This window comes from Oceanobacillus saliphilus, from assembly GCF_023522835.1.
GTDB lineage: Bacteria > Bacillota > Bacilli > Bacillales > Amphibacillaceae > Oceanobacillus > Oceanobacillus saliphilus.
The window spans coordinates 173015-262141 of record NZ_JALCZU010000005.1; the positions used below are offsets into that span (position 1 = coordinate 173015).

General features: G+C 37.7%; 97 protein-coding genes, 6 tRNA genes and 1 other annotated feature. Of the genes, 76 read left to right on the forward strand and 27 right to left on the reverse strand.

The window, feature by feature from the left end; all coding sequences use genetic code 11:
- The first annotated feature begins 195 nt into the window (after positions 1 to 195).
- A complete protein-coding gene (locus tag MN204_RS10455) occupies positions 196 to 864 on the forward strand; it encodes a YrrS family protein (RefSeq protein WP_249871019.1) in 669 nt (222 codons plus the stop codon).
- A 30-nt stretch (positions 865 to 894) separates the two neighbouring features.
- On the forward strand, positions 895 to 1584 hold the full coding sequence (mtnN, locus tag MN204_RS10460; RefSeq protein WP_249871020.1) for a 5'-methylthioadenosine/S-adenosylhomocysteine nucleosidase: 690 nt from the start codon (positions 895 to 897) through the stop codon (positions 1582 to 1584).
- A 55-nt stretch (positions 1585 to 1639) separates the two neighbouring features.
- On the opposite strand, the gene sigK is transcribed toward mtnN, so the two are convergent.
- The 10 genes from sigK to MN204_RS10510 form a co-directional block, all read right to left on the reverse strand.
- Positions 1640 to 2344 (reverse strand): RNA polymerase sporulation sigma factor SigK, encoded by a 705-nt coding sequence (gene sigK, locus MN204_RS10465; RefSeq protein WP_249871021.1) that lies wholly within the window; start codon positions 2342 to 2344, stop codon positions 1640 to 1642.
- Between the two features lie 315 nt (positions 2345 to 2659).
- Positions 2660 to 4138, reverse strand: coding sequence for a UDP-N-acetylmuramoyl-L-alanyl-D-glutamate--2,6-diaminopimelate ligase (locus tag MN204_RS10470; RefSeq protein WP_249871022.1), 1479 nt, complete (start codon positions 4136 to 4138; stop codon positions 2660 to 2662).
- Positions 4139 to 4498: 360 nt separating this feature from the next.
- Positions 4499 to 4840 (reverse strand): monovalent cation/H(+) antiporter subunit G, encoded by a 342-nt coding sequence (mnhG, locus tag MN204_RS10475; RefSeq protein ID WP_249871023.1) that lies wholly within the window; start codon positions 4838 to 4840, stop codon positions 4499 to 4501.
- Positions 4824 to 5102, reverse strand: coding sequence for a Na(+)/H(+) antiporter subunit F1 (locus tag MN204_RS10480; protein ID WP_249871024.1), 279 nt, complete (start codon positions 5100 to 5102; stop codon positions 4824 to 4826). The genes mnhG and MN204_RS10480 overlap by 17 nt, the downstream gene beginning before the upstream one ends.
- Positions 5102 to 5578, reverse strand: coding sequence for a Na+/H+ antiporter subunit E (locus MN204_RS10485; RefSeq protein ID WP_249871025.1), 477 nt, complete (start codon positions 5576 to 5578; stop codon positions 5102 to 5104). Before MN204_RS10485 ends, MN204_RS10480 begins: the two co-directional genes overlap by 1 nt.
- Positions 5579 to 5583: 5 nt before the next feature.
- On the reverse strand, positions 5584 to 7068 hold the full coding sequence (locus tag MN204_RS10490; protein WP_249871026.1) for a Na+/H+ antiporter subunit D: 1485 nt from the start codon (positions 7066 to 7068) through the stop codon (positions 5584 to 5586).
- Positions 7061 to 7399: a Na(+)/H(+) antiporter subunit C gene (locus MN204_RS10495; protein WP_249871027.1), complete on the reverse strand. Its 339-nt coding sequence runs from the start codon at positions 7397 to 7399 to the stop codon at positions 7061 to 7063. Before MN204_RS10495 ends, MN204_RS10490 begins: the two co-directional genes overlap by 8 nt.
- Complete coding sequence (locus MN204_RS10500; RefSeq protein ID WP_368858663.1) at positions 7399 to 7839, reverse strand: Na(+)/H(+) antiporter subunit B; 441 nt, start codon at positions 7837 to 7839, stop codon at positions 7399 to 7401. The genes MN204_RS10495 and MN204_RS10500 overlap by 1 nt, the downstream gene beginning before the upstream one ends.
- Positions 7836 to 10253: a Na+/H+ antiporter subunit A gene (locus MN204_RS10505; protein WP_249871028.1), complete on the reverse strand. Its 2418-nt coding sequence runs from the start codon at positions 10251 to 10253 to the stop codon at positions 7836 to 7838. The genes MN204_RS10500 and MN204_RS10505 overlap by 4 nt, the downstream gene beginning before the upstream one ends.
- A 269-nt stretch (positions 10254 to 10522) precedes the next feature.
- Positions 10523 to 10663 carry a sporulation histidine kinase inhibitor Sda gene (locus MN204_RS10510; RefSeq protein ID WP_249871029.1) on the reverse strand — a complete coding sequence of 47 codons (141 nt, stop codon included), beginning with the start codon at positions 10661 to 10663 and terminating at the stop codon, positions 10523 to 10525.
- A gap of 399 nt (positions 10664 to 11062) precedes the next feature.
- Here MN204_RS10510 and MN204_RS10515 point away from each other — a divergent pair, with 399 nt between their 5' ends.
- The 11 genes from MN204_RS10515 (at position 11063) to MN204_RS10565 (ending at position 19804) form a co-directional block, all read left to right on the forward strand.
- Positions 11063 to 11578, forward strand: a complete 516-nt coding sequence (locus tag MN204_RS10515; RefSeq protein ID WP_249871030.1) for a YqeG family HAD IIIA-type phosphatase — start codon at positions 11063 to 11065, stop codon at positions 11576 to 11578.
- 2 nt (positions 11579 to 11580) lie between these two features.
- Entirely contained in the window at positions 11581 to 12681 is a 1101-nt protein-coding gene (gene yqeH, locus MN204_RS10520) for a ribosome biogenesis GTPase YqeH (RefSeq protein ID WP_249871031.1), read from the forward strand.
- An 11-nt stretch (positions 12682 to 12692) separates the two neighbouring features.
- Positions 12693 to 13538, forward strand: coding sequence for a shikimate dehydrogenase (gene aroE, locus MN204_RS10525; RefSeq protein WP_249871032.1), 846 nt, complete (start codon positions 12693 to 12695; stop codon positions 13536 to 13538).
- A 1-nt stretch (position 13539) separates the two neighbouring features.
- Positions 13540 to 13830: a ribosome assembly RNA-binding protein YhbY gene (gene yhbY, locus MN204_RS10530; protein ID WP_249871033.1), complete on the forward strand. Its 291-nt coding sequence runs from the start codon at positions 13540 to 13542 to the stop codon at positions 13828 to 13830.
- Positions 13831 to 13894: 64 nt separating this feature from the next.
- Positions 13895 to 14461 carry a nicotinate-nucleotide adenylyltransferase gene (locus tag MN204_RS10535; RefSeq protein WP_249871034.1) on the forward strand — a complete coding sequence of 189 codons (567 nt, stop codon included), beginning with the start codon at positions 13895 to 13897 and terminating at the stop codon, positions 14459 to 14461.
- Positions 14451 to 15023, forward strand: a complete 573-nt coding sequence (gene yqeK, locus MN204_RS10540; RefSeq protein WP_249871035.1) for a bis(5'-nucleosyl)-tetraphosphatase (symmetrical) YqeK — start codon at positions 14451 to 14453, stop codon at positions 15021 to 15023. The genes MN204_RS10535 and yqeK overlap by 11 nt, the downstream gene beginning before the upstream one ends.
- A gap of 4 nt (positions 15024 to 15027) precedes the next feature.
- Positions 15028 to 15384, forward strand: coding sequence for a ribosome silencing factor (rsfS, locus tag MN204_RS10545; RefSeq protein ID WP_249871036.1), 357 nt, complete (start codon positions 15028 to 15030; stop codon positions 15382 to 15384).
- 3 nt (positions 15385 to 15387) lie between these two features.
- Positions 15388 to 16140: a class I SAM-dependent DNA methyltransferase gene (locus tag MN204_RS10550; RefSeq protein WP_249871037.1), complete on the forward strand. Its 753-nt coding sequence runs from the start codon at positions 15388 to 15390 to the stop codon at positions 16138 to 16140.
- Between the two features lie 100 nt (positions 16141 to 16240).
- On the forward strand, positions 16241 to 16837 hold the full coding sequence (locus tag MN204_RS10555) for a helix-hairpin-helix domain-containing protein (protein WP_249871038.1): 597 nt from the start codon (positions 16241 to 16243) through the stop codon (positions 16835 to 16837).
- A gap of 82 nt (positions 16838 to 16919) precedes the next feature.
- Entirely contained in the window at positions 16920 to 17486 is a 567-nt protein-coding gene (locus MN204_RS10560; protein ID WP_249871039.1) for a ComE operon protein 2, read from the forward strand.
- Between the two features lie 17 nt (positions 17487 to 17503).
- Entirely contained in the window at positions 17504 to 19804 is a 2301-nt protein-coding gene (locus tag MN204_RS10565) for a DNA internalization-related competence protein ComEC/Rec2 (RefSeq protein ID WP_249871040.1), read from the forward strand.
- A gap of 82 nt (positions 19805 to 19886) precedes the next feature.
- Here MN204_RS10565 and MN204_RS10570 read toward each other — a convergent pair whose 3' ends face one another.
- Positions 19887 to 20021 carry a YqzM family protein gene (locus tag MN204_RS10570; protein ID WP_249871041.1) on the reverse strand — a complete coding sequence of 45 codons (135 nt, stop codon included), beginning with the start codon at positions 20019 to 20021 and terminating at the stop codon, positions 19887 to 19889.
- A gap of 333 nt (positions 20022 to 20354) precedes the next feature.
- Here MN204_RS10570 and holA point away from each other — a divergent pair, with 333 nt between their 5' ends.
- Entirely contained in the window at positions 20355 to 21374 is a 1020-nt protein-coding gene (holA, locus tag MN204_RS10575; RefSeq protein ID WP_249871042.1) for a DNA polymerase III subunit delta, read from the forward strand.
- A gap of 250 nt (positions 21375 to 21624) precedes the next feature.
- Here the strand turns inward: holA and rpsT are convergent, their stop codons facing one another.
- Complete coding sequence (rpsT, locus tag MN204_RS10580; protein ID WP_249871043.1) at positions 21625 to 21885, reverse strand: 30S ribosomal protein S20; 261 nt, start codon at positions 21883 to 21885, stop codon at positions 21625 to 21627.
- Between the two features lie 229 nt (positions 21886 to 22114).
- On the opposite strand from rpsT, the gene gpr reads away from it, so the two are divergent.
- The 39 genes from gpr (at position 22115) to MN204_RS10775 (ending at position 62746) form a co-directional block, all read left to right on the forward strand.
- Positions 22115 to 23215 carry a GPR endopeptidase gene (gene gpr, locus MN204_RS10585; RefSeq protein ID WP_249871044.1) on the forward strand — a complete coding sequence of 367 codons (1101 nt, stop codon included), beginning with the start codon at positions 22115 to 22117 and terminating at the stop codon, positions 23213 to 23215.
- A 116-nt stretch (positions 23216 to 23331) separates the two neighbouring features.
- On the forward strand, positions 23332 to 24492 hold the full coding sequence (spoIIP, locus tag MN204_RS10590; protein ID WP_249871045.1) for a stage II sporulation protein P: 1161 nt from the start codon (positions 23332 to 23334) through the stop codon (positions 24490 to 24492).
- Between the two features lie 13 nt (positions 24493 to 24505).
- The gene (locus tag MN204_RS10595) at positions 24506 to 24805 is read left to right on the forward strand and encodes a hypothetical protein (RefSeq protein WP_249871046.1); all 300 of its coding nucleotides are present in this window, start codon (positions 24506 to 24508) and stop codon (positions 24803 to 24805) included.
- A gap of 157 nt (positions 24806 to 24962) precedes the next feature.
- Entirely contained in the window at positions 24963 to 26771 is a 1809-nt protein-coding gene (gene lepA / locus MN204_RS10600) for a translation elongation factor 4 (RefSeq protein ID WP_249871047.1), read from the forward strand.
- 90 nt (positions 26772 to 26861) lie between these two features.
- Positions 26862 to 28028 carry a radical SAM family heme chaperone HemW gene (hemW, locus tag MN204_RS10605; protein WP_249871048.1) on the forward strand — a complete coding sequence of 389 codons (1167 nt, stop codon included), beginning with the start codon at positions 26862 to 26864 and terminating at the stop codon, positions 28026 to 28028.
- A 100-nt stretch (positions 28029 to 28128) separates the two neighbouring features.
- A complete protein-coding gene (gene hrcA / locus MN204_RS10610; protein ID WP_249871049.1) occupies positions 28129 to 29160 on the forward strand; it encodes a heat-inducible transcriptional repressor HrcA in 1032 nt (343 codons plus the stop codon).
- Positions 29161 to 29266: 106 nt separating this feature from the next.
- Entirely contained in the window at positions 29267 to 29836 is a 570-nt protein-coding gene (gene grpE / locus MN204_RS10615; RefSeq protein WP_249871050.1) for a nucleotide exchange factor GrpE, read from the forward strand.
- Between the two features lie 31 nt (positions 29837 to 29867).
- Complete coding sequence (dnaK, locus tag MN204_RS10620) at positions 29868 to 31703, forward strand: molecular chaperone DnaK (protein ID WP_249871051.1); 1836 nt, start codon at positions 29868 to 29870, stop codon at positions 31701 to 31703.
- Positions 31704 to 31910: 207 nt separating this feature from the next.
- The gene (dnaJ, locus tag MN204_RS10625; protein ID WP_249871052.1) at positions 31911 to 33038 is read left to right on the forward strand and encodes a molecular chaperone DnaJ; all 1128 of its coding nucleotides are present in this window, start codon (positions 31911 to 31913) and stop codon (positions 33036 to 33038) included.
- A 59-nt stretch (positions 33039 to 33097) separates the two neighbouring features.
- Complete coding sequence (prmA, locus tag MN204_RS10630) at positions 33098 to 34036, forward strand: 50S ribosomal protein L11 methyltransferase (RefSeq protein WP_249871053.1); 939 nt, start codon at positions 33098 to 33100, stop codon at positions 34034 to 34036.
- A gap of 27 nt (positions 34037 to 34063) precedes the next feature.
- Positions 34064 to 34843, forward strand: a complete 780-nt coding sequence (locus MN204_RS10635; RefSeq protein ID WP_438804703.1) for a 16S rRNA (uracil(1498)-N(3))-methyltransferase — start codon at positions 34064 to 34066, stop codon at positions 34841 to 34843.
- Positions 34831 to 36183 carry a tRNA (N(6)-L-threonylcarbamoyladenosine(37)-C(2))-methylthiotransferase MtaB gene (gene mtaB, locus MN204_RS10640; protein ID WP_249871055.1) on the forward strand — a complete coding sequence of 451 codons (1353 nt, stop codon included), beginning with the start codon at positions 34831 to 34833 and terminating at the stop codon, positions 36181 to 36183. The genes MN204_RS10635 and mtaB overlap by 13 nt, the downstream gene beginning before the upstream one ends.
- A gap of 25 nt (positions 36184 to 36208) precedes the next feature.
- Positions 36209 to 36880 (forward strand): deoxyribose-phosphate aldolase, encoded by a 672-nt coding sequence (gene deoC, locus MN204_RS10645; RefSeq protein ID WP_249871056.1) that lies wholly within the window; start codon positions 36209 to 36211, stop codon positions 36878 to 36880.
- A 161-nt stretch (positions 36881 to 37041) separates the two neighbouring features.
- A complete protein-coding gene (gene rpsU, locus MN204_RS10650; protein ID WP_010650937.1) occupies positions 37042 to 37218 on the forward strand; it encodes a 30S ribosomal protein S21 in 177 nt (58 codons plus the stop codon).
- Positions 37219 to 37233: 15 nt separating this feature from the next.
- The gene (locus tag MN204_RS10655) at positions 37234 to 37680 is read left to right on the forward strand and encodes a GatB/YqeY domain-containing protein (protein WP_249871057.1); all 447 of its coding nucleotides are present in this window, start codon (positions 37234 to 37236) and stop codon (positions 37678 to 37680) included.
- 270 nt (positions 37681 to 37950) lie between these two features.
- Complete coding sequence (locus MN204_RS10660) at positions 37951 to 39294, forward strand: NfeD family protein (RefSeq protein ID WP_306798666.1); 1344 nt, start codon at positions 37951 to 37953, stop codon at positions 39292 to 39294.
- 21 nt (positions 39295 to 39315) lie between these two features.
- Positions 39316 to 40308 carry a flotillin-like protein FloA gene (gene floA, locus MN204_RS10665; protein ID WP_249871058.1) on the forward strand — a complete coding sequence of 331 codons (993 nt, stop codon included), beginning with the start codon at positions 39316 to 39318 and terminating at the stop codon, positions 40306 to 40308.
- A gap of 31 nt (positions 40309 to 40339) precedes the next feature.
- Entirely contained in the window at positions 40340 to 40846 is a 507-nt protein-coding gene (locus MN204_RS10670; RefSeq protein WP_249871059.1) for a YqfB family membrane protein, read from the forward strand.
- A gap of 237 nt (positions 40847 to 41083) precedes the next feature.
- Positions 41084 to 41365: a sporulation protein YqfC gene (gene yqfC, locus MN204_RS10675; protein WP_249871060.1), complete on the forward strand. Its 282-nt coding sequence runs from the start codon at positions 41084 to 41086 to the stop codon at positions 41363 to 41365.
- 21 nt (positions 41366 to 41386) lie between these two features.
- On the forward strand, positions 41387 to 42619 hold the full coding sequence (gene yqfD, locus MN204_RS10680) for a sporulation protein YqfD (protein WP_249871061.1): 1233 nt from the start codon (positions 41387 to 41389) through the stop codon (positions 42617 to 42619).
- 2 nt (positions 42620 to 42621) lie between these two features.
- Positions 42622 to 43581, forward strand: coding sequence for a PhoH family protein (locus MN204_RS10685; protein ID WP_249871062.1), 960 nt, complete (start codon positions 42622 to 42624; stop codon positions 43579 to 43581).
- A gap of 122 nt (positions 43582 to 43703) precedes the next feature.
- Positions 43704 to 45833, forward strand: coding sequence for an HD family phosphohydrolase (locus tag MN204_RS10690; RefSeq protein ID WP_249871063.1), 2130 nt, complete (start codon positions 43704 to 43706; stop codon positions 45831 to 45833).
- Positions 45834 to 46298: an rRNA maturation RNase YbeY gene (ybeY, locus tag MN204_RS10695; protein WP_249871064.1), complete on the forward strand. Its 465-nt coding sequence runs from the start codon at positions 45834 to 45836 to the stop codon at positions 46296 to 46298.
- Positions 46288 to 46656 carry a diacylglycerol kinase family protein gene (locus tag MN204_RS10700; protein ID WP_249871065.1) on the forward strand — a complete coding sequence of 123 codons (369 nt, stop codon included), beginning with the start codon at positions 46288 to 46290 and terminating at the stop codon, positions 46654 to 46656. The genes ybeY and MN204_RS10700 overlap by 11 nt, the downstream gene beginning before the upstream one ends.
- 305 nt (positions 46657 to 46961) lie before the next feature.
- A complete protein-coding gene (gene era / locus MN204_RS10705) occupies positions 46962 to 47870 on the forward strand; it encodes a GTPase Era (RefSeq protein WP_249871066.1) in 909 nt (302 codons plus the stop codon).
- A 96-nt stretch (positions 47871 to 47966) separates the two neighbouring features.
- Entirely contained in the window at positions 47967 to 48113 is a 147-nt protein-coding gene (locus tag MN204_RS10710) for a YqzL family protein (protein WP_249871067.1), read from the forward strand.
- Positions 48114 to 48158: 45 nt separating this feature from the next.
- Complete coding sequence (gene recO, locus MN204_RS10715) at positions 48159 to 48902, forward strand: DNA repair protein RecO (protein WP_249871068.1); 744 nt, start codon at positions 48159 to 48161, stop codon at positions 48900 to 48902.
- Between the two features lie 61 nt (positions 48903 to 48963).
- Positions 48964 to 49134: a binding site (T-box leader), on the forward strand.
- A gap of 153 nt (positions 49135 to 49287) precedes the next feature.
- Complete coding sequence (gene glyQ / locus MN204_RS10720) at positions 49288 to 50166, forward strand: glycine--tRNA ligase subunit alpha (protein WP_249871069.1); 879 nt, start codon at positions 49288 to 49290, stop codon at positions 50164 to 50166.
- On the forward strand, positions 50166 to 52253 hold the full coding sequence (glyS, locus tag MN204_RS10725; RefSeq protein ID WP_249871070.1) for a glycine--tRNA ligase subunit beta: 2088 nt from the start codon (positions 50166 to 50168) through the stop codon (positions 52251 to 52253). The genes glyQ and glyS overlap by 1 nt, the downstream gene beginning before the upstream one ends.
- Positions 52254 to 52326: 73 nt before the next feature.
- Entirely contained in the window at positions 52327 to 52977 is a 651-nt protein-coding gene (gene ccpN, locus MN204_RS10730) for a transcriptional regulator CcpN (RefSeq protein WP_249871071.1), read from the forward strand.
- A gap of 65 nt (positions 52978 to 53042) precedes the next feature.
- Positions 53043 to 53849 carry a pyruvate, water dikinase regulatory protein gene (locus MN204_RS10735; RefSeq protein WP_249871072.1) on the forward strand — a complete coding sequence of 269 codons (807 nt, stop codon included), beginning with the start codon at positions 53043 to 53045 and terminating at the stop codon, positions 53847 to 53849.
- Between the two features lie 592 nt (positions 53850 to 54441).
- Positions 54442 to 56256 (forward strand): DNA primase, encoded by a 1815-nt coding sequence (dnaG, locus tag MN204_RS10740; protein ID WP_249871073.1) that lies wholly within the window; start codon positions 54442 to 54444, stop codon positions 56254 to 56256.
- A gap of 31 nt (positions 56257 to 56287) precedes the next feature.
- Entirely contained in the window at positions 56288 to 57403 is a 1116-nt protein-coding gene (gene rpoD, locus MN204_RS10745) for an RNA polymerase sigma factor RpoD (RefSeq protein WP_249871074.1), read from the forward strand.
- A gap of 97 nt (positions 57404 to 57500) precedes the next feature.
- Positions 57501 to 58055, forward strand: coding sequence for a hypothetical protein (locus tag MN204_RS10750; RefSeq protein ID WP_249871075.1), 555 nt, complete (start codon positions 57501 to 57503; stop codon positions 58053 to 58055).
- 84 nt (positions 58056 to 58139) lie between these two features.
- Positions 58140 to 58523, forward strand: coding sequence for a cytochrome c550 (gene cccA, locus MN204_RS10755; RefSeq protein ID WP_249871076.1), 384 nt, complete (start codon positions 58140 to 58142; stop codon positions 58521 to 58523).
- Between the two features lie 125 nt (positions 58524 to 58648).
- Positions 58649 to 59377: a tRNA (adenine(22)-N(1))-methyltransferase gene (locus MN204_RS10760; protein WP_249871077.1), complete on the forward strand. Its 729-nt coding sequence runs from the start codon at positions 58649 to 58651 to the stop codon at positions 59375 to 59377.
- Positions 59355 to 60473 (forward strand): Nif3-like dinuclear metal center hexameric protein, encoded by a 1119-nt coding sequence (locus tag MN204_RS10765; RefSeq protein ID WP_249871078.1) that lies wholly within the window; start codon positions 59355 to 59357, stop codon positions 60471 to 60473. Before MN204_RS10760 ends, MN204_RS10765 begins: the two co-directional genes overlap by 23 nt.
- Positions 60474 to 60495: 22 nt before the next feature.
- Positions 60496 to 61809 (forward strand): DEAD/DEAH box helicase, encoded by a 1314-nt coding sequence (locus MN204_RS10770; RefSeq protein WP_249871079.1) that lies wholly within the window; start codon positions 60496 to 60498, stop codon positions 61807 to 61809.
- A gap of 43 nt (positions 61810 to 61852) precedes the next feature.
- Complete coding sequence (locus tag MN204_RS10775; RefSeq protein ID WP_249871080.1) at positions 61853 to 62746, forward strand: deoxyribonuclease IV; 894 nt, start codon at positions 61853 to 61855, stop codon at positions 62744 to 62746.
- Between the two features lie 36 nt (positions 62747 to 62782).
- On the opposite strand, the gene MN204_RS10780 is transcribed toward MN204_RS10775, so the two are convergent.
- On the reverse strand, positions 62783 to 63067 hold the full coding sequence (locus MN204_RS10780; protein WP_249871081.1) for a DUF2624 domain-containing protein: 285 nt from the start codon (positions 63065 to 63067) through the stop codon (positions 62783 to 62785).
- 154 nt (positions 63068 to 63221) lie between these two features.
- Between MN204_RS10780 and MN204_RS10785 the strand changes: the two genes are divergently transcribed.
- The gene (locus MN204_RS10785) at positions 63222 to 63602 is read left to right on the forward strand and encodes a hypothetical protein (RefSeq protein WP_249871082.1); all 381 of its coding nucleotides are present in this window, start codon (positions 63222 to 63224) and stop codon (positions 63600 to 63602) included.
- 44 nt (positions 63603 to 63646) lie between these two features.
- On the opposite strand, the gene yqfZ is transcribed toward MN204_RS10785, so the two are convergent.
- Positions 63647 to 63979 (reverse strand): protein YqfZ, encoded by a 333-nt coding sequence (gene yqfZ, locus MN204_RS10790; protein WP_249871083.1) that lies wholly within the window; start codon positions 63977 to 63979, stop codon positions 63647 to 63649.
- Between the two features lie 72 nt (positions 63980 to 64051).
- On the opposite strand from yqfZ, the gene MN204_RS10795 reads away from it, so the two are divergent.
- From MN204_RS10795 to phoU, 12 genes are all read left to right on the forward strand, one after another.
- Positions 64052 to 64678, forward strand: a complete 627-nt coding sequence (locus tag MN204_RS10795; protein ID WP_249871084.1) for an NfeD family protein — start codon at positions 64052 to 64054, stop codon at positions 64676 to 64678.
- 237 nt (positions 64679 to 64915) lie between these two features.
- A complete protein-coding gene (locus MN204_RS10800; protein WP_249871085.1) occupies positions 64916 to 66541 on the forward strand; it encodes a Na/Pi cotransporter family protein in 1626 nt (541 codons plus the stop codon).
- Between the two features lie 381 nt (positions 66542 to 66922).
- Positions 66923 to 66997 (forward strand) — tRNA-Asn (locus tag MN204_RS10805).
- A gap of 1 nt (position 66998) precedes the next feature.
- A tRNA-Met gene (locus MN204_RS10810) sits at positions 66999 to 67075 on the forward strand.
- A gap of 17 nt (positions 67076 to 67092) precedes the next feature.
- Positions 67093 to 67168 (forward strand) — tRNA-His (locus tag MN204_RS10815).
- A gap of 17 nt (positions 67169 to 67185) precedes the next feature.
- Positions 67186 to 67262 (forward strand) — tRNA-Ile (locus MN204_RS10820).
- A gap of 9 nt (positions 67263 to 67271) precedes the next feature.
- Positions 67272 to 67364, forward strand: a tRNA-Ser gene (locus MN204_RS10825).
- An 89-nt stretch (positions 67365 to 67453) separates the two neighbouring features.
- Positions 67454 to 67526 (forward strand) — tRNA-Phe (locus tag MN204_RS10830).
- 160 nt (positions 67527 to 67686) lie between these two features.
- Positions 67687 to 68298 (forward strand): superoxide dismutase, encoded by a 612-nt coding sequence (locus MN204_RS10835; RefSeq protein ID WP_249871086.1) that lies wholly within the window; start codon positions 67687 to 67689, stop codon positions 68296 to 68298.
- A gap of 99 nt (positions 68299 to 68397) precedes the next feature.
- On the forward strand, positions 68398 to 69669 hold the full coding sequence (locus MN204_RS10840; protein WP_249871087.1) for an MFS transporter: 1272 nt from the start codon (positions 68398 to 68400) through the stop codon (positions 69667 to 69669).
- Between the two features lie 64 nt (positions 69670 to 69733).
- Positions 69734 to 71863, forward strand: coding sequence for a peptidoglycan D,D-transpeptidase FtsI family protein (locus tag MN204_RS10845; protein WP_249871088.1), 2130 nt, complete (start codon positions 69734 to 69736; stop codon positions 71861 to 71863).
- 168 nt (positions 71864 to 72031) lie between these two features.
- Positions 72032 to 72685 (forward strand): phosphate signaling complex protein PhoU, encoded by a 654-nt coding sequence (phoU, locus tag MN204_RS10850; RefSeq protein ID WP_249871089.1) that lies wholly within the window; start codon positions 72032 to 72034, stop codon positions 72683 to 72685.
- Positions 72686 to 72725: 40 nt separating this feature from the next.
- On the opposite strand, the gene MN204_RS10855 is transcribed toward phoU, so the two are convergent.
- Both MN204_RS10855 and MN204_RS10860 read right to left on the reverse strand, forming a co-directional pair.
- A complete protein-coding gene (locus MN204_RS10855; protein ID WP_249871090.1) occupies positions 72726 to 73301 on the reverse strand; it encodes a hypothetical protein in 576 nt (191 codons plus the stop codon).
- A gap of 25 nt (positions 73302 to 73326) precedes the next feature.
- The gene (locus MN204_RS10860; RefSeq protein WP_249871091.1) at positions 73327 to 73554 is read right to left on the reverse strand and encodes a hypothetical protein; all 228 of its coding nucleotides are present in this window, start codon (positions 73552 to 73554) and stop codon (positions 73327 to 73329) included.
- Between the two features lie 180 nt (positions 73555 to 73734).
- On the opposite strand from MN204_RS10860, the gene rpmG reads away from it, so the two are divergent.
- The 4 genes from rpmG to MN204_RS10880 all read left to right on the forward strand — a co-directional run bounded on the left by rpmG (position 73735) and on the right by MN204_RS10880 (position 76462).
- The gene (gene rpmG, locus MN204_RS10865; protein WP_067730425.1) at positions 73735 to 73884 is read left to right on the forward strand and encodes a 50S ribosomal protein L33; all 150 of its coding nucleotides are present in this window, start codon (positions 73735 to 73737) and stop codon (positions 73882 to 73884) included.
- A 121-nt stretch (positions 73885 to 74005) separates the two neighbouring features.
- Positions 74006 to 74569 carry a 5-formyltetrahydrofolate cyclo-ligase gene (locus tag MN204_RS10870; protein ID WP_249871092.1) on the forward strand — a complete coding sequence of 188 codons (564 nt, stop codon included), beginning with the start codon at positions 74006 to 74008 and terminating at the stop codon, positions 74567 to 74569.
- Between the two features lie 66 nt (positions 74570 to 74635).
- A complete protein-coding gene (gene yqgO / locus MN204_RS10875) occupies positions 74636 to 74830 on the forward strand; it encodes a protein YqgO (protein ID WP_249871093.1) in 195 nt (64 codons plus the stop codon).
- A gap of 90 nt (positions 74831 to 74920) precedes the next feature.
- Positions 74921 to 76462, forward strand: a complete 1542-nt coding sequence (locus MN204_RS10880; RefSeq protein ID WP_249871094.1) for a rhomboid family intramembrane serine protease — start codon at positions 74921 to 74923, stop codon at positions 76460 to 76462.
- A 43-nt stretch (positions 76463 to 76505) separates the two neighbouring features.
- Here the strand turns inward: MN204_RS10880 and MN204_RS10885 are convergent, their stop codons facing one another.
- Positions 76506 to 77372, reverse strand: coding sequence for a hypothetical protein (locus MN204_RS10885; protein ID WP_249871095.1), 867 nt, complete (start codon positions 77370 to 77372; stop codon positions 76506 to 76508).
- A 177-nt stretch (positions 77373 to 77549) separates the two neighbouring features.
- Between MN204_RS10885 and MN204_RS10890 the strand changes: the two genes are divergently transcribed.
- The 4 genes from MN204_RS10890 (at position 77550) to MN204_RS10905 (ending at position 82387) form a co-directional block, all read left to right on the forward strand.
- On the forward strand, positions 77550 to 79007 hold the full coding sequence (locus tag MN204_RS10890; protein WP_249871096.1) for a spore germination protein: 1458 nt from the start codon (positions 77550 to 77552) through the stop codon (positions 79005 to 79007).
- A gap of 63 nt (positions 79008 to 79070) precedes the next feature.
- Complete coding sequence (locus MN204_RS10895) at positions 79071 to 79286, forward strand: YqgQ family protein (protein WP_249871097.1); 216 nt, start codon at positions 79071 to 79073, stop codon at positions 79284 to 79286.
- Positions 79283 to 80248 carry an ROK family glucokinase gene (locus MN204_RS10900; protein WP_249871098.1) on the forward strand — a complete coding sequence of 322 codons (966 nt, stop codon included), beginning with the start codon at positions 79283 to 79285 and terminating at the stop codon, positions 80246 to 80248. Before MN204_RS10895 ends, MN204_RS10900 begins: the two co-directional genes overlap by 4 nt.
- A 219-nt stretch (positions 80249 to 80467) precedes the next feature.
- Positions 80468 to 82387 (forward strand): LTA synthase family protein, encoded by a 1920-nt coding sequence (locus MN204_RS10905; RefSeq protein ID WP_249871099.1) that lies wholly within the window; start codon positions 80468 to 80470, stop codon positions 82385 to 82387.
- A 286-nt stretch (positions 82388 to 82673) separates the two neighbouring features.
- Here the strand turns inward: MN204_RS10905 and MN204_RS10910 are convergent, their stop codons facing one another.
- Positions 82674 to 82847, reverse strand: coding sequence for a DUF2759 family protein (locus tag MN204_RS10910; RefSeq protein WP_438804701.1), 174 nt, complete (start codon positions 82845 to 82847; stop codon positions 82674 to 82676).
- A 181-nt stretch (positions 82848 to 83028) separates the two neighbouring features.
- Here MN204_RS10910 and MN204_RS10915 point away from each other — a divergent pair, with 181 nt between their 5' ends.
- Entirely contained in the window at positions 83029 to 83652 is a 624-nt protein-coding gene (locus MN204_RS10915) for an MBL fold metallo-hydrolase (RefSeq protein ID WP_249871101.1), read from the forward strand.
- A gap of 111 nt (positions 83653 to 83763) precedes the next feature.
- Here MN204_RS10915 and MN204_RS10920 read toward each other — a convergent pair whose 3' ends face one another.
- The 9 genes from MN204_RS10920 to comGA all read right to left on the reverse strand — a co-directional run bounded on the left by MN204_RS10920 (position 83764) and on the right by comGA (position 88716).
- Complete coding sequence (locus MN204_RS10920; RefSeq protein ID WP_249871102.1) at positions 83764 to 84006, reverse strand: DUF2626 domain-containing protein; 243 nt, start codon at positions 84004 to 84006, stop codon at positions 83764 to 83766.
- Positions 84007 to 84080: 74 nt separating this feature from the next.
- Positions 84081 to 84788, reverse strand: coding sequence for a helix-turn-helix transcriptional regulator (locus MN204_RS10925; protein WP_368858664.1), 708 nt, complete (start codon positions 84786 to 84788; stop codon positions 84081 to 84083).
- 83 nt (positions 84789 to 84871) lie between these two features.
- Positions 84872 to 85255, reverse strand: a complete 384-nt coding sequence (locus MN204_RS10930; RefSeq protein WP_249871104.1) for a hypothetical protein — start codon at positions 85253 to 85255, stop codon at positions 84872 to 84874.
- A complete protein-coding gene (locus MN204_RS10935; protein ID WP_249871105.1) occupies positions 85227 to 85610 on the reverse strand; it encodes a competence type IV pilus minor pilin ComGF in 384 nt (127 codons plus the stop codon). Before MN204_RS10935 ends, MN204_RS10930 begins: the two co-directional genes overlap by 29 nt.
- A 16-nt stretch (positions 85611 to 85626) precedes the next feature.
- A complete protein-coding gene (locus MN204_RS10940; RefSeq protein WP_249871106.1) occupies positions 85627 to 85968 on the reverse strand; it encodes a prepilin-type N-terminal cleavage/methylation domain-containing protein in 342 nt (113 codons plus the stop codon).
- Complete coding sequence (comGD, locus tag MN204_RS10945) at positions 85955 to 86437, reverse strand: competence type IV pilus minor pilin ComGD (protein WP_249871107.1); 483 nt, start codon at positions 86435 to 86437, stop codon at positions 85955 to 85957. Before comGD ends, MN204_RS10940 begins: the two co-directional genes overlap by 14 nt.
- Positions 86376 to 86690, reverse strand: coding sequence for a competence type IV pilus major pilin ComGC (gene comGC, locus MN204_RS10950; protein WP_249871108.1), 315 nt, complete (start codon positions 86688 to 86690; stop codon positions 86376 to 86378). Before comGC ends, comGD begins: the two co-directional genes overlap by 62 nt.
- Before the next feature lie 12 nt (positions 86691 to 86702).
- Entirely contained in the window at positions 86703 to 87749 is a 1047-nt protein-coding gene (gene comGB, locus MN204_RS10955) for a competence type IV pilus assembly protein ComGB (RefSeq protein ID WP_249871109.1), read from the reverse strand.
- Positions 87700 to 88716 (reverse strand): competence type IV pilus ATPase ComGA, encoded by a 1017-nt coding sequence (gene comGA, locus MN204_RS10960; protein ID WP_249871110.1) that lies wholly within the window; start codon positions 88714 to 88716, stop codon positions 87700 to 87702. The genes comGB and comGA overlap by 50 nt, the downstream gene beginning before the upstream one ends.
- A gap of 143 nt (positions 88717 to 88859) precedes the next feature.
- Here comGA and MN204_RS10965 point away from each other — a divergent pair, with 143 nt between their 5' ends.
- The gene (locus MN204_RS10965) at positions 88860 to 89045 is read left to right on the forward strand and encodes a YqzE family protein (RefSeq protein WP_249871111.1); all 186 of its coding nucleotides are present in this window, start codon (positions 88860 to 88862) and stop codon (positions 89043 to 89045) included.
- The last annotated feature ends 82 nt before the right edge of the window (positions 89046 to 89127 follow it).

The following is an 89127-nucleotide window of genomic DNA, read 5'->3' on the forward strand; positions in this document are numbered from 1 at the left end:
ATGATTGTCGAAAGAGATACATCTCCGCTCTGAGGTTGCTGCTTCCTGACCAGGTTATTTAGTAACTTGGATGATATCAACTGAGGACGTGAAGGAGTAAACTCATATTTATATTTGTAAGCTTTGTAATATGTTTTGAATCGGCATATATCCTATAATATGATATTATAATATAGAAATGGGGAGGGAATAGAAGTGAGCAATGACAAACATTCACGCTTGAACAAATTTGAAAAACGCAGAAAAAATACGAAGGCAATTTCTATTTTCCTTCTAGTTGGAGCATTTCTTTTGATCGTATTACTGGGAATCTGGTTTTTTGGTGGCGGTAATGATGAAACCGAAGATAATACGACATCGAATGGAGGAAAGGAATCATCAGACTTCCTGATCACCGAGCAAGAAGATGAAGAAGAGACTGATGAGAATGCTTCTGATAATGATTCTGAACATAATGATTCTAATAGAGAAAACAGTGAGTCAGAAGAAAACGAAGAAGAGAATCAGGAAGACGAAAATAGAGAAATAGAGCCTGCGGAACCATCTGATGATAATGTTGCCCAAGCATATACAGGCAACTGGGAACCAATTGGCACGGAACAGGAAGGTCCTCACACAACCGATTTTAATACCGGGTCTCAGGATCGGATTGAAATTAAAAGGGCTGCTTCTGTAGCAACCGGAATCAACGAGGACGATATGATTGAATGGTGGGTTGAAAATGGTGGGGACCAAAGGGTAATTGCTACGGTTTCCCATCGTGATGAACCAGACGTCTATCGTGTCTTCCTTTCCTGGGTAGATAATGAGGGATGGCAACCGACAAAAGTGGAAATTCTTATTGAGAATGATAAAATTCGATGAACAATAACTAGACAAAACGGAGGAAACATCATGACGATTGGTATTATAGGTGCAATGGATGAAGAAATTGCATTATTATTGGAGAATATGACAGACAAAGAGGAACACACCATCGCCAACTGTCTATTTGCAGAAGGAAAATTACATGGTAAAGATACAGTTCTTCTAAAATCGGGAATCGGTAAGGTGAATGCAGCAATGGCAACGACTATTATGCATGAACGATTTTCACCGACCCATATTATTAATACAGGTTCTGCAGGTGGCTTTGCTGAAAATCTTGAGGTCGGTGATATCGTCATTTCTACAGAAGTCGTTCATCATGATGTAGATGTAACAGCATTTGACTATGCATATGGACAGGTACCCGGACTTCCTGCCATGTATTCAGCTGATAAGGCATTAATTGAAAGAGCAGTATCAGCTATTGAAAAATTGGAAATCAATTTTGAAAAAGGAATCATTGCAACAGGTGATTCCTTTATGGAAGACCCTGAACGCGTTCGGTTTGTTCGTGAGAAATTTCCAACGATGCTTGCATCTGAAATGGAAGCAGCAGCAGTAGCGCAAGTATGTCATCAATACGATAAGCCATTCGTCATTATCCGGGCCTTATCTGATATTGCAGGGAAAAAATCTTCTGTGTCGTTTGAGCAATTTCTTGAAAAGGCAGCTAAAAACGCTGCAGAATTGATTATGACTGTTATAAAGGATATATAGGAATTTAAGTTTTTTAAAGAAGCAGGAGGTGATTGTAAAATCAGTCACTCCTGCTTTAATTCTGCCTTTCTTTCCGGTAATATTCATGAAATACTTTCATTAAAGCTCTTTTTTCAATTCGTGAAACATAGCTTCTGGATATATTCAATTTTTTGGCTATTTCCCTTTGTGTCATTTCATTATAATCATTCAATCCATATCGATATACGATAACTTCACGTTCACGCTTATCCAGAACAGAGAAATACTTCTGCATTTTGGCTATTTCCATATTCAGTTGGATGTATTCAATCACATTATCATTTTCTGCTTCGAGAATGTCGATGAGACTTATTTCATTTCCTTCCTTGTCCTGACCTATAGGATCATGCAAGGATACATCTTTTTTAACCTTTTTGAGTGCTCTCAAATGCATCAGTATTTCATTTTCAATACATCTTGCAGCATAAGTTGCCAGTTTTGTGCCTTTGTTTGATGAGAAACTTTCTACTCCTTTTATTAATCCAATGGTGCCAATAGAGATTAAATCTTCCATATCTTCACCAGTATTCTCAAACTTTTTTACGATATGTGCGACGAGGCGTAAATTATGTTCGATTAACTTGTTTCGGGCTGTTTCACTACCATTTTGCATTTCCTGGATATATTTTGCTTCTTCGTCAGAGGGTAGGGGTTGCGGGAATGCATGATTTTTTACATAGGAAACAAAAAAGAGGGCTTCTTTAATAAGAAGGGCGAGAACTGATAGAATCCCGGACAAACACGATCACCTCCCAGGTGTATAGTATGCTATGCTTCAAGGTGTAAAGATGTGGTTGGGTATTTGCCTATATTACATCTTTATGAAGCATTGGGGCGATTAGTGTCTGTCCAGGAAAAATATCTTTTTAAGGTTTCACACGAATTGTTATCCTGCTGTAACCGGCAAGGAATCCCAGTTCAAGCGGATTGGAACGAGTGAACGTATCGATTGACCAACATACTCGATTCTGTTCGCTGATTTTTAGATCATTGCATATAGTACTCATAACCAGTGGGGGAGGGAAAGGAATACCACTGATTGAAGTTCACTGTATCAAACTTTAAAATGGAATTTCGCCATGCATTTCTCAAGGGCAATTTCCATATCATTATGCGGGTACTTTTTGTCTTCAATAATTTGATAATCCTCCTGACCTTTTCCGGCAATAATGATAATATCACCAGGTTCACTTATATCTATTGCCTGCATGATTGCTTCTTTACGATCAGGTATCATTTCATAATTATCATGCCGCATTCCTTTTTCCATATCGTACAAAATGGAAGAAGGGTCTTCAAAACGTGGATCATTAACCGTTAGGATCACATAGTCGGCAGCTGAGGCTTTTTCAGCCATAATCGGGCGTTTAAGTGCATCACGATCACCACCTGTACCTGCAACAAAAATCACTCTGTTTTGCTTGAATGGAAAAACGGAAGAAATTGACTTTTCGATAGCATCCGGCGTATGTGCATAATCAATATACACACTAATCGGTACTTCTACCTCTAATTTTTGCATTCTGCCGTTCACTTGTTCAATATCCTTAACTGTTCTTGCTAAATCGGCAACGGAATGATCCCCATTTGCATAAACAGAAGCAATGGCAGCAAGGATATTATACACATTAAATTCCCCGAGCAGTTTTGTTTGGATGAAATACTTTCCTTCCGGTGAGAGCAGTGTAAAATGTGTTTCATCTTCATAGTAGGTTATATCCACTGCTTTAAAATCTGCTTCGCTGTATAAAGCATATGAAATGACTTCAAATGGGGTCATCGAATTATAAGCCTCATACCAGGATTCATCCTTATTCAAAACAGCAACTTTCTGCTGTGATAAATCATTTCCCAATTGAGAGAACAGAAGACTTTTTGTATTTCCATATTGATCCATCGTATTGTGGAAATCAAGATGATCCTGTGTCAGATTTGTAAAGGTCACGATGTCAAAATCAATTCCCCATAATCTGCCTTGGATTAAGCCATGGGATGATACTTCCATGATCATATTCTCTATCCCTTGTTTGTATGCTTTATGAAGCATTTTCTGGTTTGTCAGCACATCACATGTCGTATTATTGCTTGGTGAAATTTCATTGTCAAAATCAAAGCCATTTGTACCAGATAATGCAACTTCACAATTGTTTTTTTGGAGTAGATTTTTGATCAAGGTTGTAACAGTAGTTTTTCCATTGGTTCCAGTTACTCCAAATACGGTCATATGTTGAGAAGGATAGCCATAAAATTTGCTGGATAAAATCGCCAATGCCTTCTGTGAGTCTTTCACAACGATGAGAGCATTTTCATTAAGGTCCATTTCAAGCTTTTCTTCCGCAACAATGATGGATGCACCATTTTTAATAGCCTCCAAATAATAATCATGTCCATCGACAGTGAATCCGCGTAAACATGCAAATAAAGAATTAGGTTCAGACTGTCTGGAATCATGATGAATCGATTCTATTTTTTCCGGCAATTTCCCGTATATTTCTTTTATTTTTAAGCTAGCTATTAATTCGTATGTATTCAAAGTAAAAACCCTCTCGTATCATTTATTGCTATACATCCATACATTACGTCTTATTCGTTATTTTAATATACCCTTATCACAAAAAATTTAACCGATTAAATCGTAATAGAGGCTTTTTGAATTATGTTTGATGAAAACTCCGATATATAAATTGAAGTCTGAAGGAAATAAAAGGGGACAGATTAAATCTTAAACCTTTAGAATGCCTTCCTCGCACTTATAGGTTTATACGTTGCTATGTAAACAGTCATTTATAAGCATTCTTCGACACCATGTTCGTTTCCATTCCTCCCAAAAGGGGATAAAAAATGAATTCTCTAAAAGCTAGAATTCATTTTTTATCAAGTATATAGGTTTCAGTTAATCTTCATATCTTTCTTTTAAATCATCACCGACAGTGTTCTTGGATAGAGGAACACCACTTCGATAAGCTGAACGACTTACCATTAGGGAAGACAACGGGGCTGTCATGAAAATGAAAAGGATAGCCAGTAATATTTTGGCATTTACAATACCTTGCGTCATAAAGTAAAGAAATGTGGCAAGCATAATTGTCATGACACCAAGTGTTGCACTCTTTCCAGCTGCATGTGTTCTACTGTACACATCGGGAAGACGGATAAGACCGATCGCACTTAATAAAGTGAAGAAAACACCTATTATGATCAGAATTACGATTACTGTTTCAATCACCGCGTTCAAAAACAGCACCCCTTTCCAAGAATTTCGATAAAGCTACGGTTGATACAAAGGAAAGTATACTCAGAACGAGTACAACATCTGAATAGACGATAGTGTCTTGCAGAATCATAAGAATACCAATAAAACCAACCAACGTAACACCGATAGCGTCAAGGCCTAAAATACGATCGGCGATGGAAGGGCCGATGAGCGTACGTATAAAGAAAACGAGCAATGCAATCGACATGATGACTAATGCGACCATTAAAATTATCTCAAACATTATTTCGTCACCTCCATAATAGCCCGTTCGAATGTATTATGAATCTGATCAACCATTTCATCCTTATTCGGAACATCTATGGAATGAATGTAGATGGTTCTACTATCATCTGAAAAGTCCATGGACACTGTGCCTGGTGTCAATGAAATCAAAGCGGCCAGAATGGATACTTCTAAATCCGTATCTAGTTTCGTGGCGACTGCGACAATGGCAGGCTTATTGTCCAGTTTAGGACTTAATACAATTTTGACAACATCGACATTTGCTTTAATTAGTTCTTTTATAAACAATAACAATAGTTTAATCACAGCCCATACTCGAATGAAATAAAAATCAAATAACAGAAAGCGCCTTATGACGAATAAAACGAATATACCAACGCCATAGCCGATAAAAAAGCTTAGTGCCGTATAATTGTTTTGCAGAAACATCCAAACAACGGCGATAAATACATTTAGTAACACTTGAAAAGCCATAGCAACTACTCCTTAAGAACAGATTCGATGTAAACGGATGGATCCATGATTTGTTCAGCCACTTCCAATGAATATAGGAACATAGGCTCAGCAGCAAATCCAAGTATAATCGTCAATGCTACAAGTGGCGCAATTGGCAGTAGAAGCTGACCAATAGGCATCTTAGCTTGCTCTTCTGTATGTTTCTGTTTGCCCCAGAATGCATAGCTGAAAATCTTCATCATGGAAAATAAAGTCAATAATCCCACTAGCAGTGCTACACCAGATATAACGTACTGCGCTTCTTCAAAACCAGCTAAGATAATAGGAAATTTACTGAAGAAACCACTCATTGGCGGAATACCTGCGAGTGATAGGGCGGTAATGAAGAACATCCAGGCAAGCACTGGGTGTGTCTTAAGTAAACCTCCCATTTGCTTCAGATCTGTTGTACCGGTAATTTTTTGTGCAACGCCAGCAAACAGGAACAGGGCAGTTTTTACAATCATATGGTGAGCAATGTAATAAATTGCCCCGGCAACTGCAAGTGGAGTAAAGATTCCCAGACCCATAACCATATATCCGACCTGACTGATGATATGGTAGGAAAGTATTCGTTTAAAGTCAAACTGTGATACTGCACCCAGAACACCGAATAACATGGTGAACCCGGCAATTGTAACGATAATAATCTTGTGTGTGTACCCAATATCATGGTTAAAGATCAGGGTAAATGTACGGATTATCGCGTAAATACCAACTTTAGTCAAGAGTCCCCCAAATAAGGCGGAAATTGCTGCCGGTGGACCGTAGTAAGATCTTGGCAACCAGAAATACAGTGGAAAAAGGCCGCCTTTCATTGCGAAAACAACGAGAAACAGAATAGCGACAACGTTCAATACTCCGGCCTGCTCCAGTTCTGCAACTCTTTCAGCAAGGTGAGCCATGTTAAGTGTTCCGGTAATAGAATACGTCCAAGCGATAGCGACGATAAACAATGCTGATGCGAATACATTGATAATAACATATTTGAAAGATTCTCGAAGCTGGTAAGCTGTACCTCCGTGAACGATGAGCGCATAAGAAGCAATCAGCATGACTTCGAAAAATACAAACAAGTTAAATAAATCACCTGTTAAAAATGCACCATTAACTCCAATCAAAAGAAAGAAGTATAAAGGATAAAAGTAGAATCTTTCCCTTTCAGGTGAAATAGTTTTAAAAGCAAAGAACAAACACACTGTAGCAACCAGTGTCGCCAATAGAACCATTAGCGTGGATAAAAGGTCTGCAACTAGTACAATTCCAAATGGTGCGGGCCAATTTCCCATTTCAAGCACGATTACCCCGTCCTGATACACAAGAACAGCGAGGTAGATTGAAAGTGCCAGCAATAGTAGAGCGGAGATTCCACTAACTATACGTTGTAATTTGTGATGCTTTATCATTAATATTAAAACGGCTCCAATAACAAATGGAAATATTATCGGAAGGATAACTAAATTATTCATCTGCAGAACCCCTTAATTCTTCTAGATCGTCTGTATTGTGTACTTTGAAAGTACGATAAGCCATTACAAGTAATAATGACGTAACTCCAAAGCTGATAACAATTGCTGTTAGTACCAATGCCTGAGGCAGCGGGTCTGAATACGCATCAGCCTGAAAGTTTAAAAATGGTGATGCCCCCCTTTGCAGACCGGACAATGTCAGCAAAAGTAAATGGACCCCATGTGACATAAGCAATGTTGCCAGAGTTACCCGGAGTAAGCTTCTAGATAGAAATAAATAGATGCTGACTGTAAAAACGATACCGATCATAATAGACATCAATATTTCCATTATTTATCATCCTCCGCAATCGTTAAGATAATTGTGAGTGCACTTCCAACAACTACTAAATAAACACCGAGATCGAAGGGGAGTGCGGTAGTAAGTTCAACCTCCCCAAGTATTGGCAAATGAAAATAATCAAAGAACTGAGTTAAAAATGGGTAGCCGAGTAGCATCGTCGCTATTCCGGTCCCGACCGCAAGCAGCAGCCCCACTCCAATCATCGTTATAAAATTGAAGGGGATTGCTTTTTTTATCATTTTCATATCAAATGCCAAGTACATAATCAATAATGCACTCGCAGTCATTAATCCTCCAATAAATCCACCACCTGGATTATTATGTCCAGCTAGTAATAAATAGATGGAGAAGGTCAATATAATTAAAATGAGAATTCTAGCAAATGTTTGAAGCATAACGTCATTTGATTTTATTTGTTTTTGTTTCACACATCTTCACTCCCTTTTAATCGGAGTTTAATCAAGGTTACAACTGCAAGTGCAGCTATTCCTAACACAAGAATTTCAAGCATTGTATCAAGTCCACGGAAATCTACAAGAATAACATTGACGATATTGTAGCCGCCAGCCAATTCTTTTGCATTTTCAGTGAAATAATCCGAAATGGATGCAAATCCAGCTTCGCCACCCATCGTAAAGGCACTGATGGAAACGAGCGTCATGATAGCACCAAATCCTACAGCAATGAAAAGCTTGAATAAATTAAAACGTATATTGACTGGTTCTTTTTTTAATTTAGGCAAGTGGTAGAAGGCCAACATGAACAGTACAACCGTGACGGTCTCAACAAGAAGCTGCGTCAAGGCCAAGTCAGGTGCTCTAAATACAACGAACATTAAAGCCACTACAAATCCTACAACACCAGTCACAATGATTACGCCGATGCGGTTATTGATAAATGGAACGGAAACGACTGAACCGATAAATATAATTGAAATAACCCACATATACGGATCAATTGGCGATAAATTGGATGTATCAAATGAGAGAACATCATACCGGTAAATCGTGTAACCCAGAATAATAATGATAAAACTGCACATGTAGATGAAATAGTCACGGAGACGACCAGTCATTTGTACTCTCGTTACTCCTTGAGCACCATTGATAAGACCGGCATACCCACCGTCATATACATGATTGAAAATATCACGTTCTCCTTGGTAAAAACCTGATTGAGACCATTTTTTCATCGTAGTAAAAATGAGTGTTCCAAGAATGACAACACCAAAGGTCATAAATAATTCTGGTACAAACCCATGCCAGTGGTGGATATACACATCAAATACTTGTCCTGGTTCGAGAATCCCCGGTAAAATCGCAGCCATAGCTGGCTCAATCAGCGTGTAGGCAAGTATATTAGGGAACAGTCCAAATAGAACTACCAATAAACCGAGGATGATCGGACTGATAAGCATTCCAAAAGGTGCTTCATGTACATGATCAACATCAAGCTCTTCTGGTTTGAATTTTCCAGTGAAAGTCTTGAAAAACATAATTAAACAATATGCAAAAGTAAAAATACTGGCGATCCAAGCTACGATTGGCAAAATTACTCCAAAGGTTTCCAAGTTGAATATCCCATATTCAGTTACATTCAACATTGCAGTAAAGAATAGCTCTTTACTTAGAAAACCATTAAATGGAGGCAGACCAGCCATCGAAGCAAGCCCAATAAGAGATATTGTTGCGGTTACCGGCATAATTGTCATAAGTCCACCGAGTTTTCGGATATCCCGTGTACCGGTTTCGTGATCTATAATCCCGGCTGTCATAAATAGACTACCTTTAAACGTAGCGTGATTTATTAAATGAAATACAGCAGCAAGAATGGCAACGGTGTAAAGCGCATTGTCTCCCTCATTAAAGTAATATGCAGCTGACCCTACACCAAGCAAACTCATTATCAAACCAAGCTGACTAACTGTGGAGAAGGCGAGTATACTTTTTAGATCTTTTTGTCGAATTGCCGAAACCGATCCCCACATCAATGTCGTTAAACCGGTAATTGTTACTATCCAGAACCACTCTGCACTTCCACCAAAGACGGCAGTCAGGCGGGCAACTAAATATATTCCGGCTTTAACCATGGTAGCGGAGTGCAAGTATGCACTTACTGGAGTGGGAGCTTCCATTGCATCAGGCAACCAGATGTGAAACGGAAACTGAGCTGATTTCGTAAACGCACCAAGTAAGACTAGAATCATAGCAGGCAGGAAAAGCGCACTGCCGGTTACCAAATCTACATTGGCAATAATTTCTCTTATGCTGAATGTACCAGTCATAACGTAAAGCAATGAGAACCCACCAAGCATGGAAAGACCGCCAAATACAGTAATAAACATTGACTTCTGGGCTCCATAAGTTGATTTTTCACGATGGAACCAGTAACTGATCAATAAGGATGAAGCGATACTGGTAACTTCCCAGAAAACATAGATAACAATTAAGTTGTCAGAAAGAACAACTCCAAGCATTGCCCCCATAAACATCAAAAGATATACATAAAAATTATTCAATTTTTCTTTTACTTTAGATAAGTAATAAATAGAGTACAGAACAACTAGCGTACCTATTCCTGTAATCAAGAGAACGAATAATAAACTCAATCCATCTATGTACAGATCAAAGTTAATACCAAGGGAAGGCACCCATGGTACTGAACGCACGATTACTTCTCCTGATGAAGTTACAGGTATTAAAGACAGGAAGTAGATAAATAGCACAAGCGGCAGAATCATAACGAACCAGCCAGTGTGTATTCTCTTAAAGTATTTAAAGAAAAATGGAATAACGATGGCTAACAAAAAGGGGGAGATTGTAGCCCAATGTAGTAGTGTCAATTAAATTCCTCCTTTTTAATCGATTAGAGACATGAATCAATCTAGTTTGGTTTTTTTACTCAAGTGCTATGCAGGTTCTGAGCTATAAAACAGTATAACCTATATTTTCAGCACATGCATGTTTTAAAACTTCAATGATTTACTTGGTTATTTCCCTATTTAAATAAGAAGAAACAGTTATTTTTAAAGGAAAATAGTTAGGAAAAAAAATAAAAAAACGATTTCCAATTTACATAATTGGAAACCGTTTTTGGTATTCTTTCATCTGTCTATCCTGAACGTTTAATTTTATGAGTTAACGATCTTTTATGAATCTCTTCTTCAAATAGAGAGAGGAAATCAGGACTTAATTGTAATTCACATGCTGTATAGTAGGATTCGAGCAATAAATCATCTGATAAATTTTCCATCATACAGCCCTCCTAAATCTTAGTCTATTGCTTGAAGTTAATAATAATTTAACATGTTTCTTCAGGCAGGACAAGGTCGAAGTTATCTACAAAAGGATGTAGATAAGTTGTGCATAAAGCTGTTAACTAAACACCTAAACACCTATATGCAAACCTTTCTCAATGTTAGTAAAGTTATCCACAATGCAAATTAAGGAGGAAATTGTCGAACGATTCTTTCGGATATTGGCGATAATTCAGTTATTTATTGGCAATTTTAAGCATAAAGTTATAATTTCGTTCTTTTACATAGCAATCAGTAGTTTTCTCTGTAAAACGTTAGTAAGTTATTATACGATTAGGTTATAATGAGATATTGTATTCAGAGATACGAATTAGACGCATTTGAGGTGTATGGAGATGTTAAATTATTTTTTGCCAAATGAACATGTGAAAAGCGTTTTCGACATCCAGCCGGAAACATTGAAAAAACGAGGGATAAAGGGGATCATCACTGACTTGGACAATACGCTGGTTGCCTGGGATGTCAAGGACGCTACACCAGAAGTTATCCAGTGGTTTAAGTTAATGAAAGATCATGATATAAAAGTAACGATCATTTCGAACAATAGTCAGGAACGTGTAAGTGTTTTTTCTGAGCCATTGGGTACGCCGTTTGTTTACAGTGCGAGGAAACCATTAAGCAGGGCTTTTAGGACAGTTGCCAAAGAAATGGAACTAAAAAAGGACGAAGTTGTTGTAATCGGCGACCAGTTGCTGACAGATGTCCTAGGTGGAAATATCGCCGGTTTTTTCACAGTTCTTGTTGTGCCAATCGTGCAGACAGATGGAAAAATAACTCGTTTTAACCGCAAAATTGAGCGGAGAATTTTAAACTATATGCGTCGTAAAGGAAAAATTAGCTGGGAGGAATAGATTTGGAAACTATATATTGCCAAGGATGCGGGATACAGATCCAAACAGAAAATCCGGATGCTGCAGGTTATACACCGTCTTCATCCTTAGAAAAGGAAAACATATTGTGCAGAAGATGTTTCCGGTTGAAACATTATAATGAAATCCAGGACGTTTCGATAACAGATGATGATTTCCTTCAAATGGTAAGTTCAATAAGGAATGCTAACGGCTTAGTCGTTCATGTGATTGATATATTCGATGTGAATGGCAGTCTGATTAAAAGCCTTCCAAGAATTACGGGAGATAACCCAATTATACTAGTAGGAAATAAATTGGATTTGTTGCCTAAGTCTACAAATCGCAATAAACTGGAGCAATGGCTTCGATCTCAAGCTAAAGAGGCTGGTATAAAGGTGAAAGATGTCTTCCTCATATCCTCGGTTAAAGGCACAGGAATTGAAGAATTAACGTTGCAGCTAGATAAGTACAGAGAAAATAAGGATGTATATATAGTTGGCACCACCAATGTAGGCAAGTCAACATTTATAAATCGCCTGATAAAGCAAACGACAGGATTAAAAGATGTCATTACTACTTCTTATTTCCCTGGAACAACTTTGGGGTTCATTGAAATACCTTTGGATGAATTTACCTCACTTATTGATACACCGGGTATCGTTAATAAACAGCAAATGGCCCATTATATATCTGAAGAGGATCTGAAAGTAATCACACCAAATAAAGAAATTAAAGCCAGGGTGTACCAATTAAATAGTCAGCAGACATTATTTTTCGGTGGCTTAGCAAGAATTGATTTCATCAAAGGGGACAAGCAGTCATTTGTCTGCTATTTCTCTAACGAGTTGTCAATCCACCGTACGAAGCTGGAAAAAGCGGATGACCTTTATGAAAATCATCTTGGGGGACTACTAACTCCACCTAATGCGAAAACATTGGAAAAGTTACCTAAACTCACTGCAAGTACGTTTAAAATAAGTGGGGAAAAGACCGATATTGTATTTCCTGGCTTAGGTTGGGTTAGTATTTCAGGGGTTAATACTACTGTTACCGCACACAGTCCTAAGGATGTATCCATTTCAATTCGGAAGTCATTACTATAAGGAGGGGTCTTATGGGGTATCGTTTCAAGCTCATCGGTTATCCAATTAGTCATTCTCTTTCTCCTTGGATTCATAAAGAATTCTTAGATAAGTCGAAAATACAGGGAACGTATACGATGCATGAAATAAAGCCGACCGATTCTTTTGAAGAAAGTATGATCCTGTTGAAGAATGAACAGATTGATGGTTTCAATATTACTGTTCCCTATAAACAGGATGTCATCCCACACTTGGATATCCTTGATGATACTGCAAAAGCTATGGGGGCAGTCAATACGGTAGTAAATCAAGATGGTAAATGGGTTGGTTATAATACGGATGGAATCGGATATTTGCGTTCATTGGAAAGCAAATATCCGGAATTGCTCCGTGATAAAGAGATTCGTGTTTTATTACTTGGAGCTGGTGGTGCTGCAAGAGCGATTTATTTTGCACTTGCCACAGCGAATTTTAAAAATATCGATATTGCAAACAGAACAAAATCCAGTGCAGAGGTAATTGCCGGGAATTCCAGCCAACCTAGGAGCACGAATATCCTCTCCTTGGAAGAAGCTGAGCAAATATTAGGCAAGTATGACCTTATTATTCAGACAACATCGGTCGGAATGAAACCTAATGAAGATCAGACAATAATTTCACCCGACAGAATAAAAAAGAACGCTATTGTCAGTGATATCGTATATCAACCGCTGGAAACCAAATTTCTTAGGGAAGCTGCTGAGCGTGGAGCCAAAACACATCATGGTCACACAATGCTTTTATATCAAGCGTTATATGCCTTTGAAATCTGGACGAACAAAAAAATAATCATTGATGATTTGGAAATAAAATTAAAAGCTTTATTGGAAGGAAGATAATATGTTAACAGGTAAACAAAAACGATTTTTAAGATCGGAAGCACATCATTTGAAGCCTATTTTTCAAGTTGGGAAGACCGCTGTAAACGAAAATATGATTCAGCAAATATCGGAAGCGTTAGAAAAGAGAGAGCTACTTAAAGTAAGTGTTCTTCAAAATTGTATGGAGGATAAGGACGTTGTTGCCGAACAGTTGTCTGTAGGAACCAATTCTGATATTGTACAAATAATCGGAAATAATATAGTGTTATATAAAGAATCTAAAGAAAACAAGCAGCTGCAATTACCTTAATAGATAATAGGAAGAACCAGAACAGGGGAAGAAACAACATAAAGGTAAGTTAGAGGGGTTTATAATGGAGCGGATAGGAATATTAGGGGGCACATTTGACCCGCCCCACTTAGGGCATCTATTGATAGCGGAAGAAGTAAGGCTGGCCATGGAACTAAATGAAGTATGGTTTATTCCGACCTATACGCCGCCACACAAAGATGCTGCAAAGACGAAAGCGATTGATCGAATAAAGATGCTACAACTTGCTACTGAGAGCAATCCTTTTTTTAAAGTGAATACAATTGAAATAGAACGTTCCGGTAAATCATATACTTTGGATACGATGAAATATTTAAAAAAGGAATTTCCAAAGAAGGATTTTTATTTCATAATTGGTGCAGATATGGTTGAGTATTTGCCGCATTGGCATAAGGTGGATGAACTTTTATCACTTGTCAACTTCGTAGGTGTAAAGCGCTCGGGATATCAAGTGGATACCGAATATCCAGTTACCGAAGTGGATATCCCGATGATCGATATTTCATCGTCCATGCTGCGTAATTGGCTGAGGTCCAAAAGATCTGTCAACTATATTGTACCTGATTCAGTAATATCATATATCGAGGAGAACCGTCTATATGAAAATTGATTTAGCAATTGAAAAAGTAAAAGCCCATTTGACAGAAGAGAGATTTCAGCACTCCATCCGAGTGGCGGAAACAGCTGTCAAGTTAGCTGAGCTGTATCGTGATTCAACAGAAAAAGCAGAGCTTGCTGCCATTTTTCATGATTATGCAAAGTACCGTCCTCTGGATGAAATGAAGCATTGGATTAAGAAATCGCCACTGCCGAAAGATCTTCTGCATTATCATCATGAATTATGGCATGGTCCGGTGGGAGCATTGCTTATTGAGGCCGAGCACGGAATAGTCGATAAAGAAATACAGAATGCCATCCATTATCATACAACCGGAAGAGCACATATGAGCAAGCTGGATAAAATTATTTTCCTTGCAGATTACATTGAACCCGGCAGGAAATTTCCAGGTGTTGATGATGTGAGGGAAATGGCTAAAAAGGATTTAACAAAAGCGTGCTGGATGGCCTCCAGAAACACGATCAACCATTTAGTAAATAAAGGCAATACGATATATCCTGACACGTTTTATGCATATAATGATTTAACAAACCAAATTAACGGAGGGGCTTAATTAAATGAAAAACAGAGAAATAGTGGAATTAATTGCTGAAGCTTGTGACGATAAAAGAGCTGAAGATATTATTGCTTTAGATATGAACCAGGTTTCCTTAGTCGCTGATTACTTTTTGATATGCCATGGAAATACAGAAAGGCAAGTTCAGGCAATTGCAAAAGGAATTAAAGATGCAGCGGATGAAAATGGACTGGATGTGAAACGTATGGAAGGATTCGAGCAGGCTCGCTGGATTCTTGTTGACATCGGTGATATTGTATGTCATGTTTTTCATAAAGATGAGCGCCGTTACTATAATCTCGAACGATTATGGGGAGATGCTGCCCGTGTACCACTCCAGTTAGGACAGGAAGGCTAGCCAATGGCGTATCAAAAGATGGCATACCTGTATGATAAATTGATGTTAAATGCTCCGTATGCTGAGTGGATTACGTTTACAGAAGCTATTATTAAAGCCTCCGATAATGACATTGTAAAAATTGCCGATCTTGGTTGTGGAACCGGAGAGATAGCAACAAGATTGGCTAAGTCCGGATATCAGATGACAGGTGTGGATTATTCGCCCGATATGCTGACATACGCGGAACATAAAGCCAGTGAACAAAATCTTAGCATCCAGTGGCTTCAGCAGGACTTAATCACGTTAAATGGTTTGACTGACTATGATGCTGCAATCAGTTATTGTGATGTCATCAACTATATTACAGATCCTGAGGAATTGAAAAAAACATTCCGAAATATCGCAGCGTCTCTGAAGGTAGGCGGCCTTTTTATATTTGATGTGCATTCACTACATCACGTAGAGCAAAACTACATCAACCAGACCTTTGCTGATGTGACGGATGACGCTTCTTATATATGGTTCTGCGCAGAAGGAGAAGAACGCGGTGAAATGTTTCATGATTTGACATTTTTCTCTCTGGAAGGAGATAAGTATGTAAGATTTGATGAATTTCACCATCAAAAAACCTATTCGATTGAATTTTATAAAAAACTTTTAATCGAGTCAGGTTTTGAAAACCTTAAACTATACGCTGATTTTTCTTTAAAAGAGAATAATATAGATGAAAAGTCCGAAAGAATTTTCTTTTTGGGTGAAAAAAGGCCGGGATAAACGAATATTTCCCGGTCTTTTTTTAGTTGCAGGAATTTGGATATGGATGTCGAATAAACATATATAAGCAAATCCTACAACTGGAAGGAGGTGTTTCCTAATGTTGGAAATCCTTAAAAAATCCTCATTCTTTATTATTGCTGCCTCAGTTGTAATTTTCTTTCTCGTTATTACAGCAAATGAAGAATCAAATCATACTTCAAACGATTTACATGCAGTAGCCTCTTCCGAAAACCTCCTGGAACAATCACCCGATCCAACCAATGAAGCGAGTTCAACCCATAGCGCAATTGTTGATGTAAAAGGTGCTGTCTTAAAGCCGGGTGTCTATGAAGTGTCACTTGATAAGAGAGTGAATGATGTTATACTTTTGGCCGGTGGTTTTAAGGTAGAAGCTGATCAGTCACATGTAAATCTAGCACAGAAAGTACAGGACGAAATGGTTATCATCGTTCCTGCTGTAGGTGAAGCTGCTGTAAGTTCTAACGATATGAGCGGTAATGGAAAGGTGAGGATCAATTACGCAACCCAAGAAGAAATTGAAAAACTGCCTGGAATCGGCCCCTCAAAAGCTCAGTCTATTCTTCAATATAGAGAGGAAAATGGATACTACCAAACCGTAGAGGATTTGCTGAAAGTATCCGGAATTGGTGAGAAAACCCTTGAAAACATGAAAGATGACATACAAATCCCTTAATTGCAAAACCTATTGTGGAAATTGACGCAGGTTCAGGCTGATTGTAAACTAGTATCAACAACATATAAAGGGGAATATGCAGATGGAAAGAATATCTTGGGATCAATACTTTATGGCACAAAGTCATTTACTGGCACTTAGAAGTACTTGTACAAGGCTAATGGTAGGTGCCACTATAGTCAGGGACAAACGAATTATTGCCGGCGGCTATAATGGCAGTGTGTCAGGAAGTGTACATTGTATAGATGATGGATGCTATGTCATAGATGGGCATTGTGTTAGGACTGTACATGCAGAGGCGAATGCTCTATTACAGTGCGCAAAATTTGGAGTGCCAACGGATAAAGCAGATATTTATGTAACCCATTTCCCTTGCTTGCAATGCACGAAGCAGCTAATTCAAAGTGGAATCCGAACAGTTTATTACGCTGAAGATTATCGTAATCATGAATATGCTATACAATTATTTAAAGAAGCAGGCGTTGAAACAAAGAAAGTAAAATTGGATTATTTGGCAGTGGATACACATTACCAGGAAAAAGAAACTCTGGTCAATAATCTAATCGGTAAGCTGGATTCGATAACAGAAGCAGATAGTGAAGTTATTCGATTGAAGAAGGAAGCAGAGAAGTTATTTCAAAAAAATTGAAATAGGTGAATAAAAACGTGAAAGGCTATTGGCATTTTCCAGCTTTTGCGGCTGGCACAGCCATTTTATATGTATTTTTTAACACGAACTGGATAATTGTTGCATTTTTATTATGGCTCTTTTATTTATATTTTTATGAGCGGTTGAGGAAATGGCCTATAATCATTTCCTTAACTGTCTTCATTTTATTCTTGTTTTTCATCCCCGATACTGATCATCATCAATTATACGATCATCATTTCCCATCAGAAGAAACCAACTTTTCCGGAACGATTATAAGTCCAGTTACGTCCACGAAAGACAAGTTGGAATTCATTATGGAAGAATCAACCACCAACCAAAAAATTCTGGTTCTGTATTTTCCTCCCATTAATGACGAATCGTTCAAAAACAATAAATTCTACAAAAGTATGAAACACGGGGCTAACTGCACTTTGAAAGGAACAGCAGAATTACCTGCTGAAAGCAGAAACCCAAATCAATTCGACTATCGTCATTTCCTCCTCACTCAAGGCATCACCCACCAGCTCATTTTAGATTCGTTAGAAAATATTCAATGCAGTGGTTCTTCCTTTCTTAATCGGTTTTATACGGCCAGACAATTTTTACTAACCCATGTTGAAAACAAATTAAGTGCATTCAGTTCCTCGTGGCTGACTGCAATCGTTTTTGGAGATGATTCAAATATAGATGATGAAACAGAGGAAATTTTTCAAAGGTGGAGTTTAACACACATCATAGCTATTTCCGGTACCCATATTGGCCTAATTGTTGGATTATGCTATTTTCTGCTCATTAGACTTAATATGCTTACGAAGGAAAAATCACAGTGGCTAATGGTAATTCTGCTTCCTGTTTATGCTTTATTGGCTGGAGGGGCACCATCCGTTTGGAGAGCATCCACGATGGTAGTCATATTTATCCTGCTGAATAAATATAAATTAAAATTTAGCTATACAGATGTTTTAAGTATCGTGTTTTTATTATTAATCCTGATCGATAACTACATTGTTTACCATGTGGGTTTTCAATTATCGTTTATTGTTACTTTAGCAATTCTCCTCTCAAAGAAATGGATAAGTGAAACAGATTCCATCTTCTGGCAGGTTCTTCAAATAAATTTTGTTTCGCAAATGGCTATTATTCCTATTCAGTTTGCCTACTTCTCGTTATTTCAGCCTCTATCCATCATCATTAATTTAATCATTATCCCATACTTCACCATCTTTGTAATTCCGCTTATGTATAGCTTATTGCCACTAACTTTTCTTCCTGATTTATTGATTCAACCATTTGATCTTATTTTTGCAGGGATTCATAAATGGGTATTAGCTTTTATTAGAATGATTGATCGTTTGTTCTTCTACCCTTTTCTATTAAATGGCTTTCCGATAAATGCTGCTGCAATCTATTTTGTCTTATTTTTTGTGTTTATGAATGATTTACAAAGGAAAAAATTAAAGCAATCACTTGTGAGTGGACTATTCATGTGTTTTCTGATTATTGGTATTGCGGCTAAACCATATTTTTCAGAAACAGGAACTGTAACCATGTTTGATATCGGTCAGGGAGATGCTTTTCTTATTGAATTACCTTATAGAAAAGGGGTGCTAATGATTGATGCAGGTGCAAGGTTTTCCTTTGAAGATATGGAAGCAACAGAAAAGGTTTATCAACAAATTTTAAAGCCTTATTTTTATTCGAGAGGTATAAGGAGACTTGATGCTCTCATACTGACTCATGATGATTTGGACCATGTGGGAAGTGTACCATTTATCATGAAAGATTTGGCAGTTGATGAAATCATCATAACGGAATATTTTGATGACACTTTTTTGAGAGAGCTGGCTGGCGAAAATTCACCGACTGAAATTACAAGGGTGGGTCGAAATGATTATTTTGAAGTCGGAAATCATGGGTTTTATGTGTTAGCACCTCATGTGGAGCATATGTCAGCAAATGAAAATTCTCTTGTTTTATACACCGAATTAGGTGGAGAAAGTTGGCTGTTTACTGGAGATATTGGAAAAAACGAAGAAAAAGAACTTTTGGAAACCTATCCAAATTTATCACTATATGTTTTAAAAGTAGCACATCATGGAAGTAATACATCAACAGATAAATTTTTCCTGGAGAAAACAAATCCAAAATTCGCGCTTATTTCTGTAGGTGAATCAAATAGTTATGGACATCCTGCAATGGAAGTTGTCCAAACACTTAAAGAAGAAGAAACAATCATTCTAAGGACGGATCGAAATGGTGCGGTGCAATATTTGTTCAATGAGCATGGTGGAACATTTTACACACATTTGCCATAAGCTACCAATGGATAGGTAGAAAATGAAAAAAGAGACTGCTGAACCAGTCTCTTTCATTAAAAATAAGGATAATTAGGGCTGACTACTGAGCAATCACGCTGATTGTAGAACCAATAGCAAAAATCAACACGAAGAAAATAAATGAGAAAGCAAATCCTTTGATGGAATCAACTACATCGTTGCCTTTATACTGTACATCTTTTTCAAATTCGTTCACAATATACCCCTCCTATGTTATCAACTTTAGTATAAATTAAATTGTTTAAAAAATCTACTTTATAAGGATACACATAACGAATTTATTATTCATCACCATTTTTAGTAAGACTTAACATCTATACTTTTGCTGTGTCGGCATAAGCTAAAGACAAGTAAAAACATCGTTTGATATGCAGTTTCTAGAGCTGGATGTCAGGCGTTTATATAGATGATGGATAAGAGGATTTTCGGATGATACATGAAAAGGAAATCCTCTTATCCAAAATATTTCTTGCCATTCACGGGATTCAGCTTTACCATTATAACTATACATAGTTGGAGTGAATAGTGAATGTCATATATCGATGTTATGAAACAAATTAAAAAGAACCATCTTGATCAAGTATATCTCGCATATGGTTCTGAGTCCTTCTTTTTACAAACTATAAAGAAAGAGCTTATGAAACGGGTGCTCGAAGGGGATGAAGATAATCTTTCTGTGTATGATTTAGAGGAGACCCCTGTCCAGGAAGTTGTAGCTGATGCTGAAACATATCCTTTCTTTGGTGAGAGAAAGCTGATTATCGCCACTAATCCCGGTTTCCTTAAAGCAAAACCGGACAAGCTTCCTTTCGAACATGATACTGCTTCGTTGGAAAGATACCTACAAGCACCTGCGGATTATTCTATTTTAGTATTTATTGCAGCATATGAGAAAATTGATGAACGCAAAAAAATTAGTAAAATCCTAAAGAAGCACGCTACAGTTGCAGTGTGTAATGCTGTCAAGGATCAGGATTTGAAACAATGGATCAACACATTGGCTAACCAGCACCGTATAACCATTGATCAGGATGCATATGAAATTTTAGAGACAGAGTTATCATCAAATCTTCATTTATTGGAAAGCGAGTTAAATAAGCTTGCACTGTACGTTGGAGATAATGGAGTTATTACCAGAGATATAGCAGAGCGCCTTATTTCCCATACTTCCAATAGCTCTTCATTAAGATTGGTGGACGCTGTCATTGATCGAGATTTACATAAGGCTATTTCAGTCTTCAAAGACCTGGAAAAACTGAAAGAGGAACCGATTGCTATGATTGGGCTGCTTGCTTTTCAATTCCGGACCATTCTCAGAGTCAAGCTCCTTAAGCAAAAAGGCTATAGTCAATTTCAAATGCAAAAGGCAATTGGTTCTCATCCATATGTCATTAAAATTGCCCTCAGTCGAGAAAAGAAATTTACAATCCATAAATTGGAGGATATAATCAGCAAATTAACGGATGCTGATGCTGTTATGAAGCAAGGGAAAATGGAAAAAAATCTTGCTTTTGAACTGCTGCTGTATGATCTGATTCAATCAGCATAAAGCGGTTAGACCGGTTAAGGATGGAGGGGGCTGCGCCAAGTGTTTCACCAGACGGCCTTGGAAAAGGATTGCGATTCGCCGAGAAACTACTTCGCATTATTAACAAATAAACAGGTTACGGCACACTTTATATGACTTCCGATGCTTCTAAACGATCAAGAAGTAATCGCGTCGGCCAAAAATTTATATTTTTCTACTAGCCGACAAAAAAACGATCCGAAAGATTTTTCGGATCGTTTTTTTTATTGTATTAAAGTGCGTTAACTTTTTTAGTTAGACGAGATTTTTGACGATCGCCTGCATTTTTGTGGATTAATCCTTTTTGTACAGCTTTGTCAATATGTTTTGTTGTTGTTTGTAATGCAACTTTTGCATTTTCTGCATCGTTAGCATCAATCAAACTTTCAACACGTTTAATTTCTGAACGCATTGCTGATTTTTGAGAAGTGTTTGCCACATGTTTCTTTTCGTTAACACCAATTCGTTTAATCGCTGATTTTACATTAGCCATCTATTTCACCTCCTAATCATGAACATTATCTTATAAATAGTTAATAAAGTTCAATTATCCTCTTAAAGTTATCCGTTATTTTCAATCAACTTTCAGGTGGGACAAGATGTATTTTACCAAAGGAAGCCGATGTTTTCAATAGAATAGTTGTGCGAACCTAACAATTTGTATGTTTTTGGCTAAATAGTCCATTCTATAATTGATAACCATAAGAAGGGACGACAAGCAAATGGAAGAATTAAATAAAGAATTTCAGGTAAGAACCGATTTGGCTGTGGAAGCACGTGATATGTATACAGAAACAGAACCAAAGAAGAAGGAAAGTAACATAAAGGGGGTCACTTTCAAGGAACGAAATGAAAACAATATAAAAATTTCCTATGTAGATATAGATGAGGAAGGTGCAAAGTTAATAGGGAAAAAACCCGGATCTTATGTGACAATTTATGCAGATGGTGTAAAAAGACAGGATACAGCAAGACAGGAAGCCGCTGCAAAAATTCTTGCCAGAGAGTTGGAAAATTTGATTTCGAGGAATAATATTCCGATAGATGGAACGGGATTAATCGTTGGACTTGGTAACTGGAACGTGACTCCGGATGCTTTGGGGCCAATGACGGTAGAAAAGGTAATGGTTACCAGTCATTTATTCAAACTTCAGCAAGAAGCAGTGGCAGATGGCTATCGTGAAGTCGCTGCCGTAACTCCAGGTGTCATGGGGGTTACTGGTATCGAAACAAGCGATATCATTTTTGGTATTACAGAAAAGTATAAGCCTGATTTTATAATTGCAATAGACGCCCTTGCTTCCAGATCCATTGAACGGGTAAATGAAACAATACAGCTTTCTGATACAGGAATACATCCGGGATCCGGTGTCGGTAATAAACGAAAAGAAATTAGTCAGGAAACGCTCGGTGTCCCAGTTTTGGCTATTGGTGTCCCAACAGTTGTTGATGCCGTTACAATTGCGAGTGACACCATCGATTTTCTTTTAAAGCATTTTGGCAGGGAATGGAATGAAAAAGATCGACCTTCCAAATCCTTGGCTCCAGCAGGGATGGCATTTGGGGGTAAAAAGCTGACTGAAGATGATATGCCGGATCAAAAGAAAAGAGAAACTTTCCTTGGAATGGTAGGATCTCTATCTGAAGATGAAAAAAGAAAGTTGATTACGGAAGTATTAACACCAATTGGTCATAACTTGATGGTAACCCCAAAAGAAGTGGATGGATTTATGATTGATATGGCAAACTTGATTGCAAATGGAGTGAATGCAGCGTTGCATGAAAAAGTAAATGTGGATAATTTCGCATCTTATTCCAGGTAATTGAAATAAGCTCTACTAAATAGTCTATTTTTTTCAATACATGGTTCTAGTTTCTCGGCTCAGCTCATAGATTTTAAACAAGAGTTGACGAAAGAAAGGTGGGATCATGTATTTTTATGGATAAAAATCACCTGAAAAGCAATGTTCAGATTCTATCGAGAAGAAGCGGGCTATACCTGCTTAGTATTATTGTTTTATTTGTATCCATTGGATTGCTGACAACGGTTCAGCCTGCCTTTCGTTTTTCATCCAGCTTAATCTCAGAATGGACACGGGATATCGATGGATTTGTATTTTACAATCTATTAGGTATGGAGAATAGATCTTTTAAAGAAGCATTTCCTGACGATCGCCAATTGCCGCAAATTTCCGGAGTATTGTTCCAGGTTGCAACGAACTTAAAACCGAATGACCCAAGAAGTTTACTTGGAAATGAATTACCGGGTTTTTCCATATATGATAGTCGTATTCTTATTGCTGGTGAAGGAACGGATTATACCAATTTCCCTGTTGAATCTTTTCCCCCATTGGAAGAGGTTTTAAAAGATCGAGAAGCAATCATGGACGAAGAACCAGAAGAACCCATAGAAGATGATAGAGAAGAAACACAACTTACGACAGGTGATCGAAATGTGGTCTTCATCTATAATACACACAATAGAGAATCATTTCTTCCCCATTTGCCAGGGGTTACAGATCCTAATTCTGCGCATCACCCCGAGATGAATATCACCAAGGTAAGCGAGAGACTTGCTGGTTCCCTAGAGAGAAAAGGAATCGGTTCGCATGTGGATGATACGGATATTGGTAACCTATTGAATGAAAGAAATTGGGAATACTGGCAATCCTATGATGCATCCAGAGAAATAGTAGAAGAGGCATTCGCGACAAATAGAGACATTCAGTATGTATTCGATCTCCATCGGGATTCGCTAAGAAAGGATCATACAACGAAAGTAATCAATGGAGAAGCTTATGCGAAAATATTTTTTGTAGTCGGAGCAGAACATACTGGACATGAAAAAAATCTGGAACTTGCATCTAAACTGCATTATATGCTTGAAGAGAAATATCCGGGTATTAGTAGGGGAGTCCTCCCAAAACAAGGTGCAGGAACGAATGGAATATTTAATCAGGATATATCAGAAAATTCGATACTCATTGAATTTGGCGGGGTCGATAATACTTTGGAAGAAATGTATCGATCCGTTGATGCATTTGCAGAAGTTTTCAGTGACTATTATTGGGATGCCGAAGCAGTACAAGCAAATCCTTAGGAGGAGATTATCGATGCGATTTATTGTTGTTTTATTGATGATGGCTGTCTTTTTTTTATCAGGGGTTGTATATGGTGTAAATAAAGAGCAGGGTATACAGTATGTTACGGAAGCACCTGAAGAGATACGTGTCGAAGAAGAGAACGTTGCACGAATAGAAACAATTTCTCAACCAGTAAGTCAACCTCATATTACGGAGGCAACACCAGTTCAATACACACAAAAAACCGCCTCGATATTGGAAGCAGGTGTGAAAGGATTTTTTGAATTTTTAATGGAAATGATGTATCAAATTGCACAACTATTTTTTTAAACAAGGAAGAAATCTTCCAGTCTGATCATGTGGTTAACTATTTATTGATTGAATATAACTGCTGCAATTGCTATAATCAATCCTAGTAATTATTGCCTTAAATTTGGAAACTTTTATCTGATTAAGGGATGAAAGACTGTGGGAGTGAACATCAGGAATGGTGAAAAAACAACGAAAAGTACGTAATTTTTCGATTATAGCGCATATTGATCATGGAAAATCAACATTGGCTGATCGGATTTTAGAGAATACAAAAACCGTTTCAAAAAGAGAGATGAAAGAACAACTTCTTGATGGGATGGATTTGGAACGTGAACGTGGGATTACCATTAAATTAAATGCAGTTCAACTTGCATATGCGAGCAAGAGTGGCGAGGAGTTTATTTTCCATTTAATTGATACACCTGGACATGTCGATTTTACATATGAGGTTTCGAGGAGTCTGGCAGCTTGTGAGGGAGCTATTTTAGTAGTGGATGCAGCACAGGGTATTGAAGCCCAAACATTGGCAAATGTTTACCTCGCTATGGAAAACGAGCTGGAAATTATTCCAGTGATAAATAAGATTGATTTGCCAAGTGCAGATCCTGAACGCGTTAAAAAAGAATTAGAAGATGTTTTGGGTATTGATGGTGATGATGTCATTCTGGCATCTGCAAAGGCAAATATCGGCATTGAAGAAATCTTGGAAAGAATTACTGAAGTCGTGCCAGAGCCAGCAGGCGACCCTGAAGCACCATTAAAAGCCTTGATATTTGATTCATTGTATGATTCTTATCGTGGTGTAGTAGCGTACGTTTGTATAAAAGAAGGTTCGGTTAAAGTCGGAGATAAAATTAAAATGATGGCAACTGAAAAAGAATTTGAAGTAAATGAAGTTGGTGTTTTTACACCGAAACCCTTAACCAAGGATGGCTTAACGGTGGGCGATGTAGGGTATCTTACCGCCTCCATTAAAAATGTTGGAGATTCACGGGTCGGTGATACGGTAACACATGCCCTGAGACCAGCTGAAGAGGCTTTGCCCGGCTACCGAAAGTTGAACCCAATGGTTTTCTGTGGTCTATATCCGGTTGACTCCAATGATTATAATGATCTTCGTGAAGCATTGGAAAGACTTGAATTAAATGATGCCTCTCTTCAATATGAACCAGAAACATCCCAAGCCTTGGGATTTGGTTTCCGCTGTGGTTTCCTTGGACTTTTACACATGGAAATTATTCAGGAAAGAATTGAGCGAGAGTTTAATATCGATCTAATTACAACTGCTCCAAGTGTTATTTTTGAGGTGGAACAGACGAATGGCGAAGTGGTTGATATTGACAATCCGTCCAAAATGCCAGATCCGCAAGTTATCCAAGAAATCCGTGAACCATTTGTAGAGGCTACCATCATGGTGCCAAACGAATATGTTGGTGCAGTAATGGAAATTTCCCAGAAGAAACGTGGTAATTTTGTTGATATGCAATATCTTGATGATATTCGCGTCAATGTCATTTATCATATACCTTTATCGGAAATTGTTTATGACTTCTTTGACCAACTGAAATCTCAAACAAAAGGCTATGCCTCTTTTGATTATGAACTTATTGGTTACCAGCCTTCCAACTTAGTTAAAATGGATATACTTCTTAATGCCGATACGATTGACGCCTTATCATTCATCGTTCATAGGGACTTTGCATATGAGCGTGGAAAACAGATTGTTGAAAAACTGAAGGAACTGATTCCGAGACAACAATTTGAGGTGCCTATTCAAGCGGCTATCGGCAATAAGATTGTTGCCAGATCAACTATCAAAGCAGTTCGGAAAGATGTTACCGCCAAACTATACGGTGGGGATATTACCCGTAAACGAAAATTGCTAGAAAAACAAAAAGAAGGTAAGAAACGGATGAAAATGGTTGGTTCTGTTGAGGTGCCGCAGGAAGCATTTATGGCCGTTCTGGAAATGAATAACGACTAAAACTTCAAAGGAAAAAAGGAAGAACTTGAATGCATCTCTATTGCTGGACAGTTTTTCCTTTTTGTATTTTACAAGAGGAGCTGAATATAAATGAATACGATCGATTCGGTATATATACACATACCTTTCTGTAGACAAATTTGCCATTACTGTGATTTCGTAAAGTTTTTCTACAATGAACAATTGGCGACAGAATACCTGGAAGCACTTAAAAAAGAAATAGACGTTTCGCTACCAGGTGAAAAACATAAAATGAGAACAATCTATATTGGTGGAGGGACTCCGACAGCCTTGAATTCAGTCCAACTGGAAACGTTACTTCGTTTCTTGAATAAGAAATTTGACATCTCGGCTTGTGAGGAAGTATCAATCGAAGTTAACCCAGGTGATATTGATGAAGAGAAAACGCGTTTACTGAAGTCTTACGGAATCAGCAGAATATCGTTCGGTGTCCAGGTAATGGATGATGTGATGCTTGAGCAGCTTGGGAGAATTCATCGTGTAAAAGATGTATATGATACCGTAGAACTTTTGAAGAAGCACCATTTCAATAATGTAAGTCTCGATTTAATCTATGCATTGCCAAATCAGACCGTGGAACAATTCAATAACTCATTACAAGAGGCTCTATCATTAGGTCTCCCACATTACTCCACATACGCATTACAAATTGAACCGAAAACAATTTTTTACCATAAACACAAAAAGGGGCAGCTGCACAGACCTGCGGAAGATGATGAAGTAGAGATGTATGAAATTTTGAAGCGTACGATGAAAACAAACGGAATTCATCAGTATGAAATCAGTAATTTTGCTGTTCCCGGTTATGAAAGCAAACATAACTTAACCTATTGGAGTAACAATTATTATTATGGGTTTGGTGCTGGAGCACATGGTTATTTACCCGGAAAACGAATCACGAATATCCGTCCGCTTCCAGCTTATGTAAGCCAGGCAATGAAAGATGGAAAGCCCATTTTGCAAATCGATGAAGTAGATGTAAAAGAAAGAGTCGAAGAAGAGATGTTTCTTGGTCTAAGGAAAATGAAGGGAATTAATAAATTACATTTTGAAAATAGGTTTGGATTCAAGGCTGAATCGTTATATAAAAAAGAAATTGACAAGTTGATAATAAATGGGCTACTTCAAGAGAATGAATCTGCAATACAACTGACAGATAAGGGGATGCTATTGGGCAACCGAGTCTTCGAAAAGTTTCTTCTGGAAGCCGATAATAAAATATTAGCTTTAAAATAGCGGATAATAAGACATTCTAATTGACAAAAAAAAATGGATTTGATAATTTTATTATAGTATTAGCACTCAGGAGTTAAGAGTGCTAACAGGGGTGATCATCATGTTAACAAAAAGGCAACTTATCATTTTGCAAGTCATTATTGATGATTTCATTGATTCAGCAAGGCCAATAGGCTCACGTGCACTGTCCAAAAAAGATAACCTGCCATATAGTGCTGCTACAATAAGAAATGAAATGGCAGATTTGGAGGAATTTGGCTTTTTGGAAAAAACCCATACGTCATCTGGGAGGGTCCCTTCCGAAAAAGGCTATCGTTATTACGTGGACCATTTGATTGGACCGAGCACAAATCAAAATCAGGTAAGCATAATCAAAGATATCATACAGGATGGTTTTTTTGAGTTTGAACAAATTGTTCAAATGTCTGCAGAGGTTTTATCAAAGCTCACAAGTTATACATCAATCATACTGGGTCCTGAAATGTTTGAAACGACACTGAAACAGATTCAGATCCTGCCGCTGTCGGATCATACTGCTGTGGCCATTCTTGTAACCAATACAGGACATGTCGAACACCGTTCCTTTGCAATTCCGGAAAAGATCAATTCTTCAGATTTGGAAAAGATGGTCAATATGATGAATGAGCGGCTTACAGGTGTACCAATTATCAAACTGCAGGAAGTATTGAATACGGAAGTAGCCCATCTTATGAAAATGTATATGGATGATTTCGATAAATCCTTCGAATATCTAAAGGCCTTTCTTGTGAATGACAATCCGGTAAAATTATATATTGGAGGAAAATCCAATATTTTAATGCAACCAGAATTTAATGATGTTGATAAGATCCGTTCCTTTTTTACAATGATGGAAAAAGAAGATGAAATAGCTAACATCCTAAAAAACAGTAAAAATGGCATCGAAGTAACAATTGGTAACGAAAATGAAGTGGAAGCAATTAAGGATTTAAGTTTGATTACGGCTTCCTATCATCTGAATGGTGACCATATGGGTACGATTGCGTTGTTAGGTCCCACAAGAATGGAATACAGAAAGGTTATTTCATTAATTAAAGGCTTGTCTACTGAGATGACAGATGCAATGTATATGTGGTACAGAAACGATGGCTAATGAAAAGATGCTTTTTGAAATACAAACTAGTTATGCATTGTAGTTTCTTTAGCTTCCTTTTCATGATATAGTCTTACATGGAATTTTATAATGGAGGTGGCACTTAGTGGAAGAACCAAAAAAAGACGCGACTGTTGAAGAGAATCTTCACAATGAGGAAGAAATAGAAGTGATTGATTCTACTGAAAGTGATCCTGCTGATAATGTGCAAAACGATACGGCAGAAACGAGAAAAGAAATCCAGGCATTGAAAGACGAAAAAGATGAGATTTATAACAGGCTACTTAGACTTCAGGCTGAATTTGACAATTTCAAAAAGCGGTCCCAAAAGGAAAAAGAGGCTGCCCGTAAATATAAATCTGAGGATTTGATTAATGAATTGCTTCCTGCTATTGATAATTTTGAGAGAGCATTGCAGGTGGAAGTGACAGAAGCAAACGCAAGTCTGTTTGATGGTATTACCATGGTATACCGTCAAGTTCAGGATGCATTAAAATCCCAGGGTGTAGAAATTATTGAAACCGAGGGGGAAATATTCGACCCAACCGTGCATCATGCTGTTATGCAGGTTGAAGATGACGAAATAGAACCCAACACAGTTGTGGAAGAATTACAAAAAGGCTATATGCTAAAAGACAGAGTAGTTCGACCAGCGATGGTTAAAGTTAATAAATAATCGGAACAGAAGTTTAAGGAGGAAATAGTGTATGAGCAAAATTATTGGTATTGACTTAGGAACAACAAATTCATGTGTTGCTGTAATGGAAGGTGGAGAAGCGGTCGTTATTCCGAATCCGGAGGGTAACCGTACCACCCCTTCTGTTGTTGCATTCAAAAATGGTGAAAGACAAGTAGGGGAAGTGGGGAAACGTCAGGCAATAACAAACCCTAATACCATTCAATCCATCAAACGTCATATGGGAACAGACTATAAAGTTAAAATTGAAGATAAAGAATTTACACCACAGGAAATTTCTGCAATCATCCTGCAATATATTAAATCATATGCAGAAGATTATATTGGTGAAAAAGTCGAAAAAGCTGTAATAACTGTACCAGCATATTTTAATGATGCTGAGCGTCAAGCAACAAAAGATGCAGGTAAAATTGCAGGTCTTGAAGTCGAACGTATTATTAACGAACCGACAGCTGCAGCATTGTCCTATGGTATTGATAAAGATGATCAGGATCAAACAATCTTAGTATATGATCTTGGTGGCGGTACGTTTGATGTATCTATTTTGGATATTGGTGATGGAACATTTGAGGTTGTGGCAACTGCCGGAGACAATAGACTTGGTGGAGATGACTTCGATGAAGTGATCATCAATCATATGGTTCAAGAATTCAAAAAGGAAAACGGCATTGATTTATCCAAAGATAAAATGGCTGTGCAACGTTTGAAAGATGCTGCTGAAAAAGCAAAGAAAGACCTTTCAGGTGTTTCCCAAACGCAAATTTCACTTCCATTTATCACTGCTGGTGAAGCAGGGCCATTACATTTAGAATTGAGTATGTCACGTGCGAAATTTGATGAACTTTCATCCGAGCTTGTCGAACGCACCATGATTCCTACTCGTAAAGCATTATCTGATGCCGGATTATCAAAAAGCGATATACACAAAGTAATTCTCGTTGGTGGTTCCACACGTATTCCAGCAGTGCAGGAAGCTATAAAAAAAGAACTTGGCCAAGAACCTTCCAAAGGAGTGAACCCTGATGAAGTTGTCGCATTGGGTGCAGCAATTCAAGGTGGGGTATTGCAAGGTGATGTAAAAGATGTCGTATTACTTGATGTTACACCACTTTCCTTAGGTATTGAAACGATGGGATCTGTATTTACGAAATTAATCGAGCGTAATACAACCATTCCAACAAGCCATTCACAAGTTTTCTCTACTGCTGCAGATAATCAAACAGCTGTTGATATTCACGTGCTACAAGGGGAACGCGAAATGGCAGCAGACAACAAAACGTTAGGCCGTTTCCAATTAGCAGATATTCCACCAGCACCTAGAGGAGTACCTCAAATCGAAGTTTCCTTTGATATTGATGCTAACGGTATCGTAAATGTACGTGCGAAAGATCTTGGAACAAACAAAGAGCAGTCAATCACGATCCAGTCTTCATCAGGGCTTTCTGAAGAAGAAGTACAAAAAATGGTTCAGGAAGCTGAAGAAAACGCTGAATCAGACAAAAAACGACGTGAAGAAATTGAATTGCGCAATGAAGCGGATCAGTTGATCTTCACTACCGATAAAACGATTAAAGATCTTGGAGATAAAGTTTCTGAAGATGAAAAACAAAAAGCAGAAGCTGCCAAAGAAGAATTAAAAGCTGCTTTGGAAGCAAACGATAATGACCAAATTAAAGCGAAAAAAGATGCATTGCAAGAACAAGTACAGCAATTATCTGTAAAAATGTACGAGCAAATGCAACAAGAGGCTCAAGCAGCAGATCAAGGTCAGGAACAAAGCGGAAGCAGTGATGATGTCGTTGACGCAGATTACTCCGAAGTTGATGATGATAAAGAAAATAAGTAAAATGAAAACATAGAAGTTTGCAGTACTTAAGTCAAAGTCAGGATTCTCTTGACTTTGACTTTTTTAACAGAGAAGAAAGTTGTAAACTTCCCTGTATGCGATTCGTACCACCGAAGTTTTCTAAAGTAATCATCATCGTTTGCCATTGGTGAATGGTTGATGATATGATAAAACCTATGCTATAGTGTGTCGGGAGAGTGATGGAAGTTGAGCAAAAGAGATTATTATGATGTTCTTGGTGTGGAAAAAGGGGCATCAAAAGAAGAAATAAAAAAATCATACAGGAAATTAGCAAGGAAGTATCACCCGGATGTCAATAAAGAAGAGGGTGCATCAGATAAATTTAAGGAAGCTAAAGAAGCATATGAAGTACTGAGCGATGAACAAAAACGTGCACAATATGATCAGTTTGGTCATGCAGGAGCACAAGGGCAAGGCTTCGGAGGATTTGGCGGAGGTGCACAGGACTTCGGCGGCTTCGGCGACATTTTTGATATGTTCTTTGGTGGTGGTGGACGAACGAGAGATCCAAACGCGCCACAACAAGGGGCCGATTTGCAATATACCATGGTTCTGGATTTTGAAGAAGCTATTTTTGGGAAGGAAACAGATATTCACATTCCAAGAGAAGAAACCTGTGATACGTGTAGTGGATCTGGTGCCAAACCTGGTACGAAATCGCAAACCTGTTCCCATTGCAGCGGATCGGGTCAGTTAAACCAGGAACAAAACACGCCATTTGGTCGTGTTGTTAATCGCAGAGTATGTCATCATTGTAATGGAACAGGTAAAATCATTCCTGAAAAATGTCGTACATGTAGCGGTGCTGGAACGGTTAAGAAGAATAAAAAAATCCATATCAATATTCCGGCCGGTATTGATGAAGGTCAGCAAATTAGAGTAGCTGGAAAAGGGGAGCCAGGTAAAAATGGCGGGCCTGCTGGGGATCTCTTCGTTCTCATTCAAATCAGAGAACATGATTTCTTTATACGGGAAGGCGATCATATTTTCTGTGAACTGCCATTAACATTCACACAGGCAGCTCTGGGAGATGAAGTCGAAGTGCCAACTGTTCATGGAAAAGTCAAATTAAAAATACCTGCGGGTACGCAATCAGGCAAAACCTTCCGTATAAAAGGAAAAGGGGTTCCAAACGTTCGTGGGCGTGGCCAGGGTGATCAGCATATTAAAGTAAAAGTGATGACACCTACCCAATTAACAGATCGGCAGAAAGAATTATTGCGGGAATTCAACGATATTGGCGGCAATGATTTGGCTGATGAGCAGGAAGGGAATATTTTCCAACGTTTTAAAAAGGCTTTTAAAGGAGATTAACGATGTTCTGTGGCAACATCGTTTACATAGTAAGTTACCAATAGAATGGGTGAATAACAATGAAATGGTCAGAAATCTGTATTCATACAACAAACGAAGCAATAGAACCAATCTCCAATATTCTGCATGAAACAGGCGCTAGCGGTCTCGTCATTGAAGATCCACTGGATTTGGTTAAAGTTCGAGAAAATGTTTTTGGAGAAATATATGATTTGGATCCGAATGAATACCCTGAAGAAGGCGTACGAATAAAAGCTTACCTTCCTATCAATAGCTTTTTAGGCGAGACAGTTGAGGAAATTAAACAGGCGATTAATAACTTATTGATTTACGATATCGATCTTGGCAGAAACCAAGTATCTTTAAGTGAAATTAATGAAGAAGAATGGGCAACAGCCTGGAAGAAATATTACAAACCAGTTAAAATTTCCAAGAAGATCACCATTACACCTACATGGGAAGATTATTCTCCAGTATCCAGCGATGAAATAATTATTGAGCTGGATCCAGGTATGGCCTTTGGTACTGGAACACACCCTACAACAGTTCTAAGTATACAGGCATTAGAAGAATATTTAACTGATGATGATCTTGTTATTGATGTTGGCTGCGGCTCGGGTGTACTAAGCATTGCTGCTGCTAGACTAGGAGCAAAGAAAGTTTATGCCTATGATCTTGACGAAATAGCTGTCAATAGTACGAAGCTAAATGCAAAAGTTAATAAGCTGGATAACAAAATTATCGTAAAACAAAATAATCTGCTTAATAATGTAAATATGAAAGCAATTGTTATTGTATCCAATATTCTAGCTGAAATTATCGTCCGATTTGTTGATGAGGCCTGGGATAACCTGGTGGATGGCGGATTGTTTATTACTTCTGGGATCATTCAGAATAAAAGGCAGCTCGTTAAAGATAAACTTGAAGGGCAAGGTTTTGAAATTATTGCGGTTAACGAGATGGAAGATTGGATTTCAATTGTTGCCAGGAAAAGTTAAAAAGTCGCAATTATAAACATGAAGTGGGTGTGTGGATTGCAAAGATATTTTATATCTTCTTCCAATTTTAGCGATAATGAAGTAATAATCACAGGGGATGATGTACATCACATCACCCGTGTAATGAGAAATCATATAGGTGACAAAATCATTTGCAATAATGACGAGGGAAAGGCTGCTTTATGCCGTATATCGCTAATTGCTGATAATACGGTAACAGCAGAGATTGAAGCGTGGCTTGTGGAGTCCGTTGAACAGCCTGTTAACATTACAATTGCTCAAGGAATTCCTAAAGGTGATAAATTCGAATTGATTTTACAAAAAGGGACAGAACTTGGAGCTACGTGTTTTATTCCATACCAGGCTGCTAGGTCTGTTTCGCTTTGGGATGATAAGAAGCAAGCAAAAAAGATGAAACGCTTCGAGAAAATCGTTAAAGAAGCAAGTGAACAAAGCCATAGAAATAAAGTACCTACTATAAAAAAAGCGATGAATCTGAATGCGTTACTAAATGAAAGCAAGAACTATGATGTAGCTATCTTTGCTTATGAGGAACAAGCAAAAGTTGCTCATTATCAATCATTCGGTAGAATTATAAATGAGCTTTTGCCAAATCAGAATCTCCTAGTATGTATAGGACCTGAGGGCGGATTTTCAGAGAATGAAGCCGATTTACTGAAAGAAAGTGGATTTCATCCTGTCCGTCTCGGCCCCAGAATTTTGAGGACAGAAACAGCTGCATTATATGTGTTAGCAAGCATTTCCTATCATTTTGAAGAATTGAGGTGTGATGAATGCCAACAGTAGCATTTCATACATTAGGCTGTAAGGTTAATCACTACGAAACGGAGGGTATATGGCGGATGTTCATGGACAATGGATATGAACGAGTTGACTTCGACCATGATTCAGATGTTTATGTCATTAACACATGTACCGTTACTAATTCCGGTGATAAAAAAAGCAGACAAGTAATCAGACGGGCCATCCGTAAAAATCCGGATGCAGTTATTTGTGTTACCGGATGTTATGCACAAACATCTCCAGGTGAAATTATGGAGATTCCAGGTGTAGATGTAGTTGTAGGTACGCAGGATCGTAAAAACATATTCAACTATATTGATGAACATAAGCATACCAAGGAACCAATTAATGGTGTTTCCAATATTATGAAAAATCGTGTGTTTGAAGAAATGAATGTTCCTGTCTTTACTGATCGTACACGTGCATCTTTAAAAATACAGGAAGGATGCAATAACTTTTGCACATTCTGTATTATTCCATGGTCTCGTGGTCTTCTTCGTTCTAGAGAACCTGAAAATGTAATCAAACAAGCTCATAAGCTGGTTGAAGCAGGTTATAAAGAACTTGTACTCACAGGCATTCATACTGCCGGTTATGGAGAAGATCTGAAGGATTATAATTTTGCCATGCTTCTAAGAGAACTGGAAGAGGTAGAAGGGCTCGAACGTATTCGAATCTCATCCATAGAAGCTAGTCAAATCACAGATGAAGTAATTGAGGTTCTGGACAATTCGAAAAAGATTGTAAGACATTTGCATATTCCACTGCAAGCAGGTTCCGATAACGTATTGACAAGAATGAGAAGAAAGTACTCAACGAGTTTCTACAAGGAAAAAGTGGATAAAATTAGAAAGGCCTTACCAGGTCTCGCAATTACTTCAGATGTAATCGTTGGTTTCCCAGGTGAAACGGAAGAAGAATTCATGGAAACATATAACTTTATTAGAGAAATTGGCTACTCTGAATTGCATGTATTCCCATTCTCACGCCGAACAGGTACACCTGCCGCAAGAATGGAGAACCAAGTAGAAGATGAAGTAAAAGAAAACCGGGTACATCGACTAATAGCTTTATCGGATCAGTTGGCCAAAGAATATGCTTCACAGTATGAAAACGAAGTACTTGAGGTTATACCCGAAGAACGGATCGTTGATGAGAATCATCCCGAGCGGCTTGTTGGCTATACGGACAATTATATGAAAGTTCAATTTGAAGGAACAGCAGATATGATTGGTAAAATTGTTCGCGTGAAAATAACTCAATCAGGTTATCCCTATAACGAAGGCCGTTTTGTGAGAATCATGGATAATGCTTCTCATGCAGGTGAAAAGGTTCATTTATAATAGCTCTGTAGAGAGGAAGATTTAAATGCGTATTGAATTGGCTAAATATATTGATCATACACAACTAAAGCCCGAAACGACCAAAGAAAAAATAAAGCAAATTGTGGATGAGGCAAAAGAATATGAATTTGCTTCTGTTTGCGTAAATCCACATTGGGTCTCATATTGCTATGAACAATTGAAAGAGACTTCGGTGAAAGTATGCACCGTAATCGGTTTTCCATTAGGAGCAACCTCGACTGCGACGAAAGCATTCGAGACGAAACAGGCAATTAAAGATGGTGCAGAAGAAGTTGATATGGTTATCAATGTAGGAGAATTAAAATCGGGTAATGACGATTTTGTTAAAGCCGATATTCAAGCGGTAGTGGATGCAGCAAAAGGCCATGCCCTTACAAAGGTTATCATTGAGACTTCACTACTTTCAAATGAGGAAAAAGAACGTGCTTGTAAACTTGCTAAAGAAGCAGGTGCGGATTATGTGAAAACTTCTACCGGATTTTCAGGTGGAGGAGCCACAATAGAAGATATAAAATTAATGCGTAAAACGGTTGGCCCGGATATGGGTGTGAAAGCTTCTGGAGGAGTTCGTGACCTTGAAACAACAAAGGCGATGATTGAAGCTGGAGCTACCCGCATTGGTGCAAGTGCTGGTATAGATATCGTAAATGGAAATAAAGGCTCATCTGATTATTAATATTTTCACCAAAACATGTATTGCACATCATAATTGGAATGCATATTATAATAAATAATCGTTGACCTCTTTAAAGGAATATATTATACTTTAACAAGGCATGAAAAGGTAATATATGTCTGTATAAATTGGTTTTGTGCTTCGGAGGGAGGGAAATTAGCATGTCAAATACAACTCGCGTTCGTAAAAACGAGTCTCTTGAGGATGCTCTTCGTCGCTTTAAACGCAGTGTGTCAAAAAGTGGTACACTACAGGAATATCGCAAGCGTGAACACTACGAAAAACCTAGTGTTAAACGTAAGAAGAAATCTGAAGCTGCTAGAAAGCGTAAATTCTAAAGAGGGTGCAAGCGTATGACGTTACTTGATCGTCTGAATCAAGATATGAAGCAAGCGATGAAGAACAAAGATAAAGAAGCCCTGAGCGTTATTCGCATGGTAAAAGCTTCCATACAAAATGAACTGATTAAACTTGGTAAAGATACGCTGTCTGAGGACGAAGATTTAACCATTCTATCCAGAGAAGTTAAACAAAGGAAAGATTCCCTCCAGGAATTTAAAGCTGCTGGACGTGAAGATCTCGTTGAAAAACTTGAAAATGAACTGGTAATCGTACAAAGATACTTACCAGAGCAGCTATCAGAAGACGAACTATCAATAATTATTCAGTCAACAATTCAGGAAGTTAATGCTACATCTATCAAAGATATGGGTAAAGTGATGGGTGCTTTAATGCCTAAAGTAAAAGGCAAAGCAGATGGCTCTCAAATAAAAAAAGCAGTGCAACAACAATTACAATAAGAAATATAAAAGACTCCAGTCAACTTTGACTGGAGTCTTTTACTATAGTGAGGAGACTATTTGTTTTTTGATAGCAATCCAGTATAACGATTTTTCTTATATGGCTGCTTATTTCTATAATTATTTTCTGTAGAAAGGTAGTCATCGTTTCTCAAGTAGCCGTGATTATGGTAGTATTTAATTATGACGATGCTCCTTTTAAAAAATAATGAAACCAATTACATACCTCTTTCGTATAAGTATGTAACAGGCTGAAGGAGGTGAATCACTTTGTCGGTAAAACGGGTTAGCCTATACATAGTGATAATTGCTGCTATTTTTCTTACATTATTCACTTTTTCGGATGATATTGGTGCTGAAACCAATGCTGAACAAGGTGGAGGTAAAACCGTTTACGTCATACCGATTGAAAGAGAAGTGGAACGGGGACTGGAAGCGTTTTTAACTCGTACGACACGGGAAGCAGTTGAAGCAGGTGCTGATCACATTATCTTTGAAATAGATACACCTGGAGGCAGAGTGGACTCAGCTGGTCAAATAGGTTCTTTGATTCAAAGCCTGAATGTACCAACTACAGCGTACATTGTAAATGAAGCATTGTCTGCAGGGTCTTATATCGCCTTATTTTCAGATACAATTTACTTTAAGCCTCATGCCACAATGGGTGCAAGTGGAATTATCAACTCCGATGGGACTGCTGCAGATGAAAAGGCACAATCTGCCTGGCTAGCCCAGATGCGCAGCGCTGCAGAGTCAACGGGAAGGGACCCATTGTATGCAGCCGCTATGGCAGATAACAGTATTGACTTACCCGAATATGGCGCACCCGAAGGTAAATTTCTGACTCTTGGTCCTTCAGATGCACTAGAGGTTGGTTACTCGGATGGGACTGTGAATGACCGTGTTGAACTTTTATATCAACTTGGACTATCAGAGGCCACAGTGGTCGAAGCAGAAGCCTCTTTTGCTGAGGAAATTGCGAGATTTTTAACCAATCCCATCGTAATTCCAATCCTCCTTTCGGTTGCGAGTCTTGGGCTTATCGTTGAACTATATTCACCGGGGTTTGGAGTACCGGGTATTATGGGATTGGTCTCCCTGCTTTTATTCTTTTACGGCCATATTGTGGCGGGCCTTGCAGGAATGGAAGCCATTTTGTTACTTCTTCTTGGAATTGGTTTGATTGTGGCAGAGCTCTTTGTTCCTGGTGGCATTCTCGGTTTGCTTGGCATTGGAGCAATTATAGGTTCTTTATTCCTAGCTGGATACGATTTGGGACATATGTCCATGAGTATTGGCATTGCCTTTCTCGTAACAGTGGTGGCAGCAGTCATTCTATTTAGAAGAATTGGTATGGATAAGGGTATTTTTCGGCACATTATTCTTAAGGAACGTACCATGACGGAACAGGGGTATGTATCTTCTGTCAACCGTTTGGAACTTCTAGGTTTGGAAGGTGTATCAGTGACTCCTTTAAGACCATCTGGCATCGGCTTATTCGATTATGAACGGATAGACGTTGTGTCAGAAGGCGGCTTTATCGATAAGGATAAAATGATTAAAGTTGTTAAAGTAGAAGGAGCTCGTATTGTAGTAAGAGAAATAAAATTATAAATGAAAATAGGAGGATTTTAAATGACATTAACAGAACTTATGCCGCTTATTATCATAGCGGTCATATTAATTGCAGTAGCAATATTGTTTACATTTGTACCAGTTGCGCTATGGATTAGCGCCCTCGCAGCCGGTGTAAGAGTAAGTATCTTCACTCTGATTGGGATGAGGTTACGTCGCGTTGTGCCAAGCCGTGTAATTAATCCACTGATTAAAGCACATAAAGCTGGATTGAATGTTAAGACAAATCAATTGGAGAGCCATTACTTGGCAGGTGGTAATGTGGACAGAGTTGTAAATGCATTGATTGCAGCTCATCGAGCAAATATCGAACTTCCATTTGAGCGTGGCGCAGCCATTGACTTGGCAGGTCGTAATGTATTGGAAGCAGTGCAAATGAGTGTTAACCCGAAAGTAATCGAAACCCCATTTATCGCTGGTATTGCTATGAATGGTATTGAAGTTAAAGCACTGGCGAGAATTACAGTACGTGCCAATATTGACCGACTTGTCGGTGGTGCTGGTGAAGAAACGATCATTGCGCGTGTAGGTGAAGGTGTCGTTAGTACGATTGGTAGCTCTGAGTCGCATTCTAGAGTACTCGAGAATCCGGATACCATCTCACAAACTGTACTAAGTAAAGGTCTTGATTCAGGTACAGCGTTTGAAATTCTATCGATTGATATTGCTGATGTTGATATCGGTAAAAACATCGGTGCGATTCTGCAAACTGACCAGGCGGAAGCAGATAAAAACATTGCACAGGCAAAAGCCGAAGAACGTCGTGCAATGGCAGTGGCCCAAGAACAGGAAATGGTTGCACGCGTACAGGAAATGCGTGCAAAAGTTGTGGAAGCAGAGGCGGATGTACCTCTTGCTCTTGCAGAAGCTTTACGTAGCGGAAAAATGGGAGTAATGGATTACATGAATTATCAAAACATTGGTGCTGACACTGAAATGCGTGACACCATTGGTAAATTGACCAAAGACAGCAAGGAAGATGATCAAAAATAATGATGATTAACTTGCACAAAGGAGGGATCTGATGGACTGGATTTTTGATAATCTCTTTATTATCATCATTATTGTTTCTGCACTGCTGGGATTTTTTAGAAGAAGTAATAATGAACAGGAGACACAAGAGGAAAAGAAAAAACCAGTTCCTCCAAAGACTGCCAGGGTTCCTAATGTTCCGCCGGAAAGAAGGCCACAGCCAAGAGCAGAGCGCCAGATTTATCGTGAAAATAGTAGGAAACCAGCTGTCTCAACAGCATCCATCGAGGAACAGCAGAAAGCCCAACTGGAAAGACTGGCGAGTAAATATACTACAATTACAGATTCCATCGAAGATCTTACAAGTCAATCTTCCGGTGGAAGCATTCTGATAGAACCAAAGAAAGTCTCGGAAGTAAGAAAAGAATATCTTAAAAAACAACTAGTCAGCAATTTTGAAGCCAAAGGGCTAGTGAATGGTATTATCATGTCCGAGTTATTGGGATCACCAAGGGCAAAGAAACCGTACAAATCAGTAATACAGGATCGTACAAGATAATATAGTAAAGCCATTCATGCTAAGGTGTTACTTAGCATGAATGGCTTTTTTTATGGACTGTGTACTAGATTACTTCGATTAAATAATGACCAATTGGTTTTATCAGTTAAGTTACCATTCCTTTCTTATCCATCCATTTGCATGTTTCCTCTTCCAATTATAAAGGGGGTAAAATCACCAATTCTGTTCTTATATTCTTTTTTCATTCATAAATATCTATGTGAGGGGGGATCATCATTGGGTAAATGGCAACAACGTTTTCGTTCCTTATTAACTGAACAATTCTCTCTTCCTTCTGATGTTATTCTTGAAATGCCAAGAATAACCATTATTGGGCATATCCATTTTTATATTGAAAATCATCAGGGATTGGCAACCTATTCCGAAAACGAACTCAAATTAAAAGTAAACAAAGGGTATGTTCAAATAAAAGGTTCCTCATTTGTATTAAAAATGATGTTACCAAAAGAGATATTACTTGAAGGTACTATTTCAGAAGTGAAGTTTTTGATGAATTGAGCCTATATTAAGGGGGTTGCTATGAAGAAGTTTAGGAATGGATCTGACAACATTGCAGGATATGTAACTATCTTAGTCAAAGGCACCGCTCCAGAGTTGTTTTTCCAAAAGTGTGCAAGTGAAGGGATCAGAGTTTGGGATGTAAAAAAAAACGATAAAGAATCATGTGAAGGTAATATAAGACTCTCCGACATAAAAAAAATGAAAACGATAAGAAGAAAAACGATATACAAAGTTTCTTTTATCGGAAGAAACGGTTATCCATTCTTAATAAGCCGTTTTTTTAGAAAGAAACCGTTAGTTATCGGATTAATTTTCAGTTTTCTGTTATTTCTATTGCTCTCCAACATTATTTGGGAAGTAAAAATTACAGGTGTACCAAAAGATATTGAAGAAAAAATAGACAAGCAGCTAACCAGTTATGGTGTTCACCCGGGTGCGTGGCTGTTCTCACTGAAAACACCAACTGAAATCCAGCAGAAATTAATTGAGGATATCCCTGAACTTCTGTGGGCCGGGGTGGATCAAAAGGGGACAACCTTCTATCTAGAAGGTGTGGAAAAAATAATTGTTCAGGAAGCAGACCCTAAACAACCAAGAAATCTTGTTGCTTCTAAAAAGGGTGTTATCACTAAAATGTATGTATCCAAAGGAACTCCGATGGTTAAAGTGAATGATTACGTTGAACCTGGTGATATACTTGTATCAGGTTCCCTTCAGAATATAGAAGAGAGTAATTCAGAAGAAAAGGATGAAGAAGAAAAACAGGTAGTTGAACACATTGCAGCAGAGGCGGAAATTACTGCAAATACATGGTATGAGGTATCTCTAACTGTACCACTTGAATATAATTATGAACAACTTACAGGAAACGTTGAAAAGAAATTTTATTTGAAGACAGGGAACTTCCAACTCCCGATTTGGGGCTTCAAAGAGCCTCCTTACGAGGATATTCATAGGGAAATCACGGAAAATAAACTTAATTTCCTGAAATGGGAACTCCCTGTCTCCATTATTGAAACGGTTTTAAGCGAAAAACAATATATAGCAGAGGAGCGGACAAAAGAAGAAGCGATTGAAGCAGGTATTGAGCAAGCGGTTATTAAATTAAAGCAAGAATTGGGACCAGACGCAAAAATATTGTCAGAAAAAGTTTTGCATGAAACTATAGAGCGTGGTAAAGTTAAATTAAGCTTATATGTTTCAGTGGAAGAAAATATAGTAAAGCTTGCACCAATAAATCAAGGAGATTGATTATGTCAGGTATCCTAACCGAAATTGATTTGCAATTAACAGGTACGAATGAAGCACTTGCTTTATTCGGTACGAATGATAAGTATCTCAAGCAGCTCGAATCCCAGTTGGATGTTTCCATTGTAACCAGAGGTGAAGTGGTAAATGTCTCTGGAACTGAAGAAGCCATCACACTGGTACAAGAAATTCTACTTACTTTGTTAGCTGTTATTAGAAAAGGCCAAACCATTTCTGAAAGAGACGTTGTATACGCTGTGGATTTGGCGAAAAAAGGTAAAATAAAACAATTGGAAACACTCTTTGAAGACGAAATAACTAAAAATGTCAAAGGAAAATCTATCCGGGTAAAAACCCTTGGACAAAAGAGCTACATGAATGCTATTAAGTCCAATGATCTTGTCTTTGGAATAGGACCTGCTGGTACGGGTAAGACGTATTTGGCAGTAGTCATGGCAGTCCACGCTTTAAAGAATGGCATGGTTAAGCGCATTATTCTTACCAGACCAGCAGTTGAAGCTGGAGAAAGTCTCGGTTTTCTTCCAGGGGACCTAAAGGAAAAAGTCGATCCCTATTTGCGTCCATTATACGATGCATTACATGATGTTCTAGGGGTGGAGCATACGTTGCGCCTGATTGAACGTGAAACTATCGAAATAGCTCCGTTGGCATATATGAGGGGAAGAACGCTAGATGATGCATTCGTCATTTTGGATGAGGCGCAGAACACGACACCGGCTCAAATGAAAATGTTTCTGACTCGGCTCGGATTTGGTTCAAAAATGGTTATTACCGGGGATATTACCCAAATAGATCTGCCCAAGGGCGTAAAATCCGGGTTGAATGTCGCACAGGATCTATTGAACACAGTTGAGGGAGTATCCTTCATCCACTTAAATCAGACAGATGTAGTAAGGCATCCATTGGTTCAAAAGATTATCGCAGCATACGAAACTGACAAGTAATAGACCAAAAAGATGTAAGACCCTGAAAGAGCGGGTCTTATTTCTTTAGCCAATAAGGCATTCATTATAGTTGGCGATTGCTAAAGTTTCTAATAACTGTTTCATACAGTGGGGTGATACGAATGATTGACAGATTTAAAAAAATCATAGAATCGAAAAAGGATAAGCATAGATGGATTTTTATCCTGTTACCAGTATCTATATTAGCTGTCTTCTTCTTTTTAATTACATTGAATAATGTACATACAGAAACGTATGATATAGAGCGTTTTACAAATGCAAATACGACAATTCGATCACCAATTACTATAGAAAATGAAAAGGAAACAGACCGTAAAACAAGAGAAACTGTCCAATCCGTGCAGGACAGGTATGATATCTCGAATGAAATAACAAGTGAACAAATCAGTTTCATAGAAGAGATATTTGATGCGATCATTAAAATGGAAGAACAGTCTTTATCAAGCGATGAGTCAGATGTCGACGTACAGCTCACTGATCAGGAAAAAGTGATGAACTTGAGAAAAGTCCTGTCTGATGAGATTAATCATTCTATTGACGACAGAACACTCCTTGCATTATTAAATTTTTCACCGGAAGATTTGGAAGAAGCAAGAGATATATTCATAACCTCTTTGGAGGAGACATTGAGCAATGGGGTCAGGACAGAAAACCTGCAGACTGCTGAAACAAATGTAAGGCAAACTATCGATTATTCGCACCTAGATGAGTCGTTGAAAGAACCGTTACATGAGCTTGTAGGATTTGCTGTGACTGAAAATTCCTTCTTTGATTACGAAAAGACCTCAGAAGCTCGAAAAGAGGCTGCAGCTAGTGTAGATCCAGCAATTATAAGGGCTGGGGAAGTGATTGTCAGAGAAGGACAGCCAATCACAAATGAAGTATATGAAGAGCTGGAGCTTGTCGGACTTTTGGACGAAGAAAGAAATATATTTCCTTTACTCGGACTTGCTCTTTTAATCGTCTTAATTTGCACATTAATAGGATTTGAGATGTATCGGACAGCGATAGAGAATGAATGGAATTATGGTAAAATTATTGCTATTTTTCTAATCAGTATAATCGTAGTTTCATTGATGAAGATTGTAAGTCTATATACGAACCAGTCAAATCAGCTTTTCTTTGTCACACCAATTGCTACTGGTGTGCTACTTGTGAAAATATTAATAAACGAAAAACTTGCAATTGTACTAGCTGCATTGTACTCCATTCTCGGAAGTGTCATTTTTAATGGGCAAATAGCAGGTGAATTGAATGTTGAGGCAGGTATCTACTTCCTTGTCTCACAACTGACAGCCATTATCTTTTTGATGAACATGAAAGACAGACTGGCAATTTTAAAAGGTGGAGCAGGGATAGCGATTGTAAATATTGTAACTGTTTTATTATTTCTATTTCTATCCTTTGAAAAATATTCGTGGGTGGACCTATTTATTTATTCAAGTTTCGGTCCTGCTTCCGCATTCCTGGCAACGGTACTGACAATTGGCTTGCTTCCTTTTTTTGAAACAGTTCTTGGTATCCTTTCAGACGTAAAATTGCTGCAGCTTTCAAACCCGAATCAACCTTTAATGAAAAAGCTTTTAACTGAAGCTCCAGGTACATATCATCATTCCGTAATGGTGGCAAACATCAGTGAAACCGCGTGTGAAGCAATAGGTGCGAATGGCCTATTGGCACGTGTCGGTTCCTATTATCACGATATCGGTAAAGCGGTTCGGCCGCATTATTTCATTGAGAATCAGATTTCTATGCGAAATCCGCATGATTTTATAGATCCCTTGGACAGTGCAAAAATTATCATAAGTCATCCATATGATGGAGCAGATATGCTTAAAAATCAGAAACTGCCAAAAGAGATTATTGACATTGCAAAGCAACACCATGGAACATCCTTATTGACGTTTTTCTATTATAAAGAAAAAGAGAAAGATGAAAAAGTAAAGGAATCTGACTTCAGATATCCTGGTCCGAAACCGCAAACGAAGGAAGCCGCCATCATATGTATTTGCGATTCGGTTGAAGCAGCAGTACGTTCGTTGAAGGAGCCGACGGAGGAAAAAATTGAAGCGATTGTTACATCCATTATTAAGGATAAAGTCGCTGATGGACAATTGGATGAAAGTCCTTTAACATTAAAGGAGCTAAATATCATCCAGAGTACGATATGTGAATCTCTTAAAGGGATTTTTCATTCAAGAATACAATATCCAATGAAGGAGGCTAATTGAATGTATATTGACTTTCATGATAAGACGAATTCCGTACCGACAGATTATATTGATTTGATTCAGCGGGTGCTTACTTTTGCTGCCGAAAAAGAGGGCGTACCGAATGAGGCGGAAATGTCCGTTAATTTTGTTGATAACAAAGAGATTCAGGAACTGAACCGTAATTATCGACAAAAGGACTCTCCTACAGATGTCATTTCATTTGCCATGCAGGAATCAATAGAAGGTGAACTGGAGATTATTGGGGAGGATCTGCCCTTGACGCTTGGAGATATTGTCATTTCTGTTGATAAAGCAAAAAGTCAGGCCGTAGAATACAATCATACCTATGAAAGAGAACTTACATTTTTATCTGTTCATGGCTTTCTTCATTTAATAGGGTATGACCATATGAACAAAACCGATGAAGAAAAAATGTTTAAAAGACAAGAAGAAATTCTGGGTGAGTACGGAATTGAAAGATAAACGTAAACGTAGACATATTGGATTTACCTATGCCTGGAATGGTATAAAGGAGATTATTAAAACCGAACGTAATTTCCGGATACATTTAGCAGCAGCGATCGTGACAATTGCTACAGGACTCTATTTTAGACTTACGAATATCGAATGGGCAATTATCGTGCTGACAATTGGGCTTGTACTTATGGCAGAGGTAACCAATAGTACCATAGAAAAAATGATTGATTACCTAAGGCCAGAAATACATCCCAGCGCTAAAGTGATTAAAGATATTGCGGCAGCTGCTGTTTTAATTACTGCGATTGTTGCAGTAATCATAGGGCTGCTTATCTTTCTTCCAAAATTGGATAGCCTAATTTAAAAGTCCTTTTAATAAGGGCTTTTTTAGCCTCCAATAGAAAATTGCAAATTGCAATACTGTACATGAAACAACCTTGTGATTCGACTTATTTAGCCAAAAATCAAAATGTCTAAGAAGGGCAACGCTTTGTTACCCTTTGATCTCAGGCACTATCAATGGAAAGTAGTTTTTTGTTTGATATTTTAATAAATGTGGTACTTTAGAAAAAAAGATATTCTTTTTAAAGGTTTTGTCGATTAAGTGAAAGCGCGCATTATTTGTAGTATTATATAAAATATAAAAGAAAACGTCTCGGAGGACACAACATGAATACAAATACTAATTTCAAATCTGGGTTTATTACAATCATTGGAAGACCAAATGTCGGAAAATCAACATTCATGAATCGGGTTATTGGGCAAAAAATAGCAATTATGAGTGATAAGGCTCAGACGACTAGAAATAAAATACAGGGAGTTCTCACAACAGACGATGCACAAATGGTCTTTATTGATACTCCGGGAATTCACAAGCCTAAGCACCGTCTTGGTGATTTTATGGTGAATGTTGCAGAGAATACGCTAAATGAGGTAGACGCCGTCCTATTTATGATTAATGCTAAAGAGGGATATGGAAGAGGGGATCAATATATCATGGATCTCCTGCAGAAGGTGAAGAGCCCGGTCTTTCTCATCATTAATAAAATCGATCTCATCCATCCTGATGAGCTGTTCCAGTTGATTGTACAATACAAGGACAAATATAATTTTGAAGAAATTATTCCTATCTCTGCGCTTGAAGGGAATAATGTAAATCATTTGGTGGACGTCCTAAAAGGTCATTTAGAAGAAGGTCCCCAATACTATCCTGCAGATCAGGTAACCGATCACCCGGAGCGATTCGTAATCTCTGAGCTGATAAGGGAAAAAGTACTGCATTTGACGAAAGAAGAAGTACCTCATTCAATTGCTGTAGTAATTGAAAACATAGAAAAGAGAGAAAATGAAAAATTGCTGATTCAAGCAATCATTGTGACGGAAAGAAGTACGCAAAAAGGGATTTTAATTGGCAAACAGGGAAGTATGCTAAAAAATATTGGTAGGAATGCCCGCAAAGATATCGAAGCACTGCTGGGTTCCAAAGTGTATCTAGAGCTATGGATAAAGGTAAAGAAGGATTGGAGAAATAAGCAAAGTCAGCTGCATGAACTCGGATTTCGCGATGATGAATATTAGAGTTGGTAATTTTTAATACTTATGATTTTCAGCATATAAGCCACTCTAATTAGTAAGTTACATTTTCACGTAAATTAAAGAAAGGTGGGGTTTCTTGTGATCGACCTAACTTGGAAAGTATTTAGTCAGACAGGAAACATTGAAACCTATTTATTAATGAAAGAGTTGGAAAATGCAACGTTTAATCAAGAGTATGGTAAAGTTGATACAGAAGAGCTCTCTTCATTGGATGCAAAATTATAGTAATTAGACGTTCATCTTGGAATGGGGAAGAAAGGTGAAACGGTTTTGTTGGAAAAAATTGATGGTATCATTATCAAAACGCAGGATTATGGTGAAACACATAAAATTGTAACGATATTAAGTAAAAAAATCGGTAAATTTACTGCACTGGCCAGAGGAGCAAAAAAGACGAATAGCAGAATGGCTGCAGTGACGCAGCCATTCATATATGCTCAGTTTTTTGTCTATTTGAATAGCGGGCTCAGTACAATACAGCAGGGAGAAATCATTGATTCTTTCCGTACTGTCAGGGAAGATATTATAAAGACTTCATATGCAGCATATATCACGGAACTAACAGATAAACTGGTTGATTCTAAAATACCGGAACCTTTCCTGTTTGATCAATTCCATAAGACTCTGTCCTGGATTGCAGAAAACGAAGATGCAGATATTCCAATTATTATGTACGAACTAAAGCTCTTTGAAAAAGGCGGGTTTGCTCCAACCGTTCTGCACTGCACGAATTGTAGAAATCAGAATCCTCCATATGCGTTTTCCATTTCGGAAGGTGGATTACTGTGTACATCATGCCAATATATGGATCATCATTCAATTCCACTCTCTAACTCTTTGGCAAAACTGCTACATATTTTTTCAACTGTTGGTCTAGAGCGAGTCGGATCAATTTCTGTAAAACCAGAAAACAAAACCTTACTGAGACAGATACTGAATACGTATTATGATCAATATGGGGGTTTTTATTTAAAATCAAGGAAGTTTTTGGAACAGCTGGATAAATTTAAGTAGATGTTCGTTGACATATGTTCGAAGATGCAGTATTATTTTTACATATTTCAATATCGAATAATCTGTTGTGAAGATGGAGAAGAGTACCAGTAAACCTCTGTTTAAAGCGAGTCCGGGGCAGTGTAAGCCGGGTAATCAGAAATACTGGGAAGGGAACTCCGGAGCAATCATTATAAAGTGGCTCTGTATAATGAGCAAGTAGGGTGGAACCGCGGTAAAAACCGTCCCTATGTCTATCTTTAGGTAGACATAGGGACGGTTTTTTTTATTTCAGGCTAGAAGAATTTATGTCCAAGTTTATATCGACTCTGATGAATATAAAATAACAAGACTTACGAAATAAGCCTTCGTGTATTACAAAAATGGTTATAAAGGAGAGCATTTAATGAATATCCAGGAAATGATTTTAACACTTCAAAAACACTGGTCAGAACAAAACTGTATTCTCATGCAAGCATATGACACAGAAAAAGGTGCTGGGACAATGTCACCAATGACATTACTTCGCAGCCTCGGACCGGAACCTTGGAATGTTGCTTATGTAGAACCATCTAGACGTCCGGCAGATGGGCGATATGGAGAAAATCCAAACAGGCTATATCAGCATCATCAATTTCAGGTTATTATGAAGCCGTCTCCTGACAATATCCAGAAACTGTATTTGGAATCCCTCATTAAACTTGGGATAGACCCACTGGCACATGATATTCGTTTCGTGGAAGACAACTGGGAAAATCCTACCTTAGGTGCAGCAGGACTAGGTTGGGAAGTTTGGCTAGATGGGATGGAAATAACACAATTTACCTACTTCCAGCAAATTGGTGGGCTTGAAGCGAGCCCGGTTACAGTGGAAATCACCTATGGTATCGAACGGCTTGCATCTTACATTCAAGACAAGGAAAATGTGTTTGATTTGGAATGGAATAACGGGGTAACTGTCAGAGATATATTTTATCAGCCTGAATTGGAGCATTCGAAATATACGTTTGAAGAATCGAATACAGAAATGCTTTTTCAATTGTTCACGATGTATGAGCAAGAAGCAAGAACTACAATGGAAAAAGGTCTGGTTTTTCCTGCATATGACTATGTATTGAAATGTTCGCATACATTTAACCTGCTCGATGCAAAAGGTGTTATTTCAGTAACTGAACGTACAGGTTACATTTCGCGTATACGCAACCTTGCAAGGAGCATCGCAAAAACATATGTCGCAGAAAGAGAGAAGCTTGGATTTCCAATGCTTCAAAAGGAGGGTAAATAATGGCTAAAGACGTATTAGTTGAGATTGGCGTTGAAGAGTTGCCTGCAAGATTCATTGATGATGCAGAAAAGCAGCTATTAGAGAAAACGACTACATGGTTGAAAGAGCTAAGAATCTCATATGATTCCATAACATCATACTCCACCCCTAGACGTTTAGCTGTTCTGATTAAAAAGATGGCTGAATCTCAAACTACAATTGAAGAAGAAGTAAAAGGTCCTGCAGAGAAAATCGCCAAAGATGAAAATGGCGAATGGTCAAAAGCTGCTGTGGGTTTTACGAGAGGTCAGGGAAAAACACCAGATGACATATACACGCAAGAGATAAATGGTACTTCCTATATCTTTGTAAAAAAACATATAGAAGGAAAAGCTGTTTTGGAACTGCTTCCTGAGTTTAAAGATATAATCGTATCCATTCAGTTTGGCAAGAACATGAGATGGGGGGAAGAAACACTTCGCTATGCTCGACCGATCCGTTGGTTGGTCGCTTTATACGGAAATGCTATCATCCCATTTGAAATTACCGGTGTCCAAACCGGAAACAAAACATATGGCCATCGTTTTCTTGGAGAAGAAATTATTTTAAATGAACCATCTCAATATGAAACTTCTCTGGCCGAAAATTATGTCATTGTAAGTGCCGATGAACGTGAACAATTGATATTAAAAGGAATTCATGAGCTGGAAACGCAAAATGGGTTCCAGATTCCTGTTGATCGAGAACTTCTGGCAGAAGTCAGGAATCTAATTGAGTATCCTACTGTATTTATGGGGACATTCGAAGATAAATTTCTTGAATTGCCTTCAGAAGTATTGATAACTTCGATGAAAGAACATCAACGATATTTTCCGGTAGTTTCAAAAGCAGGTCAATTAATGCCTCACTTCATTGGTGTCAGAAATGGGGACGACCATGAGCTTGCCACTGTAGCTAAAGGAAACGAAAAAGTACTCCGTGCAAGATTATCTGATGGGGAATTCTTCTTTGAAGAGGATCAGAAGCAGTCCATTTCGTTCTATCAGGAAAAGCTCAATCGTGTAGTTTTCCAGGAAAAGTTAGGTACAATCAGTGCTAAGGTTAAGCGTGTAACTGCAATCACTGAAAGTATCGCTGACTTGATCGGATTAGATGCAATGGAGAAGAAAAAAGCAATAAGAGCTGCTGAAATCAGTAAGTTTGATCTCATGACCAATATGGTAAATGAATTTACTGAACTCCAAGGAATCATTGGTGAGAAATATGCCATTAATTTTGGAGAAGATGCTACGGTTGCACAGGCAATCAGAGAACACTATTTACCAAAACAGGCAAACGGAGACCTTCCGGAGACAATTACCGGGTCTCTTGTAAGTATAGCGGATAAAATGGACACGATCGTCGGGTGCATTTCAATAGGTTTAATCCCAACTGGTTCCCAGGATCCCTACGGACTGCGTAGGCAGGCTACCGGAATATTACGGATTATGGAGAATAGAAAATGGGACCTTACACTGGAAGCAATTTTGGATGTCGTGCTTTCCTTATATCAAGCTACAGATATGGAACGCTTGAGCAGCGATAAAATAAAGAATGAACTTAACGAATTCTTTAAGTATCGGGCTACTTTCCTGCTCAAAGAAGTGAATATTGCCCAAGATGTCATTCACGCTGTGTTGCATGCTAAAATTGGAAGGTTTGACTATACGGTTTCCAAAGCAAAAATACTTGCTGATAGAAGGAACGATGAAACATTTAAACCCGTACAGGAAGCATTGACAAGAGTTTTGAATCTATCCGAGAAAGCGAAAGGCCAGGATACAGTTTCTTCTGAACGCTTTGTTACCGACACTGAAAAAGTATTATTCGATAAGTATGAAGCAGTCAAGGAAGATTTTTATGTTGCTAATCAGAACAAAGATGCAGAGAAAGCTTTGGCATGTTTAGGAGAACTGGCTGATCCAATCCATAAGTTCTTTGAAAATAACATGGTAATGGCTGATGATGAAACAATTCGTTCCAATCGTCTCGGTTTAATAAAAAGTCTGTCTATATTAATTGAAGACTTTGCAGATTTAAGGCTCGTAGAATGGAAACAGCAATTTTAAAAACGATTGAGTATGACACAGTTCCCCTTTTTGCTATATAATGTAGTATAATACTAAGAAATAGTATGGCATAATGATTTCAGGTGGTGAAAAGGTGGAATTATCCAAGAGACAGGAACAAATTATAGAAATAGTCAAAGGTAATGGTCCGATTACCGGTGAACATATAGCAGATCAACTAAATCTTACTCGGGCAACATTAAGACCCGATTTAGCAATTTTAACAATGGCGGGTTTTCTCGATGCGAGACCTCGTGTAGGCTATTTCTTTACAGGAAAAACTGGTTCTGAATTGCTGACTGAAAAAATTAGAAAATACAAGGTTCAGGAATTCCAGCAAATTCCCATTGTAGTAAAGGAAAGTGTGTCTGTCTATGATGCAATATCAACTATGTTTCTCGAGGACGTTGGTACGTTATTTGTTGTGGATGACAAATCATGTTTGACCGGTGTACTTTCCCGGAAAGATTTGTTGCGTGCGAGTATCGGACAGCAAGATTTGAATACTGTTCCAGTACACATCATAATGACACGGATGCCTAATATAACCGTTTGTCGCAGAGAGGATTTATTGATTGATGCAGCTCAGAAATTAATTACGAATCAAATTGACGGTCTGCCCGTAGTTAAAGATACAGAATTAGGTTTAGAGATAGTTGGAAGAATTACAAAAACAACAATGACTAGAGTGCTTGTGGAGATAACTACAGACGAACAGATATAAGCTTTGAAGTGTATCATTCAATTTAAATATATTTGGATAACCAAGGGATGGAGAGTGGTTTTACGATGACTACCGAACCAATTGTTTACGTATTATCTGATTCTGTCGGTGAAACTGCCGAGTTGGTAGTAAAGGCAGGACTTAGTCAATTTAAAAATGGTGAATACAACATTCAGCGCGTGCCATATGTAGAAGATAAAGAAACAATAGACGAGTTTCTTCATATTGCAAAAGAAAAAAACGGAATGATTGGCTTTACATTAGTCGACCCTGGATTAAGAAGCTATTTAAACGAGCAATCAATCGAAATGGGTGTAGAAGCCATTGATATTATGGGACCAACGATTGATGCCATGGAACGGCTATTCAATAAAAGACCCCGTCTTGAAGCGGGACTTGTTCACAAATTGGATGAGGAATACTTCAAAAAGATAGAAGCAATTGAATTTGCAGTAAAATATGATGATGGGAGGGACCCCCGTGGAATAGCACGAGCCGATATTATTTTAATTGGTGTCTCTCGCACATCCAAAACACCACTCTCACAATATCTAGCACATAAACGAATCAAAGTGGCCAATGTTCCAATCGTACCGGAAGTGGACCCACCTGAAGAGCTAATGGTAGTAGATCCATCAAGATGTATTGGTCTACGAATCACCGCAGATAAATTAAACAGTATTAGAAAAGAAAGACTGAAAGCACTCGGGCTTGGGGATCAGGCTACATATGCCAACATGGAGCGTATACAACAGGAACTCGAGTATTTTAATGAAATTGTAGATAAGATTGGATGCGAGGTTATAGATGTTTCCAACAAAGCAGTCGAAGAAACGGCAAATCTTATTCTGCGTATGATGCAAAAAAATTAACCGTTTAGTTGCAATTATACTTATTCGATAATAAGAAATAAGCATAAGACGTTCTGCTCCCTTAACGAGCAGAATGTTTTCTTTTGGCAAGTAAGGCATTCTCTAAAGGCTTAGGCAATTGCCACGTTTTCTAAAACGATAGAAATTTATAGATTTTTTCACCGTAAACGTGCAACGAAAGCTACTCACCAATCTTAATGTATCCCTTTGTCTTCAAACAAACAAAGCTAAGCTAAATTGATGGATATATTGAAAGAAATGTATTATAATTGATTTTTGTGTAAACATATACGTTTAAAAACATAATAAAAGGCAATTCTGAAAAATAAAACATTCATAACAAAGAAGGATTCCTGCATGTTTATGTAGAATTAAACCGTATAGCAATTTATTTTAAAATGCTTACTTTTATTAAATGGTTTATAATTTGGCTGCTGGAGGTACAATGATAACTAAATATCGACGAATCATAGCCTTCGTAGAATGACTTAACTTACAGAGGGTGATTTTTTTCGGGATTTGTGGAAAAAATGTCGAAACGTGAAGGATTTTTTATATTTATCACGAATATTAATATAGTATGGTGGTTACTATGGCCAATCAAATACCTGAAGAGGTTATCGAAGAAATAAGAAAGTCCAATGATATTGTGGATATTATTGGTGAATACGTTCAGTTGAAAAAGCAGGGTAGAAACTTTTTTGGTCTATGCCCATTCCATGGTGAAAAAACACCTTCCTTTTCAGTAACACAGGAGAAACAGATATTTCATTGTTTTGGATGTGGAAAAGGTGGGAATGTACTAACATTCATGATGGAAATGGAAAACTTTTCTTTTTATGAAGCAGTGAAATTTCTCGCTGACAAAAGCGGGGTAACATTACCTGAGGCAGGGATCAAAAAGGAATCTTCCATGTCTGAGGAAAGTCAAAGTATTTTATCTGCATATGACTGGTTAACTAAACTTTATCATCATTTAATCAGGTTTACAAAAGATGGAAAGGAAGGTTACCAGTATTTAAAAGACCGGGGAATTGAGAATGAAGCGATTGAAACTTTCCAATTGGGATTTGCGCCGAATGTAAAAGATTTTGTTGCAGAATTTCTCACCAAAAAAGGATTCCATCAACAGTTACTCGTTAAAGCTGGAATATTATCACAACAGAATGATAATGATGTTACGGACCGTTTCAGAGGTAGAGTCATTTTTCCAATCAGAAATCATATAGGTAAAACAGTCGCTTTTGGTGGCAGATCGATAGCAGATCAGGAACCGAAATATTTAAATAGTCCAGAAAGTGAACTGTTTCAAAAAGGAAAGTTATTATACAATTTTGATTTAGCTAAAAAAAATATCCGCAAAGAAAACGAAGCAATTCTGTTTGAAGGGTATATGGACGTTATTTCTGCATATCAGGCAGGTGTCAGGAATGTGATTGCAACGCTTGGGACTTCATTAACAGAGCCTCAGGCGAAGCTATTGAATCGGTACGTTGAAACTGTTGTCATTTGTTATGACGGCGATAGAGCCGGACTTGATGCAACCTATAAAGCTGCAAAATTATTACAGAAAGTCGGTTGCGGGGTAAAAGTCGCTAATCTTGATGTTGATATGGATCCGGACAGTTACATTCAAAAACATGGACCAGAAGCATTCAAGAATAAAGTAATAAAAGCAAGCGATACGTACATGAGTTTTTATATGCGGTACCTCAAAAAAGATTTCAACCTGAAAATTGAAGGAGATCGCCTAAAATATATAGAAACGATATTGAAAGAACTGACAATGATTGAGAGTTCCATTGAAAGGGAATATTATTTAAGGGAATTGAGCAATGAATATAGTATCTCATTCGAAACCTTAACGGCAGAAATGGATGAATACAGGCAAAAACGGGGAATACCTAAGGATAATCAGCAAAAGAACAGATATACTAATAAGACTAATATAACACATCGTAATAAAAAACTGTTACCTGCTTTTTATAATGCTGAGAAAAAACTTATCTCCTACATGCTTCAAGATTCTTACATTACAGATCGAGTTCAGGATGAAATAGGTGCAAGTTTTAGTGTGGACGATCACAAAATTATAGCCACTCATTTGTTCGCTTTTTATGAGGAAGGGCATTCCCCGGATATAAGTTTATTTATTGAAAGGCTGAATGATGACCGATTAAAGCAGCAGGTCGTTGAAATGGCAATGATGCCAGAAATGGGTGATATCAGTGAGAGAGAAATTAATGATTATATCCGCATTATACAAAATGAATCAAATGATTCCATAAATATAAATTCATTGAAGGAACAGCAGAAACTGGCTGAACAGCAGAATGATCCATTAAAGGCTGCACAGATTGCGATGCAAATCATCGAGATTCAAAAACATTCGAAAAATACGAATTAAATCTTTATTAAGACTGGAAGGAGGGGGACTCATGGACGAAAATAAGCCTTCGCAAATAAAAGATAGTGAGTTAACACTTGAACAGGCAAAGGAAAAATTGGTTGAAATGGGTAAGAAACGTGGTACATTAGCCTATGAAGAGGTGGCTGACCGTTTATCCAATTTTGAAATTGAATCCGACCAAATGGATGAATTTTATGAGTACCTGGAAGAACAAGGTGTGGACGTAATAGGTGAGTCGGAAGATGACCCCAATATGCAAAAAATTGCAAAGGAAGAAGAATTTAATCTTAATGATTTAAGTGTACCATTAGGCATTAAAATAAATGATCCCGTCAGAATGTATTTGAAAGAGATAGGGCGAGTGAATTTATTATCGGCTGCAGAGGAAATTGAATTGGCCTCTCGTATTGAAGAAGGGGATGAGGAAGCCAAACGTCGTCTTGCTGAGGCTAACTTGCGTCTCGTCGTAAGTATCGCTAAAAGATATGTTGGCCGTGGCATGCTTTTCCTTGATTTAATTCAGGAAGGGAATATGGGGCTCATCAAGGCAGTCGAAAAATTCGATTACCGTAAAGGATTTAAATTCAGTACGTATGCAACCTGGTGGATTAGGCAGGCAATAACCCGTGCCATTGCCGATCAGGCCAGAACAATCCGTATTCCTGTTCACATGGTGGAAACCATAAACAAACTTATTCGGGTACAGCGATCATTACTACAGGATCTTGGACGTGAACCTACACCAGAAGAAATCGGTGAAGAAATGGAATTAAGCCCAGAAAAAGTTCGGGATATTCTAAAGATAGCACAGGAGCCAGTCTCACTTGAAACCCCAATTGGAGAGGAAGATGATTCCCACCTCGGAGATTTCATTGAAGACCAGGAGGCTGTTTCGCCATCTGATCATGCTGCGTACGAGTTGCTTAAAGAACAGCTTGAAGATGTATTGGATACTCTTACAGATCGGGAAGAGAATGTATTGCGCCTTCGTTTTGGCCTCGATGATGGTCGAACAAGAACGCTTGAAGAAGTCGGAAAAGTATTTGGCGTTACGAGAGAACGTATCCGTCAAATTGAAGCAAAGGCACTTCGTAAACTGAGACATCCAAGTCGCAGTAAACGACTAAAAGACTTTTTGGATTGATAGATGGGTCATTATTCACATATATGTGAATAATGGCTTTCCCTATTATACTTTACTGAAGTAGCTTATAATCCATCCTGTATTGGGGTGAAACATAATGGCGGCTGAGAGAACCGCTATCATAATCAATGAAATAAAATACTGGAAAGAACACAGGATGCTTCCTGAAGCCTATTGTGATTATCTTTTGGCTCTATATACGAATGGGGAAGATATTAATGAATCCGTTCCTGTAAAGTCCAGTAATCAATGGACACAGGCAGTTGGAATCCATTTTATTTTAACGGTAACCATGATACCGTTTTCATTCCTCGTAGTATATTTTACTGAATTTAATTCACTTTTGCAACTTGGTATTTTATCATTTTTTTGGATTTATTCGGTGTGGGTCTTTTTATACTGTCGTAAAAGGGAAATTCACTTTCATCATTTTCCATTATACATTTCTTTACTGCTCCTGTTATTGCTTACTACTACAGGCAGTATTGTTTTAACAGCCAGCACCATTATTCAATCTGGGACGATACTATCGAATTTTATATTATGGCTGTTCATCAGCATAGACAAAAAGCATGGAATTCTGAAGACAGTAAGTATATTATGCATCCTATTTACTTCATTTTATATTATTTTAAAATATTTAACATCTTAATCCTTTAAAATTAATCAAATTTCGAGTAAACTATATATAGTCTTTTATAGATTTATTATGGGGATTACATAAGGAGGAAACAAAATGAGAAAAAACGCAGTTGTACCATATGCAATTATTGCGGTTTTAGGGGTACTTACAGTAGTAATCATTTCATTCGTTGGAATCAATCAGCGTGCAGACATTCAGCAGGCTCAAGATGGCGGCGGAGAACAAACTGAACAAACACAAGAAGGTGAAACAGCTGGTGGAGATGCAGATGCTGTTTATCAGGCTAACTGTGCCGCTTGTCATGGTGCTGATTTATCTGGAGGAGCAGGTCCAGAATTGACTCAGGTTGGTTCCCAGTATTCTGCAGATGAGATTGCTGACATTGTTCAAAATGGAATTGGTGCTATGCCTGCACAAAGCCAAGTTGCTGGAGAAGAACTATCAGCTCTTTCAGAGTGGCTTAGTGAACAACAATAATCTTAATATGTATAATGTGAAATAAAGACAAGCTTTCTGCGAAAACAGAGAGCTTTTCTTTTTTAGCGCTTAAGACTTTTGCTATTAAAGGATTAGGCATTTCCGTTTTCAAAAAGGAGATCATGATGATTAACAAACCAAAACTCTCAAATCGATTATTAAAAGTGTCTACCTATATTTCCGAAGGAGCATATTTTGCAGATATTGGCTCCGATCATGCCTATTTGCCCTGTTATGTCTGCCTCAAAGATCCTACTGCGAAAGCAATAGCTGGAGAAGTTAAAGAGGGACCTTTTAACAGTGCAAAAACATCGGTTAGCAACTATGAACTCCATGATCGAGTAGAAGTAAGGCTTGGTAATGGATTGAAAATACTCAAGGATAAAGAAGTTGATCATGTAGTTATTGCCGGAATGGGTGGTTCTTTAATTAAAACCATTTTAGAAGAAGGTAAAACAAAATTGTCTGCGGTGCAGCGAATTATTGCACAGCCTAATGTAGATGCTAGAAATATTAGAAGATGGTTTCTCGAGAACGATTATACATTAACGAATGAAGCTATTCTAGAAGAAAACGGTCATATTTATGAAGTTCTTGTTGCAGATAAAGAAGAACCTAATACCCTTTATTCAGAAGATGCACTTGATAAAGAATTACTATTCGGTCCATTATTATTACAAAATAAGTCTGCTGTTTTTCTCGAAAAGTGGAAACTGGAGCATGAAAAACGAACCAAGGTAATTACTCACATGAAGAACGCAAATTTACCGGAACAAGAAAAAATAAATAGCTTTGAAAAGGAACTGAATTGGATAGAGGAGGTATTGAAGGATGAACACGAAGGTCCTGAATAACTCGGATATTTTTACAGCTATGGAAAATTGGGCTCCTAAACGTTTAGCCTATGATTGGGATAACGTGGGATTACAGATTGGGTCATATCAAACGCCTGTCAAAAAAATACTCGTCACGTTGGATGTAACGGAATCGGTTGTAGATGAAGCAATTGATAAAGGAGCAGGTCTTATCATTGCGCACCATCCATTATTGTTTAAACCGATGAAACAGGTTAATATAGATACTGCTCATGGGAAAATTATTCAAAAATTGATACGCAACGGGATTACAGTCTATGCTTCCCACACAAATCTGGATGCTGCAGATGGGGGTGTGAACGATATACTGAGTGATTTGTTGGGTATAGAATCAAGAGAAGTCCTAGTTGAAACCACGAATGAAAAACGATATAAACTAGCTGTCTATGTGCCCCAGACCCATGTAGAAGAAGTAAGAGAAGCACTCAGTAAAAGTGGTGCAGGTCATATTGGGAATTACAGTCATTGTACATTTCAGTCTAAGGGACAAGGCACTTTCAAACCTCTGGAGGGGGCTAACCCATATATCGGATCGGAAAACGAACTTGAATATGTAAATGAGATTAAAATGGAAACCATCGTTCAGCAGTCCAATCTTCAGAACACTATCCATCATATGATAGATGCCCATCCTTATGAAGAAGTAGCCTACGATATATATCCCGTTATTAGTGAGGGGAAAAGCTATGGTATCGGGAGAATAGGAACATTAAAAGCGCCTATGGAACTTAGAGAATTATGCGGCCATGTGAAAAAGGTTTTGGATGTTCCCGCACTTCGGCTTACAGGTAACCTTGATAGAAAGGTAAGTAAAATTGCTGTACTTGGAGGTAGTGGGGAAAAATACATCCAAATTGCAAAGCAAAAGGGTGCAGATGTCTATATAACAGGGGACATGTCATTCCATATTGCACAGGAAGCCGAACAAATGGGCCTATCCGTAATAGATCCAGGTCACTATGTTGAGAAAGTGATGAAAAAAGCCACAAAGGAATATTTAAATCGACAGTTTAAACAGGAAAAAATGGAAATAATCATTTCTGAAACGAACACGGAACCATTCAAATTTATGTAAATGAAAAAGGAGTATTGCTTATATGAGAAATAATAATTTCGACCATTTCGCATTTCATCCACTATTGCAGGATATTGTTGGAAGACTTGGTTTTAAAAAGCCAACAGAAATACAGGAAAAAGTGATTCCATCCATACTTAAGGGACAAAGTGTCATTGGACAATCAAGAACAGGGTCAGGTAAAACCCATGCCTACCTACTTCCATTATTTAACAAAATTGACAGTACAAAGCAGGAGGTCCAATTTGTAATCACTGCTCCAACAAGGGAATTGGCAACACAGATACATGATGAAGTACGAAAAATGATTCATTATGCTGAAAAAGATGGAAAATGGATTGCGAAATTGCTTGTTGGTGGTACAGATAAACAGAAAATGATAGATAAGTTAAAAACACCTCCTCACATCATTGTCGGAACACCTGGAAGAATTCTGGACCTTGTTAAAGAGGACGCCTTATCTATTTTTTCAGCCAATGCATTTGTCATAGATGAAGCAGATTTAATGCTTGATCTCGGCTTTATTAATGAGGTGGACCAACTGCTCGTAAGGTCTAAAAAAGATATTCAACTAATGGTATTCTCAGCCACCATTCCACAAAGGCTAGAGCATTTTTTCAAGAAGTATTTGGAAAATCCTATCTATGTAAAGATAGAAGAGCATTTTTCCCCTGAAACGATGGAACATCGACTAATCGCCCGCAAACACCGAAATGATGCGGATATTATCTTTGATATATCCAAAGTGATTCAACCATATATTGCCATCATTTTTACAAATGGTAAAAAATTGGCAAATGAATTAGCTGAATCTCTACAAGAAAGGGGTTTGGATGTTGGATTGATACATGGAGGTCTCACGCCCAGAGAGCGTAAGCGGGTACTTAAAGAAATTCTAAACCTTCGTTATCAATATGTGGTAGCTACTGACCTGGCGGCAAGAGGAATTGATATTAAAGGGGTCAGCCATGTAATCAATGCCCAAATACCAAAAGAAGAAGAATTTTATATTCACCGTGTTGGCAGAACGGCAAGAGCAGGGATGGAAGGTACTGCCATCAGTTTATATGATGAAGACGATCTTCAATTAGTTAGTAAACTCGAGAAAAAGGGATTGTCCTTCACATATGTAGAAATTAAAAATGGTGAATGGCAAGAAGCTAAGCCTTGGAACGAACGTCATTTGCGCACCAAAACAACGACAGATAATGAAAGAGAAGCTTGGAAACATGTTCCTAGAGCAAAAAAAGTCAAACCTGGATACAAAAAGAAAATGAAAAGACAGCAGGAATCGATTAAACGAAAACTCAACAAGAAATCAAAATTCAGCAAATAGAGATAAGATAAAGTAATGTATTGCTATAGGAGAGGTGTAGAGATTGTTGAAACTAGGATCACATGTATCAATGAATGGAAAGAAAATGCTGCTTGGTTCCAGTGAGGAAGCTTTGTCATATGGGGCCAATACGTTTATGATTTATACCGGTGCGCCACAAAACACGAGAAGAAAACCAATAGAAGAACTGAATATAATAGCTGGTCGTGAACATATGGAACTGAATGGTATTTCAGATATAATCGTTCATGCCCCCTATATTATTAATATTGGAAATTCAGTTAAACCGGAAACATTTGAATTAGGTGTGAATTTTTTACGAAATGAAATTGATCGTACGCAAGCAATAGGCGCGAGGCAGATTGTTCTTCACCCAGGATCACATGTTGGGGAAGGTGCAGAGGCAGGAATCAGAAAAATTATTGAAGGTTTAAATGAAGTGCTCGAGAAAGACAGCGACGTACAGATAGCTCTTGAAACAATGGCTGGTAAAGGATCGGAAGTCGGACGAAATTTTGAGGAATTAGCGAAAATTATTGATGGGGTTACACACAATGAAAATCTGTCTGTATGTATGGATACATGTCATATCCATGATGCAGGTTATGATATCGTTAACGATTTTGATGGCGTATTAAATGAATTTGATAAGCTTATTGGTGTGGATAGGATTAAAGTAATTCATGTCAATGACAGTAAAAATGAACGCGGAGCTCATAAAGATCGCCATGAGAACATTGGATTCGGCCATATTGGATTCAAAGCTCTACATTATGTTGTTCATCATCCGCAATTGCAGAATTCACCTAAAATATTGGAAACACCATACGTAGGAACGGATAAAAAAAACAAGAAGGCACCATATAAATTCGAAATCGATATGGTTAAAAATGGAACTTTTATCGAGAACCTGCAAGAACAGATTATCCAATCATAATCTAAATGGGAATAACAAACAATGTTATTCCCATTTTTAATGGAATAAATAACCCAATCCATAAGAATTTATGATTTCATCAAATAATTTTTGGGTTTGCAGCGCAGTTTCCTTATCCGTAATGGCTGCAAGTTGTTTCAACATTTCGTGCCGTGTATTTGCATCAAATGGGTCTGGAGAATTTACCCGAAGATAGTCCGTTATTTCCCGTGCCTGCTTTTCTGTAATTTGAAATCCATATTGCCTGCTGTACTGCAGCAATTCACTTGGCCTTAGGTTTTTAAGTTTATTTTTTACCATTTCTTTAATAAAGATAGACATCACTGATTCCCCTTTGTAAGTTACGTTTTATTATATGCAGCCTTATAAAAATAGTGTCGTGTTACTTCTGCATTCCAGAATATAACATCAGTAATCCACGAATCTTTCCATAAACTATAAACGCACCTCAATAATGAATAAGGAGGTCTTGAATATGGATGAATTCAGAAGAGAAAAAAATACGAATGCACAGGTTCCCCCACATCAGCATGGAGACCGTGCAACACATCAGGATTATATTGGTATAGAACCAGACAGCGCAAGAGATGAAGAATATGCGCAAGAGATGACTGCAGACGACTATGAGCCTAGAAAGCGTGAAAGAGACAATGGTGAGGTAACAACAATGTATGGCTGGATAGCCATTGCTGTTTCTGTTATATCTTTCTTCATGTGGCCAATCGTTCTTGGAGCAGCAGGAATAATTTTGGGATTTGTTTCCAGAAGCCGTGGAGCCGATATGTTGGGTAACATTGCAATAGCAGCTGGTGCAATTTCAATATTGATTTCACTCTTTATATTCCCATTTGTATAGGTTCCAAATTAGAGGCTGAATTTATTCAGCCTCTTTTTATGCTATTAATCAGAATGATAAACAGGAAAATAATAAAACGTATATGGTTTCAATTCGTATGGATCAGTTGTAGGATTAAGTTGTGCAAAATGATCTAAAATTTTTTGCAGATCCATCTCATACAGATCTTCAGAATTTATTGATTCAGTAATGGACAGAACAGTATCGCCAGGAAGAATCTTTATATGTGCGATTGTGTATGCATCACTATGGTTTACAATTACCTCATTTGTCTTTTGTGGGTTAGAAGAAGTACGACTGAGGATAATATCTTGATAAAAAGTGAATAAGAGCAATATAATGAATATATAAAGTGATAGTTTTTTTATTGTATACATATGTTTTCTCCTTTTGGATGAAACCATTTACATGACGTGAACGTATTACTAAATAGTGAAGGAGGAAAATGGATGGATATCTTTGAATTACAATGGATTGGTTTTGTTATTACCTTTCTTGGTACATTATTTTTAATCGGCGAAGTTCTTGTTAATATGAGGGGATTTTTTGGTTTGCTTGGTATTGGATTTATAACTGTATATTTTGCAGCCTATGTTCAAACAGGTTCTTTCTTACTTATGCTTATTATATATTTTGTGGGATTATTACTTATTATAATCGATGGGAAGGTTACGAATGATGGTACCCTCGCAACCCTGGGTCTTGCAGCAATGCTCGCAGCGGTAGCTCTGGCGGCTCCTGACTTCACTTCAGGGTTATATTCAGTATTAGGGGTTCTAGTTGGTACCGGTGCTTCGTTTTTCTTTCTTAAAGTGTTTAAGAAACGAGATATATGGACGAAAATTACTCTAAAAGATCAATTGACAACAGAGGCAGGCTATAATTCCATTAATAAAAATTATGAGAAATTAGTGGGGCAGGAAGGCATTACCCTAAATGATCTTCGGCCTGTAGGAACTGTTAAAATAAACAACAAGGATTATAGTGCCATATCAGATGGCCAATGGGTAGGGAAAGGGAGTAAAGTTAAGGTCGTCCAGGTGGACGGAACAAAAATATTGGTTGAAAAGATTTAATATATTATATAGAAAAAGGCAATTCACAGAAAGTGTGAATTGTTTTTTTATTTGCCCGAATAGTGATAATTTGAATGAAATATAACGTAGATGGGTAGTTAATAAATAGGGATTAAAATGCTTTGTAAATTTAATGTAAATTTTCGCGTAAATCCTTTACAAGTGGTTAACAAATCATTAATAATGGGTAGGGTGTGAAAACGACACGATTCAACATAACTGAAGGGCGGATTTATAATGGAACTCGATATCCAACAATTGATTTTTGAATTTATTGGCGGTTTAGGTATTTTCCTGATTGGTATTAAATTTATGGGAGATGGACTGCAGAAAATAGCAGGTGACCGATTAAGAGATATTTTGAATAAATTTACGAGTAACCCTTTTATGGGTGTCCTCGCAGGTATTGTCGTAACAATCTTACTTCAGACCAGTACAGGTACAACCGTTTTAACGATTGGGCTGGTTAATGCAGGATTTATGACATTCAGACAAGCAATTGGTGTTATTATGGGGGCAAATATAGGTACTACGGTAACTGCATTTATCATTGGTATTGATATTGGTGCCTATGCACTTCCAATCATTGCTGTTGGTAGCTTCCTTATTTTCTTCTTTAAACATCCAAAAGTAGGAAATATTGGACAGACAGTATTTGGTTTTGGGGCGCTGTTCCTTGGATTGGAATTGATGAGCAGTGGTATGTATCCATTACGAAGTCTGGAAGCCTTTCACGAATTAACTGTAAGCATGAGTGCAAATCCAATATTGGGTGTCGTAATCGGTACTGTATTTACACTGATCGTTCAAAGTTCCAGTGCGACAATAGGAGTTCTTCAATCTTTATATGGTCAAGGTGCAATTGCTTTAGATGCAGCCCTTCCGGTATTATTTGGTGATAATATTGGTACGACCATCACGGCAGTGCTTGCATCATTAGGCGCTTCTGTAGCAGCAAAAAGAGCGGCCGCAACACATGTTGTTTTCAATGTGGTTGGAACGACAATCGTCCTATTATTCTTGGGGATATTTACACAATGGGTTGCTTTTCTACAAACTCAATTCGCTTTGAATGAAGAAATGACAATCGCCTTTGCACATGGTTCCTTTAATATCATGAACACAATCATACAGTTTCCATTTATAGGGGCACTTGCGTGGTTCGTCACAAAACTGATTCCTGGCGAAGATACAATTATTGAATATAAACCGAAGCATTTAGACCCGATATTCATTCAACAATCATCTGCATTGGCATTGGATCAAGCAAAAGCAGAAATAATTCGCATGGGTGAATATGCACATAAAGGATTAGAAGCTTCTCATTTGTATGTGACGACAAAAAGTCCAAAGCACTCTGAAATGGCTCTCCAAATTGAAGGAGCAATAAATAATCTTGACCGTAAGATTACAGACTATCTTATAGACATTTCATCCGGCTCCCTGTCTGAAGCTGAAAGTGCTAAACACACATCCTTAATGGATTCCGTGCGTGATATTGAACGCATTGGAGATCATTTCGAAAATATCATTGAATTAACCGACTATAAAATCTCAAATAAAGTCGTGTTAACTGAAGGTGCAATGGAAGATCTCAACAATATGTTCGATTTGACACTTTTAACGGTAAAACAAGCCGTAGAATCGCTTGATAAAATGGAACGTGAAGCGGCATTAGAGGTAGTACAAAAAGAGGACCAAATCGATAAAATGGAGCGTCAATTCCGCAAGAAACATATCATTCGAATGAATGAAGGACTTTGCAGCGGTTCTGCCGGTATCGTTTTTGTCGATATTATCAGTAATCTCGAACGTATTGGAGATCATGCAGTTAACATTGCAGAGTCCGTACTCGGGGAATAATCAGTGAACAAAAGCGCGGGGGCCTGATTACCCAAACAAAGAGGAAGTTCGGCGTTGCCACAGGATGTGATAATGCCGAACTGACCACTTCCTGTAGGCTAGTTGCTCAGGGTGGGAGTCCGCTTGCGCTTACGTTCTTTTCATTGAAGGTTGGACGGTTTTTTTACAATTATCTACAACTTTTTTAATTTATATCTTGAAATAAGAAATGGAGCATGCTATTATAAATATTGCGGTCTCCAAAAAACATTACATAAAAAGTTTTGCGAATGTGCAAAAAAAATGATTGACAGATTAACTTGAACATGATAAATTAAATAACGTTGTTATCAAATAAAATTCTGATTTATTCGTCCATAACGATGTTTATCATATCATTATTCCACAGTAGCTCAGTGGTAGAGCAATCGGCTGTTAACCGATCGGTCGTAGGTTCGAATCCTACCTGTGGAGCCATGGCGGTGTAGCTCAGCTGGCGAGAGCGTACGGTTCATACCCGTGAGGTCGGGGGTTCGATCCCCTCCGCCGCTACCAATTTAAATAATAATATGGCGATCGTGGTGAAGTGGTTAACACACCGGATTGTGGTTCCGGCATGCGTGGGTTCGATCCCCACCGGTCGCCCCATTTATTTAAAATGAAAAGGACCCTTAGCTCAGTTGGTTAGAGCTATCGGCTCATAACCGATCGGTCGCAGGTTCGAGTCCTGCAGGGTCCACCATAAAAACTCGGAGGTATACCCAAGTCCGGCTGAAGGGATCGGTCTTGAAAACCGACAGGCGGGTCAAACCGCGCGGGGGTTCGAATCCCTCTACCTCCTCCATTTTCATTGTATGGTTACCTGAGATGAGATAACAAACTCAGATTTCCAAACTTCAGCATATGATTGAACTAAAAAACAAAACTTAATATGGCTTGGTAGCTCAGTCGGTAGAGCAGAGGACTGAAAATCCTTGTGTCGGCGGTTCGATTCCGTCCCGAGCCACTTAAAAAAACAAGCAGATACTGCTTGTTTTTTTAATACGATTTTTAAAACATTGGAAAATATAAGCATAAAATTTGCAAGTATTATGAAGCTTTGATAACCTTTGATATAGAGGGTTTACAATCCTTTATATCATTTTATTTGAGGAGGAACTTTAATTATGGCGAAATTTGAATTACCCGAATTACCTTATGCATATGATGCATTGGAACCAACAATCGACAAAGAAACGATGAACATCCACCATACGAAGCACCACAACACGTATGTTACCAAATTAAATGATGCATTGGAAGGACAGGCTGGGCTTCAGGAAAAATCTATAGAAGAACTGATCAGCAACTTGGATGCCGTTCCGGAAAGTGCCCGTACTGCCGTTCGTAACAATGGTGGGGGACATGCTAACCACAGTCTATTCTGGAAAGTTTTATCACCAAATGGTGGTGGAGAACCAACTGGGGAATTAGCTGATAAAATCAATGAGAAATTCGGAAGCCTAGACAAGTTCAAAGAAGAGTTTGCAGCGGCTGCTACTGGACGTTTTGGCTCAGGATGGGCATGGCTTGCACTTAACAATGGGGAGCTTGAAGTAACAAGTACTCCTAACCAGGATTCACCTTTAATGGATGGAAAAACGCCATTGTTAGGCCTTGATGTATGGGAGCATGCATATTACCTTAACTACCAAAATAAACGCCCGGATTATATCTCTGCATTTTGGAATGTTGTAAACTGGGAAGAAGTTGCTAAAAACTATACGGAAGCTAAATAAATAAAGATCTTTTAAACACACGGATAAATTCCGTGTGTTTTTTTGTATAGATAGGACTCCTTCGCTCACACTAATAGAGATGCAAAGGAGTAGTATATGATGCAAAAAATAGTGAACTTTTTTCGTAGTAAAATGGATAGTAATCGGGATTTGCTAATTTTACTTTTGATCGGTGGATTATATTCAGCGGGGATATTTCTGTCAAATACATTTGTTAATATTTATTTGTGGAAACAATCCGGTGATTATATCACCATCGCAATATATAATTTAGCCATTGCGATATTTCAGACGATTACCTTTATTCTTGCCGGTCGATTAGCTAAGAAAGTCGACAGGATTATCGTCTTGAGACTAGGAGTGTTTTTTCTATCACTATTCTTTTTAAGTGTACTTATTATTGGAGACAATGCAGCGACTTTTAATTTTATGCTTGGCAGTCTGCTCGGAATCGGTTATGGATTCTACTGGCTGGCATTTAATGTATTAACTTTTGAAATAACAGAACCGGAAACAAGGGACTTTTTTAATGGATTTCTCGGTATATTGCAATCTTTGGGTGGGATGACAGGACCTTTGTTGGCTGGTATTATTATTGCAAAAATGGCAGCAAATGTCGGTTACTCGGTTATTTTTGCGATATCATTCTTTTTATTTGCATGTGCAGTAGGGGCAAGTTTTCTGTTAAAACGACGAGGTGCTGAAGGATTATTTCACTTCAGAAGAATTCTGCAAGAAAGGCATCGTAACAGAAACTGGAAAAGAATTCTTCACGCACATGTGTTCCAGGGATTGCGGGAAGGAATATTCGCATTTGTAATTGCTATTTGGGTTTTTCTCGTAACAAAAAGTGAGCTTGCACTAGGAACATTCAATATGTTTCTTTCGGGACTATCCGTGATTTTCTATATGGTAGCTACAAAGTTCATTAAACCAAACATGAGAAAGAAGGCTATCCTGTTCGGTGCATTATTGTTGTATTTTTCCATTTTCATTATTCTTTTTGAAATTAATTACTTTTTATTGATGATCTATGCGGTTGTCATCGGAATAGCTTATCCTGTTATAAATGTACCTTATGTATCCCTTACATTCGATGTAATCGGAAAAGCATGGAAAGCTGGAGATATGCGCGTGGAATACATTGTAGTTAGAGAACTGTATCTGAATTGCGGAAGAATCCTATCCATCCTAATATTTCTTGCCGGAGTCTATTTTTTCGAAGCTGAGCGTATCATTCCAATTTTACTAGCTGTGATGGGTGCTGGACATATCTTTATTTATTTTTTTGTGCGAAATATATATTTAGGAAGTTCAAAAAAGAAAGAAGTTATGTTAAAAGAACAAATTACAGACGAAAAAAACCGATGAATATGGTAAAATCAATTATGTGGTTCACATAATAGTAATTTGCCATCGTATTGGGGGAGAATAGATGAAGAAAAAGAAGAAAAAGAAAGCCCAGCTTCCCTTTCGAATTAATATATTGTTCTTTGTTGTATTTTTATTGTTTTCCGTATTAATTCTTCAACTAGGTGTCGTTCAAATCCTTAATGGGGAAGATTTTCAGCAGGAGATTGAGAGAACAAATTTGGATACAACCAAAATCCCTGTACCACGGGGTAAAATATATGATCGGAATGGAAATCTGGTTGTAGATAATGAAGCGATGTATTCCATTACCTACACACCACCTAAAGGAGTACAGGCAGAAGATCGGCTTAAGGTAGCCGAAAAACTGGCGGAGTACATTTCCATGGATGATGAAGATACACTCAAACGAGTCACGGAAAGAAACAAAAAAGAGTATTGGTATTTAAAAAATAAAGATAGAGCGGACAGCAGGCTTTCTGAAGAACAAAAAGAAGGAATGAGCAATGCAGAAGTTTATAATGAGACGCTTGATTTGATCACAGAGGAAGAAATCAGTGATTTTAGCAAACAGGAAATGGAAGTAATTGCGATCAAACGGGAACTTGATAAAGCATACTCTCTAACGCCACAAATTGTTAAAAATGACAATGTCACTGCAAAAGAGTATGCAGTTGTAGCTGAGAACTTGAATGAATTACCAGGAATAAATGCAACGACAGACTGGGATCGGGATTACCCATATGGATCTACTCTATCGAGCCTGCTTGGATCAATCTCCACACAGGATCAAGGGATTCCTGCTGGAGAAGAAGATGCCTATTTAACAAAAGGCTACAGCAGAAATGACCGTGTCGGACGTAGTGGATTGGAGCTGCAATATGAAGACCTTCTTCGTGGCAGAAAAGAGCAGATTCAGTACACAACAACCAAAAGTGGTACGGTAGTTGGCACGGAAACCATTGTCCAAGGGGAAAGAGGAAAAGATCTTGTCCTGACAATCGATATGGACTATCAGGAAGAAGTGGATAAAATTGTCCAGGAGGAGCTGCAGTCCGCAATCAGTCAGCAGCCATATGAAAATCGTCATTTAAGTAATGCATATGCTGTTGTAATGAATCCACGCACAGGAGAACTTCTGGCTGTGTCCGGGATCCATTATGATCGTGACAAAAACGAATATAATGAAGCTGCTTTTATGACACTGTCAAATGCGCATGAAGCAGGATCCACTGTAAAAGGAGCAACCGTTCTTTCTGGTTATGAGTCAGGAGTTATAACACCTGGCCAGAGGTTTTTTGATAATCCGATTCGAATTCAAAGTACACCAGTAAAGAAGTCGTACTCAAATATGGGGTATGTGGATGATTTAACTGCTTTGAAAAGGTCATCCAATGTCTATATGTTTTACATCGCGCTGCGAATGGGTGGAGAAACCCGTCATCCATTTCCGGATGGAAATACAACGAGTTTCGATCCAAATGCCTTTCAAGATTTACGAAATTACTTTAACCAATTCGGTCTTGGGGTAAGCACCGGGATTGATTTTCCGTATGAATCAACAGGCTACAATGGAGGCATCACACGTGATGCCGGTAATCTAATGGACTTTGCAATTGGACAATTCGATACGTATACGACGATGCAGCTTGCACAATATATTGCAACAATTGCGAATGATGGTTACAGGGTCCGACCACATTTCCTGAAGGAGGTCCGTGAGCCAGAAGCTTCCATGGATGGAATCGGTCCATTACACAGGTCGATAAACACGGAAGTATTAAATCGGATTCAGATGAGCCAAAGTAATATTGAACGCGTGCAGGAAGGGTTCCGACAAGTATTTCAGGATACTGGGGGAACAGCTGCCAACTATTTCAGGTCTAAGGACTATAGGCCTGCTGGTAAAACCGGTACCGCAGAGACTGCCATTTATGAAAACGGTGAATTACTGGCTGATACTTACAGCCTCTCACTTGTCGGCTATGCGCCTTTTGATGAACCGGAAGTTGCTTTTGCAATCGTTATACCGCACGTAGGCACATCCAATAACTATTCCATTAATAACCGTATTGGCGAACGAATCCTTGATGCATATTTCGATATGAAGAAAGAAAGAGACCAGACAAGTGTAAATGAGGAAGAAGAAGAGGAAGAAGAAGAAGAAAGCAATGACGAAGAGAATGAAGCATAGGAATATAAGTTAATCTAAAAGACTACCAATCCATATAAAAAAGGTTGGTAGTCTTTTATTGAAAAATATAAATTACATAAAATTTACACATGCTTAATAAACATAAGATATAATTACATATACTGACTATTTGTTTTCAGAAATTCATATAAATGGGGGAAATATAAAATGGCAACTCGTAATCAATTTCAAAATGAACTTGATTTATTAAATGAGGATATCATTAAACTAGCCAACGCTGCAGGGCAAGCCCTGGATGAGGCCATTGATGCCTTATTTAATCAAGATGTAGATTTGGCTAGACAAGTTATTGAGAACGATAAGAAAATTGATCGAAAAGAACTGGAAATCAATGACAAAACAATTTTATTAATCGCCAAACAGCAGCCTGTTGCAACCGATTTAAGAAGGGTAATAACGGCGATAAAGATTCTTACGGATATTGAACGTATGGGTGACAATGCAAAAAACATTGCAAAATCAACCATTCATTTGGGGAAAAATCCTACTGCAATTCCAGCAGACCTTAAAAAAATGCATAAAATGACCAAGGATATGCTCTATTCAGCTACACAGGCGTTTAAATATGAGGATATATCAGTTGCAAGAAAACTTGCTGACATGGACGATGAGGTCGATGGATTGTACAAAACCATTGTCAGTGAACTGCTTGGAGAGACAGCAACACATCCAGATAAGATCCAATATGTCATGCAAATTGCATTTTGTGCGAGATATCTCGAACGTTTTGCAGATCATATAACAAATGTTGGGGAAAGCATTCTTTATTTGGTAAAGGGTGAAAACTTCAATTTAAATTAATCAAAAATGGCAGCAGGGAGCTATTCCTACTGCCATTTTTTTAATTTGATATTCTTTCCGCTAGTTGATAGAAACTCATATCACTGGTTAAATCAAAGGACCCGATTTGGACTTTAAGGCTGTACCCATGTTCATCCAGATAATTATTAAACTCGGATGCATTTTCGATAATATTGTTTTCAGAAAGAAGAGAGCTAATATCAGAAGAGGCCATACCCGGGTTAATTGTCAATGTGTAGCTGACAGGACTTTTTTCTGAGGCTTCTTCAGCAGGTTCATCCTTTTCTTCTGGCTTGTTCTCGGTTTCTTCCGGAGACGTTTTATTGTCTTGTTCTTCTACAGTTTTTACATCGGAATCTTCTTCTTCGGTTTTTTCACCAGAAACGTTATCATCTGGTTTATCTTCTTCCTGTATCGTAGCTTTATTAACACTTAGTGATATGTATTCTTCTTGCGAGAGGACAGTATAGCCCTTCTTTTCTATTAATGGAATCATTTGTTCCGGATCTATATCTTCAGCAGACTGAACCGGATTTCCAATTAAATAGAAAACAACTAGGATAATCACTGCACTTGTCAATAATCCGATTGAAAAAGAACGGATAGCATGTTTCATAATTAACTCCTTTTGTGGTTTTTAGTTAAATACGCTTTTCATTTTGTGGAAGGAGATCCTGTGAGATGTCTTCAGGCATAAGCTCTTCCTCCAAAATTTTAATTTTCTTCTTCATTTGGTAAGTATCCTGCATCGTTGTAATGGAAAATTGTTCAAGCTGATTTTCCAATTCTTCCATTCTATCATTCATAAAGTAGGATAAAACAAAAAGAACAACAGCAACAATAATGATGGTAATTATTGCGATTAACATGTATATTCCCTCCCTTAATGTACATTAATAGTTATAACATAGATTCGGGAGTGAGAAAACATTAACTTTTTATCAATAGATTCTTGAAATGTTATGCGAACTCTGCTATTATAATAAAAGTCTGTACGAAATCAGAATTTGATAATAAAGCTAGCTGTTAAAAGTTTGGAGGGAAAATACATGCGCGTAAATGTTACTTTAGCTTGTACCGAAACTGGAGATCGTAATTATATCACTACTAAAAATAAACGTACGAATCCTGAACGTATTGAGCTTAAAAAATATTCACCACGTTTAAAAAAACACACATTGCACCGTGAAACAAAATAAATGAATTTACATTTAAAAACTCTTATCATAAAAGGTAAGGGTTTTTATTTGCAGAATTTCCTATCTGTCATGGAAAGGATTGTTGATACCACTTTTTCTAATATGCAGGGGGCTGATTATCATGACCACTAAAAAAGAACTGCGGGAGAATGCTATCCAAGCACTGAAAGATTTACAGGAGAATGAGAAGCTCGAAATTGAAAACATGCTTACCAATAAGCTGTTATCATCTTCTCTCTGGAATATGTCCGACACTATTGGAATAACAATGTCACAGGGATTCGAATGGTCAACGAAACCGATAATTGAAGCTGCTTGGGATCAAAAAAAGAAAGTATGTATACCTAAATGTTACCCAAACGACAAGAAGCTTATCTTTTATGAACTAGAATCGTTTGAACAACTGGAAATAGTTTACTACAACCTGCTTGAACCAAAAACAGATGTCACGAAACAGATAGAGAAGAATTCAATTGATCTTCTGCTCGTTCCCGGACTGATTTTTGACCGGAATGGTTATCGAATTGGTTTCGGTGGTGGCTACTATGATCGATTTCTAACGGATTACATAAATGTAAGTGTATCTTTATGCAGTGCAAATCAATTAGTCGATTACATACCGGTCGAGCAATTTGACATCCCTGTTAACTATCTGATTCTTGAGAATGCAATCATTTCGATTTAATGTAATGTATAATAACTGCCTTAAGGAAAATAACTAATAACACAACGAATTGAAGAGGGTGTTATGATGAGAACAGTTTTGGCAGTGCTTGTTATGTTTTCCGCAGTTTGGATGGTTTACAGACGGCGATATAAGTTGTTGAATACGATACTTGCGGTAGGAATGATTAGAAGGCTTGCGATATCGGCATCCATGAATATACCATCTTTCCGAGAAAAACTATTGCCGGAATTATTTAATACTAAATCGCATACTAATTAAAATAACATGAGGCGGCGGCTTAACTGCTGCTTCTTTTTTTATGTGCAATCGAAAGAGGTTCTGATATGATAAATAGGGGAAGGTGAATTTATGTATTTGGATGAACAATATAAACTATATCATGCTGCTCACAGTCTAGTAACCGACAATCATTTTGATGTTTTGCATATAGATGAAAATTCCAATGAAATATGGCTGGAAAAATATGAAAATAAAACATCTCAAGTCGTTCGGTTTGTCCAGAAAGGCTTCGATTGGAAAAATCATTTAAAAAGAGATATCGCACAAGTGTTCCAAAAATCAAAGTCGATGAAAAAATTAATACTCGGAAAACGAATAGAATTATACAATGTCTATGTTTCTTCACATGCACCAGTAGACGACTGGGAAATATTAAAAAAGCCAATGCAACTGAAAGAGAAAAATCCTTTAAAAATGAAAATATATTATTTGGATGAAGCGGATTCACATAATGAATTGAGAAGGCTTGAGCAGGATTTGAACCTTTCACTGAACCCTAACCCTCTTTATAGTGAGGATGTAAAAGAGACAAAAGTAAGGAACTATAAAGCCTCTTTGTTACAGGAAATGCAAAATAAGAGACAAGAAGTACAAAATGTCTTTTCATTTGGGAAGCCTTATTTCACATATCTATTAATTGCCATAAATGTTCTGTTATTTATCATGCTTGAAATGAACGGGGGAAGTTCATCGATAGAAACATTGATTGATATGGGGGCTAAATATAATCCTGATATCATGAACGGTGAATGGTGGAGGATTATTAGCTCGATGTTTCTCCATATTGGATTCCTGCATTTATTCATGAATATGCTCGCAATTTATTATTTAGGTACTGCCGTGGAACGGATTTATGGAAGAGGGCGATTTCTCGTTATTTATTTCTTAGCTGGGATTGGGGGAGGTCTGGCAAGTTTCGCTTTTACTACCAGCGTCTCAGCCGGGGCATCTGGTGCCGTATTCGGATTGTTTGGTGCATTGCTTTTCTTCGGGCTAGTTTATAAGCGTATTTTTCTTCAATCCATGGGAAAAAGCATTTTAATTATTCTAGTTATCAATATTGCTTTGGGATTTTTGGTGCCTCAAATTGACATGGGAGCACATATGGGTGGACTTCTGGCTGGTTTTATAGGGTCGGCTATTGTTCATCTTCCGAATAAAGGAAGTACGAGGGTGCAGGTACCTGCCTTTCTCCTATATGCGTTGCTTATTGGAAGTTTAGCAGTTTTTGGAATAAACAACAATCTGAGCAGCCAAACCTATCAATTAATGCAAATTGAGCAGCTTTTAATGGAGGATAGCTACGAGGAAGTCGTTAGCCTTGCTGGTGAGGCTTTGGAGCTGAACGGTGATATGGAAGGCGCACTATTGTTTCAGCGAGCTTATGCATATATAGAATTGAATGAAATTGACCTTGCCATTATGGACCTTGAGCGAAGTATCGAGTCTGAACCTGTTTTACCGGAAGCATATTACAATCTTGCTTTGTTATATTATAATAGGGGAGAAGTGGAAGAGGCTGCTGAAATGATAACAAGTGCTTATCATATGAAGCCCGATGATGAAGCATTTATAACTTTATATGAAGAAATTACAGGTGAAACACAATAAAAGCGCTGCTACCAGCGCTTTTTTCTAATATGCTAATTACAGGTCAACTGTCACTCTCTGTTCTTGGGATTCGTTGAATGAGCTGCTCTTTCTTTCCATTCAGTTCAAATAATACAATTAAGTGCCCTCCTTCTTTGTCTATCAAAATAAGCGGAATAAAGCTGTCCAAATTACTGTTTGGTGGATCCGATGCAGGAATAATGTAGTTTTTATACAGACCTTCCCACAGTCTGCCAATTACATGAGTTGTATGTTCCTGAGTCAGATTTGGAAGTGGTATATTGTTATATTTATATAAATCCACTAAAGGTACAGTCCTATAATTTTCAACTGAAATATTAAAGTAATGAAGCAATTCATGCCAATGAAAGAGAAGTTGCTGCCTAGATGTTCGATCAAGTAATTCTTTCCACTCGGATTCATACATATCACTGGGAACTTTAAAAGATGCTATTGGGGTAGTTGGTGAGTCAATGACATACAATTCATCGAATGACATCATTTGAATACTCCTAATGTCTTCTTCACTGTAATGATTTTCACCATGATGAAAGGAAATACTTTGGAAATGTCTGGAATCTTCGCTTCTGATTTTCTCATTAAACAGGATCCTATTCGTATTCTCAACCCATTTACTTCTTACTCCACGAAGTATTCCATTATCGAATAGAAGGGAAACATCCTGTCTAAGATACATGCTTTTATCGCTTAAAGATTCAACTTTCCAGTCGACTTCGTATTTATTGATCCCTTCCTCTGATAATAATGTCAAAGAAGTAGTTGCATATTCCATCGTACTTTCCGGATCAAGCGGGAAGAAACTAAAAGTTGGCGAAGAACGATTGAATAGAATCACCACTCCTATAAAGAATATAAATGCTATCAGCAATGATACGTGCCATTTTTTCATATATGTCATCCCTTTTTGGCAGGAAAGAATGTATAATCGTACCCCGCCTTCGTTCTTTAACTAACTTGTCTTATAAAATGTATGTGTCTATCCTTTTAAATATGTTAGGGCAGAGGTATAGAAAATCTACTCGGTAACAAACTATCTATATCCTTAGAAAATACCGGGTGAATACAGATGAATGATAACGAGCAGAAACTATTTAGTAGCTACCCAAAAAACGTCTCCTATATGAACGATCGTCTAGCAGTAGATAAAAGTTTCGACATTATCAAATTGGACTTGGAATATGCCGATACAAATATGGCCATGTTTATGATCGATGGTTTTGCAAAAGACGATATTATGCATTTGCTCATGAAATTTCTTGCAAACCTGAAACCTGAGCACCTTAAACCCGATCCACTAACAAAGCTGCTAAAGACCTATCTCCCTTATATAGAAATTGATGTGCAAGAAGATCTTAATAAGGCAGTGGATGCTGTGCTTGCTGGTACGACTGCACTTGTCGTAGATGGTATCGATAAAATCATTATGATTGATGCACGGACATATCCAGTTAGATCTTCAGAAGAACCGGATTTGGAACGCGTTGTAAGAGGTTCAAGAGATGGTTATGTTGAAACAATTGTTTTTAATACTGCATTAACGAGAAGAAGGGTTCGTGACAGATCATTACGAATGGAATACATGCAAATTGGACGAAGGTCGAAAACAGATATATGTATTTGCTACCTGGAAGATATTGCAGATGGAGAAAGGGTGGAAGAGCTTAAACATATTCTGGAAGCAATTGATACCGATGGATTGCCAATGGCAGAAAAAACAATTGAAGAATTTTTAAGCAGCAGGTATTGGAACCCATATCCTTCCATCCGTTATACGGAAAGGCCAGATACTGCAGCGGCACATTTATATGAAGGACATATCCTGGTAATTATCGATGGATCTCCTAGTGTTATGATAACTTCTTCCACTTTTTGGCACCATTTACAGCATGCAGAAGAATACAGGCAAAAGCCTATGGTTGGCGCATATTTGAGAATGGTGCGTTTTATAGCAGTACTATTTTCCATTTTTGTCCTGCCACTATACTATCTGCTATCGATTAACCCGGAGCTTTTGCCCAGAGGACTAGAGTTTATCGGTCCGAATGAAATGGGGACTATTCCATTGCTTGTCCAGTTTCTAATTGCGGAAATAGGCCTGGATATGCTCCGAATGGCGGCCATACACACACCTTCTTCATTGGCCACTGCCCTGGGATTAGTGGCCGCTATTATGATCGGACAAATATCGGTTGAAGTTGGATGGTTCTCCAATGAAGTAGTTCTGTATCTTGCCGTGGCAGCCATTGGTTCATATGCAACACCAAGCTATGAAATGAGTATGGCTAACCGTCTCGTCAGGATTTTCCTGCTGCTGACTACTGCTGCCTTTGGTGTAATTGGCTATGTTGTAGGAATTACAATCTGGATTATTTATCTTACAAAGATGAGAGCATTTCATATTCCTTATTTTTGGCCATTTATACCTTTTTCATATAAAGCTTTTCGCGACATACTCGTTCGCATACCGATACCATTAAAAAATCGAAGGCCAACATTTTTAAACCCACAGGACCCGGATCGTTAAGCAGATCCGGGTTTAATATTCCTAAAATCCTTTATTTTTGATATAATGGAGAATGGTGATTTTATGAAGTCAGTATATGACATCCGGCAATTATTAAAAAAATATGGAACATTTATCTATACTGGGGACAGAATAGGTGATCTTGATCTTATGGAAATGGAAATTAATGAACTTTATGAAATGAAATTTATTGCAATTTGGGATTATCAAATGGCGAAACTCATCCTTAAAAGCGAAAAAAATAGACTGTCTACTGGAAAAGGAGAGAATAATTCATGAATGAATTACTTCTAGGGATTGATATTGGCGGAACTTCAGTAAAAATCGGAATGATTAAAACGAATGGTACAATAATTGAAAAATGGCAAATTCCAACAGATACATCAGATGGTGGTACATCAATCGTTGAAGATATTTGGAGTTCCATACGTAAAAAATTGGTTTTAAAAAACGTGAATAAAGCTTCCATTATCGGCATAGGAGTAGGAGCACCGGGTTTTATTGATTCCGAATCGGGATTTGTTTATGAAGCAGTTAATATCGGTTGGAAAGACTTTGATTTGGCAAACGCGTTAAAAGAGAAATCCTGCTTACCTGTATTTGTTGAAAATGATGCAAATATTGCTGTACTCGGGGAAAACTGGATCGGTGCAGGTAACCAGGCTGATAACTTAATCGCAATTACACTGGGAACTGGTGTTGGCGGTGGTATTATTGCCAACGGTTCCATCCTCAACGGTGAAAATGGCATGGCAGGAGAACTGGGTCATTTAAAAGTGGAAGAGAATGGCTATGCATGTAATTGCGGAAATAATGGATGTTTAGAAACCATTACATCCGCTACTGGAATCGTACGTCAAGCGATGGAAAAAATAACGGCGTTTCCTGACAGTGTTCTTGGAGAGACGTTCAGAAAGAAAAAGAGCCTCACTTCAAAAGATGTATTTGAATTGGCCAAAAATGGAGATTCCATATCGAATAGTATCATTAAAAGAACTGCAGATGTACTTGGCCAGGTGATTGCCAATATGGGCGTTATGATTAATCCATCAAGGGTATTGATTGGAGGCGGTGTTTCTTCTGCTGGTGATCAACTGATTGAAGAAATTAGGAAAGCGTTTGAAATACATGCATTACCTCGAGTAGTCGATGCATGTGAAATAAAAGCAGCCCAGCTTGGAAATGATGCAGGAATTATCGGTGGAGCTTTTTTAGTCCTCGATAAAATGAACAGGACCTAAATATCCGATTTCTAGTAAAATAGGACTTTACCAAACTTAATTATTAACATATTGTAAAATAATGAAACTTTTATATGGGCTGTTACGTCTTATGTTATAGCTGGTTTTGTAAACACACGTTTACATTCTTACTAAATAGGGTAAGAATAGGGTAGCTATCAATGGCCTAAAATAAAATAAATACCGTAACATGGTGAGAGAGTTATAGGAGGAAGAAGTATGAGTTTTAAGCGTCCAGTATTTCCATTATATATAATTGCTGCATTACTTTTCGGATTAAAAACATATATTGTTTACCGATTTGTGTTCACCATCGATCTAGATAACATGATGCAGGAGTTTATTTTATTAATAAACCCTTTCGTATCTGCCTTTTTGATTTTTGCAATCAGTGTATGGTTCAATAAAACATCCCGACAAATGAAATTCATAAGATACACTGCTTTGATTGGATCATTTGTTGTTTTTGCGAATCTTGTGTTTTATCGCCAATTCACGGATTTTATTACCATTCCACAATTATTCATGGGAAGTAATATGTCCGATCTTGGTTCAAGTATTTTAACACTGATTAATCCATTTGACATTTTAATTTTTGTTGATGCAGCGCTTATATGGTATTTAAGCAAGAAACAGGAAAGTAAATTAGCTGTCGAATATCCAAAAAGTGGGAAAGTATTTGCCATGGCACTTTCACTTGCATTGCTTGCTGGTAATTTTTTCCTTGCAGAAATGGAAAGACCACAATTGTTCACACGTGCTTTCGACCGTGAATACCTCGTGAAAAACATTGGGCTTTTCAATTATCATGTCTATGATCTTGTTGTACATTCAAAAACTGAATCGCAACGTGTATTCGCAGATGGGAATGAATTACCTGAAATACAGGAATTTATCGATAAGAACGTGAAAGTAGATGAAAAGTCTCATATGTTTGGCGCTGCAGAGGGGAAAAACGTCATTTTCATTAATGCTGAATCCCTGCAGGAATTTGTAATTAATAATGATGTATATGGTGAGGAAGTGACGCCTTTCCTGAATCGTTTAATTGAAGATGAGGATACCTACTATTTCGACAACTTCTATGAACAGACAGGACAGGGAAATACTTCCGATTCAGAGTTCCTAGTAGAAAACTCACTTTATCCATTATCACGTGGAGCTGTATTCTTTACCCATGGTGGCAATGAATACAACGCACTTCCGGAAATCATTAAAGAAGAAGGATATACTTCAGCAGTGTTTCATGCAAACAATAAAAGTTTCTGGAACCGCGAAGGAATGTACCAAAGCCTTGGCGTCGACCATTTCTATGGCGAGGAAGCTTATGAAGTAACAGATGAGAATTCAATTGGCTGGGGATTGATGGATAAACCATTCTTTGAACAATCCATTAAGTATTTGCAATCACTGGAAGAGCCTTACTATTCCAAATTTATTACGTTAACCAACCATTTTCCATTTGAAATGAATGATGAAGAAACGTCAATCGATCCATATGATTCCAATTCAAACACATTAAATAATTTCTTCCCAGCTGTAAGATATATGGATGAAGCGATTGAAGACTTTTTCACACAGCTGAAAGATTCCGGATTGTATGAGGATTCGATTATCATTATCATGGGTGATCATATTGGTATCAGCGCAAACCATAATAGAGCAATGAGTATGTATTTAGAAAAAGAAGAAATTACACCTTATGATCAGGTTCAATTGCAGCGTGTACCATTGTTTATCCATATACCTGGTGACGGAAATGGGGAGACCATTTCAGAAGTAACCGGGCAGATTGATATGAAGCCAACGATCCTAAACCTATTAGGGATTGAAACAGAAGACGATATTATGTTCGGCAACGATGTGTTTGCTGAAGACAGAAAAGAGTATATTGCGTTAAGAAATGGTGATTTTATAAGTGATGATTACGTATCTACCCTTGGCGTATGCTACGATCGTGAAACTGGTGAACCAATAGATGAGGAAGTTACGGAGACAACTGAAGAAACGGAAAATCAACCGATGACTGAAAATGCATGTGCACCAATACAGGAGAAGGTTCAAACCGAGTTATCCTATTCCGATAATTTGATTTACGGCGATCTATTCCGATTCATTAATTTCAACATCGAAGATTAACATTTATGCAAGTATGAAAGTTTATACTTTTTTACTTGCATAAGGAGAGGCTACAGCATAAATATGCTGTAGCCTCTCCTATTAAACCAGTTATGTTACTGTTACTAAAAACGGCCTTCAGAAATGCTGAAGGCCGTTTTGACACTTAGAAAAGGTAACTCGTTAATATTAACTTTGTTCACAGGAAGATAAATATAAACTTACCTTCCTACATAAGTGCTACTTAGGCTGTCATCGAAAAGCTTCGTGACAACCAAGTTTTCTAAAAAAACATTCATTTAATTAATTAACCAGCTATTTCAGAGATAATCGTTGCAATTGAGAAGAATCCAAATGCCAATGCTGTAATTCCTGAAAAAATTAAAGCAAAAAAGTTTTTGTATTTCAGTTGGCGAATAACAGATACAACAGCTAGTAGCGCTACGAATAAGAATACGATTGCTAATACGATATGCTGCATAGATTTCATCCTCCTTTAAAGCGGTATTTCCAGTATTCCAAATTGGCTATGGAAATACTTTTGTATTATTATGTAACTAAGACAATATACTATTTATTTTAAAGCATTAGATTGTTTTTGTCGAGTTATAATAAAACGTTTTCTTTAAGTCAGTAATACAATAAGAGATGGAGGCTGAATGATGAATATTAAGGGAATGTCTGTTGGCCCTATTGGTACAAACTGCTATATCGTTTTTGATGATCAAGATGCAATTGTTATAGATCCTGGTGCAGAATCTGAAAAAATACTCGGCTTTTTAAATCAGAGAAAACTTCATGTACAAGCGATTTTGCTGACACACGCACATTTCGATCACATTGGAGCTCTGGAGGAAGTTAGAAAAGCTACAGGTGCAGAAGTATATTTACATAAAAGTGAGTCATCCTGGCTATCAGACCCTATGTTGAATGGTTCGTTTAAACTGCAGGGAAGAGAAATCCTGGTAAGTCCTGCAGATAAACCACTCAATCCTGGCAGATTACGGATAGGTTCTTTTGATTTTACTATATTACATACGCCGGGACATTCACCTGGCAGTGTTAGTTTTATCTTTGAAGAAGATCATTTTATTGTAAGTGGGGACGTCCTTTTCTATCAAGGAATCGGTCGAACTGATTTACCGGGAGGCAGCATGGAGGAACTTGAATTGTCCATTCGAAATCAATTGTACCTATTGGATGACGCTTTTACCGTTTATCCGGGACACGGGCCCGCAACGACTATAGGAATGGAGAAGAAAAGCAATCCCTTCGTAAGAAAATGAGTATTGGAAAACGAAGGCATTCTCTAAAGCATTTACGGCTATTGATTTACAGAAGGAAAATGGATAGTTGCAAATTAAAAACCCTGCATACGGGATGCAGGGTTTTTAATTTTAATGCCCGAAACCAGGTACAAGTATAAATTCGGAATACCACGTAAAGCCGATCATGAAGATGGTACAATACGCTCCGAATAAATACATATACATGCGCTCAGATAATTTCAAATAACTTACTGTAAGGAAAAACGCCGTTTGAACCAGGAATAATAGTGCAGTATTCATCATGTCACCGACATAAAACATTACTGTAAAAATACCTGTCCAAAAGGCAAGAACACGAAACATACGATCCATGTCTTCCCCCTCCTTTTAGGTAGCCTTTTCATTGTTATTATATACGAGGTTTTAGAGAATGTAAACGAATGTCATTAAACAATTGCAATATTAGCTATATATTTACAGTTTTTGCAATTACCTTCAAACATATTTTCTTCTAATATAAGTTGTGACTCGGTAAACAACACATCAAAAATACCTTTAAGGAATAGGTGGTGCATTTTACAGACTACTGTATGATTCGTGGCTGCTATTTCTTTAAATGGGCAATTATTTACTGTAAAACGGATAGATTGCTTTTCTTCATTGTAGGAAAACTTCGCATAAAGACCAAGAATTGTACCTGCATCTTCCAAAACTTCAATTTTTTGCTGGATAGTCACAGCAGAATGAGTGGAGTTCTTGTAGGTTTCTGCAATTTGAAGACCATATTTTTTTCCGGTTGAATATAATGCTCGCTCTCCAGCTTCCCCGAGATCCATTAATGCTTCGAGTGCAATGGAGGAAAGGGTTCTGTAATCTCTTGCCGGGAAATTCATTTCGATAACTTGTTCCGAAAGTCGATAGAGTCTGCTCGGTCTTCCACCTTTTCCCGATTTACTGTAATGGGAAGTAACCATGTTTACATCTTCAAGTTTTGATAAATGGAGTCTCGCAACATTCGGGTGAATGTTAAATAAATCTGAAATTTCTACAACACTAACGTCCTTCTGCTCTCTAATTATATGTTGGTAAATATTATATCTTGTCGGATCGCTTAAAACATTTGTAACTTTTAGTGTGTCAACCAACTTAATCACCTCAACATGTTTAATAACTTAATTATAACGATTAAATTGGATAAATAGATGAAACGAGAAAGTTTGTTAAAAAATGTACATACTTATTCCGTCACAATTTCTTCATATTTTAATAAGTTTCTTATACCAAAAATATAATCGTCTGAACTCAAGGTAATCGTGAATAGCAATTCAAAGGTATCAACGTTAAGTTGTTTCACTTCTACTGCGACTTGCCCATCCGAAAAGTCATAGGTCCTTGTGACGGGGAAATTTAAGTGCGTGATCTCTGATTTAACTTTTTCACGTCCCATTTGAAAAAGTGTTTCCACATGTAACTGTTGAATATGCCTATCGGTTATTTCAAGATCGCGTTGATAATTTTGGATGCTTGCAGTTATCAGTAAGAAGACAATTACAGTTATATATAATACATATAGTAGCGTGAATCCCTTTTGGTTACTTATAATGTACAATCGATTTTTCATACTTATCTCCCGAGAGCATGGTTACAGTTACGTGGACTCCGTAGGGGAGAGATGAGAAAGTGACAGCATCTACATCTCTCAAATAAACTTCATGGCCTTGTCCATTTACCTGTCTTCTAATTAGACTTCCATACAATTCAAAGGTGGCCGTTACATTCAGATCGTTTTGATGGAGATATAACTTTTTTTCACTCGCATGGATAGAAGTTGATTTAATGACATCATCCCGAAGAAATTGAAAAAATTGCTGTGCTGATATTTCAGCATAGTTATTTTCATATTCTGCAGCTTGAATCATATATCCCTGCAAAGGCAATGTTATGGATAGGACAGTAATCATCAAAAGAATTGACACAAATGTGAACCCTTTTTCACGTTGCAGGCAAGCCGTAGTAACATAATCTTTCATTTCTATTTTGTACATTGGTCCATTCAACACATCCTTTTATTGTATTATTTTCAATTTCGAATTCAAATTGACCCTCCATGTTGTTTACTATTTTGGTAAATTGCATGGGAGGATCGGTGGTGGGCTCCCAAATGAAATGCTGTAGTTCATCGTGGAGGAGATATGCGAAGGAGCGACGATCACTTAACACTTTCTGCTCTGCGTCCAATAGCAAAATGATTGGTAATAGTAGCGTTACTGTGGTAAAAGTGATACTTGCAGCAATAAGCACTTCAATTAACGTAAATCCACTATCTTTGGGCAATGTAAAACCTTCCTTTCCCCAATTGAAAAATCATATCATACACAGAATACTTTGTTGTAATACGAATTGTCCGCGGATATAGAAAAGTTCCATTTTCATTGAAATAGAGGTCGGGGTTCCCACGGTAATCAATTACCATTCCATCAGGGTAGGGCCTTTCAGCAATAGGCTTCGTCACCCCCTTGATAATCTTGTAATTATCTTCATATAATCTGATATAAAGTTTCTCATCTGTTGCTAAATTGGATAAATTCTGTATATATAGGACATCAAACTTCAATGTTTCCAAAAATTGTTTTTCCTGCTGTTTTTCCACACTTTCCATATTAAGAGAAGGAAAGAGGAGCAGGATGATTGACAATAGACTTACCACAAAGAGCATTTCGATTAGAGTAAACCCATTGCTGTTACTCTGGTATGGAGACAGTTCCCTTTGAGCCATCCAACGAGTATCCCAATTTTTTACCATTCTGACATGTCTCCTGTTCTTTATTAATATAGTCTGGAATCATAGCATCTAAAGAAACAGGGTATACACCTTTTTCCAAATAAAAAGCATCCACTTGCGCCTGAACGACGCTTACAAGTGCATCACATCCCTTGCTGTGGACTTCACTTCCTTTATCACCAAGGTTGGGAACAATCAGTATAATTAATACGGAAATAATCATCAGAACAATCAGCATTTCAATTAGGGTGAATCCTTTATTATTTTTCAGCATGATTTAACTCCTTTATATTGTTTTAATTAGTTGAAACATAGGCCACATCAACGTTATATAAATAAAAATAACGAAACAAGCGAGAATGAGAAAAAAAACCGGTTGGATTAATGTAATGTTTTTTGTGATTTTTCTTTGGATTTCCTCCATCAAAAGTTCCGAATAGATATTCAAGTCTTTTTCCAATGCATGCACATCTACATTCTTATGAAAGATAGCAGTCAATTGGTTTTCGAGAAACGTAAATACCGACAGCAAACTGGCAATATGGAGGCCTTTCGATAGTTCCGTATTCATTTGTTGTGAATAATAGGCAATAATAGGTAATCTGGTTTGTTTGGACATGTGCTGAAGAATTTCCCGAAATGACATCCCTGTTTTTAAAAGGGAGCCGAAGTGAGCTGCGAAGTGAAAAGAAGTCTGCAGTTTCAAGATGCTACGGTAGATGGGGATCGATTCATATACTTTTAATTGTTTTTCAATTGGTAATCTTTTTTTTGTTACATTCCAGATGATGATTGCAATTAAAGTCACAATCAATAATATGAAAAGGACACTGCCAAGTATATCTATAACCAAGATGGAAACGAAAATAGTGAAAGATGCTTCGGAACTCGTCCGAAAAAGATCCTGAAAGGAGGGAAGTACACTCCATTTGATAAAATACATAAGCAAGAAGAAGATAAAAAATAAAATGAAGGGATATCTGGAAACCTGCTGAAATTTTTTAATATACTTCATTCGGTGTTCATACATAGCAGCACATTTTGAAATAGTTCCTTCCAAATCTCCATTTCCTCGTACAAAATATAGATAGGAGGTTATGCTTGGGTGGAACGCTGCTTTTTCAAATGCTTCATCTACTGACATCCCATCCCTGAAAGACTCCGTGATCAATTCTGCAGTCTGATGCAGCTCTTTATTCCATTTGATTGTTTCAAGTGCTTCCAATAACGAATACCCATTTGAAAGTAACCGATGTAATAACTGTAGAAACCGAAGCTGCAAATCACTGTTTAACTTGTTGTGAGTTGTAAACCTCTTCAGAAATAAATCCATATGCAAAAGCCTTCTTTCTTAAATACTCAAATGAATGAAACATATCTAGATTTTTTTCCTTTCCTTCTATGACACCTTTTAGAAATTCATCTTCGAGCAATTCAAGGATTGCAGCTCTGCGACAAGCTTTATAAATCTGTAACGGAAGCAGTTCCAAAGCAGCAACAGCTATAAGTGATTGCTTCATATCACTTCTTTTTATTCCCATATCAACTAATCGATGTATTGTTCCGGCGGCATTTTTTGCATGCAAGGTACTTAAGACGAGATGTCCAGTTAACGAAGCCTCAAACGCAAATTTCGCGGTATTTTTGTCACGGATCTCTCCCACCATAATAATGTCCGGATCATGACGCAAGGCAGCTTTCAGGCCCGTTTGATAACTTATACCTGCTTTTTCATTTACCTGCACTTGAAGTATGTTATCCATTTTCTTTTCAATCGGATCCTCCAATGTAATTGTCTGGTAGGATTTTTCCTTCAAAATAGATTCCAGTAATGCATATAGTGCAGTAGTTTTCCCGCTCCCGGTAGGTCCGGTAAACAGGATAATCCCCGCCCGGTTTGAAATCCATTGCTTAATTCTATCCAGCTGTCTTGGAAAAAGGAATAGTTGTTCCAATGTGAGGGTAGTATCTTGCGGAAGGATTCTAATTGCCATACTTTCCATATTATTGAGAGGGAGTGTAGATATGCGCAATGAAAATAATTTGGACGCTGCTTCATGCTCAAGCGTGCCGTTTTGAGGTTTTCTGGATTCTCCAATGTCCATTCGGGAAATGAATTTGTAGTAGGTAAGAAGTAATTGATACTGTTCCATACGAATTTTTTGGAACATAACCCGTTTTCCATGGACCCGGAAGTAAATGTCAGTATGAGTCTGAAACGGATAGAAGTGAATATCAGAAGCATTTGCTTTGATCGAAGCGTTTAGAAGGGTGTCCGATAACTTTGCTGCAGGATTCAATAAAAGTTCACCTCCTTAAAGATCCAACAACTACTATATTCGACAGGTTTTGTTGTTTTCCTTCTTTATTAATAAAAAATTTGAATATTTTTTTTCGATATGCAAATGATAGAGATATACCAACAATGTAAGGTGGGCTTGAAATGTCAGGAAATGATTATTTAAAGTTTATGACTGAACAGGTTATCACATATATGAATTTACCGACTGAAGAAAAGAAAAAGCGAAAAAGCGAAAAAAAACATAAGCCTATTTTTATGAACAGATGGCTTGGAATGCTTCCATTCACAATAAAAGTAATGTTTCAAAAGAGGCTGGGACATAACTAGCCAAAATGAATAAAAATGGTTCCGTTCATCGGTTTTTGGATGATCGGAACCATTTTTATTTGAATTATTTTCATCATCTATT

What these genes read in the sequence shown, in the direction of transcription:
- glyS (WP_249871070.1), top strand. Translation starts at nt 50,166, where the DNA reads ATGGCTAAAGACGTATTAGTTGAGATTGGCGTTGAAGAGTTGCCTGCA.
- MN204_RS10835 (WP_249871086.1), top strand. Translation starts at nt 67,687, where the DNA reads ATGGCGAAATTTGAATTACCCGAATTACCTTATGCATATGATGCATTG.
- MN204_RS10670 (WP_249871059.1), top strand. Translation starts at nt 40,340, where the DNA reads ATGGACTGGATTTTTGATAATCTCTTTATTATCATCATTATTGTTTCT.
- floA (WP_249871058.1), top strand. Translation starts at nt 39,316, where the DNA reads ATGACATTAACAGAACTTATGCCGCTTATTATCATAGCGGTCATATTA.
- holA (WP_249871042.1), top strand. Translation starts at nt 20,355, where the DNA reads ATGTCATATATCGATGTTATGAAACAAATTAAAAAGAACCATCTTGAT.
- comGD (WP_249871107.1), bottom strand. Translation starts at nt 86,437, where the DNA reads ATGGTAAAAAATTGGGATACTCGTTGGATGGCTCAAAGGGAACTGTCT.
- MN204_RS10855 (WP_249871090.1), bottom strand. Translation starts at nt 73,301, where the DNA reads ATGAAACATGCTATCCGTTCTTTTTCAATCGGATTATTGACAAGTGCA.
- MN204_RS10890 (WP_249871096.1), top strand. Translation starts at nt 77,550, where the DNA reads ATGAATGATAACGAGCAGAAACTATTTAGTAGCTACCCAAAAAACGTC.
- glyQ (WP_249871069.1), top strand. Translation starts at nt 49,288, where the DNA reads ATGAATATCCAGGAAATGATTTTAACACTTCAAAAACACTGGTCAGAA.
- MN204_RS10910 (WP_438804701.1), bottom strand. Translation starts at nt 82,847, where the DNA reads ATGCAGCATATCGTATTAGCAATCGTATTCTTATTCGTAGCGCTACTA.
- hemW (WP_249871048.1), top strand. Translation starts at nt 26,862, where the DNA reads ATGAATACGATCGATTCGGTATATATACACATACCTTTCTGTAGACAA.
- yhbY (WP_249871033.1), top strand. Translation starts at nt 13,540, where the DNA reads ATGTTAACAGGTAAACAAAAACGATTTTTAAGATCGGAAGCACATCAT.
- MN204_RS10550 (WP_249871037.1), top strand. Translation starts at nt 15,388, where the DNA reads ATGGCGTATCAAAAGATGGCATACCTGTATGATAAATTGATGTTAAAT.
- MN204_RS10895 (WP_249871097.1), top strand. Translation starts at nt 79,071, where the DNA reads ATGAAGTCAGTATATGACATCCGGCAATTATTAAAAAAATATGGAACA.
- mtaB (WP_249871055.1), top strand. Translation starts at nt 34,831, where the DNA reads ATGCCAACAGTAGCATTTCATACATTAGGCTGTAAGGTTAATCACTAC.
- rpsT (WP_249871043.1), bottom strand. Translation starts at nt 21,885, where the DNA reads ATGGCTAATGTAAAATCAGCGATTAAACGAATTGGTGTTAACGAAAAG.
- MN204_RS10880 (WP_249871094.1), top strand. Translation starts at nt 74,921, where the DNA reads ATGTATTTGGATGAACAATATAAACTATATCATGCTGCTCACAGTCTA.
- comGB (WP_249871109.1), bottom strand. Translation starts at nt 87,749, where the DNA reads ATGGATTTATTTCTGAAGAGGTTTACAACTCACAACAAGTTAAACAGT.
- MN204_RS10555 (WP_249871038.1), top strand. Translation starts at nt 16,241, where the DNA reads ATGTTGGAAATCCTTAAAAAATCCTCATTCTTTATTATTGCTGCCTCA.
- MN204_RS10930 (WP_249871104.1), bottom strand. Translation starts at nt 85,255, where the DNA reads ATGAAAAATCGATTGTACATTATAAGTAACCAAAAGGGATTCACGCTA.
- MN204_RS10515 (WP_249871030.1), top strand. Translation starts at nt 11,063, where the DNA reads ATGTTAAATTATTTTTTGCCAAATGAACATGTGAAAAGCGTTTTCGAC.
- MN204_RS10535 (WP_249871034.1), top strand. Translation starts at nt 13,895, where the DNA reads ATGGAGCGGATAGGAATATTAGGGGGCACATTTGACCCGCCCCACTTA.
- MN204_RS10595 (WP_249871046.1), top strand. Translation starts at nt 24,506, where the DNA reads ATGCGATTTATTGTTGTTTTATTGATGATGGCTGTCTTTTTTTTATCA.
- MN204_RS10920 (WP_249871102.1), bottom strand. Translation starts at nt 84,006, where the DNA reads ATGGATCGTATGTTTCGTGTTCTTGCCTTTTGGACAGGTATTTTTACA.
- MN204_RS10795 (WP_249871084.1), top strand. Translation starts at nt 64,052, where the DNA reads ATGGATATCTTTGAATTACAATGGATTGGTTTTGTTATTACCTTTCTT.
- rpoD (WP_249871074.1), top strand. Translation starts at nt 56,288, where the DNA reads ATGGACGAAAATAAGCCTTCGCAAATAAAAGATAGTGAGTTAACACTT.
- yqfZ (WP_249871083.1), bottom strand. Translation starts at nt 63,979, where the DNA reads ATGTATACAATAAAAAAACTATCACTTTATATATTCATTATATTGCTC.
- prmA (WP_249871053.1), top strand. Translation starts at nt 33,098, where the DNA reads ATGAAATGGTCAGAAATCTGTATTCATACAACAAACGAAGCAATAGAA.
- MN204_RS10870 (WP_249871092.1), top strand. Translation starts at nt 74,006, where the DNA reads ATGACCACTAAAAAAGAACTGCGGGAGAATGCTATCCAAGCACTGAAA.
- MN204_RS10885 (WP_249871095.1), bottom strand. Translation starts at nt 77,372, where the DNA reads ATGAAAAAATGGCACGTATCATTGCTGATAGCATTTATATTCTTTATA.
- gpr (WP_249871044.1), top strand. Translation starts at nt 22,115, where the DNA reads ATGGAAGAATTAAATAAAGAATTTCAGGTAAGAACCGATTTGGCTGTG.
- yqgO (WP_249871093.1), top strand. Translation starts at nt 74,636, where the DNA reads ATGAGAACAGTTTTGGCAGTGCTTGTTATGTTTTCCGCAGTTTGGATG.
- MN204_RS10780 (WP_249871081.1), bottom strand. Translation starts at nt 63,067, where the DNA reads ATGTCTATCTTTATTAAAGAAATGGTAAAAAATAAACTTAAAAACCTA.
- MN204_RS10765 (WP_249871078.1), top strand. Translation starts at nt 59,355, where the DNA reads ATGAACACGAAGGTCCTGAATAACTCGGATATTTTTACAGCTATGGAA.
- rsfS (WP_249871036.1), top strand. Translation starts at nt 15,028, where the DNA reads ATGAAAAACAGAGAAATAGTGGAATTAATTGCTGAAGCTTGTGACGAT.
- MN204_RS10860 (WP_249871091.1), bottom strand. Translation starts at nt 73,554, where the DNA reads ATGTTAATCGCAATAATTACCATCATTATTGTTGCTGTTGTTCTTTTT.
- dnaK (WP_249871051.1), top strand. Translation starts at nt 29,868, where the DNA reads ATGAGCAAAATTATTGGTATTGACTTAGGAACAACAAATTCATGTGTT.
- hrcA (WP_249871049.1), top strand. Translation starts at nt 28,129, where the DNA reads ATGTTAACAAAAAGGCAACTTATCATTTTGCAAGTCATTATTGATGAT.
- lepA (WP_249871047.1), top strand. Translation starts at nt 24,963, where the DNA reads ATGGTGAAAAAACAACGAAAAGTACGTAATTTTTCGATTATAGCGCAT.
- rpsU (WP_010650937.1), top strand. Translation starts at nt 37,042, where the DNA reads ATGTCAAATACAACTCGCGTTCGTAAAAACGAGTCTCTTGAGGATGCT.
- yqeK (WP_249871035.1), top strand. Translation starts at nt 14,451, where the DNA reads ATGAAAATTGATTTAGCAATTGAAAAAGTAAAAGCCCATTTGACAGAA.
- MN204_RS10735 (WP_249871072.1), top strand. Translation starts at nt 53,043, where the DNA reads ATGACTACCGAACCAATTGTTTACGTATTATCTGATTCTGTCGGTGAA.
- MN204_RS10510 (WP_249871029.1), bottom strand. Translation starts at nt 10,663, where the DNA reads ATGGAAAATTTATCAGATGATTTATTGCTCGAATCCTACTATACAGCA.
- MN204_RS10560 (WP_249871039.1), top strand. Translation starts at nt 16,920, where the DNA reads ATGGAAAGAATATCTTGGGATCAATACTTTATGGCACAAAGTCATTTA.
- ybeY (WP_249871064.1), top strand. Translation starts at nt 45,834, where the DNA reads ATGTATATTGACTTTCATGATAAGACGAATTCCGTACCGACAGATTAT.
- rpmG (WP_067730425.1), top strand. Translation starts at nt 73,735, where the DNA reads ATGCGCGTAAATGTTACTTTAGCTTGTACCGAAACTGGAGATCGTAAT.
- MN204_RS10770 (WP_249871079.1), top strand. Translation starts at nt 60,496, where the DNA reads ATGAGAAATAATAATTTCGACCATTTCGCATTTCATCCACTATTGCAG.
- phoU (WP_249871089.1), top strand. Translation starts at nt 72,032, where the DNA reads ATGGCAACTCGTAATCAATTTCAAAATGAACTTGATTTATTAAATGAG.
- ccpN (WP_249871071.1), top strand. Translation starts at nt 52,327, where the DNA reads ATGATTTCAGGTGGTGAAAAGGTGGAATTATCCAAGAGACAGGAACAA.
- MN204_RS10845 (WP_249871088.1), top strand. Translation starts at nt 69,734, where the DNA reads ATGAAGAAAAAGAAGAAAAAGAAAGCCCAGCTTCCCTTTCGAATTAAT.
- deoC (WP_249871056.1), top strand. Translation starts at nt 36,209, where the DNA reads ATGCGTATTGAATTGGCTAAATATATTGATCATACACAACTAAAGCCC.
- yqfD (WP_249871061.1), top strand. Translation starts at nt 41,387, where the DNA reads ATGAAGAAGTTTAGGAATGGATCTGACAACATTGCAGGATATGTAACT.
- mtnN (WP_249871020.1), top strand. Translation starts at nt 895, where the DNA reads ATGACGATTGGTATTATAGGTGCAATGGATGAAGAAATTGCATTATTA.
- MN204_RS10840 (WP_249871087.1), top strand. Translation starts at nt 68,398, where the DNA reads ATGCAAAAAATAGTGAACTTTTTTCGTAGTAAAATGGATAGTAATCGG.
- MN204_RS10485 (WP_249871025.1), bottom strand. Translation starts at nt 5,578, where the DNA reads ATGGCTTTTCAAGTGTTACTAAATGTATTTATCGCCGTTGTTTGGATG.
- comGC (WP_249871108.1), bottom strand. Translation starts at nt 86,690, where the DNA reads ATGCTGAAAAATAATAAAGGATTCACCCTAATTGAAATGCTGATTGTT.
- MN204_RS10905 (WP_249871099.1), top strand. Translation starts at nt 80,468, where the DNA reads ATGAGTTTTAAGCGTCCAGTATTTCCATTATATATAATTGCTGCATTA.
- MN204_RS10490 (WP_249871026.1), bottom strand. Translation starts at nt 7,068, where the DNA reads ATGAATAATTTAGTTATCCTTCCGATAATATTTCCATTTGTTATTGGA.
- MN204_RS10965 (WP_249871111.1), top strand. Translation starts at nt 88,860, where the DNA reads ATGTCAGGAAATGATTATTTAAAGTTTATGACTGAACAGGTTATCACA.
- dnaG (WP_249871073.1), top strand. Translation starts at nt 54,442, where the DNA reads ATGGCCAATCAAATACCTGAAGAGGTTATCGAAGAAATAAGAAAGTCC.
- MN204_RS10750 (WP_249871075.1), top strand. Translation starts at nt 57,501, where the DNA reads ATGGCGGCTGAGAGAACCGCTATCATAATCAATGAAATAAAATACTGG.
- spoIIP (WP_249871045.1), top strand. Translation starts at nt 23,332, where the DNA reads ATGGATAAAAATCACCTGAAAAGCAATGTTCAGATTCTATCGAGAAGA.
- MN204_RS10480 (WP_249871024.1), bottom strand. Translation starts at nt 5,102, where the DNA reads ATGTTTGAGATAATTTTAATGGTCGCATTAGTCATCATGTCGATTGCA.
- MN204_RS10495 (WP_249871027.1), bottom strand. Translation starts at nt 7,399, where the DNA reads ATGGAAATATTGATGTCTATTATGATCGGTATCGTTTTTACAGTCAGC.
- MN204_RS10800 (WP_249871085.1), top strand. Translation starts at nt 64,916, where the DNA reads ATGGAACTCGATATCCAACAATTGATTTTTGAATTTATTGGCGGTTTA.
- MN204_RS10900 (WP_249871098.1), top strand. Translation starts at nt 79,283, where the DNA reads ATGAATGAATTACTTCTAGGGATTGATATTGGCGGAACTTCAGTAAAA.
- MN204_RS10690 (WP_249871063.1), top strand. Translation starts at nt 43,704, where the DNA reads ATGATTGACAGATTTAAAAAAATCATAGAATCGAAAAAGGATAAGCAT.
- MN204_RS10655 (WP_249871057.1), top strand. Translation starts at nt 37,234, where the DNA reads ATGACGTTACTTGATCGTCTGAATCAAGATATGAAGCAAGCGATGAAG.
- cccA (WP_249871076.1), top strand. Translation starts at nt 58,140, where the DNA reads ATGAGAAAAAACGCAGTTGTACCATATGCAATTATTGCGGTTTTAGGG.
- MN204_RS10685 (WP_249871062.1), top strand. Translation starts at nt 42,622, where the DNA reads ATGTCAGGTATCCTAACCGAAATTGATTTGCAATTAACAGGTACGAAT.
- MN204_RS10785 (WP_249871082.1), top strand. Translation starts at nt 63,222, where the DNA reads ATGGATGAATTCAGAAGAGAAAAAAATACGAATGCACAGGTTCCCCCA.
- MN204_RS10760 (WP_249871077.1), top strand. Translation starts at nt 58,649, where the DNA reads ATGATTAACAAACCAAAACTCTCAAATCGATTATTAAAAGTGTCTACC.
- aroE (WP_249871032.1), top strand. Translation starts at nt 12,693, where the DNA reads ATGGGGTATCGTTTCAAGCTCATCGGTTATCCAATTAGTCATTCTCTT.
- era (WP_249871066.1), top strand. Translation starts at nt 46,962, where the DNA reads ATGAATACAAATACTAATTTCAAATCTGGGTTTATTACAATCATTGGA.
- MN204_RS10915 (WP_249871101.1), top strand. Translation starts at nt 83,029, where the DNA reads ATGAATATTAAGGGAATGTCTGTTGGCCCTATTGGTACAAACTGCTAT.